Raw genomic sequence first — 109,638 nt, forward strand, 5'->3', positions numbered from 1 at the left:
GGCGCTCGAACTGGCCGGGGTGGGGATCGACGTCGAGATCTTCACGCGGGATGCAGGAGAGGGCCGACCCAGCCGCGAGACTCTGCACGACGGCGTGGTGGTCCACCACCTCGAAGCCGGGCCGCGCCGCCGTATCCCGAAGGAGACACTCCCAGGCCTCACCGGGACCTTCGCCGACGCGTTCACCGACGTCGCCGACCTGCTCGCGGACGGTCACTTCGACGTCCTGCACTCCCACTACTGGGTGTCCGGGGCCGTGGGTCTCACCCTCAGCCGGGAGATGAACCTCCCGCTCGTCCACACCATGCACACCATGGCGAAGGTCAAGAACCTGCGCATGAAGGCCCTCGCCTCGCCGGAACCCGCGGACAGGGTGGCCGGCGAACAGGACATCGTGGACGGGGCGGCACGACTCATCGCGAACACCACCACCGAGGCCTCCGAGCTGATCTCGTTGTATGGGGCTGCAGCCGACCGCATCGACGTGGTGGCGCCCGGTGTGGACCTGTCCACCTTCCATCCCGGTGACCGGGACGCCGCGCGCGCCGGCCTCGCCGTCCCGCCGCACCAGTTCCACGTGGTGTTCGCCGGCAGGATCCAGAAGCTCAAGGGTCCGCAGGTGCTGGTCGCGGCGGCCGCCGAGCTCCGTCGACGCCGGCCGGACATCCCCCTCGCCGTCAGCATCCTCGGCTCGGGCAGCGGCTCCGAGGCGCTCGCGCTCCAGCCCGTCATCGACCACGCGGGCCTCACCCATGACGTGCGGCTCTACCCGCCGGTCACCGCGACGCATCTCGCCCAGTGGTTCCGGTCCGCCGACGCCGTGGTGATGCCGTCCTTCAGCGAGTCGTTCGGCCTGGTGGCCCTCGAGGCGCAGGCCTGCGGCACCCCGGTGATCGCCGCGAACGTGGGAGGGCTCCCGCAGGCCATCAGCGACGGTCGCAGCGGGCTCCTCGTGCACGGCCACTCCGCACGCCGCTGGGCGGACGCCCTGGAACGGCTGTACGACGACGAACGGCTCCGGGAGACGCTCGGCCAGGGCGCCGCGACCCATGCGCTCGCGTTCGGCTGGCAGCGCACCGCCCTGCTGACGGCGCAGAGCTACCGCACGGCCGTCGACCGTTTCTCCCCCGCCGCCGCGCGCTGAGCCCGCCGCGGGCCCCCCTAGGATGGAGGGGTGAATGCCGCCGAGCTTGCCGACTACCTCGACTCCGTCCGCATCACCGGCCAGGTGGCCACACCGCGGCAGGACAACCTGAAGCACATGCGCCTGTTCCTCGAGGGCAACGAGCACCTCGGGTTCGGGGTGGAGCTCACCCGGGAATGGAGCTTCGACGACGTCTTCGACCTCATGCACGAGCGCGTGGGCACGAGCCCGGACCGCGGACACACCGACGGCCAGGACACCATCGACGCGGCGAAATGCGTCGCGGCCCTGGACCGTCTCGCCAACCGCCTCGGTGCGTCGGCGCGCCGGAGCGAGCGCATCCTCTTCGCCACCGGCCATCCGGCTGGTCTGCTGCCCGTCCATGCGGCCTTCGCCCGCGCCGCTGCCGCCGCGGGGGCGGACGTCGTGCAGGTCCCCGAGGGGCGGCACTTCGGAGCCGGCGACATCCGCCAGGTATTCGGGGTCCTCGTCTGGCACCAGCACGGCGGCCTGATGCACACTCACTTCCCCGACCCCATGCGGCTGAGCCTCGAGACACTCGCCGAGCACGGCCTCGACGCACCGGACCTCGTAATCGCCGATCACGGGTGGGCGGGACAGGCCGCAACGTCGGGGATCCCCACCCTCGGCTTCGCCGACTGCAACGATCCCGGGTTGTTCGTCTCCGAGGCGCAGGGCCAGGTGGAGGTGGCGGTCCCGCTCGATGACAACGTATGCCCCGGACAGTACGCACCACTCATCGCCTACGTCCTCGAACGTGCCGGACTGCCGGCGGCATGACGACGCGCACTGGTATGTTGGCCGCATGAGCGATCTCGAGATTGCGCGCGCCGCCGCGGTCCAGCCCATCGAGGACATCGCGGACGCGGCAGGCATCCCGCGGGAGGCGCTCGAGTTCCATGGGCGCTTCAAGGCGAAGATCGACCCCCGGCTCCTGCCCGACGGCGGAACACGGGGCAAGGTGGTCCTCGTCACCGCTATGAGCCCCACCCCCGCCGGTGAGGGCAAGTCCACCTGCACCGTCGGGCTCGCCGATTCCTTGGCCCGGGCCGGCCGCAGCGTCATGATCGCGCTCCGCGAGCCGTCCCTGGGGCCCGTCCTCGGCATGAAGGGCGGGGCCACCGGCGGCGGGTACTCGCAGGTACTGCCGATGGACGAGATCAACCTGCACTTCACCGGCGACTTCCACGCCATCACGTCGGCGAACAACGCCCTCGCCGCGCTGATCGACAACCACATCCACCAGGGCAACGAGCTCGGTATCGATCCGCGGCGGATCACGTTCAAACGCGTTCTGGACATGAACGACCGGGCGCTGCGGGAGGTGGTGATCGGCCTCGGCGGTCCCGCGCAGGGCACCCCGCGCCAGGACGGCTTCGACATCACCGTGGCGTCCGAGATCATGGCGGTGTTCTGCCTGGCCACCGACCTGGACGACCTGAAGCGGCGGCTCGCCGACATCACCTTCGGGTACACCTTCGACCGTACGCCGCTGACCGTCCGGGACCTGCGGGTCGAGGGGGCGCTGGCACTGCTGCTCAGGGACGCACTCAAGCCGAATCTCGTGCAGACCATCGCCGGCACGCCCGCCCTCGTGCACGGCGGGCCCTTCGCCAACATCGCCCACGGCTGCAACTCGGTCATCGCGACGCAGACCGCCCGGCGCCTCGCGGACATCGTGGTCACCGAGGCCGGCTTCGGCGCCGATCTCGGCGCGGAGAAGTTCATGGACATCAAGGCGCGGGTGGCCGACGTGGCACCGGACGCCGTCGTCCTCGTCGCCACCATCCGGGCCCTCAAGATGCACGGGGGTGTCGCGAAGGCCGACCTGGCGCACGCGGACCTCGACGCACTCCGCGAGGGGACCGCGAACCTGCTCCGCCATGTGCGGAACATCCAGAAGTTCGGCGCGTCGCCCGTCGTCGCCATCAACCGGTTCGCCACCGACTCGCCGCAGGAACTCGACTGGCTGCTGGCATGGTGCGCAGGGGAGGGCATCGATGCCGCCGTCGCCGACGTGTGGGGGCAGGGAGGCGGCGGGCCCGGCGGCGACGACCTGGCCGCGAAGGTCCTCGCGGCCCTCGAACGGCCCGGCACGTTCGCACACCTCTACTCCCTCGACCTGCCCGTCGAGGACAAGATCCGGATCATCGTCCAGGAGATCTACGGTGGGGACGGCGTCGACTTCTCCGTGCCCGCCCTGCGCCGCCTCCGGGAGATCGAGGCGAACGGCTGGTCGGGGCTGCCCGTGTGCCTGGCGAAGACGCAGTACTCCTTCTCCGACGACGCGAGCCTGCTCGGCGCCCCGAAGGGCTTCACGGTGCACGTCAGGGACCTCATCCCGAAGACGGGCGCCGGTTTCATCGTCGCCCTCACGGGCTCGGTGATGACCATGCCCGGACTGCCGCAGGATCCCGCCGCGCTCCGCATGGACGTGGACGGTGAGGGGAACGCCGTCGGGCTGTCCTAGGCGTGCGACCCGGCGCGCGGGCGGGAGCCGGTGGGACGCCGGGGCCGGACCGTGAGGTAGACGGCGGAGACAGCGGCGGCGACGAGCGCCGCGGTGACCCCTGCCGTGCCGGGGTCGCTGCCCAGCAGCTCCGGGATGGACCGGGACGGGACGGTCGCGGCGAAGAGGAAGGCGATGAGGAGCCCCAGATAGCTGCCCGCCATGTTCATCGCGTGGGCCCGGATGTCCCGCCTCACCGCCGCCATGATCCCGAGGCTCACCGTGACGATCGTGAGCGCCGAGAGCCCGTGCAGCCAGCTGAAGTGCCCGTCGGACACGATCCAGAAACTGCTGCCGCAGACGTAGTACATGGACGCCGCCCAGCTGTAGCCGAGGAGGCGGTGCGTCCGGTCACGGCGGCGCCGGAGGAAGTTGATCGGTCCGACCAGCAGTGCGTACAGCGCGGCGATCACGTGGGTCGCCAGAAGCGGGGTCCAGTCCATATTCGAAGGATAGTTGTACTATCCGGTATTGGGTATCCGGATAGTGTCCATCGGATCGCCTATCCGGTGACGGTTCGATCGGGGAGGAGAGGCCATGCGACTCGCGCGACTCAGCGAGGTGTCAGGCATCAGCCCCGCGAGCATCAAGTTCTACCTGCGCACCGGTCTCCTGCAGCCGGGCGCGGTGATCAATCCGACGAGGGCGGACTACGACGACCGGCATGTGCGGCGGCTGCGCCTCATCCAGGGCCTGCGATCCACGGTGGGCCTCGGCCTCGAGGACATCCGTCGCATCATCGATGCCTCGGCGGGTGCGGAGGACTCGCCGGCGCAGCGGCTGGCGCTGCTGGCCACGGTGCAGTCGGTGGTCCTCCGGCTCGACGGCGATGCGGGTGCAGCCTCCGCCGCGGGTGACGCGCTGGTACGGGCGATGGCCTGGCCGGACGAGAACAGCGAGGCGCGCAGGGCCGTCGACCACCACCTCGCGGTGATGGATGCGGCCGGCGTCGGGGTGGGCGCCGAGGTCCTCGAGGCCTACGGGCGGGCAGCGGACGCGATCGCCGCCGTGCAGCTCGCCGCGACCGATCTGCAGGACTCCGTGGAGGATGTCGTGCTGACGGCGGCCGTCGGCATCCATCTGCACAACCAGCTCATCCTGAAGATCGTCGCCCTCGCCCAGGCCAGCCGGTCCATCAGGCGCTACGGCGCCGCCGGGGCCCGGGACGCGGCAGGGCCGGGACAGCCGTAGCATGTCCCGGCCCTGCCGTGCGGAAGCGCCCCGGCGGTCGAGCCCGCCGGGTCTAGCGGTCGATCTCGCCGCGGATGAAGGCTTCGACCTTCTCGTGGGCGATGTCGTCGGCGTACTGCTCCGGCGGGGACTTCATGAAGTAGCTGGACGCGGAGAGGATGGGGCCGCCGATGCCGCGGTCCAGGGCGATCTTCGCCGCGCGGATCGCGTCGATGATCACGCCTGCCGAGTTCGGGGAGTCCCAGACCTCGAGCTTGTACTCGAGCGACACGGGGGCGTCGCCGAAGTTGCGGCCCTCCAGGCGCACGAAAGCCCACTTGCGATCGTCGAGCCACGCCACGTAGTCCGACGGACCGATGTGCACGTCATCGGCGCGCAGCTCGGCCTTGACATTGGAGGTCACGGCCTGCGTCTTCGAGATCTTCTTCGACTCGAGGCGGTCGCGCTCCAGCATGTTCTTGAAGTCCATGTTGCCGCCGACGTTCAGCTGGTACGTCCTGTCGAGGGTGACACCGCGGTCCTCGAACAGCTTCGCCATCACGCGGTGGGTGATGGTGGCACCGATCTGGCTCTTGATGTCGTCGCCGACGATCGGCACGCCGGCCGCCGTGAACTTGTCGGCCCACTCCTTGGTGCCGGCGATGAACACGGGAAGGGCGTTGACGAACGCGACGCCGGCGTCGATGGCGCACTGGGCGTAGTACTTCGCGGCGTGCTCGGAGCCGACGGGCAGGTAGCAGACCAGGACGTCGGCCTTCGAGGCCTTGAGCTGGGCGACGATGTCGACGGGCTCCTCGTCGGATTCCACGATCGTCTCGCGGTAGTACTTGCCGAGGCCGTCGAGGGTGTGGCCGCGCTGCACGATCACGCCGGTCGGCGGGACGTCGGCGATCTTGATGGTGTTGTTCTCGCTGGCGCCGATGGCCTCGGCGAGGTCGTGGCCCACCTTCTTGCCGTCGACGTCGAACGCCGCGACGAACTGCACGTCCCCCACGTGGTACTTGCCGAACTCGACATGCATGAGGCCGGGGATCGCACCCGACGCATCCGCGTCCCGGTAGTAGTGCACTCCCTGCACCAGCGACGCGGCACAGTTGCCGACTCCAATGATTGCCACGCGAATGGGGTTCTGTCCCACAGTTCTCCTCGAAAGCCGTTGAATATGCCCCGCCCGTCATCGCCCCAGTGCGGTCGGCAGGAAATGCCAGTCTACGTTCCGTTTCCAACCGCGGTGGCGGTTCTCCCATTCCCGGGCCCGCCACCGGACCACGCCTGGTGCCCGGCAACGCCCCGGAATCCCGCGGCGAGGCACCGGCGACGGCTAGGCTCGGAGGATGACCTCGGGTGCGGGACGACGCGGACCGTACCGCATCAGCATCCCGAGCCGGGCCGACCCGCTGCTCCGGCCGCTCGTCGAGGGAGTCGGCGGACCGCTCGGCCGGCACGCCGATCCGGGGCGTGTCCCGCCCCACCGCTTCACGGTGGAGCGCGTGCTCATCCTCCTCACTGTCCTCTCGGCCGTTCTCGCTGTGATCGCCAAGAATCCCTGCCGCATCGACGGATGGACGGCACCCGACTACTTCTACCGCGCGTGCTACTCGGACTGGACCGAGCTCTACCAGAGCCGGGGCCTGGGCGAGGGGATCCGCCCGTTCATCACACCCGGCGCCCTCTTCGAGTACCCCGTCCTCCTCGGCCTGATCGCCTCCGCGACGGCATTCCTCGTGGACCTCGTCGCCGGCGATGCGTCAGCCACGACGAAGTCGCTCGTGTATTTCGACGTGAACGCCGTGTTCGTCGCCGCGGTCTGGATCCTGACCGTGCTGGCGACGCTCCGGCTCGCCGGCCGACGCCCCTGGGACGCCGCGATCGTGGCGGTCTCGCCGGTCATCATCCTCTCCGGCACCATCAACTGGGACCTGTGGGCGGTCCTGCTGGCGACGGCGGGCATGCTCGCCTTCGCACGCAACCAACCGGTGCTCGCGGGCGTCCTGTGGGGACTCGGCACGGCGGTGAAGCTCTACCCGGTCCTCATGCTCGGGGTGGTCCTGGTTCTGGCGATCCGCACCGGCAGGTACAGGCCCTGCGTCGCGGCCTTCGCGGGCCTGACCGTCACGTGGCTCGCGGTGAACGTGCCCTTCCTGCTCCGCGACCCGGCCGCCTGGGGCTACTTCCTCACCTTCTCCGAGACGCGCGACGCCGGGTTCTCCTCGGGCTGGTACGTGTACAACGCCCTCGCCCGTCAGGCCGGCGGCCCCGTGCTCCCCCCGGACGCCATCAACACGGGGGCCGCGGCCCTCTTCGCGCTCGCCTGCCTGGGCATCGCGGTCCTCGCGCTGCGGGCACGACGGCGTCCCCGCCTGGCGTCGCTCGCCCTCCTGGTCGTCGGTGCCTTCGTCCTGTGCAACAAGGTCTACTCGCCGCAGTACGCCCTCTGGCTCGTGCCGCTGATCGCGCTCGCCGTGCCACGCTGGCGCGTGGTCCTGGCGTGGCAGCTCGTCGAAGTACTCCACTGGTGGGCCGTCTGGCTCTACCTCGGAGCCCGGACGAGCGGAGGCGCGGCCGAGCACAATCTCGGCCTCGGGCTGTATGCCTGGGCGGTCATCGCCCATATAGTCATGACTGCATACGTTATGGGTGTGGTGGTGCGGGAGATCCTCGACCCGCGCCGCGACGTCGTGCGGCGTATCGGCATCGACGACCCGCAGGGCGGGGCCTTCGACCGGGCACCGGACCGGACGACGCTCCGCTGGAGGTTCCGCTGGAGGTTCCGCCCGCAGGCGTCCGGGACCGGCAGCCCTCCTCGGCTAGGGTTGCAGGACCACCGTCACCGACCAGCGGAAGATCACCAGTGAGCGCAGCACCCCTGACCTACACCCTCCTCGACACCTCCGCCTTCGAGGACCTGGCCGCTGCCCATCCGGACGTGGCGATCCCCCTGGAGCAGACCCCGCAGTGGATCGAGTTCGAGCGGGCCCTCGGACGCGCACCGCTGGGTATCTGGGCGTACACGGATGCAGCAGGGGCCCTCGTGGCCACGGCGAGCTTCGTGCACGTGGTGCGCCGGTTCAGGGAGTCCGTGGTGGTGGTCAACGGCCCGGTGTGGTTCGCCGAGCGCACGCCCGCCGCCGAGCGACTGCTGATGGAGACCGTACGGGAGCAGTTCCGGAAGCACCCCGCGGTCACCCCCCTGTACGTGCGGATGCAGGTCGCCACCCTGCAGGCGCCGGCCACCGGGCCCATCGAGCACGGATGGTACGAGCGGGAGATCGTGGTGGACCTGACGCCGAGCGAGGCCGATCTCCTGAAGAGCTTCCGCCCGAACGCCCGCAACAGCATCCGCCGGGCACAGCGCAACGGCGTGGAGGTCAGGAACATTCCCCGTGAGGAATGGACGGACGTGTTCGCGGCCGAGCTGTTCCCGATCATGCAGGAGACCGCGGCCCGGGACGGCTTCCAGGCCTTCGACTCCTCCTACTACGAGACACTGCTGTCCGTACTCGGCGACCACCTTCGGCTCCTCGTGGCCTACCGCGACGGGGTGGCGCTCAGCTGGCTCATCACCACCGAGTACCGCGGCTACTCCGTGTATTACTTCGCCGGCAGCACCCTCGAGGCCCGCTCCACGTTCGCGCCCTACCTGCTGCTGTGGGAGGCGTTCCGCGTGCTGAAGGCCGCCGGCAACACGGCCTGCGGGCTGACGGGGATCGCCAGCGAGAACTACCCCGGGCTCGCGAACGTCACCACCTTCAAGCGCAACTTCTCGAAGAACGTGGTGGTGGTCCCCACCACCTACGACATCCCCCTGGATCCCGGTCGCTACACCGCCGTCGCAGCGCTGCTCGCCACGCGCCGCGCGGCGCCGGGGGCCGCGCGTGCCGCCGTCCGGCGTGCAACGGGTCTCGCGTGGCGGATCGGGGGGAGGCGGGGCGCGGTCGGCGCGTCCGCCGGGCACAGCTAGCAGGGCCCGGCGGGGACGGACCCCGGCGGGCGGGAGAGGAAGCCTCATGCCAGATGTCGTGGTCGTCGGTGCGGGCCCGAACGGACTCGCAGCCGCCGTCGTCATGGCGCGCGCCGGACTCTCGGTGCGCCTCCACGAGTCCGCGCCGACGATCGGCGGCGGCTCGCGGTCCCTCCGGCTCATGGACGAGGAGCATCTCCACGACTTCTGCTCCGCCGTCCACCCGATGGCCCTCGCCTCGCCGTTCTTCCGGGACTTCGAGCTGAGCCGGCGCATCGGCTTCGCGGTCCCCGAGGTCTCCTTCGCCCACCCGCTGGACGGCGGCCGGGCGGGGGTCGCCTACCGGAGCCTGCAGCACACCGTTGCGGGGCTCGGGGTGGACGGCGAAGCCTACCGCCGGCTCCTGGGGCCGCTCACCGAACGGGAGCAGGGCATCCTCGCCTTCACGCTGAACTCCGTGCTGCGCATCCCGAAGAAGCCCGGGGCGGCCGTGCGCTTCGGCCTCGCCGTGCTCGACCAAGGGCTTCCCTCCTGGAACCGCCGCTTCAGCACCGACGAGGCCCGGGCCCTGGTCACCGGCGTCATGGCGCACCCCGTGGGGACGCTGCCCTCGCTGACCGGTGCCGGGGCCGGCCTGGTGCTGAACCTCCTCGCGCACACGGTCGGGTGGCCCATCCCCGTCGGCGGCTCGCAGTCCATCGCCGACGCGCTGGCCCTCGATCTGCAGGAGCACGGCGGCGAGATCGTGACGGACAGCAGGATCGAGACCCTCGCCGAGGTGTCGGACGCAAGCGCGGTCCTCCTCGACGTGGCACCGAAGACCTTCCGGTCGATGTCCCGCGGCCGGCTCCCGGCGGCCTACGCGGCCGCCCTGTCCGCCTTCACCTACGGCAACGCGGCCTGCAAGGTGGACTTCATCCTGTCCGGTCCCGTGCCCTGGACGCACCCCGAACTGCACCGGGCGGGGACGGCGCACCTCGGCGGGACGCGCGAGGAGATCGCGGCCGGCGAGAAGCAGGTCAGGCAGGGCAGGCACCCGGACAGCCCCTATGTCCTCCTGTCGCAGCCGTCGTCGTTCGACCCCACCCGCGCGCCGGAGGGCCGGCACACGCTCTGGACCTACTGCCACGTCCCGCGCGGCTCCACGCGGGACATGGCCGAAGCCATCACCGCGCAGATCGAGCGGTTCGCCCCCGGCTTCCGGGACGTCGTCGTCCGGAGCCACACCACGACGGCGAGCGCGCTCGAGGCCTACAACGCCAACTACGTGGGCGGCGACTTCAGCAGCGGCGCCGTGAACCTGCGCCAGATCGTCGCCCGGCCCGTGCCGTCCCTGCAGCCCTGGGCGACGCCGATCAAGGGCGTCTACCTGTGTTCACAGTCCACGCCGCCCGGGCCGGGCGTCCACGGCATGGCCGGCCTCGCTGCGGCGAGGCTCGCACTGAAGCGCGAGTTCGGGCTGCCCGTGCCCACCCTGGGACTGCAGCCCTGACCCGGGGAGGCTCGCCGGGTCAGGGCGGGTGACCCGTAGGGTCTCGGCTCCTGGAGCCCTGACCCTGCGGCGCGTCGCGACCGGCTCAGGCGGTGCGCCCCAGGACCCTCCGGGCCGCCTCGACCGCGGAGGCGCGGTGCGCCGACAGCGGCGTCTCGGCGGCGCTGCGGTGCGCGACGAGGGGGGCCTGTACCCAGGCCTGCGCGATGCCGAAGAGGATGGGGAGCAACTCCTCCGGCGTCCAGGATGCATCGATGTGTCCGAGATCCTGTGCCCTCCGCACGGCGGCCAGTTTGGCGTCCGGCCCGGCACCGCCCGGTAGGTCGTAGTCGATCCCCTCGAGCCGCGCCCAGGTGAGCATGCGCAGGATGTCCGGGTGCTCGTGCGCGTGGTCGAAGACGGCCCCCACGAACGCCGGGACGTCGGCGGGATCGAGCGCCACGGCCTCGTGGAACTCGGCGGCATTGGCGTCGAGGACGGCCTGGAACAGGGCGGCCTTGTCGGCGAAGTGCGCGTACAGGCGCTCCTTGCTGGCCGAGGCCGCCTTCGCGATGCGGTCGATCCTCGCCCCGGCCAGCCCGTAGGTGGCGAACTCGGACCGCGCCGCCAGGAGGATGCGGGAGCGTACGTCCGTCGTCGGGTGCATTCCTCGAGTATACCCAAACGAACTAGTTCGTTTGACTTTGCGAACGCGTCCACTTTACTGTCGGAGGCGACACCACTACGAGGAGATCCATGTCCGTCCCCACTCCGGGCTCGCCCGGCGCATCCACCCTTGAGGGCGCCGCCGCCCCCAAGGCCCCCGCCAACCGCTGGCTCGTGCTCGCCATCGTCGCGCTCGCCCAGCTCACCGTCGTCCTCGACGGGACGATCGTCAACATCGCCCTGCCGCAGGCGCAGGCGGAGCTCGGCATGTCCGACGGCGACCGCAGCTGGGTGGTGACCCTGTACGCCCTCACCTTCGGCGCCCTCCTTCTCCTCGGCGGCCGCATCGCCGACTTCTGGGGCAGGAAGCGGTCGTTCCTCATCGGCATGGGCGGCTTCGCGCTCGCGTCCGCCCTCGGCGGCGTCGCGACCTCGGGCGAGATGCTGCTCGTGGCCCGCGGCCTCCAGGGAGCCTTCGCGGCACTGCTGGCTCCCGCGGCGCTGGCCATCCTGTCGGTGACCTTCCCGGGCGGCAGGGACCGGGTGCGGGCCTTCGCCGTGTACGGGACGATCGCCGGTGGCGGGGCCGCCGTCGGCCTGCTGCTCGGCGGCGTGCTGACCGAATACTTCAGCTGGCACTGGTGCCTGCTCGTGAACGTGCCGATCGCCGTCGTGGCCCTTGCCGTCGGCATCCCGGTGCTCCGGGAGAGCCGTGCCGACGGGAGCACCCGCTACGACGTACCGGGCGCCGTCCTCGTCAGCCTCGGCCTCGCCTCCGTGGTGTACGGCTTCTCCCGGGCCGAGGCCGGCTGGATCCGGGCCGACACCCTCGGCTTCCTCGCCCTCGGTGTGGTCCTGCTGGCCCTCTTCGTCCTCGTCGAGTCCCGGTCGGCGCATGCCCTGCTCCCGCTGCGCATCATCACGAACCGCGCACGCGCCGGCGCGTACCTGTCCTCCGTGGCGGTCGGCGCCGCGCTGCTGGGTGCACTGCTCTACCTGACGCTCCACTTCCAGATCGTCCTCGGCATGAGTCCGCTCGTGTCCGGCCTGGCGTCCCTGCCCATGACGGCCGCCATCATCGTGTCCGCGGGCATCGTCTCACGGCTCCTGCCCACGGTCGGTCCCCGCATCCTCATGGCGTCCGGTCCCCTGATCGCCGCCGCCGGGCTGCTCCTGCTGAGCCGCATCACGGTGGGCGGCTCGTACGTGCTCGAGGTGCTCCCCGCCCAGATCCTCCTCGGCATCGGCCTCGCCCTCGTCTTCGTGCCGCTCCAGAACGTCGCCCTCCTCGGTATCGCCCCGCGCGACGCCGGAGTCGCCAGCGCCGCGGTCACCGCGACCCAGCAGATCGGCGGATCCATCGGCACGGCGGTCTTCACGGCGCTGTACACGGTGGGCGCGGGAAGCGCAACGGGTGCTGCGGGCGGGCTGCAGCCCCTCGTGGACGGCTACTCCGTGGTCTTCCTCGCAGCCGCGATCGCCCTGGCGCTCGCGTCACCGATCGCCTGGTTCATGATCAATGTGCCGCGGGACGCGTTCACGACGTCGAACGAGGCAGTCCACCTCGGCTAGGCAGCGCCGACGCGTCAGGCGCTGGCGGGGTGCTCCTGCGCCGCGCTCTGCAGCCAGGCGACTGCCTGGTACCTCGAGGTGAAGAACCGGGTGGGGCAGGGAGGCGAGTTCACGCCGAGGAAGAAGTTCGCGATCATCCTGTCCACGGGCGACGAGCCCAGCAGGGCGATCCGCGATGCGGAGCAGGGGATCGCGAACACCGCACGCGCTCCCCGGGTGACGGTCCGCGTGGTCTCCATGTCGACGAGCATGGGGTGTCCCTCCCCGCCGGCCAGCCCGTTGACGGCCGCCATGGCCGACTCGGCGTCCTCCGCGGTGATGGTGCAGTCCTTGTCCCACTCGAGGTGGAGGATGCCGTCGGGCAGTAGCACGAGGGTGGCCTTGCCGCCCCCGATCGGTCGTGCGGTCATGGCCCATCTCCTGACGGCGCTGAGACTTCCGGGCCGGGGGGCCGTGCGTTCCCTGTGAGACCGAGGATCAGCGAGCGTCCAGCATAGCGAAGTATCCGGGGATGCCGGTGCTGGTCCGCCCGCTCATCGGCACGGCCTCGATGATGACGGGGCCGTCCGCGAGCACCGTCCAGGAGCCGTCGGGGAGCGCGGCGCGGCGCTCGGCGGGCCCGAAGTGGCCCGGCACCGGGATGCCGCCGATCGCCCGGCGGAGCGGCGCCGGGATGCTCCCCGGCCTCGCGCCGAGGCTGTGCATGTAGGAGAGGGGGTTCCCGCGGAAGTTGGTCTCGGTCAGCAGGACGCGCCCCCGGCTGCCCACGATGTCCAGGAGGTTCCTGCCGAGATCCTTCCGCTGCCGTGGACGCAGCACGTGGAAGACCCCCCGGACGAAGACGTTCGCCTGGCCGTGCTCCTCCTGCAGCAGCCTGCCCGCGCCCGGCGCCGTGAGGTCGAGCGTCCGGAAGGAGACCGTCGGCAGATCGGCGGATTCGGTTGCCGCGCGCTCGACGGCGCTGTCGGCGACGTCGACGCCGAGGGCCGAGGGGAAGCTGCCCGCCAGCCAGCGTGTCCACCGCCCGTTGCCGCAGCCCACGTCGATGACGGGCAGACCGCGGTCCATGAAGCCGGCGACGGCGTGCGCGTACTGCTCGGCCTCCGCACCGATCTCCGCGTCCCACAGCACTTCGCCCTGGGTTCCGGTGGTCCGCACGCGGCTCCAGTACCCCTCCCACGCCGTGACCGGATCGCGCGGCGCCAGTTTGGCGAGGCGGGCCACTTCGGGCACCATGCGGAGTTGGTCGACGATGTTGGGCATAGGAGGAGGGTACCGACGGCGGGGAATTGCTGCCCCAAGCCAAGTATTCTCGCAGGATACGGTTACCGGGGACCGAAGATCCCTTCGGCTCCCGCGACGCCCACCTATGCTGTCGACACCAGGAGCACAGCGAGGACGGGAGTGGCATGCGGCGCGACGATGCCCGCGCCGACAGGCGCCCCACCGCGCGGTCGGGCCATGTCAGGCCGCTGATGACCGGGATGCTCCTCCTCCTGACCATCTATGCCGCGGGGCTCCTCCTCGGTGATCCCGAGACCTTCGACCCGCTCATGGACGGCTGGCTGTCCATCCTGACGGAGCTGGCCGGCGTGGGCCTGTGCGTCGGTGCAGCGGTGCGGACCCGGTTCGCGAAACCCCAGATCCTGCTCGGCGGTGCTGCTGTCACCGCCTACACCGTCGGGGACGCCTACTATGCGGCCTCGCTGGCAGGCGAGGACGCCCTGACCTACGCCTCCTTCGCGGATGTGGCGTATCTGGCCTTCTACCCGCTCATGCTCGGGGCGCTCGGCGTGGTGGTGGTCCGCAAGCTGAGGAGCATGCTCTGGCCGCTGCTGCTCGAGAGTGTCGTCGGGGCGCTGGGCGCCGCGTCGATCATGGCCCTGATCCTCGCGCCGCTCCTCACCGCGTCGGCCGCGGCCGGCACCACGTTCGAGGTGATCGTCGCCGTCGTCTACCCGCTCCTCGACCTCCTCCTCATCACCGCCATCGGCGGCATCCTCGCCTCACGGGGTCTGGACATCGGCCCCCGCTGGCCCGTCCTCATCGGCGGCATGATCGCGTTCTCGGCCGCGGACGTCGCCTACGCACTGGGCATGCAGGACTACGCCGTCGGCTCGATCATCGACATCGGGTGGGTGGCGGGCGTCATCGCGATCGCCGTCTGGGTGGACGGCGCCGCGGACACCGGCCGGGCGGCGCTCCACCAGCGCCGCGGTGTCCCCGAACTCGCGGCGCCCGTCGTGTCCACGGCGGCAGCGCTCGCCGTCCTGGTCGTCGGCAGCCAGACGCGCATCCCGCTCCTCGCCGTGCTCTTCGCCGCCTCGACGCTCGCCCTCGCCGTGGTCCCGCTGGCCTTCCGGAACCGGATGCTCGTGGTGCTCTCGAGGACCGACGAGCTGACGGGCCTCCCCAATCGCCGGGCCCTGCTCACCGATGTGCCGGTGCGGCTCGCCGGCGGCAGCACCGGTGCCCTCTTCCTGCTCGACCTCGACCGCTTCAAGCACGTCAACGACGCACTCGGGCACGACGTGGGGGACGCACTCCTCGTGCAGGTCGGCGGGCGGTTCGCGGCGCAGTTGCGGCCGGGCGACCTGCTCGCGCGGCTGGGCGGGGACGAGTTCGCGGTGTTCCTCGAGGGCGTGACGGAGGCGGAGGCGGTGGCGGCCGCACTGCGGCTGGCAACGGAACTCGCCGAGCCCGTGCTGGTGGGCAGCGCGTCCCTGCAGGTCAGCGCCAGCATCGGGATAGCCCTGACGCCGGAGCACGGCACCGACATGGGCCTGCTCATGCGCAAGGCGGATATCGCGATGTTCCGCGCCAAGTCCGGGCGGAGCGGGCACCACGTGTACGACGTGACGGACGACGACGACGGCGAGCTGCGGCTGCGGACGGTCCAGGAACTGCGGACGGCGCTGGCCGGGAACGAGTTCGAGCTGCACTACCAGCCGAAGGTGCGCCTGTCCGACGACCGCGTCGTGGGCGTCGAGGCGCTGCTGCGCTGGAACCATCCGACGCGGGGGCGCCTCTCCCCGGACGCGTTCCTGCCCCTTGCCGAGGAGGCCGGGCTGATGCCCGCGCTGTCGGGACTCGTGCTCGAGCGGGCCATCCGCCGGGTGGCGCGGTGGCGGGCCGAAGGCCTCGACGTGACCGTCGCGGTCAACCTGTCGGGCTCCTGCATCCTCTCGTGCCTGCCCCACCAGATCCTCACGCTCCTCGGACAGCACGACGTGCCGCCGTCGGGCATCATGCTCGAGATCACCGAGGACGTGCTCATGTCCACACCGACCGGCACCGCGGCGATCCTCGCGCGGCTCCGCGCGGAGGGCATCCAGATCTCCATCGACGACTTCGGGACCGGCTACAGCTCCCTGGCCTACCTGCGGGACCTGCCCGTCGACGAACTGAAACTCGACCGGTCCTTCGTCATCGCGATGCAGCAGGACCAGCGTGCCATCGGGCTGGTGGGGTCGATCATCGACCTGGCCCACAGTCTGGGTCTCCGAGTGGTCGCCGAAGGCGTCGGTGACGATCGGACGCAGGAGGACCTGCGGGCGCAGGGGTGCGATTTCGCCCAGGGTTTCCATATCTCCGAGCCGCTTCCCGCGGGGGAGGTCTCGGCCTGGATCGGAGCGCACGGCGCGCGGGTAGCACGCACATGAGAGGGTGCGGGCCCGCCCGCACGGCCGGTCAGGATGGCGGATCGGCTGGATATACGCCCCACCGGCCCCGATGAGCGCGGTGGCCGATCCAACATCTGGCAGTGTGGTACCCATGACACCCGACCCTCATGCGCGCGTTGCACTCATCATCGAAGACGACGCCGACGTGCGGCAGCTGCTGGTCATGACCCTGGGCATGAACGGCTTCACCACCATCGAAGCCGAGAACGGGCGCCAGGGCGTCGCGCTCGTGCGGGAACGCCGCCCCGACCTGGTGACCCTCGACCTGAACCTGCCGGACATCGACGGCGTGGAGGTCTGCCGTCAGATCCGGCCGCTCACCGACGCGTACGTGGTCATGATCACCGCGAGGCAGGACGAGATCGACCGCCTCATCGGCCTCGAGATCGGGGCGGACGACTTCGTCGTCAAGCCGTTCAGCCCGCGGGAGGTCGGCGCCCGCGTCAACGCCATGTTCCGCCGGCCGCGGAGCACGGGCCAGGGCGGGTCGCAGCTCCCGGCGGGTACCGAGGACACGGAGGCACCGCTGTCCGGCGCCGTGGCGACGGCGGTCGCCGCACCACCTGCTCAGACCGAGAACCTGCTGACGCACGGACCCATCACCATCGACGCCGAGGGCCGGATCGCCATGCTCGACGGCGTCGAGCTGCCGCTCACGCGGATCGAGTTCGATCTCCTGGCGACGCTCGTCTCAGGGCCGCGCCGCGTCTGGCAGCGCGAGACGCTGCTCTCCCGCATCTGGGGCGACGGTTGGGTCAACGACCAGCACCTCGTGGAGGTGCACATCCGGAACCTGCGCAAGAAGCTGGGCGAGGACACCAAGGCCCCCCGCTTCATCCGCACCGTCCGCGGGGTCGGCTACCGGATGATGCCGCCCAGCGCGGCCTGAAACTCCCTGGCCAGGACCCGCAGGCGGGCGACGACCGCCGCGTGTTCGCGGGGCTGGTCGATGACCTCCAGGGCGGCCGCCGAGCCCTCCTCGAGCCGGCCTGCACCGACCATCGAGGCGCTGACGGTGAGGCTGAGCAGCGCCACGACGGCGGCGTCGGCGTCGCGGGCAGTGAAGGCGTCCTCGATGGCGACGATCCGCTGCGGCAGCATGGCCACGAACGAGTCCGCGAACTGCAGTGCACCCGCCTGGCTGGACAGCTCCTCACCGAGGTTCTCGAGGATCGACCGGTCGAGCGTGGGCACGTCCGGGCTCCCGGTCGCGGGACGCGGAACCCCGAGGCCGGCCGCGGCGTCGTCCGTGGCGTCTGCATCGTCGGCGCCGTCGGGACGGGACCAGATCATGAGGAGCAGGGCCCCGACGAGCACGGCGGGGATGCCGTAGACCAGGACGTGGCTGACCAGCGGGGTACGGAGGGCACGGATCGCGTTGCCGACCTGCGGGATCACGGCTGCGACCTCGTAGACGGAATCGCCGTCGAGCGTCGCGAGCCACGGGTCCACGGACTCGTTGGCGTCCCCCTTGGTGCGCACGGCGGTGGTGCCGTCGGCTCCCTGGACGACCTCGACCACGCGGTGGGTCTCCACGCGGTGGTCCTCGACGGGGATGTGGTAGCTGATGACGTCTCCGACGGCGATCCCGTCGACGGGCTGCAGCGTGGTGACCACCACGTCGCCCGGGACGATCTCCGGCGCCATGCTGCCGGTGAGCATGGTGGCGGTCTGGTAGCCGAAGAATCGGGGGCCGATCGCGAAGAACAGGACCGCGACGACGGCGATCACCATGAACACGGTGCCGAGGAGACTCGCGAGGCGCTGCGGGAGGGTCGGGCGCTCTGCCGCAGCGGGGGCGATGGACGTGACGGGCGCTACGGCGTGGCGCGCCTGCCGGGCGGCCCGCACCCCCGGGGTGATGGACGGAAGGTCGATCGTCGTCACGCCTGCTCCTTCGGTACTGCCGCTGGTTCCTGCTGACGCTGCCCGCCGGTCCCGGTGGACGGACCGGAACCGGCGGGAGGATCACGGAGTGCTGTACTCCTGGAGTCCACTCTCCTCGGCTGCGCTCAATCGCGACGTGCCCGAAGTGCGAAAGAAACCCGAAGAAAGAGCGAAGCCGCGGGAACCCCTGCGCGCTCTACGCGAGCATCTCCCGCACGAGCGGGATGACCTTCGTGCCGTACAGCTCGATGCTGTGCATGAGCTTCTCGTGCGGCAGGGGACCCGCGCTGTACTTCATGTCGAAGCGGTCGATCCCGAGAGTCCGCGCCGTCGCCGCGATCTTCTTCGCGACCGTCTCCGGCGAGCCGACGTAGAGCGAACCGGAATCGGCTTCCTGATCGAACTCGGCGCGCGTCGTCGGGCCCCAGCCGCGCTCGCGGCCGATGCGGTCGCGCATGATGCGGTTGTCGGGCCACAGCTCCTCGCGGGCCTGCTCGTCCGAGTCCGCGACGTATCCCGGGGAGTGGACGCCGATGGGCAGGGTCGGCTGGCCGAGCTGGGTGAGCGCCCGGTGGTAGAGGTCGACGTAGGGGGCGAAGCGGGCTGGGTCGCCGCCGATGATCGCGAGCATCAGGGGCATGCCGTAGCGTGCGGCACGCACCACGGACTCGGGACTGCCGCCGACGCCGATCCACGTCTTCAGGCGCCCTCCCTCGGTCTTCGGGTACACCTCGTGGCCCTCGAGCCCCGGCCGCGTGCTGCCCGACCAGGTCACGGGGCCCTCCTTGATCAGCTCCGAGAACAGGTCGAGTTTCTCCTCGAAGAGCCGCTCGTAGTCGGAGAGGTCGTAGCCGAAGAGGGGGAAGGACTCGGTGAAGGACCCGCGCCCGAGGATCACCTCGGCCCGGCCGTTGGATGCGGCGTCGAGCGTGGCGAAGCGCTGGTAGACGCGCACCGGGTCATCGGAACTGAGGACGGTGACGGCGGAGCCGAGGCGGATGCGCTCGGTCTTCCCGGCGATGGCGGCGAGGACGGTCTCAGGGGCGGAGACGGCGAAGTCGTCGCGGTGGTGCTCGCCGATCCCGATGAAGTCGACGCCGACCTCGTCGGCCAGGACGGCCTCGGCGATGACGTTGCGGATGACCTGCGGGTAGGGGAGCGGCCTGCCGTCCTCCCCGCGCGTGACATCCCCGAAGGTGTCGAGACCGAGTTCCAGTTCGCGTGTCATGGTTGTGCTCCCGTACTCCGACGATCGGACCCACCCTGGGCCTGATACTGGAACCGACCGCGCCCGCCCGTTATTCCATGCATATGTATGCATCGCGCCGTGGCCGAGGAGGGTGGGCTCGTCGTGCCTGCTTCGACGCAGGGCCGATGCCCGTGGGGCGGGCATGGATGAGCCGGCGGGATGTGGCGGCCCCGGGACCCATCGCTCCGGAGCCGGGCACTAGCGGCTGAGCTGCCGGGCCTCCGCCGCACGGTCCGCCCGGTCGACGCTCGCGGGATCCGGGAGGTCCACCCCGGCACGCGCCGCCGCCGCCCGGGCGGCCGGGCTCTTCAGGTCGGGCAGCACGAACCGTTCCGGCCGGATCCCGGCATCCTGCACGGCGTAGGCGCCCTGCTGCTGTGTGAGCTCGGGCGCGGAGAGTTCGGCGGATTGCAGGGTGCCCTGCGTGACGGCCACGGCACTCCCGGTCAGCGCCGCGCCCATGAGCGGGACGTAGCCCGAGGCGTGCCCTGCCCGATTCGGGTGGTAGGAGTCCGAGACGGGGTTCGAGAGCCCGTTGACCCATTCGACGTCGTCGCACACCGCATGCCCGGTGAAGGCGGGGGCACGGAAGGTGAAGCCGGCCGCCGCGGCGGCCGTCGCCGTCGTCCGGTTCAGCAGGTCCGCCATCGCGTTCAGGCGCGCCTCCTCCTCGGGGGAGAACCAGGTGGCCGCGTTGCAGTCCTCGCCGTTGAAGATCCGTGGATAGCCGGCGACGGCGACCCTCGCTTGGGGCGCCCGCGCGCGGACCTGCCGGTAGAGCGAGGCCAGTCTCCCCGGGAGGGCTCCGGTGATGACGGCCTGCGCGCGGTCGATCGCGGCGGTGCAGTCGCTCATCCAGGCGGGTTTCGCGCATTCGGTCAGCACGTCCACGAAGGCGGCGTCGTTCCCGCCGACGCTCAGCGAGACGTACGCCGTCGTGGAGGTCAGGGCGCCGAGCTGGGTCGCGACGACGTCGGGGACGGTGGCCCCGGAGCACGCACGGAAGTTCAGGGCGTACCCCTTGGCGCTCGCGACCAGCGCGGGGTACGCGTACACCGAGCGCCGGCAGGACGAGCCGTCCGCGAGGTATGCCCGCGTGCCCGTACCCGAGGAGTAGGAATCGCCGAGGGCCACGTAGGAGGGTGCTGCAGCACCTGCCGGAGGGGCGGACAGCAGGGCGCCCGCGAGCAGGAGGACGACGGCGGCGGAGCGGAAGCGGGGGATCATCATCGATACTCCTGGTGCGGGAGGTGCTGTTGATCCCACGCTAGCGCCGTTCCGCGGGTGCGGACCGACCCGACCCGGCTATGTGTGCAGCCCTTCCCCCGCACTGCGGCCCCGGGTAGTGTTCCGCCGGCGGGCCGGGTACCTTTGCCTCGCGTCCGCTCCGCGCGGTAAGCTGTGGGGTGGCTCACAGCCGCACATCCCAACTGAATACGCCATCGATCTGCAGCGGGAGAGTTCTGCCGTTGACTCAACACCGGTAGGCGCCGTAGGAGCAAATCCTCCCCAGGAATCTCTCAGGCGAACGTACCGCTGCGGCTAGGCAACTCTGGAAAGCAGCCCGGCATGATCCGGCGCTCACCGACGGTGCAAGCAGGCGCGGAGCCCTGCGGAAACTCTCAGGTCCCACACAGAGCGGGGAGGAACCCGACCTGGCACGCGCGACCGCGTTGCCACCCGACGTACGGAGTTCCCATGACCGCAACCCCCGACACGGCACCCGGCACCACCGGCTCCGTCTCCGGCACCGCCTCCACCTTCGCCGACCGCCACATCGGGCCCCGCACGTCCGACGCCGGGAAGATGCTCGAGGTCCTCGGCTACCCGACCCTGGAGAAGCTCGTGGACCTGGCGGTCCCCGCCAGCATCCGCCTGGACAGGGCCCTCGATCTGCCCGCGGCCCTGAGCGAGACCGAGGTGCTGGCGCAGCTCCGGCGCATCGCCGGCCGCAACCGCACCGCGGTCCAGATGATCGGCCAGGGCTACTTCGACACGATCACGCCGCCGGTCATCCGCCGCAACGTCCTCGAATCCCCCGCCTGGTACACCGCGTACACGCCCTACCAGCCGGAGATCTCCCAGGGCCGGCTCGAGGCCCTCCTGAACTTCCAGACCATGGTGCAGGACCTCACGGCCCTGGACATCGCCAACGCCTCCCTGCTCGACGAGGCCTCCGCCGTGGCCGAGGCCGTGCTCCTCATGCGCCGCTCCGGCAGGAACAAGGGCCGCACCGTCATCGACGCTGACGCCCTGCCGCAGACCGTCGCCGTCGTCCGTGGCCGCGCCGAGGCGCTCGGCTTCGAGGTGGAGGTCACCGATCTCTCCTCCGGCCTGCCCGACGGCGACATCAACGGCGTCGTCCTCCAGCAGCCGGGTGCCTCGGGCGCCCTCCGGAACCACGCCGCCGTCATCGCCTCCGCCAAGGAGCGCGGTGCCCTCGTCACGGTCGCCGCGGACCTCCTGTCCCTGACGCTCGTCACCGCCCCGGGCGAGCAGGGCGCGGACATCGCCGTCGGCTCCGCCCAGCGCTTCGGCGTCCCGCTCTTCTTCGGTGGCCCGCACGCCGCCTACATGGCTGTGCGCAAGGGCCTCGAGCGCATGCTGCCGGGCCGCCTCGTGGGCGTCTCCAAGGACGCCGACGGCGCCCCCGCCTACCGCCTCGCCCTGCAGACCCGCGAGCAGCACATCCGCCGCGAGAAGGCCACGAGCAACATCTGCACCGCGCAGGCGCTCCTCGCGATCGTCGCGTCCATGTACGCCGTGTACCACGGCCCCGAAGGCCTCACGGCGATCGCCCGCACCACGCACCAGCGCGCCGTCGCGCTCGCCGCCGCCCTGGAGGGGACCGACGCAGAGGTCGTGCATGCCGCGTTCTTCGACACCCTCCTGGTCCGCGTTCCGGGTCGGGCCGCCGAGTACGCCGACGCCGCCGAGGCGCAGGGCTACAACCTCCGCCGGGTGGACGCCGACCACCTCGGCATCTCCTGCGACGAGACCACGACCCCGGAGCACATCGCGGCGGTCGCCGGCGTGTTCGGTGGGACCGCCGACGCCACGGCGGACCGGAACGCGGGCGAGCGGATCCCCGAGGACCTGCGCCGCACGTCCTCGTTCATGACGCACCCCGTGTTCTCGCGGCACCGCTCGGAGACCGCGATGCTCCGGTACCTGCGCCGGCTCTCCGACAAGGACCTCGCCCTGGACCGCACCATGATCCCGCTGGGCTCCTGCACCATGAAGCTCAACGCCACCGTGGAGATGGAGTCCATCTCCTGGCCCGGGTTCGCCTCGATCCACCCGTTCGCGCCCGAGAGCCAGACCGAGGGCTGGCGCGAACTGATCACCGACCTCGAGGACCGCCTCGCCGAGATCACGGGCTACGCGCGCGTGTCCCTCCAGCCGAACGCCGGCTCGCAGGGCGAACTCGCCGGTCTCCTCGCCATCCGCGGCTACCACCGCTCGCGCGGCGACGAGAACCGCACCGTCTGCCTCATCCCGTCCTCCGCACACGGCACCAACGCGGCCTCCGCGGTGCTGGCCGGCATGAAGGTGGTCGTCGTCGGCACCGCTCCGAACGGCAACATCGACCACGACGACCTGCTGGCGAAGATCGAACAGCACGCCGGGAACCTCTCGGCCATCATGATCACCTACCCCTCCACGCACGGCGTCTTCGAGGAGGACGTGCGCTGGGTCTGCGAGAAGGTGCACGACGCCGGCGGCCAGGTCTACATCGACGGCGCCAACCTCAACGCGCTCGTGGGCCTCGCCCAGCCCGGCGAGTTCGGCGGCGACGTCTCCCACCTGAACCTCCACAAGACCTTCTGCATCCCCCACGGCGGCGGCGGACCCGGCGTCGGTCCCGTGGCCGTTGCCGCGCATCTCGCACCGTTCCTGCCGGGCGACGCGAACCGCGACATCGCCACGGACGGCGGACCCGACGCCGAGGGCGGCACGCCCGTCTCCGGGTCGATGTACGGATCCGCCGGCGTCCTGCCGATCTCCTGGGCGTACGTCGCCCTGATGGGCTCCGAGGGTCTCACGAGTGCGACGGCGCACGCCCTGCTCGCCGCCAACTACGTGGCCGCACGCCTCACCGAGCACTTCCCCGTGCTCTACACCGGCGTGCAGGGCCTCGTGGCGCACGAGTGCATCCTGGACCTGCGCCCGCTCACCGCCGCCACCGGCGTGACGGCCGAGGACGTCGCCAAGCGCCTGATCGACTACGGCTTCCACGCCCCCACGCTGTCCTTCCCCGTGGCAGGCACGCTCATGGTCGAACCGACGGAGTCCGAGGACCTCGCCGAACTGGACCGCTTCGTCGACGCGATGATCGCCATCAAGGGAGAGATCGACCGCGTGGCCTCGGGAGAGTTCAGCATCGAGGAGAGCCCGCTGCGTCAGGCGCCCCACACGGCGCAGGTGCTCATCGGCGACGAGTGGACGCAGGCCTACCCCCGCGAGCTCGCTGCCTATCCGCTGCGGAGCCTCCGCCACGACAAGTACTTCCCGCCGGTGCGCAGGATCGACGGGGCCCACGGCGACCGCAACCTCGTCTGCTCCTGCCCGCCCATCGAAGCCTTCGAAGACTAGGAACCCGGTCCCATGAGCGAGCTGAGCAAGCACACCGCCCTGTACACGCAGCACGAGGCGCACGGCGCGTCCTTCACCGACTTCGGCGGGTGGCAGATGCCCCTGAAGTACAGGAGCGAACTGGAGGAGCACCACACCGTCCGCAGGGCCGCGGGTCTGTTCGACCTGTCGCACATGGGCGAGGTCCTCGTCAGCGGCCCCCAGGCCGCCGAGTTCCTCAACTACGCCCTCGTCGGCAACCTCGCGGTCATCGCCGTCGGGAAGGCCAAGTACTCCCTGATCTGCACCGCCGAGGGCGGGGTGATCGACGACCTCATCACGTACCGGCTCGCCGAGGACTCCTTCCTCGTGGTGCCCAACGCCTCCAACGCCGAGGTCGTCGCGGAGGAGCTGCGCCAGCGGTCCAAGGGCTTCGACGTCGCCGTCGAGGACCAGTCCGAAGCCACGGCGCTCATCGCCGTGCAGGGTCCCACGGCCGAGGCGGTGCTCCTGGACCTCGCACGTCCCGAGGACGCCGAGGCCGTCCGCGGCCTGGGGTACTACGCCGCCGTGGAACTCGAGCTCGCGGGACTCCCCGTCCTGCTGGCGCGAACCGGCTACACCGGTGAGGACGGATTCGAGATCTTCATCGGCAGCAACCTCGCCGTCCGCCTCTGGGACGCCGCGCTGAAGGTGGGGGACGCGCACGGGCTGCTGCCCTGCGGCCTGGCCGCCCGCGACTCCCTGCGCCTCGAGGCCGGCATGCCCCTGTACGGCCACGAGCTGGGCCTCGACACCAACCCGTTCGAGGCCGGTCTCGGACCCGTGGTCAGCACCAAGAAGACCGACGACTTCGTGGGACGCTCGGTGCTCGAACCGCTCAAGGCCGTCGAGCCCGCACGGCGCCTCGTGGGCCTGCGTGCCGTCGGCCGTCGGTCGGCGCGCGCCGGGTACGACGTCGTCGTCGACGGCACGCGCGTGGGTACGGTGACGTCGGGGTTGCCGAGCCCCACACTCGGCTACCCCGTGGCGCTCGCCTACGTGGATGCCGCCCACGCCGCGATCGGCTCCGAGGTGCAGGTGGACCTCCGCGGCCGCCCGGAACCGTTCACCGTGATCCCCACGCCGTTCTACAGGCGCGAGAAGACCGCCGGTACCGCGCAGTGACCATCAGCGCCTTCGATCTCTTCAAGATCGGCATCGGCCCCTCGAGCTCGCACACCGGCGGGCCGATGACCGCCGCCTACCTCTTCACGGAACTGCTCCGCACGGACGGTCTTCTGCCCACCGTGCACCGCGTGCAGGTGGACCTCTTCGGGTCCCTCGGCGTGACCGGCCACGGCCACGGCACGGTCAAGGCGGTGCTGCTGGGCCTCGAGGGGGAGCAACCGCACCTCGTGGATCCGACATCCGCCGACGCGCGCGTCGCCTACATCGGCGAGTGCCGGTCGCTGAACCTCGCCGCGGAGCGCCCGATCCCGTTCGACCCCGGGACGGACGTGGTGCTGCACCGCAGGCAACGCCTCGAGTTCCACACCAATGGTATGCGGTTCTCGGCATATTCGGGGGAGGGGGAAGTCATACGTACTCGGGAATACTTTTCCGTGGGTGGTGGCTTCGTCCTCGACGAGGACCAGATCGGGGTCGAGATGGCCGACCTGACACCCGTGCCGCTCTCACATCCCTTCGACACCGCGGACCAGCTGCTGGGCATCTGCCGGGCCACCGGGTGGTCCTTCTCCGACGTCGTCCTCGCCAACGAGCTCTCCTGGCGCTCCGAGGCCGAGGTGCGCGCGGGCCTGCTGGAGATCTGGTCCGTCATGCAGGACACCATCCGGCGCGGCACCACCACGGGCGGGATCCTTCCCGGCGGCCTCAGCGTGCGGCGCCGGGCCGAACGGCAGCGCCAGCTGCTCGAGAAGGCCGACGACCCGAGCGACCGGCTCGGCACGATGGAGTGGGTCACGCTCTTCGCCCTCGCCGTCAACGAGGAGAACGCCGCCGGCGGCCGCGTGGTCACCGCTCCGACCAACGGCGCAGCGGGGATCATCCCGGCGGTCCTGAAGTACTACGTGGACTTCGTACCGGGAGCCGATGAGGACGGCGTGGTGCGCTTCCTGCTCGCCGCGACGGCGATCGGGTCGCTGTTCAAGCGCAACGCCTCCATCTCGGGCGCCGAAGTGGGCTGCCAGGGAGAAGTGGGCTCCGCCTGCGCGATGGCGGCCGGAGCCCTGGCCGAGGTGCTCGGCGGCACCCCCGCGCAGGTCGAGAACGCGGCCGAGATCGGGATCGAGCACAACCTCGGCCTGACGTGCGATCCCGTGGGCGGTCTCGTCCAGATCCCCTGCATCGAGCGGAACGCCGTCGGGGCCATGAAGGCCATCACCGCGGCCCGCATGGCCGTGCGCGGCGACGGGCAGCACCATGTGTCCCTCGACGTCGCCATCAAGACGATGCGCGAGACGGGCGCGGACATGATGGACAAGTACAAGGAGACTGCGCGCGGCGGACTGGCGCTCAACGTGGTGGAGTGCTGACCTGAGTACGGTCGGGCTTCCGGTCCGGGTGGAGGTCGTCCCGGCGGAGGGTCTCGTGCAGCGGCTCCGCACCTCCCTGCCCGCCCCCGCCGTCGTGACCGTCACCTGCCTGCCGCACCATGGCCCGCAGGAGGCCGTCGCGACGGCGGTGGACCTCGCCGCAGCCGGATACACGGTGATCCCCCACCTCGCCGCGCGGTCCGTCGCCGACCGCGCGGAGCTCCGCCGCTACGTGGCCTCGTGCCGCGGTGCAGGGATCACCGACGTCTTCGTGATCGGCGGGGATGCCGCCACGACCGCGGGACCCTACGCGTGGAGCGGCGCCCTCATGGAGGACATCGCCGATCTCTCCGGCGGCGCCCTCGGGATGGGCATCGCGGTGTACCCCGAGGGCCACCCGGGCACGGCGGAGGACGAGCTTGCGAGGACGCTGCGCGCGAAGCAGGGCCTCGCGTCCTGGTGCGTCACGCAGCTCTGCTTCTCCCCGGACACCCTGCACGCCTACCCCTCCCGGCTCCGGCTCGCCGGCGTCGACCTGCCCGTCTGGGCGGGTGTCCCCGGGCCCGTCCGCGTGGCGCGGCTGCTGCGGCTCGCGGGCAGCATCGGGGTCGGGCAGTCCCTCGGCTTCCTGCGGCGCTCGGCCGGCGGCAGCGAGACCGGCTCGGTGGTACGGCAGCTCATCTCCTCGGCGTCCTACGATCCGGCACCGCTGGTGGCCGCACTCGACGGCGCCGGCTACGCAGGGCTGCACCTGTACAGCTTCAACGACCTCGCGGGACTCGCGTCATCCGGGATGGTTCGGGCGTCGGGGTGACGGAGCGGCACGGGACCCACCGCGCCGGCACCCGTGCCTCTGCTGCAGGCCGGACACCACCGCACCCATCGGGACCCGGCGGGCGCAGAAGAGCCAGGGGCTCCTCTCCCGCCTCAGAGGGCCCGGGACGCCTGCCCGAGCCGCGACGCCCAGTCCGCGTAGGTCTGGGTCCCGCGATCAGCGGAGCCGGGAGCCAGCAGGGTCCCGTCCCGCAGAGCCCTACCGAAGGCTCCCGGCAGAGGGAACTCCCGGATCAGGCCGCGGCGGCCGAGCACCGACGAGTAGGCGCGCACCATGTCCACCATGCGCAGGGTCTCCGGCCCGGCCAGATCCGCCGGGCGTCCTGCGGGTCCTCCCTCGGCCAGGGACACCAGGCGCTGCGCCACCTCGCGCGCCGCGACGGGCTGCGAGACCATGGTCGGCACCGGATGGAGCGGCCCGATACCGAACCGGCCGTAGATCTGGTGGGCGAATTCGTGGAACTGCGTCGATCTGAGGATCGTCCACGGCACGGAGCCGGACGTCACGAGGTCCTCCTGCACCTTCTTGCCCGCGTAGTAGCCGAAGGGCGCCCGGTCACTGCCGACGATGGAGAGGGCGAGGTGGTGGGGTACCGCGGCGATCCTCCCGGCAGTCAGCAGGTTGCCCGTGACGGTGGCGAAGAACTCCCGCGACCGGCGGCCCGACTGCGTGGCTGTGGAGGTGACATCGATGACGGCGTCGGTCCCCTCGAGGAGACCGGGGAGACCCTCACCCGCGGTGAGGTCCACGCCCATCGAGCGGGACAGGATGCGGACCTCGTGCCCCGCCTCCCTGGCGACGGCGACGACGTGCTGTCCGACCGTCCCGGTTCCACCAAAAACAGCAATCTTCATGGCGTGACCTTCCTGGATCTCATGGGCTGGAGCAGGGGACGGAAGAAGTGTACGGGGGGAGCCCGCTGCCCGAGAGGGCAGGGCGGTGGTGGCGGAACTCCGTGGGGGTGATTCCCACGCGTCGCTTGAAGGCCGTGCTGAAGGAGAAGGCGTTGCTGTATCCGACGGTGCGGGCGATCTGCGAGATGGTGGTGTGCGGTGTCTGCAGGAGGTCCCCGGCGAGGGTGAGCCGCCACCGGGTGAGATAGCTCATGGGCGGTTCGCCGACGCCGGCCCGGAAGCGTGCGGCGAGAGAGGCCCGTGACACGCGGACCTCCCTGGCGAGGCTCCCGACCGTCCAGGGGATCCCGGGTGAGGCGTGCAGGTGCTCCAGAGCCTCGAGGACCACAGGGTCGCTGCAGGTGAGCCAGGTGGGCCCACGGGACGGGTCGGGGTGATCGAGCCAGCGGCGCACGGTGCTGACCACGAGGACGTCGAGGAGGCGGTCCACGACGACCTGCGCCGCGGGGTCGTCGTACGCCAGTTCGCGGGCGAGGAGTCCGACGAGAGCCTCGTCGGACTCCTCGCGTGGAACGACGGCGAGTGGAGGGAGGGCGCGGGCGACGAGTCCGCCGGCCTGAGCGGCCCGTTCGTACGTCCCCACGAGCAGGGACGTCTCGCCGTCCTCGGTGTTGCCCCATCGCCGGATGCCCCGCCGGAACTCCTCCCGCAGGTCGTGTCCGTCGAGGGTGGTGCACTGCTGGCCGGGACCGATGTCGATCGTGGGGCGGCTGCCGGCAGGATCGGTCACCGCGTACGGTGCCCCGCCCCGGACGAGGGCGACGTCGCCCTCCTCGAGCAGCACGCCGTCGATCCGCGCCCGGCCCCGCGTGACGGCGAGGACGGTCAGCGCGGCGTTGTCGCGGACCGTGACGCCCCAGGGTGCGCTCATGTGCATGGACAGGGCGAAGGCCCGGACGGCCCGGGGGCCGTCGAGGAAGTGCGTCAACGGATCCATGGCGCACAGGCTAGACGATGACGAAGGGATCGACGAGTCCGGGCCATTCCGCGTCCGGGACGCCGGCGCTTGACTGGATGCATGACGATTCTCATCCTCGGAGGCGCAGGGCGCACCGGAACACGCATCCATGACCGACTCACCGCGCGAGGGGTGCCCACGCGGCTCGCCTCCCGCCGTACCGGTTTCGACTGGGACCGACCGGACACCTGGCCGGCGGCCCTCGACGGGACGACCGCCGCGTACGTGTGCTTCGCCCCCGACCTGGGATTCCCCGGTGTACCCGGGAAGATGGCAGCTCTCGGTCGGCTGGCCGCTGCAGCGGGGCTCGAGCGGCTCGTGCTGCTCTCCGGCCGTGGAGAGGAGGGGGCGCGAGCGAGCGAAACCGCCCTACGGGACGGCGGCGTGCCGACGACGGTGCTGCGCTGTTCGTGGTTCCAGCAGAACTTCTCGGAACACTTCCTCACCGGGCCGGTCCGTCGGGGCCGCCTGCTGCTCCCGGCCTCGGACGTGCCCGAGGCCTTCGTCGACGTGGACGACGTCGCCGACGCGGCGGTCGAGGCACTCACCCGGCCGGATCCCGGGGATGCCACCTACGAGCTGTCGGGCCCGGAGCTGCTGACCTTCACCGACGTGGCGGCGGCCCTCAGCGACGCCGGCGGACGGCGCGTGGTCTTCGAGGCCGTCGACGTCCCGACCTTCGTCGCGGATCTGGCCGCGGACGGCATACCGGCGGAGGAGGCCGAGCCTCTCGGGTACCTCTTCACCGAGATCCTCGATGGGCGCAACGCGTCGCTCGGGGTCGGTGTCGAGCAGCTCCTGGGCAGGTCGGCGTCGTCCTTCGGAGCCTATGCGAGGGCGACAGCACTGCGCGGCGTGTGGTCCTGACCCGTCCGCTATAGGTGCCTGAGGTACCGCTCCGGTGAGGCGAGGAAGGCCTGCCAGGCGGTGACGAGGCCCAGGTCCTCCCACCGGCGGGGGCGCAGGCCCCAGCTGCCGACCTCGAGGATCTGTGCCTGGGGCAGGGCCGCCAGGAGGGGCGAGTGGGTGGACAGGACCACCTGGGACCTCCCGGACGCCACGAGTTCCTTGAGGACACCGAGCAGCGCCAGGCACCCGGAGAAGGACAGCGCCGACTCCGGCTCGTCGAGCACCCACAGCCCGGGCCCGCGGAACCTGTCGACCACGAGTTCGAGGAACGATTCACCGTGGGACATCTCGTGGAAGGGGACATCCGTCCCGGTGCTGCCGGGGTTCGCCTCGAGGTAGGTGAAGAACCCGTGCATGGTCTCGGCGCGCAGGAAGTACCCGCGCCGGGTGGTGCCCGCGTTGCGGACCAGCTGGAGGTGATCGGCGAGGACGGACTCCGTGGGCCGGGACGTGTGCCGGGCCCCGGTGGATCCTCCCTCGGGCGAGAGCCCGTACGCCAGGGCGATCGCTTCGATGATGGTCGATTTCCCGGACCCGTTCTCCCCCACCAGGACGGTGGCCGGACCGAGCTCGAGGCCGTGATCGAGGATGTCCGTGACGGGGGCCAGGGTGGCCGGCCAGATGCGCCGGTCCAGCGGGTTGGCGGGGTGCTCGGTGAGTCGTCGGATGGGGAACCGCTCGAAGGCCATACGATCAGTGCGCCGGCCGCGGCGGCGCGGTCGAATCCCGTTCGATGATGGTGGCCTGGCCCCGCAGGACCACGTTCCGGGGTTCGGTGCCCTGCAACTGGTCGAGGAGGGCGTCGATGGCGGCACTGCCGAGTTCCTGGAGCGGCAGCGCCATGGTGGTCAGCGACGGCTCGAGGTACGCGGCCAGGGGGAGGTCGTCGTAGGAGAGCAGCGAGACGTCCTCGGGGACGCGCCGGCCGAGGACCCTCAGGGCCTTCAGGGCGCCGACGGACTGGCTGAAGGTCCCCGCGTAGATGGCCGTGATGGCGGGGTTGTCGGTGAGGAGCTCATGGACGGCCCGGAAGCCGCCCTCTTCGCTGTACTCCTGGCGGGCGAGTGCGGGCGTGGGGATGTCGGCGCCCTCGGCCTCCAGGAGGAACCCGCGCTCCCTCTCCCGGGCAGGCATCAAATCGCCCGGCCCGGAGATGTGGCCCATGTTCCGGTGTCCCAGGCCGAAGAGGTAGTCGAAGGCGATCCGGCTCGCCCCGGTGAGGTCAACGCCGACGTTCCGGTTGGACCCGGACACCGTGCGGTTGACGAACACGTGGGGCACGTTCGTGAGCCTGCCCGATTCCAGCAGCGGGTGTCCTTCGCGGGCCGAGGCGATCAGCAGGCCCTCCACCCGGCCGGCCCCGACGAGGTCGGTGTAGTCGGACTGCGTCCGCGAGTTCTCGGTGTCCTCGGCGAGCAGCACCACGAAGCCGCGCTCGCGTGCCCGCTGGTAGGCGCCGCGGGCGATGCGGGCGTAGACGGCGTTGGTCAGGTCGGGGATGAGCAGGGCGAGCGCACGGGTGCGGGCACCGGCGAGGGCCTTCGCCCCGGCATGCGGCTCGTATGCGAGGGCCGCGGCCGCCTCGAAGATGCGCAGCCTCGTCTCGCCGCGGATGTTGAGGGTTGCGTCGCCGTTGAGCGCGCGCGAGACCACCGATTTGGTGACCCCGGCCGCATTGGCGACGTCGATGAGCCGCGTGCGCATCGGCCGCGATGTGGAGTTCATGGAGGGTGGGACTTTCGGGAGGATCCGGCAACTGCAACAACCCTGCCACAGGGGCCCCGGTACGGGGCCCCCGGAGCAGCGACGGCGGACTAGGAGTTGGCTGCGTAGTCCGTGTACACGGTCTTCCGCCGGGTGTACCGCTCGAACCCGTGGACGCCGTCGTCGCCCCCGAGACCGGACATCTTCCAGCCGGTGTGGAACCCCTGGACCTCCTCGGGCCCGATCTTGTTGATGTAGACCTCCCCGAACTCCAGGTCGTCCGTGGCCGACATGGCGATCCGGATGTTCTCGGTGAACACGTGGGAGGTGAGCCCGTACATGGTCGAGTTGGCGAACCCGATGACCTCCTCGTACGTGTCGAACGGCACGATCGGCAGCACCGGGCCGAAGACCTCCTGCTGCACGATGTCCATGTCGTTCGTGACATCGGTGAGCACCGTGGGAGCGAACCAGTAGCCGCCGTCGTCCTCCATGCCCTCGGGCCGGCCCCCGCCGATCTCCAGCTTCGCGCCGGCCTGCACCGCGCCATCCACGTGGTCCTTGACCTTCTGCCACTCCTGCTGCGAGATCTTCGGTCCCATCTGCGAGGCGTCGTCGAGCGGGTCTCCGACCTTGAGGTCCCTGACCTTGGCGACGAACCGTTCCACGAACTGGTCGTAGACGCCGCGCTGCACGTAGGTGCGCTCGTTGCAGGTGCAGACCTGGCCGCAGTTCCAGAAGCGGGCCTCGAAGGCCTGCTGGACGGCCAGGTCCAGGTCGGCGTCCTCGAAGACGATCACCGGGGCCTTGCCGCCGAGCTCCAGGGACACGGGCATGATCTTCTTCGCCGCCGTGGCGAGGATCTCCTGCCCGGCCCGGGTGGACCCGGTGACCGTGACCATGCCGACGAGCGGATGTTCCACGAGGGCCGTGCCGATCTCGCGCCCCGCCCCGGTGATGACGCTGATCAGCCCGCCCGGGACCCCTGCCCGCTCGCACACCCGCGCCAGGGCCAGGGAGGACAGGGGGGTGAGCTCGCTGGGTTTCACGACGACGGCGTTCCCTGCCATGAGCGCGGGGGCTGCCTTCCGCGCGAAGATGGCGGCGGGGAAGTTCCAGGGGATGATCGCTGCGACGATGCCGACCGGTTCCTCGCGGATGACCAGCTGCTGCCCGTGCGCGGCAGGGGCGGCGAGCTCGCCGACGTTGCGGTACTTCTGGCTGATGGAGTAGTCGAAGAAGGCCTTCACGCCACCGATCTCGCCGCGGGCCTCCGTGATGGTCTTGCCCTGCTCGGCGACGACGATCTGCGCGAGCTCCTCGGCGTGGGCATCCACCTGCCGGACGACCTCCGCCAGGACGGCCGCGCGATCGGCGTAGGACCGGCGCGCCCACTCCCGCTGTGCGCGGGCGGCCACCTGCAGGGTGCGGTCGACGTGTTCGGGTCTGCCGTCGGGGACTTCGGTGATCACCTGGCCGGTGGCGGGGTTGTCCACCGCGCGGGTGGTGTCGGTGGTGATCCACTCCCCACCGATGAGCAGGGTCGGAGCCTCGCCGAGGAGGGAGTCCGGGGTGAAGAGGTCGATTGTCATGGCGTTCCTAGCTCATCACCATCCCGCCCTCGACGTTGTACGTCTGGGCGGTGATGTAGTTGGATCCGGGGCCCGCGAGGAAGATGGCGAGCGGGACGACGTCCTCCGGGACGGACGTGCGGCCGAGGGGGATGCCCGCGGCGGCGTCCTTGAAGGTCTCGCCCTCCGCCTTGCCGGTGCGCTCGCCGAACTGCTTGTCGACCTCCTTCCAGTACGGGGTGTCGACGATCCCGGGCGCCATCGCGTTGACGTTCACGCCGTAGGGCGCCATGTCCATCGCGACGGACTGGGTGATCGAGATGACGGTGGCCTTCGAGGCGCAGTAGGCGGCGACGAGCGCCTCACCGCGGCGGCCGGCGATCGAGGCCATGTTGATGATCTTGCCGCTACGCTGTGCGCGCATCGGGACGCAGGCCGCCTGGCTGAGGAAGAACAGCCCCTTCACGTTGACGCTGAAGATGCGGTCCCACTCGGCCGGCGTGGTCTCCTCCACGGACCGGATCAGGCCGATCCCGGCGTTGTTGACCAGGATGTCCAGGGTGCCGTGCTCACTGACGATCGCGTCCACCACGGCCTTCGAGGCCTCGGGGTCGGCCACGTTCAGGGCCTTCGCCGAGGCCGCACCGCCGGCGGCCTCGATCTCGGTGACGACCGCCTGGGCGCCGTCGACGTTGAGATCCGCGATGACCACGTGGGCGCCTTCGCGGGCGTAGCCGAGGGCCATCGCCCGTCCCATACCGGAGGCTGCTCCGGTGATCAGCGCGGTCTTGCCGTCAAGAACTCCCATGGTGTTGCTCCTTCGTACTTCGGTGGGGCTGGATGGTGGGTCTGGATGGTGGGTCTGGATGGTGGGTCTGGATGGTGGGTCTGGATGGACGGTCAGGCCCGGCGGCGATTCGACAGGACTCCCTGCACGATCACGGCGAGGACCAGGAACAGGCCCGTGACGAGGTCCTGGTAGTAGGCGTTGAGCGTGCCGATCTGGTTGATGACGTTCTGGATGACCCCGATGAGCAGGACACCGCAGATGGCGCCCAGCATGGTCCCCACCCCGCCGGTCAGGAGGACCCCGCCGATGACGGCGGCGGCGATGGACGTCAGTTCGTACCCGGTGCCCAGGGTGGCGACGCCGGAAGACAGGCGGGAGGCCAGGAGGGCGCCGGCGAGTCCCGCGAGGGAGCCGCTGATGACGTACACGGCCACTTTCACCCGGGAGGTGTCCGCGCCCATCATCCGTGCGGCGTCCTCGTTGCCCCCGAGGGCGAAGACGCTGGACCCGAAGGGCGTCCGGTTCAGCACGAGGCCGGCGGCCACGAAAGCGATCAGCAGGATCCAGATGAGGTTGCTGATGCCGAGGAAGGAGCCGTTGCCGATCGAGGTGAAGCCGTTGCCCGGCTGGATGACGATGCTCAGCGGGGCGAGGGCGAGCGCGATGCCCTTGACCGCGAGGAGCGCCGAGAGGGTGACGATGAAGGGCGCCATGCCGGCCTTGCCGATGAGGAGCCCGTTGACCAGGCCCATCACGGCGCCCGCGACGACAGGCGCAGCGAGCGCTGCCGCCCAGCCGTAGGGTGCCGCGAGCGCCGCGCACACGGTCCCGAGTCCCACCATCGAACCGACCGAGAGGTCGATCCCCCCGGAGATCAGCACGAAGCTCTGCCCGATGGTGATCAGACCCACGAAGCACGCGGCCGTGGCGATCGCAGAGAAGTTGGGGGCGGTCGCGAAGGACGGGAAGAGGACGGTGGCGAGGATGCAGAGCAGGAGCAGGGCGCCGATCACGCCGTAGGACTGCGTGAGTTCGAGCACCCGGTTCCGCCGGGCCTTCTCGGGGGCGACGTCGGTGATGGTCATCGGGTGTCCTTCCGTGATTGCTGGAGGTACAGCGCCACGATGATCAGTGCCGCCTTGAGCACCTGGGCGAACGCGAAGTTGATGCCCTGCATGACGAAGGTGGTGTCGATGAGCTGGAGGAAGATCGCGGCGGCCACCGTGCCCAGGATGGAGATCCGCCCGCCCGCGAGCGGGGTCCCCCCGATGACGACGGCGGCGATCGCGGTCAGTTCGAAGTTGAGCCCGATGAAGCTGGGATCCGACGCGCCGATCCTGGCGGAGATCATGAGGCCCGCGATCCCCGCGAAGGCCGCGCTCAGCGTGTAGACGGCCAGCAGGGTGGTGTTGCGGGGGGTACCCGCCAGGAAGGCGGCTTCCCGGTTTGAACCGGCGAACAATGCGTACCGGCCGAACGTGGTCCTGCGCACCAGGATCGCGACGAGGCCGGCCACGGCGAGGGCGAACAGCGCCACCACGGGGATGCCGAGGAAAGACGCGTTGCCGATCCAGGTGAAGAGGCCACCGGAGGGGATGCTGCTGCGGGAGCCTCCCGACAGCGCCTGCGCGAGGCCCCGCACGGCGACGAGCAGTCCCAGGCCGGTGATCAGCGGATTGATGCGCGCGAAAGCGATGAGGGAGCCGTTGAAGGCGCCGATCAGCGCCGCCGCCGCGACCGCGATGATGATGGTCGCCACCTCGCCGTAGCCGAGGTAGAGCGCGATCGTCGCAGAGCTGAACGCCATGACGGAGCCCACCGAGAGGTCGATTCCACCCGTACCGATGGCCAGGCACTGGCCCACGGCCACCATGATGATCGGCGCCGCGGAGAACAGCAGGTTCTGGAGCGTGAAGGCCGTGGCGAAGCCCTCCGTGGCCACCAGGTTGAAGAGGAACAGGGCGATCAGCGCGGCGTACACCGAGTACTTGCTCGCCCATTCCTGCAGCCGCTGGCCGGTCGGTCGTCCCTCCTGCTCGCGGCTGGTCGCCGCGGGGCGTGTCGCGGTGCTCATTCCGTCCCTCCCGTCGTGGTTGCCGTGGCCTGCACCTGGCCGGAGAGCTGGGCCACGACGTCGTCGTACCCCACCTCGTGCGGGTAGATCTCCCCGGTCACCTGGCCCTCGCTGAGGACCACGAGACGGTCGCACAGGGTCAGCAGTTCCTCGGTCTCGCTGGACGTCACGACCACCGCGAGACCCTTGGCCGCGAGGTCGCGGATGACCCGGTGCACCTCGGCCTTCGCGCCGACGTCGATGCCGCGGGTCGGGTCGTCGAGCAGGATCGCCTCGGGACCGATGGACAGCCAGCGTCCGAGGAGCACTTTCTGCTGGTTCCCGCCGGAGAGCTCGCTGATGGACTGTTCCGGGTTGACGGCCTTCACGCGGAGCTCCCCGGAGAACTCCTTGACCACCTTGTTCTGGGCGGATCTGCGGATGAACCCCGCCGTGGACAGCTTGCCCAGCATCGCCGCGGTCATGTTCTCCTTGACGCTCAGCCCGGGGAAGATGCCCTCGGTCCGGCGGTCCTCGGAGAGGTAGGAGATCCCGGCCCGCAGGGACCGCGCCGGGGTGCGCCGACCGAGCTGCTTCCCGCCGACCCGGACCTCGCCCGAATCGCCCCGGACGGCGCCGAAGATGGTCTTGCAGGTCTCGGTGCGCCCCGAACCGAGCAGCCCGAGGAGACCGACGATCTCACCCTTGTGCACGTCGAACGAGACGTCCCTGACCCGGGTGCTCCAGGTCAGGTTACGGACGGACAGGCCCACCTCCTCACCGGCGAGCCGCTCGGTCCGCTCCCTGGCGGCGTCGCGGTCCAGGACCCCCTCCTCGAGGTCCACCCCGCCCAGCATCGCCTTCACGAGTTCGGCCCGGGGCAGCTCCGAGGGCGTGCTCTCCGTGACCAGCTCGCCGTCGCGCAGGACGGTGAAGCGGTCGCAGAGCTCGTACAGTTCCGACATGCGGTGGCTCACGAAGAGCAGCGCCGTCCCCTCGGACCGCAGCTGGCGGATCACCGCGAACAGCGTCTCGATCTCGTTGCCGTTCAGCGCCGAGGTCGGTTCGTCGAGGATCACCACCTTCGCATCGAACGCCACGGCCCGCACGATCGAGACCATCTGCTGCATGCCGAGCCCGAGGTCCGAGATCCGGGCGCGTGGATCGATCGCCAGGCTGTAGCGGTCCAGGATCTCCTGCACCTGGCGCAGGGCTTCCTTCTTGTCGAGGAACCCGGCGCGCTGCGGTTCCCGTCCGAAGAGGATGTTCTCGGCGACGGTCCGCTCGGGGATGAGGTTCACCTCCTGGTACACCGTGCTGATGCCGGCGTGCTGTGAATCCAGCGGCCGGGCGAAGGTCGCCGGGTCACCCTCGAGGAGCAGTTCGCCGGCATCCGGCTGGTAGAAGCCGGTGATGATCTTGATCAGCGTGGACTTGCCGGCGCCGTTCTCGCCGTTGAGGCCGTGGACCTCCCCGGCCCGGAGCGTGAGGGAGACGTCCTTCAGGGCGCGCGCCCCCCGGAACGACTTCTGGATACCCCGGGCCTGGAGCACAACGGGGCTGTGATGATCGGACATGTCCTACCTCGCTGTGAGTGGTGGTGATGCGGGGCTAGTAGGCGGCACCGGAATCCAGGGCTTCCTGGGCGTTGTCCTGCGTGTACAGGGCGTCCTTCATGATGATCTCCTGGGAGACATCCTCACCGGCGAACCAGTCCTCGAGGGCCTGGAGGGCGGCCTTGCCGAAGCGCGGGTTCGTCTCCACGACCGAGAAGATCTTCCCGTTGGCGATCTCCGTGACGGCGTCGGCGGTGCCGTCGATCGAGACCACCTGGATGTCCTGGCCCGGCTGCTTGCCGAAGTTGTTGATGGCCGTGAGGGCGCCGAGTGCCATCGTGTCGCTGTGCGTGTAGACGGCGGTGACGTCGGGGTTCGCGGAGATGACCTGGCCGAGGACTTCCTGCGCCTCGCTGGTGGACCAGTTGCCGGTCTGCTGGGCCACGATCTCGAGGCCCTCGTGCTTCGCGATCTCATCGGCGAAGCCCTCCGTGCGCAGGGTGGCGACATCGCTGCCCGGGGCGCCCTGGATCTCGGCGATCTTCCCCTCGCCGCCCGTGGCCTCCACGATCGCTGCCGCCGCGCGTTCGCCCTGCTTGTAGAAGTCCGAACCCAGGAACGTGATGAAGTCCTCGCAGGGCGTGCCCTCGGGCTGCCGGTCGATCGTGACGATCGGGATCTGCGCCTCACGGGCCGCGGCGAAGGCGCCCTGGAGCCCGGTCGCGCTGATGGGGGCCACGATCACGGCGTCGACGCCCTGGTTGATCATCGACTGGATGTCCGTGAGCTGCTTGGCCTGGTCGCTGTTGGCGTTGGTGTAGACGAGCTCAGCCCCGGCCTCCTCCACGGTCTGGCGCACGGACTCGGTCTCCACGGCGCGGAACGGGTTCTGCTCGTTCTCCGACTGGGAGAAGCCGATCACCATGTCCGAGATGGGTGTGTCCGAGGGCGAGGGGTTGGTGCAGACCTCCTCGGACTCGCGTTCCACGACCTGGGACGCGCCCTCGGGCTCGGCCTCCCCGCCACCGCCGCCGCCGCCGTTGCCCGATTCGAGGGGGGCCGTGCACGCGGCGAGGGTGAGGATGGTGGCGGAGGCTGCGCCGGCGAGGGTGACAAAACGACGATGTTTCATGACTGCTGTTCCTTTGGGTGGTGGTGGACGGATCAGGCGCGGTGCTGTTCGAGGGCGTCGAAGTCGAGGTCGATGCCGTGCCCGGGTGTGTCCGGCGCGGTGACGAAACCGTCGACGATCGGCATGGGGTCCGCCATGTAGGCCTCCATGCTGAAGCCGTGGGCCTCCATGAAGGTGCGGTTGGGTGCTGCCGCGAGGGCGTGGACCGTGAGGTCGTGGACGCCGTGGCTGGTGACCGGCAGGTTGAAGGATTCGGCGAGCGAGGCGATCTTGCGGAACACCGTGTACCCGCCGCAGTTGCTGACGTCCGGTTCGGGGTAGGTGATGGCGCCTGCCGCGATCGCTGCCCGGAACTCGTGGAGGGTGTGCAGGTTCTCGCCGCCCGCGAGCGGGATGCCGCCCTGCCGGAGGATGCGTTCATGGCCGGGCAGATCGTCCGGGATGATCGGTTCCTCCAGCCAGAGAAGGTCGAACTCCTGCAGGGCGCGGGCCGCCGTGATGGCCTGGTCCGCGGTCCAGCGCATGTTGGCGTCCACCATGAGGGGGAAATCGTCGCCCAGGTGGGTGCGCATCGCCGCCACCCGATGGATGTCCTCCCGGGTGCTCGGGCGCCCCACCTTCATCTTGATGGCGCGGAACCCCGCCTCCTGGAACGCATCGGCCTGGCGCAGCAGCTGATCCTGCGTGAATTCGAGGTCGATCCCGCCGGCGTAGACGGGCACCCGCGGGTCGTACCCGCCGAACAGCTGCCACAGCGGGGTGTTCAGCCGGCGGCCCTGAAGGTCCCAGAGCGCCACATCGATGGCGGAGATCGCGGAGGTCTGGTGCCCGCCGCGGCCCGCGTAGTGCAGCTGCCACCACAGCTTCTCCCAGAGGTACTCGATGCGCGTCGCATCCTCGCCGATCATGGCGTCCGCCATGTACCGGTTGATCATGACGGCGACGGCAGCACCGCCGGCGTTGACGGTGTAGGTGTAGCCGAGGCCCTGCACGCCGTCCTCGTCACGGACGCGGACGGTGATGAGCTCGAAATCGTCCATGGCGCCGTGCATGCTGTCGGTCAGCCGGACAGCCAGCGGCACCCTGTAGTGATCTGCGACCACGGACGCGATCTTCGACATATAGAAAGTCCTTCGGCGGCTTCGGAGAGAGATCACCGGGCTGGAAAACCGGTTTCCTGTTGTGATATACCTTACATCCGAAGGCAAGGCTGTCAAGCGTCCGAGAGGGAGGGGCCAACGCATGAAGATCGTCATCACCGATTGTGACCACGCCGGGATCGACGAGGAGGAGGCGGTGGCCCGCGAGCACGGCATCGACCTCGAACTGCGGCAGTGCCGCTCGGAGGACGAGGTGATCGAGGCGGGCCGGGGGGCTGATGCCCTGCTCGTCCAGTACGCGCCCATCACGGACCGGGTCCTCACGGCGCTGCCCGGCCTCAAGGCCATCGGCCGCTACGGCGTGGGGGTGGACACGGTCGACGTCGACGCCGCCTCCGCCCACGGCGTGGCGGTCTGCAATGTCCCGGACTACGGCACCGAGGATGTCAGCGACCACGCCATCGCCCTCGCCGTCTCCATCGGCCGCGGCATCGTGGCCTTGGACCGGGGCGTCCGCGCGGGTTCGACGGACCTGGCCCCGGTCCGGCCGCTGCATCGGTTCTCCACCCGCGTCTTCGGGGTGGTGGGGCTCGGACGGATCGGCACGGCGACCGCGCTGAAGGCGAAGGGCCTGGGCTACGCGGTGATCGGCCACGACCCGCGGGTCGACGCCGGATCCACGACCCCCGAGGGGATCGACGCCGTCGGCCTGGAGGACCTGTACGCCCGGGCGGACATCGTCTCCCTGCACGTCCCGCTCACGGGCGGGACGCACCACCTGATCGACGCGTCGGCGCTGGAACGCTTCAAGGACGGCTCGGTCCTCGTCAACACGTGCCGCGGCGGGGTGGTCGATTCGGCTGCCGTGGTGGCGGCGCTGCGCTCCGGCAAGCTCAAGGGAGCCGGTCTCGACGTGTTCGAGACCGAGCCGCTACCTCCCGACGATCCGCTGGCCGCGGAGGACGCCGCGGTGCTGACACCGCACGCCGCCTGGTACAGCGAGGAATCGTACGTGGAGCTGAAGCGCCGCACCATCGAGAACGTCGTCGAATTCTGTTCGGGCCGCGAGCCGCGGGACATCCTCAACGGTGACGCCCTCACGCGGGAGGATGCACGATGACCCGGCAGCAGGAGCACATGACGGCGGCGGTCTGGACGGGTCCCGACGCGATCGACGTGCAGGAGGTGCCCGTCCCCGCCCTGCCGGCGGGCTGGGCCCTGATCCGCGTCGAGTACACGGGTCTGTGCGGAACCGACTTCTCAATTCTCCACGGCACCCACCCCCGCGCCCGGGCGCCGATGATCCTCGGCCACGAGATCACGGGAGTGGTGGAGGTGGCCGCCGCGACGGGCCCGGAGCGCGGCACCCGGGTCACCGTGGAGCCGCTGATCACGTGCGGTGAGTGCGGGCCCTGCACGAGCGGGCATTCCCATGTCTGCCGGAACCTCGAGCTGTTCGGCATCGACGAACCGGGATCGCTGGCGGGGTTCGTGGCACTGCCCGCCACGGCACTGGTCCCGGTGGGCGCCGCGGTCCCGCCCCTGCAGGTGGCGCTGGCCGAGCCGCTGGCCGTCGCCGTCCACGCAGTGGAGCGGTCGGGGCTCCGGGCGGGGGACAGCGTGGTGATCTTCGGCGCGGGACCCATCGGCATCCTCACGGCACTGGTGGCCCGGCATGCCGGAGCCGGCTCCATCCTCGTATCCGAACCCAGCGAGGACCGGCGGCTCGTCGCCGAGGACCTCGGCTTCGCCACGGTCCCGGCCGGCGCCGACCCGGTGGAGACGATCAGGAGCGCCACCGGCGGTACCGGGGCCGACATCGTCTTCGATTCGGCGGCCCACCCGGCCGTCGCGGCGTCCCTCGCGAAGGCCGTCCGCGTCCTCGGCACGATCGTCCTCGTCGGCGTGTACAAGAAGCCCGCGGAAGTGGACCTGCAGGCGCTGACCTTCGCCGAGAACACCGTGGTGGGCGTCCGCGTATACACCAGGGCGAACGTCGAGGAGGCGGTCCGGCTCCTGGAGAGCGACGCCCTGGGGCTCGGCCGGGTTCCCGTCGAGGTGTTCGGTCTCGGGCACACGACGGAGGCGTTCGAGAAGGCGATGTCCGCCAGCGGTGTGCTGAAGGTCCTCGTCGGCCCGGGCCCTCAAAGCGGAGCGGCATGAATCCCTTCGACCTCACGGGCCGGCGCGCCGTCGTCACGGGGGCATCCCGCGGCCTCGGGCAGGGCATCGCGACGGGCCTGCTCGCCGCCGGAGCCGACGTCGTCGCATTCCAGCGCGGTGAACTGCCCGCTGATCTCACCGACTTCGCGGCGGAGCGCGGGCGGACGGTGAGCCGGGTGGCCGTGGACCTGACGAGCACGTCTTCCATCGACCATGCCGTCGGGGAGGCCCTGGCCGGAGGCCCGGTGGACATCCTCGTCAACAACGCCGGCACACAGATCCGCCACGACTCGACGGACTTCCCGCTCGAGGACTTCGACACCGTGATGACGGTGAACACCCGCGCGGTGTTCCAGCTCTGCCAGGGTTTCGCTCCCGCGATGCTCGACCGCGGGGGCGGCAAGATCATCAACCTTGCATCCCTGCTGTCCTTCCAGGGCGGCCTCCGCGTACCCGCCTATGCGGCCTCCAAGGGTGCCGTCGCGCAGCTCACCAAGGCCCTGTGCAACGAGTGGGCCGGCCGCGGCGTCAACGTCAACGCGATCGCCCCGGGCTACTTCGACACGGCCATGAACACGGCCCTGCTCGCGGACCCGGAGCGCAGCGGGCAGATCTCGGCGCGGATCCCAGCGGGGCGCTGGGGGCGCATGGAGGACATCTCCGGGGCCGTGGTCTTCCTCGCCTCGGGCGCCTCCGACTACGTGCACGGCGTGACCCTGCCGGTCGACGGGGGGTGGCTGGCCCGATGAACACCTCGCAGCGGAACCCCGGACGCCTCGCGCTCCCGCAGCGCCTGCGCGAGCGACCCGTCGTGGCGGTGCTCAGGGCGGATCACGCCCGGGACTACGGGCCCGTCGTCGAGGCCCTGGCCGAGGGGGGCGTCCTCTCGATCGAGCTCACCCTGAGCACGGCCGGCGTCCTGGCGGACCTCCCGGGCCTGGTCGGCCGGTTCGGGGCGTACTCGGACATCGGCGTCGGGACGGTCACCGAGGCGTGGGAGGCGGCCGCCGCGATCGACGGGGGAGCGGCGTACCTCGTCACCCCGACCGTGAACCACGACGTCGTCGCGCTCGCAACCGCGCGCGGCGTGCCGGTCTTCCCCGGCGGGCTGACGCCCACCGAGCTGCTCGGCGGCTGGCGGTCCGGGGCGACGGCGGTCAAGCTCTTCCCCGCCTCGGCCGTGGGTCCGGGCTACCTGGGACAGCTGAAGGGCCCCTTCCCGGACATGCCCGTCATCCCCTCGGGAGGCATCAGCGTCGAGGACGCCCCTGGCTGGATCGCGGCCGGGTCGCTCGCGGTCAGCATCGGCGGCCCGCTCCTCCAGGACGCGTTCAGGGGAGGCAGCCTTCCCGACCTCACCCGCCGTGCCCGCATCCTGCTCGAAAGCGTGCAGGCGGCCGTCGAGGAGAGGGACGGGCTGTGAGCGACGTCTTCACCTTCGGTGAGACCATGGCACTGATGACGGCGAGCACGCCCGGGGCGCTGGCGCACGTCGCGTCCCTGGACCTCGGCATGGGCGGGGCGGAGAGCAACGTCGCGATCGCCCTGCGCCGCCTCGGCACCTCCGTCACGTGGGCAGGCCGGGTGGGCCAGGACAGCCTCGGCGACCTGGTCCTGCGCGAGCTGAGCGCCGAGGGCCTGACGGTCCACGGCGTCCCCGACGCGACGGCACCCACCGGCCTGATGATCAGGGAACAGCGGACACCGGGCTCCACCCGGGTCTGGTACTACCGTGCCGGCAGCGCCGGGTCCCGGCTGTGCCGGGACGACCTGCCCGCCGCGGCGATCGCCGCGGCGCGGGTGCTCCACGTCACCGGCATCACCCCCGCGCTCTCCGCCTCCGCCGCGGACGCGGTGCGTCAGGCCATCACCACGGCGCGCGACGCCGGGGTGCTCGTCTCCTTCGACCTCAACTACCGGTCCGCGCTGTGGACCGGTGACGCGGCGGGGAAGGCCTACCGGGAGATCATCCCCGAGGCCGACGTCGTGTTCGCCGGCGACGACGAGGCGCGCCTCGCTGTTCCCGGATCGGATCCGGCCGAGCTCGCGCGGAACCTGGCGGCGCTCGGGCCGCGGCAGGCCGTGGTCAAGCTGGGAGCGCAGGGGGCCGTCGCCTTCATCGACGGCCGGGACTACCGCGTGCCCGCGGTCGCGGTGCACGCCGTGGACACCGTGGGGGCGGGGGACGCTTTCGTGGCCGGATACCTCTCCGACCTGCTGCTGGACGCGCCGCCCGCCGCGCGGCTGGAGACCGCCGCCCTCGTCGGGGCCTTCGCCTGCACCGTCCCCGGCGACTGGGAAGGCAGCCCCCGCCGCGCTGACCTGCCCCTGCTGACCGCTGCAGACCCTGTACGGCGCTGAGGGGTCTACTCCTTCACCACGCGCACGGTCGCGAGGGAGGCGTCGCCCGGATCGGGCAGGACCATGCCCGCGTCGACACCACTCCGCAGGTACTCGAGCGAAGTTTCGTTGATGCGTTCTCCGGGGAGGAGGACGGGGATCCCCGGAGGGTACCGCGTGGCCAGTTCGGCGACGATCCGTCCGACGTATTCCTCAACGGGAATGTTTTTCGACGGGTCCGAAGAATGCATCCCGGGGAGCATCGCCGTCTCGAGATCCAGCTCGCCCTCGTCGGCGATGAGCACGGTGGGCGACTCCGGGATGGTCGGGGCGGCGTCGACGAGCAGGCGCAGGCCGTCCATCAGGCGATCCACGGTCGACTCGTCGTCGGCGATGGAGATCGTGATCTCGAACCGGCGGTGGTCCGTGGTGCCGAAGTCCAGCAGGCAGTTCTCCCGCAGCCGACGCATCCGGGTACTTCTCCCACATCGCCTCGACCTCCCGGGGGGTCGGCGGATGGGCGGGCTTGAGGTCGTTGTCCCAGCTCGAGAAGAACGTCTGGTCCGCCCCGGAACTGACAAGCGTGGCCGGAGCGCGTCGAGAATCGACCGGTGCCGAGCATCGGTGCTGATTGTGCAGCGCAAGAGGTTGAACGTGCGAAGAACGACCGTCCTGGGGACGGTCGTTCTTCGAGGTGGTGCGGATGCCGTGCGCGAAGGCTCAGACGACGACGGCTGCCGGCTTCTGGCGCTGGGGCGCGAGCTCCCCGATGATGCCGCGCAGGAGGCTGCGCAGCTCGTAGGATTCGAGTCCCTCGCCCACCATCAGGGTCCGTTCGATGTCCTCGGCCTTCGCGAGGGCATCCACGCCGGACGGGGTGATGGTGATGCGCTGGCTGCGGCGGTCGATGCTGTCGCGGATGCGTGAGATGAATCCCTGCCGCTCGAGCTTCTCGATCGTCTTGCCGATCGTCTGCGCCTGGACGTGCACCGCGAGCGCCAGCTTGGCGCCCGTCATGGTGCCCTGCCGGGAGAGGACCCCCAGGGTGGTGTAGCCGGCATGGGTGATCCCGATGTCGAGCAGCCTCTCGTTCCAGGCGTGGTCCACGAGGCGCGCGGCGGTGGTGAGCAGGCGGCTGGTTGACCACTCTTCCAGTTCAGACATGCGATGTTCCTTCCAGGGCTGAAACACCCGGCCGGTACTGCAGACCAGTGCCGGCCGGGTGTCGTGTCCTTGCGGCTGACCGGGTGGAGCAGGGGGACGGGATCAGCCGCAACAGGTCCATCATGCGCTTCTATCTTCAAGTTTTCCCGGTGACCCGTCCGAAGCTTGCGGCAAGACGGCCATCCGCAGGCGGACCGTCCGCGTGGCGAAGGCGATGATCTCCGCCGCGACGGCGCGGGCCGCCGAGTGCTGGACCACGTGACCCTGACCGTCGATCTCCACCAGCATGCCATTACGGGCACGTTCCGTGAGCTCCCGGCTCCACCGGTGTCGTGCCACCGGATCACGCCCGCCGCGCATCACCAGGACAGGGCAGTGGAGCTGCTCGACGGCGCGCTCCAGCGGGTACTGCATCATGGGCAACAGCTGCCGCACGTACCAGCGGAGGCCCGTGCGGAGATAGTCGACGAACACGATGGCGTTGGCCGACGGGCTCTCACGGAACGTGTCGTGGCCGAGGGAGACCGCCTGCTGCAGGACCGTGCGGCGCTGCCTGTCCACCACCGGGCCGATGAGGACGACCCGCTCCGCGAGGGCCGGCGCCTGCAGCGCGGCCGCCGTGACGAACTGCACACCCATCGAGTGCCCCACGAGCGTGCAGGAGGCCACCCCGAGGGCGGCCAGCGCCTCGACGACGAACCGGGCGTGGTCCTCCACGCCGAGGTGGGTGCGCGGCCGGGGCGACGTCCCGTAGCCGGGGAGGTCCACGGAGTGCACCTCGGCGTCGGCTGCGAGTTCGGCGCTGAGACGGTCGAAGTAGCGGTGGGTCATGCCCAGTCCGTGGACCAGCACGTACGGGCTGCGCGGGGAGGTGGGATTCTCCGGTCCGGGGGTGGTGCGGACGCGGATGGTGAAGCCGTCCACCAGCACCGTGCGGAGGGTCGTCGATGGCATCCCGGCAGTCTACGGGGGCCGGAGATCGGTTTCTCAAGATTCGTTCAAGAGGATCGGCTGTTCGGGGCCACCTGCTGCCCCGACATATGGAATTCTTGACTCATGTCTGTTCCCACGTCCCAGCGCACGGCGCTGATCATCGAGGACGATCCGGACATCCGCGAACTGCTCGCCACCACGCTGCGCATGAACGGCTTCACGACCGTCGAGGCCGCCTCCGGGCTCGAGGGCCTGGCCGCACTGGCGGAGCACGCACCCGATCTCATCACGCTCGACCTCAACCTGCCGGATCTCGACGGCGTCGAGGTCTGCCGGCAGTGCAGGGCCTCCACCGACGCCTACATCGTGATGGTGACGGCCCGGCAGGACGAGATCGACCGGCTGATCGGCCTCGAGATCGGAGCCGACGACTTCATCGGCAAGCCGTTCAGCCCCAGGGAGCTCTCCGCGCGTGTCTCGGCGATGTTCCGGAGGCCCCGCACCGGCGCCGGTCCCGCACCGCAGGCCGCGTCCCACGGCAACGCCCTGCTGCGCCACAACGAGCTGACCATGGACGTGGAGGGGCGCGTCGTCGCGCTGGACGGGCAGGAACTCGCACTGACGCGCATCGAGTTCGACCTGCTCGAGACCCTGCTGACGGGCGCGCAGCGGGTGTGGACGCGGGAGGCACTCCTGAACCGCGTCTGGGGTGACGGCTGGAGCCAGGACCATCACCTCGTGGAGGTGCACATCCGCAACCTGCGCAAGAAACTCGGCGAGGACACGAGCAACCCCCGTTTCATCCGCACCGTGCGCGGCGTGGGATACCGCATGACGCCGGGCGACGCCGGGCGCTGACCGGAGCGGTCGTCCCGGTTTGGGCCCGGGTGGAAGACTGGATACGTGGCTCATCTCGACGTCTCCGGTATCGACTACTTCCTCTCCGACGGCAGGCAACTGCTCAACGGCGTGGCCTTCAAGGTGGGCGACGGCCACAAGACGGCCCTGATCGGCCCGAACGGCACCGGCAAGACCACGCTCCTGCGCATCGTGGCCGGCGACCTCCTGCCCGATGAAGGGGCGGTCAGCCGCTCCGGGTCCATGGGCATCATGCGGCAGTTCGTCGGCCAGGTACGCGACGACACCACGGTCCGGGACCTCCTCGTCTCGGCCGCGCCGCCCGCGCTCGCCGCGGCGGCGAAAAGGATCGACGACGCCGAACTCGCCATGATGGAGGCCGACGACGAACCGACGCAGATGAGGTACGCGCAGGCCATCGCCGACTGGGGCGACGCAGGCGGCTACGAGCTCGAGACCACGTGGGACGAGGTCACCATGGCCGCCCTCGGCGTCCCCTTCGACCGCGCGCAGTACCGGGCGGCGTCGTCGCTCTCCGGCGGAGAGCAGAAGCGGCTCGTCCTGGAGGCCCTGTTCTCCGGCCCCGACGAGCTCCTGCTCCTCGACGAGCCGGACAACTACCTCGACGTGCCCGGCAAGCGCTGGCTCGAGGCGAAGCTGCGCGAGTCGAAGAAATCCGTGCTCTTCGTCAGCCACGACCGCGAGCTGCTCGCCAATGCCGCCACGCGCATCGTGACCCTGGAGCCCGGCGTGCTCGGGGCGTCGTCGTGGACGCACGGCGGGGGCTTCGAGACGTACCTGAAGGCACGCGAGGACCGCAACGCGCGGTTCGAGGAACTGCGCAAGCGCTGGGACGAGGAGCACATCAAGCTCAAGGAACTCGTCAACATGTACAAGAACAAGGCCGCGTTCCGCTCGGACATGGCGAACCGGTACCACGCCGCCCAGACGCGCCTCGCGAAGTTCCTCGAGGCCGGACCGCCCGAGGCGATCCCGCTGGAGCAGAAGGTGTCCATGCGCCTGCAGGGCGGGCGCACCGCCAAGCGCGCCGTCGTCGCCCAGAAGCTCGAGCTGACGGGGCTGATGAAGCCCTTCAGCACCGAGATCTGGTTCGGGGACCGCGTGGGCGTGCTGGGCTCCAACGGCTCCGGCAAGTCGCACTTCCTGCGGCTGCTCGCCGCCGGCGGCTCGGATCCCGACAAGGAGCACATGCCGGTGTCCGAGGTCGACATCGCCGAGGTGCCGCACGAGGGCACCGTGAAGCTCGGCGCGCGCATCCGCCCCGGCTTCTTCGCGCAGACCCATTCACGGCCCGACCTCCTCGGCCGCACCCTCGTCGACATCCTGCACCGCGGCGACGAGCACCGCTCGGGGCTGGGCCGCGAGGCGGCGTCCGCCGTCCTGGACCGCTACGGGCTGGCGGCGCAGGCCGAGCAGCCCTACGACTCACTGTCCGGCGGCCAGCAAGCGCGGCTGCAGATCCTGCTCCTGGAGCTCTCCGGCGCCACCCTCCTGCTGCTCGACGAGCCCACGGACAACCTCGACCTGCACTCCGCGGAGGCGCTCGAGCGGGCCATCGGCGCGTTCGAGGGCACCGTCATGGCCGTGACGCACGACCGCTGGTTCGCCCGCGGCTTCGACCGGTTCCTCGTGTTCGGCTCCGACGGCAAGGTGTACGAGACGAAGGAACCCGTCTGGGACGAGAGCCGGGTGGTCCGGGCGCGCTGAGCCGCGTTCCTCCACACCTCCTCCACAGCACCGTCCACAGGGTTGTCCACAAATTGTGGACAAGGAGGAGGTCCGACCGCGGGACCGCCGTTTGTGGCGCACTGCGGCCGCCGCCTACGGTGGCAGAGTGAAACCCGCCGTCCGCGCCGCCATGATCGCCACCTACGCCATCTTCGGCCTCAACGGCCTCGTCTTCGCGAGCTGGGCGGCGCGCATCCCGGCCGCATCGGACACGCTGGGGCTCGGAGCCGGGCAGACCGGCGGCCTCCTGCTCGTCGGTGCCGTCGGCTCGGTCCTGTCCCTCCCCCTCGCGGGGCTCGTCGCGGCACGCTTCGGCACCGGGAACACCGTGCGGATCGGTGGGGCCGCCGCCGCCGTCGCCGCGACGTCCGTCGCGTTCGGCCTGGCCACCGTCTCCGTGCCGGTGGTGGCCGTCGGACTGTTCCTGTTCGGGTGCGGGATCGCCCTGTGGGACGTCGGGCAGAACATCGAGGGCGCCGACGTCGAGCGCCTCGTGGGGCGGACCATCATGCCGCGCTTCCATGCCGCGTTCAGCGGGGGAGCGTTCGTGGGCGCCCTCATCGGGGCCGGGCTGTCCGCCGTCGACGTGTCCCTGTCGGCGCACCTCGTCGCCGTGGCCGTCCTCAGCCTCGCCGTCTCCCTGTGGACACCCCGCCATTTCCTGCCCGAGGTGTCGCCGGACGCCGCCTCGACCGGGCCGGCGCCCGACGGCGCCCGACGGCGGGGCCTCGGCGCATGGGGCGAACCCCGCACGCTGCTGATCGGTCTGGTGGTGCTGGGCGCCGCGCTGACCGAAGGTGCCGCCAACGACTGGGTGGCGAAGGCGAGCGTCGACGGTCTCGGCACCTCGGAGAGCGCCGGAGCCGTCATGTTCGCGGTGTTCGTGGCCGCGATGACGGCGCTGCGCTTCCTCGGCGGACCGCTGATCGACCGCTTCGGCCGGGTGCGGGTCCTGCAGGCCAGCCTCGGGTCCTCCCTCGCGGGCCTAGTGGTCTTCGTCGTCGCGCCGAACGTGCCCCTCGCGGCCGCCGGGGCCGTCCTCTGGGGTGCGGGAGCCGCGCTCGGATTCCCTATGGGTATGTCGGCGGCGGCCGACGACCCCGATCGTGCCGCCGCTCGCGTCTCCGTCGTCGCGACCATCGGATACACCGCCTTCCTCGCCGGCCCGCCCCTCATCGGCTTCCTCGGCGACGTGGTCGGTATCCGCAACGCCCTGCTGGCCGTCGGGGTCGCCGTGCTGGCCTCCTTCCTCGTGGCTCCCGCGGCCCGCGAACGACCGGTGCCGGCCGACGCGGCATTGCGGACAGTAACTGACCGAAGTCCCTAGGTCCCCCCGAGCGGGGGTCCTACCCTTTTGGGATGGCGATTATCGAGGCAGAAGGTCTGAAGAAGACCTATTCGTCGAAGAGCGGCCCCGTCCACGCGCTCGACGGCATGAACCTTTCCGTTCCCCAGGGAACAGTCAAGGCCCTCCTGGGGCCCAACGGTGCAGGCAAGACCACCGTGGTCAAGATCCTCACCACCCTCGTCCAGCCGACCGCCGGCAGCGCGCGCATCGACGGCATCGACGTCCTGCGTGATCCGAAGGCCGCACGCCGCATCATCGGCGTCTCCGGCCAGTACGCGGCGGTCGACGAAGGACTCACCGGTTTCGAGAACCTCGAGATGGTGGGCAGGCTCTACCACCTCGGCGCCCGCGAGTCGAAGCGCCGGGCACAGGAGCTCATCGACCAGTTCGAGCTGACGGAGGCCGGGAACCGCCCGGTCAAGGGGTTCTCCGGCGGCATGCGGCGCCGGATCGACCTCGCCGGGGCACTGGTGATCAAGCCGAAGATCCTCTTCCTGGACGAGCCGACCACGGGGCTGGACCCCCGGAGCCGGCTGTCCATGTGGGGCATCATCAAGGACCTCGTGAAGGACGGCACCACGCTGCTCCTCACCACCCAGTACCTCGAGGAGGCGGACCAGCTCTCCGACGACATCGCGGTGATCGACGGCGGCAGGACCATCGCCGCAGGGACCGCGGACGAGCTCAAGGCGCAGATCGGGGGCCACCGCGTGGTGGTGTCGCTCGTCGACGCCGCCCACGCCCCGTCCGCCCGCGAGATCCTCGGGCGCCACGGCGACGGCGAACCCAGTGTCGGCGGGGACGGCCGCACCGTGGAGGTCGCGGTCACGAACGGGCCCCGCGCCCTGCAGTACATCCTGTCGGACCTCGGCGAGGCGGGCATCGACCTGCACGACGCCGGCATGCGGCGGCCGAGCCTCGACGACGTGTTCCTCACGCTCACCGGCCACCGGACCGAGGACGCCTCGGCCGAAGCCCCCCAGAAGGAGACAGCAGCATGAGCGTCCTGGCACCCGAGAACAGGCAGCCCGAGAACCGTCGGTCCGCGCTCCGCGGCGACTCACCCGAGCCGCCTTCAGAGCTGAGCATGTGGTTCTCCGACGGCTGGACCGTGACCAAACGCAACCTGACCAAGCTGAAGCGCTCACCCGACATGCTGATTTTCGCCGTCCTCCAGCCGATCATGTTCGTGCTGCTGTTCAGCCAGATCTACGGCGGGTCCATCCAGGTGGAGGGCGCCGACTACACGCAGTACCTCATGGCGGGCATCTTCGCGCAGACGGTGATCTTCGGATCCACCTTCTCCGGGTCGGCGATGGCCCAGGACCTCAAGGACGGCATCATCGACCGTTTCAGGACCCTGCCCATGAGCTCGTCAGCGGTGCTGATCGGACGGACCAACAGCGACCTCGTGCTCAACGCGCTGTCGGTGGTCATCATGATGGGCACCGGATTCGTGGTGGGCTGGCGCGTCAACGCGTCCATGGGCAGCTTCCTCGCCGGACTCGGCCTCCTGCTGCTGTTCTCCTACGCGTTCAGCTGGGTGATGGCACTGCTCGGGATGTCCGTGAAGTCGCCCGAGGTCATCAACAACGCGTCCTTCATGATCCTCTTCCCGCTCACGTTCATCTCGAACGCGTTCGTGCAGTCCCAGAACCTGCCGAGCGCACTCGAGACCTTCGCCAACTGGAACCCGGTCTCGGCGCTCGTCCAGGCGGCCCGCGAGCTGTTCGGCAACACGGGGACCCTCCCGGCCCCTGACGTCTGGCCCATGCAGAACGCCGTCCTGACCGTCCTGATCGGCGCCGCCCTGATGCTCGTGGTCTTCGTACCGCTGTGCATCCGGAAGTTCAGGCTCATCAGCAGCCGCTGACCGGAGGGCATCGTCCTGAAGACGACGACGCCGTCCGGCGGTCGTCCGAAAGGGGTACGGCTCGTCCACCCGTGATCATCCCTGGGGCCGGTGAATCCGCACCGGCCCCAGGCCTACTGTTGGTGGTACCGGCCCGCAGTAACGGGACGGCCCCGAACCACCTCCAGTCAAAGGACGCTCCATGATCGAGGCCCAGGCCCTCTCGAAGCGGTACGGCGCGAAGACCGCCGTCGACGCCGTCTCCTTCACCGTGCAGCCAGGCAAGGTGACGGGCTTCCTCGGCCCGAACGGCGCCGGCAAGTCGACCACCATGCGCATGATCGTGGGCCTCGACAACCCGAGCGGCGGACGGGTCACCGTCAACGGGCAGCCCTACGCGCAGCACCGCGCACCGCTCCGCGAAGTGGGTGCACTGCTCGACGCGAAGGCCGTCCACACCAAGCGCTCCGCCTACAACCACCTCCGCGCCATGGCTGCGACGCACGGCATCCCGAACAGCCGGGTCAAGGAGGTCATCGAGCTCACGGGACTCGGTCCCGTCGCCAGGAAGAGGGTGGGCGGCTTCTCCCTCGGTATGGGCCAGCGCCTCGGGATCGCGGCGGCCCTCCTCGGTGACCCCCACACGGTGATCCTCGACGAGCCCGTCAACGGCCTTGACCCCGAGGGTGTCCAGTGGGTGCGCCACCTCGCGAGGGGCCTCGCCTCCGAGGGCCGCACCGTCTTCCTCTCCTCGCACCTCATGTCGGAGATGGCCCTGACGGCCGACCACCTCATCGTCATCGGCCGCGGCCGCATCATCGCCGACGCCCCCATCCAGTCGATCATCGACGGACAGGGCAAGGCCCGGGTGCGGGTCCGGGCCGACCGGCCGCAGGACCTCCTCGGCAGCCTCGCCGGCGAGGGGGTGTCCTCGCAGGTCCTCGAGCCGGAACTGGTCGAGATCACCGGCGTCGAACCGCGCCGTATCGCTGAGATCGCCCTCCGTGAGCGTGTCCTGGTGTACGAACTCACTCCGCTCCAGGTATCCCTCGAGGACGCCTACATGGAGCTCACCCAGACCGAGGTCGAGTACCACTCGCACGACCTCCCCATGGCCGCCCAGGCTGCCGCACCAGTGGAAGGACGCTGACCATGGCCACGTCGACCTCACCCGCCCCCACCCAGCAGCGGCCCCGGCCGCAGCGTGATGCCGGCTCGGGCGTGAACTTCGGCCGGGTCCTGAAATCCGAATGGATCAAGGTCACCACCGTCCCCTCGACCGTCATCCTCATCGTCTCGACCGTCGTCGTGATGGTGGGGCTCGCCGCGCTCTTCGCCTGGTCACTGTCGGTCATGGCGCAATCCGTCGGCGATCCGAGCGTGCCGGCGGAGTTCCAGGCACCCACGGAAGGCCCGGGAAGTGCGGCGTTCGAAGCCCTGACGACGCCATCGTCGGGCCTGGTGTTCGGGCAACTGCTCATCGCGTCGCTCGCGGTGGTCCTCATCGCCTCGGAGTGGACCACGGGCATGATCCGCTCGACGATGGTCGCCGTACCGAAGCGCACCCCTGCCCTCCTGGCGAAGACTGTCATCGTCGCGGTCGTCGCTTTCGTCGTGGGCTTCGGCAGCGCACTGATGTCCTACCTCGTCGCTCAGCCCATCCTCGGAGGAGAGGATCTCGACTTCGCCCTCACGGAGGACGGCGTCCTCGCGAGCGTCATCAACACCGGGACCTTCCTCGCTCTCGTGGCAGTGATCTCGATGTCGATCGGTATCCTGCTGCGCAACACGGCCGGAGGCGTGGTGACGGCGGTCGGCATCTTCTTCGTGCTGCCGATCATCGTGCAGCTCATCTCAGGGCTCGCCGACTGGATCCCGGATGCAGCGCGGTTCCTCCCCGGAGACGCGGGGACGCAGATGGTCGCCGTGACGACGGCAGAGGATGCGCTGACCCAGTGGGAGGGCGGTCTCGTCATGGGTGCCTGGGCCCTGGTGCTCCTGGTCCTGGCCCTCGTCGTCGCCAAGAAGCGGGACGTCTAGGAACGCCCTACGCCTCATGGACCTGACCCTTGAGTGAGACCCACCCGATGAGGGAGACCGCGGAGCGCAGCACCGCGGTCTCCTTCACGGAGCTCAACGCCCGCCGGCTGGGTCCGTTCCGGCGGTTCTTCCGCAGGCATCCGCGGGCCATGGACGCCGTGGTCGTCGTGGTGTTCGTCCTCTTCAGTTTCCCCGGCGCGCTCCTGCTGATCATCGACTCCGGGAACTGGATCGGCCTCCCGGGTGTCGTGCTGTCGGCCGCGGCACTGGCATTCCGGCGCGACCGGCCCATGCTCGTCCTCGCGTTCGTCTCCGTCCTCGACGTTCCGGTCAGCATCCTGACCGAGGGCACCGGCAGTAGCGGAGTGGCGACGATGTTCGCCCTGTACACGGTGGCCTCCACCTACCCGCTGCGGCCGGCGCTCGTCGCAGCGGCTGCCGCGACCGTCCTGTCCGTCAGCGCCCTGTTCCTCATCCCGGTCAGCGCCTTCGAGGGTGCCCCGGGCGTGACATGGCTGCTCAGCGGCTTCATCGTGATGTTCCTCGGGATCGCGGTCGGCGTGGGCGTCACGGTGCGCAGAGACCGCGAACACGAGAGCGAGCTGCGCGAGTGGGCCGGTCGCAACGCGGAGTTGGCGTCCGCGGGGGAGCGGAACCGCATCGCGCGGGAGATGCACGACGTCGTCGCGCATTCACTGACGGTCATGGTGGCGCTGTCCGACGGCGCCGCCGTGGTCATGAAGCGGGATCCGGACCGTGCCGGCGCGGTGCTGCGTGAACTCTCCGGGACCGGCCGCACGGCCCTCGCGGACATGCGGAGGGTCCTCGGGGTCCTCCGTGCCGAGGCCGCGAGCGAGACGCTGGAACCGCTGCCCGCGTCGAGCTCCCTCGCGCAGCTCCTCGAGGGGTTCCGGGCCGCAGGGCTGCCGCTCAGGGTGACCACGAGCGGGCCCAGACTGCCGGACGATCCCGCCTTCCAGCTGACGGTGTACCGGATCCTGCAGGAATCGCTGACCAACGTCCTGCGGTATGCCAAGGGGGCTACTCTGGTGGACATCTCGATCGCGCGCACCGGGGACGCGGTCTCCCTGCGCGTCACCGACGACGGTCGGGGCACCATGGGCCCGGCCGTGTCCCTCGGCTCGGGCCAGGGTATCGCCGGCATGCGGGAGCGGGCCGCCATCTATGCCGGTTCGGTGGAATTCGGAGCCCGCCCGTCGGGCGGCTGGACCGTGGAGGTCCGTCTGACAGTTCCCGACGCCGAGGGCGGCGCGGAAAACCCACGGGGGAAGGAGAAGGATGACAACGCACCACAGCACGCAGGGCACGCCCATCAGGATTCTGCTCGCTGACGACCAGCCCCTGCTGAGGATGGGCTTCCGGCTGATCCTCGAGGGCGAGCCGGACCTCGAGATCGCCGGCGAGGCGTCGACCGGCACCGAGGCCGTCCGCCTCACCGCGGAACTGAAGCCGGACGTGGTGCTCATGGACGTCCGGATGCCCTTCGGGGACGGGATCGAGGCCACGCGCCAGATCACGGCCTCGGCCTCCGGCTCACGCATCATCATCCTGACCACCTTCGACCTGGACGAGTACGCGTTCTCCGGTCTGCAGGCGGGGGCGTCGGCGTTCCTGCTGAAGGACGTGGCCCCCGAGGACCTGGTGCATGCGGTGCGGATCGTCGCGAGCGGTGATGCCGTCGTCGCCCCGCGCGTCACCCAGCGGCTGCTCGAGACCTACGTGCGCTCGCTGCCGCCGGCACACCTGACGGCGGCCGTGCCGGACCGGCGGCTCGCCGAGCTGACACCGCGGGAGCGGGAGGTGCTCGAGGCGATCGCCGGGGGCCTCTCGAACGCCGAGCTGGCGGCGCGGTTCTTCCTGTCGGAGGCCACGATCAAGACGCACGTGCGGCGGATCCTCACGAAGCTGGACCTGCGGGACCGCGTGCAGGCCGTGGTGTACGCGTACGAGAACGGGATCGTGGTGCCGGGGCCGGCACACTGACCCGTCCGCAGCGAAGGATCAGGGGCAGGTGATGACCCGCTCGGCGTGCTGTCCGATCCAGGAGCCGATGTTCGCACGGATACGCAGCGTGTAATTGCCGACCGATGTGGAGGTGCGGGTGATCGTGGTCGCGCGAGTGGTGACCGGAAGATTGTTCGTCGTCACCTGCCCGCTCGGAGCGGTAAGCGTCACGGTGTAGCCCGTGGCGCGGTTGACGGCGCCGAAATCGGAGAGCGTCACCGTCATCGATGTCCTGGCCGATGTGCAGGAGTAGTTGCCGGTCACGCTGGCCGGAGCCGGGATGGCGTATGTTCCGACGGATATCGGAGCCGTGGCCCTCGTATTGAAGGACGCCTGCGCGATCGAGGGGACGAACGTGATGATCACCGTGCACATCAGCAGACCCGCGAGGAAGCGGACACGACGCAGCGGGCGCGGGGTGCGGTACTGGCTCACGGTCGTCATCCTTCCTCGTCCTTCCTCATCCGGCCTTGTCGTGGAACGCCGATGTCCCGGTGCGCTGGAGGAGTTCCAGGGCACCGGGACCGGGGACTAGCGGATGGTCGCTGCGCGCTGGGTGGCGTTGAAGGCGAAGTTCACGGTGCTCGTGAGCCCCTGGAACGTGTTGCCGGCCGTGGTGGGGAGTGTCGCGGTGACGCGCAGGTTGTCGGCCTTGGTGCTGGCCATCGACGCGAGGTTGTTGAGGACGACGTCGGTGCCGATGATCTGGCGGGTCGCCAGGACCTGCGTGGTGGCGCCCGAGCAGGTGTAGGTGTAGGCGGGTGCGGTGCCGGCTTCGGTCCAGGGGACGCTGCAGGCGTCGATGGCGACCTGCAGGCCGTGGAGGGCGTCGGTGGTGAGCAGGGTGGCCGTGCCGACCTGTGCGGTGCTGAGGGTCACGCCGCCGAAGTTCTGGTTGCCGGTGTTGCTGAGGGTGACGGCGCGCTGGATGGTGTCGCCGGGGACGACGCCGGTCGCGGCGACGGAGAGGCGGTTGGCGGCGGTGCCGTCGGCGCCGAGCTCGACCTTGACGGTGCCGGCGGTGACGGTCTCGCTGGCGGAGGTTGTGGAGGTGAAGGAACCATAGGTGCCGAGGCCGGCGACGGAGGCTGCGACTCCCAGCAGTGCGACGGAGGCCAGGACCTTGCCGGAGGTGGACTTCATGCTGATGCGGGAGGTGCGAGCGGTGCGTGCCATGATGAGACCCTTTTTCTGTGACCTGGTGGTGTGTCCTCCGGCACCCCCAGTGGGTCCCGGTTCTTCTGGTATCCACCCTGATCGCCGAAGCTGAACCGCAGCCCGCGTTTCCCGCGCATCCTCGGCGAAGGAAATCCGAAGACCGCACCGAGACCGAAGAAAAGGCGGAGTGGAACCGAAGCGAGGGCTTCCCGGCGGCTCCCCGTGCGTTTCTGGTTGAATCGGAGGATGACCTCAGCCCTCGCGCACATCCAGGACCTCGGCGCCTACGTCGCGGCATCCCCGTCGAGCTTCCACGCCGTCAGGGAGGGCGGACGACGCCTGGTGGCCGCCGGTTTCCGCGAGCTGGCGGAGCAGGACGCCTGGGAGGGCGGCGCCGGCCGGTACTTCGTCATCCGTGACGGCGCACTCATCGCCTGGACGGTCCCGGCGGGTGCAGGTCCCACCACCGGGTTCCATATCCTCGGCGCCCACACCGATTCGCCGTCGTTCAAGCTCAAGCCCCGCCCCACCACGGGCAAGTACGGCTGGCTGCAGGCCGGCGTCGAGGTGTACGGCGGACCTCTCCTGAACTCCTGGCTGGACCGCGAGCTCGCGCTCGCCGGCCGGCTGACCCTGCGGGACGGCAGTGAGCACCTGGTCGCCACGGGGCCATTGCTGCGCTTCCCCCAACTGGCCATCCACCTCGACCGGGCCGTCAACGACGGCCTGAGCCTCGACAAGCAGCGCCACATGAACCCGGTGTGGGGTCTCGGCGATCCGGCGGACGCTGACCTCCTCGGGCTCCTCGCAGGCAGCGCCGGTGTCGACCCGCGGGAGGTCGGGGGATTCGACGTCGTCGTCGCCGATACGCAGGAACCGCGCGTCTTCGGCGCGCAGGGTGAGTTCTTCGCCTCCGGCAGGCTCGACAACCTCTCCTCGGTGCATGCCGGCCTCACGGCGATCGTCGCCGCGGCGTCGGACGAGAGGGCGGACGGCCCGATCGCGGTGCTCGCGGCGTTCGACCACGAGGAGGTGGGCAGCGGGTCCCGCTCCGGTGCAAGCGGACCGTTCCTCGAGGATCTGCTGCTGCGCATCTCGCTCGGCCTCGGTGCGGGGACCGAGGAGCGTCTGCGGGCGCTGGCATCGTCGTTCTGCGTGTCCGCGGATGCCGGGCACGCGGTGCACCCCAACTACGCGGAGCGGCATGACCCGGCGAACCTGCCCGTCCTCAACGGTGGGCCGCTCCTGAAGATCAACGCCAACCAGCGATACACCACGGACGCGCCCGGCGCCGCCTTCTGGGCCGAGCTGTGCCGTGCGAGCGGTGTGCCCTATCAGGAGTTCGTGTCCAACAACGTCATGCCCTGCGGGTCCACCATCGGGCCGCTCACGGCCACGAGGCTCGGCATCCGCACGGTCGACGTCGGAACCCCCCTGCTGTCGATGCACTCGGCGCGTGAACTCTGCGGGGTCGACGATCCGGGGTACCTCGCCACGGCCACCACCACGTTCTTCCGCGACAGCCGGTAGGACGGGACTTCGCCCCTGCGGGATCGTCCGGTAGTATTGGTACGTCTGTGCCAGAGCCCGTCGGCGGTAAATACCGCGGACGGCGGCCGGACCAACGCTAAAGAACCTCCTGTTGCGGAAAGACCGCGACCGCTCAGCCCAGAGGAGGTGGGTTCACACATGCGTGCATATGAATTGATGGTAATCATCGACCCCGATGTCGAGGAACGCTCCATCGACCCGACACTCGAGAAGTTCCTCAATGTCGTCCGCAACGGCGGCGGCACTGTGGACAAGGTGGATATCTGGGGACGCCGGCGCCTCGCATACGAGATCCAGAAGAAGACCGAGGGCATCTACGCCGTCGTCAACTTCACCGCCACCCCGGCCGTTGCCTCCGAGCTCGACCGCCTGCTGAGCCTCAACGAGACGATCATGCGCACCAAGATCATCCGCCCCGAGGAGCAGAAGGTTTCCGCCGAGTAGTCTCGGCAGATCCCTCATCCATCCATCCCGCTCCGGCGGGCAGGAACTCAAGGAGGCACCATGGCAGGCGAAACAGTCATCACGGTGATCGGCAACCTCACCAACGACCCCGAATTGCGGTTCACGCCGTCCGGGTCGGCGGTCGCCAACTTCACCATCGCGTCCACTCCTCGCACCTTCGATCGCCAGTCCAACGACTGGAAGGACGGCGAGACGCTGTTCCTCCGCGCGTCGGTATGGCGTGAGGCCGCAGAGAACGTGGCCGAGACCCTGACCAAGGGAACCCGCGTGGTTGCCCAGGGCCGGCTCAAGTCACGTTCGTACGACACCAAAGAGGGCGAGAAGCGCACCGTCATGGAGCTCGAGGTGGACGAAATCGGTCCGTCCCTGCGCTATGCGTCCGCGAAGGTCACCCGTACCCAGCGCTCCGGCGGCGGGAACAGCGGCGGCTTCGGCGGCAACTCCGGTGGCAATCAGGGCGGCGGCTTCGGCGGCAACTCGGGTGGCAACCAGGGTGGCGGCTTCGGCGGCGGCCAGCAGTCCAACCAGCCCGCCGACGACCCCTGGGGCGCGCCCTCGGGTGGCAACTCGCAGGGCTGGGGCAACGGCGCCGACTCCGAGCCTCCCTTCTAGCATTCCCAGGCAGCGCGGTCCCGTTCCCGGAACCCCTGCCGCAGTCGCGCAAGCGACTGGCATTTCCCATCCCGCAGAATCGTTCTGCGGGCTCCAAGAGTAAAAGGAGCACCACGATGGCTAAGGCTGAACTCCGTAAGCCCAAACCAAAGTCCAACCCCCTGAAGGCCGCTGACGTCACCGTCATCGACTACAAGGACGTAGCCCTGCTGCGTAAGTTCATTTCCGATCGCGGAAAGATCCGTGCCCGTCGCGTCACCGGTGTGACCGTGCAGGAGCAGCGCAAGATCGCCCAGGCAATCAAGAACGCCCGCGAAGTCGCACTGCTGCCGTACTCCGGCGCCGGCCGCGGCTAGGGAAAGGGACACACAATGTCGAAGCTCATTCTGACCCAGGAAGTCACCGGACTCGGTGCTGCAGGCGACGTCGTCGAGGTGAAGAACGGTTACGCACGTAACTACCTTCTGCCCCGCGGTTTCGCCCTGACGTGGAGCAAGGGTGGCGAGAAGCAGGTCGAGTCGATCAAGGCTGCCCGCTCCGCCCGCGAGCACGCGTCGCTCGAGGACGCCCAGCGCCAGGCGGCTGCCCTGTCGGCCAAGCCCGTCACCCTGACCGTGAAGGCCGGTGGCTCCGGCCGCCTGTTCGGCACCGTCAAGGCCGACGACGTGGCCAAGGCCGTCGAGGCCGCCGGTCTCGGCAAGATCGACAAGCGCAAGGTCGAACTCCCGGCCCACATCAAGTCGGTCGGCTCGTATCAGGCCAACGTCCGTCTCCACGAGGACGTCGCAGCAGTCATCGACCTGGACGTCGTCGCAGGCTAGAGAAGCCAGCGGTCCCGGACTCGCGAAGCGACTACGGGACCGACGCCGGCTGGCACGACCGGCCGGCGTCACCGGGTTCATCAGGAAGCCCCCGCCATCGACGGGGGCTTCCTGCGTTGGCGACCGGCCGCAGTTGCCCTCCGGTCCTCGTCCCGACGCCACATGGCCCCGGAGGTATACAGCCCGGAAGGCATGCCCTGCGGCGACTTCTGGGGCCACGGGCGTCCCGGAGAGGAGTGCCTTGCAGTTCATACGCCCTCGTCCGGGGTGCGTGTGATCCGGCGTGCGTCGACAGGACACGTGGCAGCGCGGGCATATGGTCCTGCGGGTGTCGGTCGCGGCGCCATATCGGGAGTTGTCAACAGCGGCCCTGTGGACGGGGCAGCGAGGAAAATAGTTGTGGTCCACACCCCGGGGATAACGTTTGCGCAGGTCAGAGACCATTTTACCGAAAAGAAAAAGCACTGTCCACAGGGTTGTCCCCATCCTGTGCACAAGATACGGCCTGCAATCCACAGCATCCTCCCACTTACCCACACCCCCTGTTGGGTTGGCGCTTTGCCGCCTCCGGTCGGGGGGCTACCGTTGCCGGAGATTCCCAATAGTGAGGGCGCCGGATGATAGGCCTGTCCTGTCAGACCAGCCCCGGGAATCCGGTGGTCCGCTCTGGCGGACACCGCTTCAGCAGCAGGAGAAAGGCCCTTCAGTGTCCCTGGCACATGCAGATTCATCGACGGACACACGTAGCCCGGAGTTCTCACGCACGCCTCCGCAGGATCTCGTAGCGGAGCAGTCGGTGCTCGGGGGGATGATGCTCTCGAAGGACGCCATCGCGGACTGCGTCGAGGTCCTCCGCGGGCTCGACTTCTACCGCCCGGCCCACGAGAGCATCTACGAGGCGATCATCGACCTCTACGGCCGCGGTGAGCCGGCGGATGCCGTGACCGTGTCGGACGAGCTGACCAAGCGCGGCGAGATCTCACGCATCGGTGGCCCCGCCTACCTCCACACGCTCATCCAGTCCGTGCCCACGGCCGCCAATGCGGGTTTCTACGCGGAGATCGTGCGCGAGCGCGCCGTCCTCCGCCGCCTGGTGGACGCCGGCACCAAGATCGTCCAGCTCGGCTACTCCAACGACGGCGAGGTGGACGACCTCGTCAACGCGGCTCAGGCCGAGGTGTACGCCGTCGCCGAGCGCCGCACCGCCGAGGACTACGTCGCCCTGAAGGACATCATCGAGGGGACCGTCGACGAGATCGAGTCCGCAGGTCACCGCGGAGAGGGTATGACGGGCGTGCCCACGGGCTTCTACGAACTCGACGAACTGACCCAGGGGCTGCACGGCGGTCAGATGATCGTCGTGGCCGCGCGTCCCGCCATGGGAAAGTCCACCTTCGCGCTCGACTGGGCGCGTTCGGCGGCCATCAAGCACAACATGGCGACGGTGTTCTTCTCCCTCGAGATGGGACGCAACGAGATCGCCATGCGCCTGCTCTCGGCCGAGGCGACCATCGGTCTCCAGGACCTGCGCAAGGGCACCATCAAGGACGAGCAGTGGGGCAAGATCGCCACCACGATGGGTCGCATGAACGACGCGCCATTGTTCATCGACGACAGCCCGAACATGTCGCTCATGGAGATCCGGGCGAAGTGCCGGCGACTGAAGCAGCGGCACGACCTCAAGCTCGTGGTGCTGGACTACCTGCAGCTGATGTCCTCCGGCAAGCGCGTGGAGTCCCGCCAGCAGGAGGTGTCGGAGTTCTCACGGGCGCTCAAGCTGCTGGCGAAGGAACTCAACGTCCCCGTCGTCGCTCTGTCCCAGCTCAACCGAGGATCCGAGCAGAGGACCGACAAGCGGCCCCAGGTCTCGGACCTCCGCGAGTCCGGTTCGATCGAGCAGGACGCCGACATGGTGATCCTGCTGCACCGTGACGACGTCTACGACAAGGAGTCGGCACGCGCCGGCGAGGCTGACGTCATCGTGGCGAAGCACCGTAATGGCCCCACGAAGACCCTGGTGGTCGGATTCCAGGGCCACTACTCGCGCTTCAACAACATGGCCACAGACGGCGGCGGCTACTAGTCCTTCTTCGGACCCAGTTCGTTGATGACGGTCTTGAGGCGGTCTCGCAGATCTTCGGATGCGAGGCCGTCCTCGGCCATTAATTCGTTCTCGATGTTCTTCGCCCGCTCCAGGGCCTTCAGCCCGGCCGAGGTGATGGTGATCCGCTGACTGCGGCGGTCTGCGGTGTTGCGGAGGCGCGTCACCAGGCCGCGCTTCTCGAGGCGGTCCAGGGTGCGTCCCACGGTCTGCGCCTGCACGTGGACGAGTTGCGCCAGGCGGACACCCGTCAGGGTTCCCTCCCGCTCCAGCACTCCCAGTGTGGTCAGTCCCGCGTGTGTTATGCCGATGCTCAGGAGTTTCTCGTTCCATGAGTGCTCGACGATGCGGGCCGCGGTCGTGAGCAGGCGGCTGGTCGACCAATCGTTCAACTCCGGCACGATGGCGTGTCCTTCCCCTTGGTTCTTACGCGGTGAATTCCCTTGCTGACTACTTACTGTAGACAACTTTGCCCGAAATAGACAGCATGCTTATTATCGCTTCGGGAGGCCCTGGTTCCTTCGGGCTCGTGCCTAGCGGACCTGGCCGATCGGGAACGGATCGGGAAGGCGAGGAGGGCCCGGAGCGCAGCTCCGGGCCCTCCTCGCAGTGGGGGTACTACTCAGCGGTTCTTGCCGTGACGGGTGTCATCCGCGCCCTCGACTTCGATCTCTTCCTTGCGGACTTCGCCGCTGACCGTCTCGTTGGTGGTGACGGTCTCCTTGTCGAGGCGCACGCGCTCGACGGGGACGGCTTCCTTCTCGACGACGGGGCGCTCGGCGTGGAGGACGACTTCGTGCTCCTCCTCGCTGATGGCCGGTCCGTCGTACGCGTCGCCGCGGTTGGCCTCCGTGATGGGCTCGCGCTCCACGCGGACTTCCTCACGGCTGACGGGAACGCTCTGGGTGACGTTCTCGGTCACGACGTACTTGCGCAGGCGTGCGCGGCCGGCTTCGCGTCGCTCGGTGCCGACGCGGAGCTGCTCCTCCGAGCGGGTCATCGCATCGTCGGTCGTGGGACCGGACGTGTCGTGGCCCACGGTGTTGCGGCCCGTTCTGGTGTCGGTGTCCGAGTAGGTGCTCGTCGTGTCGTCGACGCCGGTGTGGCGACCGGAGTGCGTGTCGATGTCCACGTCGCGGTCACCGTGACCGACAGTGCCGGTGGTACCCGTCGTGCCCGTGGTCGTCGTCGTGTCGGTGTAGCCGCTGGTGCCGCCATCGATCTCGTAGTGACGGTAGAGGCGGTCCTCTTCCTCGGGGCTCAGGTTGCCGTCGGACTCGACCCGGGGTGCGTCCTTCACCTGGTGCTTCGAGTAGGGTACGCGGACGTCATGGCCTTCAACATCTGCGCCCTGCAGCGGGACGAACGACTCGGACGTGCCGAACAGGCCCGTCTTGGCCGTGACCCAGCTGGGCTCGCCCGTCTGGTCGTCCAGGTAGACCTGGCCGATCGAGCCGATCTTCTCGCCATCCGAACCGAGGACGTTGCCGCCGTTACCGAGCAGGGTATCGATATGTTCCTGAGTGATCATTTCCTTCTCCTTCTGAGCAATCTCATTCGAGGGGTATGGAATTCTCGGCTGTAGGTTCCGTCAGGGCCGAAGCCCGTGCGAACCACCGGCCTCTAGAGTAAGCACACTTAGTAGTTAATTGGAAGCAGGCTTAGCGTCCGGGTGGCGGCCGGACGGCCGATCCGTGCCGTGCAGGGGGCCGTCGACGGCCGGTCCCACGCGGTTTTTCGTGCCGACGTCTGCTTCCGTATGATGGCAAGAAGGTCCAGCCACCGGCCGAACATCCTCGAATCGAGCCAGTGCATGGGTCCCATGCGGAGCAGTCTCCCAAGACGCCCGGCACCGCCGGGCACCGTCGCACCGAACCCGGGCGTCGGGCGGAGCGGTTCCTCCGGGCCAGCGGCCGGCCGGTTCGCCGAGCCCCTGAAAGGGCAACCATGCACACTGAACGGCACCCGCACCTCAACGATGTCCTGATCGCCGCAGCGGATCTCGAGGACGCCGAATTCCACCGCGACAGGCTCGCCCTGGCCTGCGGTGCGGCGATCCGGCAGGCCCTCGCCAGCGGCTTCACGTACCCACAGATCGCCCAGGCTGCGAATATGACCGAGTCGGAGGTGCGCCGCCATGCCGAGGTGCCGTCCGTCGGACCGGAGGTCCCCGTGGACTTCGTGGCCCTCGTGACACCGTCCCTGGTTATGCATCCCTCCGTGTCCTTCACGCCGTCGCTCACGGACGGGACGCTTCCGCACGAGGATCACCGGCTGATCGACCTGTCCGGGCACGTCTCTCGTGACCCCGATGCCGCGCTCTGATACTGCTTCGGGTCCGGCCGGACCCGAGGGCGTGACGGCCCTGCTGATCATCGACATGCAGAACGCCTTCTTCGAGGACGAGAAGCTGGCCCGTGTGCAGCATTCGCTCGTCGGGGCATGCAACAGCCTGATCGACGCGGCACGCCGGGGCGATGCGCCCGTCATCGTGGCGCTTACGGAGCACCTCAGTGACCGCTCCACGTGGACCCTGTCCATGCTCGAGGACGACCAGGGCTTCATCTTCAAGGGCTCCCACCAGGCCGACATCGTGCACGGCCTGCGCGTGGAGGGGCTGGAGACCGTGACGAAGACCCGCGACAGCGCGTTCTTCGGCACGCACCTCGCCGAACGCCTCCGGACCCTGGGTGTGGAGCGGCTCGTCCTGGCGGGGGTGTCCACGCACAACTGCGTGGCGCACACCGGCGCGGACGCCTTCGCCCACGACTTCCGTGTCAGTTATGCACTCGATGCGATCGGCAGCACCAACGACCAGTACGCCGAAGCCATGCTCGAGATCCTGTCGGTCGAATACCGGCAGGCCATCGTCGGACAGACGGAGGCCGAGGCGCTCCTCGGCTGATCGGCCCCGACCAGGGCGAGCGTATGGCGCATGCCGCAGGCTCGTCGCTGCGGAATGGCGGAAGGCCACCGGCGATCAGCCGGTGGCCTTCCGTTCGGATCGAAGGGGTCAGCTCTGCTGGACGGACGACTTCGCGTCCTGCGCGCTGCCCTTGACGTCACTGGCAGCCTGCTGGCCCTCACCCTTGACGGTCTGGACTGAGTCGGTGGCGGACTCCTTGACGGACTGCACGGCCTCCTGCACGGGCTCCCGGACATCCTCTACGACCTGCTTGGCCGCTTCGGTCACCTTGTCCTTCAACGGAGCGGCCTGCTCCTTGAGCTGCGATGCTGCCTGCTGCTCCTTCTCGCTGGCCGGGATGATGCTGGCAACGAGCAGGCCGAGACCGAAGGCGATGAGGCCTGCGGCCAGCGGGTTGCCTGCAGCCTTGCTGCTCAGCTGGCGGGGTGCGCCCTGGACGACCTGCCCGGCATGGTGCGCCTTGTCCTTCGCGGAGCCACCGACGGACTGGGCACTGCCCACTCCGCTGCCGATCCCGCTTCCGGCTTTGTCCTTGACGTGTCCGGCCTTGTCCGTGACCGTGTCCTTCACGTCCTCGGCCTTGCCGAGCACGGAATCCTTGACGTCCTCGGCCTTGCCCATGACGGTCTCCTTCACGTTGCTGAAGCTGTGCTTGACCTTCTCGGTCTGGCGATGCGCGATGTTCGCCGGGTTCACTTTGTCCGCCACGGCGTCGACATCGGTCCCCAGCTCCTGGCGGGTGCGTTCGATATCTGCGCGGATCTCGTCTGGTGTCTGGCTCATTGTGTCTGCTCACCTGGTTTCAGTGTCGGCGGAATCTCTTTGACGGTCTCCGCTGTCTGGGGGAGACCCTTGACCTTCTTGATTTCCTTCTTGCCCTGCAGTGCGAGCACCGCGGCGATGATGCCCCAGATGACGGCCACGATGACCGCGGCCCAGCCGAGGGGCATGAGTGCCCCGAGTCCCCACATCAGTGCGAGGGACAGGAACAGGAGGACGAAGTGACCGCCGACCGCGGCGCCGGCGAACATGCCCGCGCCCTTTCCGGCGTTCTTCGCCGATTCCGTCGCCTCGGCCTTCGCCAGGGCCACCTCCTGGCGCATGAGCTTGGAGAGGTCCTTGGTCACCTCCCCGAGGAGTTCGCCCACCGAAGCGTTGGCGGAGCGCTGCTCCGCCTCCGACGGCGGGGGTGGGGCGGCCTGGTGGGCACCGCCCTGGTGGGCACCGCCAACGTATGCCTCACTCATCAGCGCAGGCTCCCGTCATTCGGCAGGGTGCCCACGGGAGGGGTTCCGGGCGGGATAGTGGGGTAGTCGTCCGTGGGGTCGACGAAGGCCGGGCTGGACTCGGCGACGTGCTGTCCGCGCGTGGTGTCGCCGAAACCGGCGGTTGCAGGGGTGCCACTGTAGGCATCGGAGTCCACTTCGGTGTAGCCCGGGTAGGCGCCGGTCGTAGTGCCGGTCGACGCGGAGCCCTGACCGCCCGAGGTGCTGTCCGTGCGGTTGCCGGTCAGGCCGCGGGTCAGGCGGCCGACGACGAGGCCGGTGCCGGCGGCGATGGCGAGGAAGGTGCCGGGCTTACGACGGGCGAAGGCCTTGACGTCCTCGAGGATGTCGGCGGCGTCACGGCCTTCGAGCCAGCTCGCGGCGGTGTCGGTGCGCTGCGAGGCCTGCTGCACCACGCTGGAGACCATGTGGTTGTCCGACTTCTCGGCCATGGACTTCAGCTCGTTCGCGATCCCGCGGATGCCCTCGGTGACCTTCTGCTGCTGCGTACCGGCCTGGCTCTTGACCTCGGAGGTCACCGTACCGAGCAGGTTCTTGGCCTGCGAGCCGGCCTCCGCGGCCACTGTCTTCGCCTCGGCGGCGGCGGTGCCTGCCACGTTCTTGGCCGCTTCCTTGCCCTCCTGGCCGACCTGCTTGGCCTGATCCTTGGCGACGGACTTCTTCGAGTCATCGGAGCCGGAGTTGCCGCCGGTGGTGCCGAGCTCGGTTGCGCCGAGCTTCGACGTGGACGACTCGTTGCCGGTCGTGGAGGGAACCAGGGGATCCTGCGGCCAATTCTGCGTAGTCATGGTCTTCCTAACGTTGATATTGCCGTAATGCGGACCATCCACGGTGTGGATCGGTACGATGGTCCGCATCTCGTGCTGGATCTGTCACTGAAGCTAAGCATGCTTACCTTCCTCCATGCAAGCCCTTTCTCCAGATTCCGCAACTTCTAAATAAGTAGACTTAGTATCTTCCGAAAATCCTAGGGGCGCCCGTACGGTCGAAACAAGAGGACCGCCCGCGGCCGCTTCCCGAAGGAGCGGGCCAAGCCCGGGTGGCCCCTATGTGGGGAGGTTTCATCCGTGTTTTTCCACAAGCAGGAGCTCCAGTACAAGTCCACGCCCGACAAGCCGGACGCGATCTACGCGCGGAAGCTGCAGGAGGTCCTCGGCGGCCAGTACGGCGAGATCACTGTGGCCCTGCAGTACAGTTTCCAGGCCTGGAACGCCCATATCCCCGGTAAGTACCGTGATCTGCTCTTCGGGATCGGAGCCGAGGAGATGGGGCACGTCGAGATGCTCGCGACGATGATCGCGCAGCTGCTCGAGAAGGCACCCCTGGGTATCACCGAGGATTCCATCCAGGCCGATCCCGCCGTCGCGGCGGTCATCGGCGGCACCGACATGCAGCAGGCCATCGTCGCCGGAGCGGGTGCTCGTGCCGCCGACAGCAACGGCAACCCCTGGCAGGGCAGCTACATCACCGCCAGCGGCAATCTGCTCGCCGACTTCACGGCCAACGCCAATGCGGAGATGCAGGGACGGCTCCAGGTGGCGCGGCTCTACCACATGACGGACGACCACGGGGTCCGGGACATGCTGTCCTTCCTCCTGGCCAGGGACACCATGCACCAGAACCAGTGGATTGCCGCCGCGCGGGAGCTCCAGGAATCGAAGATGGAGGAACTGCCGGTGCCTAGCAACTTCCCGATCAAGAAAGAGGCGCGGGAGGTTTCCTACCAGTACCTCAACTTCTCCGACGGCAAGCACGCGTCCGAGGGCAGTTGGGCGTCGGGTCCCACCCCGGACGGCAAGGGCGAGTTCACCTACCACGAGGGCCCGACCACGTCGGCACCCATGAACCCCCCGACGCACCCCGATTCACGCTTCTACGGCACCACGGAGATCCCGAACACCGTCGAGAAGATGGCCGGCACAGTGCAGGACAAACTGAACCGCGAATAACCGTTCGCACCCCGAAGAAAAGGAGACCCTGATGACAAATACGAACGACCGGACCAGGGCCGGCGGCCGGACCACCCTGCAGCGCGCCGCACAGGCGATGGGGATCGTGTTCCTGCTCGTCGGCATCCTGGGGTTCATCCCGGGCATCACCTCGAACTACGGAACCATGCAGTTCGCCGGCCATGAGTCGAACGCGCTGCTGCTCGGGATCTTCCAGGTCTCGGTCCTGCACAACATCGTCCACCTCCTGTTCGGCGTCGCCGGTCTCGCCATGGCGAAGACCGTCTCCGGCTCGAGGAACTACCTGCTGGGCGGCGGCATCATCTACGCCGTCCTGTGGATCTACGGGCTCGTCATCGGGCAGGACTCGGCGGCCAACTTCGTCCCGGTGAACACCGCGGACAACTGGCTGCACTTCGTCCTGGCCGTCGCCATGATCGGGCTCGCACTCGCTCTGAGCCGCGGCGCCCGGGACAGGACGGCACGTACCTAGACGCGGCGCCCGTGGCAGCGGGCGGCACGACGCTCCCGGATCCGCCGTCCGGGAGCAGGACCATCGACGCCGGATCGGCGGCACCCGTGGTGCCGCGGGTCCGGCGTCATCGCGTCCGTCCTGTGCTGCGCGCCACGTCGGAGGAGGGAAGTAGGCTTGGTATCGATGCCCGGCCCAGCGGGTCAACCCGACAGAAGAGGTCCTCGATGAAGCAACCCTCACCCCGCGGCGAAGCCAGCGCCCTGCTCCTGGCAGTCATCGCCGGCACTGTGGAATCAGGGCAGGAAGCCCTCTCGCGCCTCGAGGCCGTGGTCGAGGACGGTCTGGCCCGGACCCCGGACATCCTGCACGACGACGACCTCCAGCTCGCGCTCTTCTGCCTGTACGAGCTGCACTACAGCGGCATCGACGGGGCGGCCGACGAGTGGGAGTGGAATCTCCAGCTGCTGGGCGTGCGGCAGCGCATCGAGGCGGCCTTCGAGGCCCGGGTCCGTGCCGAGGTGGTCGTCGGCGCGCTGCCCGAGGCCACGAGCGAGGCGGTCTGCGCCGAACTGTTCCGCATGACCGGCGAGGACTCCGGTCCCAGCATGTCCCGCTTCGTGGCGAAGACCGCGTCGCACGACCAGCTGCGTGAGTTCCTCGTCCACAAGTCCATCTCCCAGCTCCGGGAAGCGGACCCGCACACGTGGGCCATCCCCCGGCTGGCAGGGCGGGCGAAGGCCGCGCTGGTGGAGATCCAGGCCGACGAGTACGGCAACGGCCTGCTGGCGCGCATGCACTCGTCCCTCTTCGCCCGCACCATGCGCGAGCTGGGGATGGACGACGCCTACGGCGCCTACCTCGACGCCACGCCGGCCATCACACTGGCGAGCAACAATCTCATGTCCCTCTTCGGGCTCAACCGCCGGCTGCGGGGTGCGATCGTGGGGCATCTCGCCGCCTACGAGATGACGTCCTCGCAGCCCAACCGGCTGTACTCCCGCGGCTTCACTCGGCACGGGTACGGCGACGCCGCCACCGCGTACTTCGACGAGCACGTCGAGGCCGACGCCGTGCACGAGCAGATCGCGGGCCGCGACATGGCGGGCGGATTGGTGGAGTCCGCCCCGGAGCTCCTGCCGGATGTCCTGTTCGGTGCTGCGGCGGCCCTCGCTGTGGACTCGCTCATGACGGTGCGGATCATGGCCGCCTGGGAGGAGGGCCTCTCCTCCCTGCGCCCCTCCGATGTGATGGCCTCATGAGCGGGGGAATGGGGAGCGAGGGAATGGGGAGCGGGGCGCGGGAGCCGGGCGGTTCTCCGGCGCACGCGCTGAACTCTGGTGCCGCCACGCCGGTGTCCGTCGTCGCGTGCCCCAACGGTCCGCTGCTGATCCGCGGGGACTTCGAACTGATCGGGGCCGACGGCGACGAACTGCCCCGCACGCGCCGTACGGTGGCGCTCTGCCGCTGCGGGGCATCCGTCCTGAAACCGTACTGTGACGGCTCGCACAAGCTCACCGGCTTCCGCTCGGACCCCTGAGGACAGCGCGACGGAGGGCGGCAGGATGGAGAGCGTGTGGCGATCGACCTGAACAGCGACGTGGGGGAGTCCTTCGGCAACTGGACGTTCGGCGACGACGCGGGCATCATCGCGTCGGTCTCCAGCGCCAACGTGGCCTGCGGGTTCCACGCGGGCGACCCGACCGGCATCCGCGCCACCTGCGCTGCTGCCGCTGCCGCCGGCGTCACCGTGGGCGCGCACCCCGGCTACCGGGACCTCGCGGGGTTCGGCCGGCGGTTCATCGACGTCGACCCGGGCGAACTGACCGACGACGTCGTGTACCAGATCGGCGCTCTGCAGGCGCTGGCACATGCGGCCGGCACCTCGGTGCAGTACGTGAAGCCCCACGGCGCGCTGTACAACACGATCGCGGTCCACGAGCGCCAGGCGCGCGCCGTGGTGCGGGCGGTCCGCGAGGTCGACGACGCGCTGCCTCTGCTGGTCCTTCCCGGAACCGTCATCGAGGCGGAGGCCCGCGCCGCGGGGCTCCGCACGGTGGTGGAGGCCTTCGCCGACCGCGCGTACCGGCCCGATGGCGCCCTGGTGCCGCGGCGCGAGCCGGGCGCCGTGCTGCACGCGGAGTCCGACGTCGTCGAGCATGTGCTGCGCATCGCGACCGACGGCGAGGTGGTGGCGGTCGACGGGTCGCGCATCCGGATCGCCGCCGAGAGCATCTGCGTCCATGGGGACACGCCGGGGGCTGTCACGATGGCCGCGGCGGTGCGCCAGGCACTCGCCGCCGCCGGCGTGGACGTCGGTGCCTTCGCCTAGCGACGCCGGTCCCGGCGGTGCGGGCCCGGGCGGCGTCTCCCTGCGACCCGTCGGCGATCGTGCCCTGCTCGCCGAGTTGCCCGGCCTGCCCGAGGTGCTGAGCGTGCAGGCCCAGTTGCGGGATCGCCCCGTCGACGGACAGGTGGACGTGGTGCCCGCGGCCAGGACGGTCCTCGTCACGGTCGAGGACGCCCGGCACGTCGCCGCCCTCGCCGATCGGCTCCGGACGATCGACCTGACCCTGCCCGCCGGGCAGGACGGCACACTCATCACCATCGAGGTGCAGTACGACGGTGACGACCTGGCCGGCGTCGCCTCCAGGACGGGGCTGAGCGAGGAGGCCGTCGTCACGGCCCACACGACAACCCCGTGGGTGGCTGCCTTCGGGGGCTTCGCGCCCGGCTTCGCCTACCTCACCGGGGGTGACGCACGCCTCGAGGTACCCCGGCGGGATTCGCCCCGCACGGCCGTCCCTGCCGGGTCCGTGGCGCTCGCGGGGGAGTTCTCGGCGGTCTACCCGCGGGAGTCACCCGGGGGGTGGCTGCTGATCGGACGCACGGACGCCGTCCTGTGGGACATCCACCGGACCGAGCCCGCCCTCATCCTTCCCGGCACCAGGGTGCGGTTCAGCGCGGTGCGCGAGTTCGTCGAGGTACGCTCGGGCGTTGCTCCCGGGTCGTGCGCCCCGGAGTCGTCCCGTCAGGGCACGACGCCTGCGCCAGTGCCGTCCGGGCTGACCATCGTGCACCCCGGGCTCTACAGCGCGCTCCAGGATCTCGGCAGGCCCGGTCTCATGGCCCTCGGCGTCGCGGAGGCCGGTGCTCTCGACCGCGCCGCCCTCCGGCAGGCCAACAGGCTGGTGGGCAACGCCGCCGGATACGCCGTGATCGAGAGCGTCCATGGTGGACTCGTGCTGGAGGCGGGCGAGGACCAGGTGCTGGCCGTGACGGGTGCCGACGTCGGTCTGACCATCTCCCTGCCCGACGAGGGGGAGCGCGAGCCTGCCCTGTGCGCCCCGTTCCTCCTGCGCGCCGGCGAGGTGCTGCGACAGTCGCCCCCGGTGTCGGGGCTGCGGACCTACACGGCCGTACGCGGAGGCTTCGAGGCCGAGGAGGTGCTGGGCAGCCGGTCCACCGATTCGATGTCGGGGCTCGGGCCACCCGCTCTCAGGACAGGCACGCCCCTGGCGGTGGGACGGCCGGCTGCGGGGTCGGCGGTCGGGAACCCCGAGGAGCCGAGACGGGTTGGTGACCCCGAGGTGCTGCGCGTGATTCCCGGGCCCCGCGAGGACTGGTTCGACGACGGGCTGGTGCGCCTGTGCGCGACGGACTGGACGGTCACGGCACAGTCCAACAGGATCGGGCTGCGGCTCGACGGCCCTGCACTGGCGCGGACCCGGGGAGGGGAGCTGCCGAGCGAGGGCACGGTCCGCGGCGCCCTGCAGGTGCCGCCGTCGGGCCTGCCGGTGCTGTTCCTCGCCGATCACCCCGTCACGGGCGGTTATCCGGTCATCGCCGTCGTGGTCACCGCGGACCTCGACCGTGCGGCGCAGCTCGCGCCTGGATCCGAGGTGCGCTTCCGGACCTGATCCGACCCGGACCCGATCGGACCTAACGGGGAGCCTGTTGATGGCCGAGCCCCGCGCTGCGTCCCGGGAAAGGGGTGCACACGGAATTATGCGGGTGGAAACGCTGCCGAAACCCCTGCCCCCTAGTGTTGGGGAGCATACATCACTTCCACAGGAGGCTGCCATGCAGACGCTGAGGGTCAGGTACGTCCCCTGGACCAACCCGGTGGCCGTGGGGCTGCGGGAGGCCCTGCGCGCGGAGAACGACCGAGGCCGGTCGCCCGCGGTGCTCCCCGCCGCGGACGACGGGAGCGGTATCGCTGTCTTCCTCATCGCCTACGAACTGGCCAGCGGGCAGCCCGTCGGCTGTGGCGGTCTGCGGCTCCTCGATGCGGCGCGTGCCGACGTCGATTCCATCTACGTGCTCCCGTACGCCCGGTGGTCCGGCGTCTCGCAGGCCATCACGCAGGAACTGGCAGCCTGGGCGCGGACCCACGGCATCACGGCGGTGGGTCCTGGCGACGCTCTCGAGCGGCTGAACGCCCTGCACCTCTGACCCGCGACGGCCCCTCGACATACAGGCAGACCGCCCCGACGTCGGACGGTCTGCTTGTTCGCAGGTGGGCTGCCGGTGGGCTGCAGGTGGGCTGCCGGCAGGCTACTTGCGGGGTGCCCCGAGGTCCACGGGATCCTCGTCGGTCAGGTAGGCGAACTCGGAGTGGGCGGAGATGTCGATGCCGCGCAACTCGTCCTCCTGCTCGATCCGGAGGCCGATGGTGCGCTGGATGATCTGGGCGATCACCCACGTGACCACGAAGGAGTAGGCGAGCACGGCGACGGTCGCGAGCGCCTGGATGCCGAGCAGCTCGAGTCCTCCCCCGTAGAACGCGCCGGCCACGCCGTTGGGGGCGTCCGGTGTCGCGAAGAGGCCGATGAGCAGGGTTCCGAGGATGCCACCGATGAGGTGCACGCCGACGACGTCGAGCGAGTCGTCGAAGCCGAGGCGGAACTTGAGCTCGATTGCGAGCGAGCACACCGCTCCCGCGATGGCGCCGATGGCCAGTGCGCCCATGGGGCTTACCGCACCGCAGGCCGGGGTGATGGCGACGAGGGCCGAGACGAGGCCGGAGGCGGCCCCCATGCTCGTGGCGGCGCCGTTACGGATGCGCTCCATGAGGGCCCAGGCGAGGAGCCCGGCCGATGCCGCGACCGCGGTGTTGAGGAACACCACCGACGCGGACTGCCCTGCGGAGAGCGCGGAGCCGGCGTTGAAGCCGAACCAGCCAACCCACAGCAGGCCGGCGCCCACGAGCACGAGCGGACGGCTGTGCGGCTTGGCGTGGTCCACCTTCGGCCAGCCGTGGCTGCGGCCGAGCACGAGCGAGAGGGCGAGGGCTGCGATGCCCGCGTTCATATGGACGGCCAGGCCTCCGGCGAAGTCGATGGCGCCGAGGTTGTTGGCGATCCAGCCGCCCACCACCGAGCCGTCCTCCGAGCTGAAGGCGAAGACCCAGTGTGCGATCGGGAAGTAGACCAGCGTGGCCCAGACGCCCGCGAACATCATCCAGGCGCCGAACCTCATGCGGCCCGCGGCGGCACCGGCCACGAGTGCCGTCGTGACGCAGGCGAAGAAGAGCTGGAAGGCCGCGAAGAGGATCGGCGGGATCGAGGCGGACGGGTCCTCGGCGAGCAGCTGGCCCATCCCGGCGTACTCGGCGACATCCCCGATCAACCCGAGCCCCCCGACCGAGCTGCCGAAGGCCATCGAATAGCCGAACAGGGCCCACAGCACCGCGACGAGGCTCGCTCCGCCGAAGCACATCATCATCATGTTGAGGATGCGGCGGGAGCCCACCATTCCTCCGTAGAACAGGGCCAGTGCCGGGATCATCAGGCAGACGAGCGCGGCACTGGCGAGGATCCAGGCGACGTTTCCAGAGTCCATGGGAAGTCCTTTTCCGTGATGGCGCTTGCGCGTGCCGGACAGGACTGGGCCCGGGAGAGCACCTGGCTGGGTGCTGGACCGGGGATGGCACGCCGCGCTGGGCAATGGTAGGCAGCGCCACGTTTCAGCACCGGGCGGGTGCCGTTAACTCTGGGTTAAGCGGCGCCCCACCCTAGCCGCCGGCGACGGACTGGACGATCATGACGGTCGCCCCCGCCGGGACCGCCGTGCCGAGCCCGTCCATGCGGCGCACGTCCTCGCCGTCCACGTAGATGTTCACGTAGCGCCTCAGGGCACCGGTCTCCTCGCGGATGCGCTGCTCGAGCAGGGGACGTCCCTCGCCCAGGCGGTCCAGCAGCGAGCAGACGTCGTTGCGGCCGTGCAGGTCCATGCTGACCTCGCTCCGCCCGTCGACGTAGGGGCGCAGGAGCGTCGGGATGAGGATGGTCACGGGTTTCATCGCGGGCGCCGGGGGCATCGCGGAGCCGATCAGGCAGGGACGACGGCGGCGCGGACCGAGAGCACGTCCGGCAGGTTCCGTGCGACCTCCCGGAAGGTGCGGCCCTCGTCGGCGCTCGCGTAGACGGTCCCGCCGCGCGTCCCGAAGTAGACCCCGGGGGTCTCGGCGGTGTCGACGCACGCGGCGTCACGCAGCACCGCGTTGTACTCCGCCTGCGGCAGGCCGGCGTCGCTCGCCTCCCAGGTGGCGCCGCCGTCGTCCGTCCGGTGCACCCTCAGGCGGCCCTCGGGCGGGATGCGCTCGCCGTCCGCCTTGAGGGGGATGACCCACGCCGTGCCGCTGCGGTGCGGATGGGCGAGCATCACGAAGCCGAAGTCGGCGGGCAGGCCGTCGGCGATGGACTGCCACGAGTCCCCGCGGTCGGTACTCGTGTAGACGCCGTGGTGGTTCTGGGCGAACAGTCGGTCGGGGTCAACGGCGTCGCGGGCCACCTTGTGCACGCACTGCCCGAACTCCGGGTCGGGGTCGGGCATGAAGTAGGCGCTGATGCCCTTGTTCCGTGGCTGCCAGGACACCCCGCCGTCGTCGGACCGGTACACGCCCCCCGTGCTCATCGCGACGTGCAGCGTCTCGTCCGCTGGGCTGGGCAGCACGGTGTGGGCGGCCGCCCCGCCGAAGCCGGCACCCCACTCGCTGCGGTGGGGGTGGTCCCAGAGGCCCCGGTTGAGTTCGAAGGTCTCCCCGTGGTCGGTGGACTTCCAGACCGAGATGGGCTGGCATCCCGCCCAGACGACGCCGGGGCGGGACTCGGCGTCGGGCTGGATCTGCCAGATGCGCTCCAGCGCGACCCCCTCCTCCGCGCCGAAACGGAGGCTGCCCTCCTGCGGTTCCGTCCAGGTGTCGCCGAGGTCATCCGAGTGGGCGATGCACGGGCCGAAGTGCCATGACATGCGGCCCGCGAACAGGCGTGTTCGCCCTTCGCGGGTATCGATCCCCACGCTCGGGATCTCCTCCATGAGGAACTTCGGTTCGGACAGTGCCCATGTGACCCGGTCACGGCTCGAGGCGAGCCAGAGGCCCTTCTTCGTGCCGATGGCGAGGAGTGTGGTTCCCGGTGCTGTCATGGTGGCCCCATCGGCGTCGAACCGGTCCCGGACCGGAGGTGTGGTGTGGATCACTCGGGATAATTCCACCCACCACCTGATTTGTACAGGGAGGACTACCCGCTTCTGTCCGTATTCGTGGGGTCGGTGACCCGGTCGTGCCAGAGTGGAGCTATTCGGTCGCTGGGAGCGAAGATCCGTTCGTCCTGGAGGCACCGAGTGAGCGACACGATCCTGGGGAAGGCTGCGCCATCGCGGCTCTGTCCCGGTCCACCGCACGTGGCCGGCATGAGCCGGCACTGTGCGGGCAAGCACTGCGTGGAGTGCCGGGACGGCCTGCTCGTCCTGTGGTGGGCACCCGGTTCGCTGCTGATGCCGGTCGACGTCCTCGGCTCCTACGATGCGATCCGCGAACTGTCCGACGGCTACCTGATGCCGCTCGTCGTCCACCTGCAGGCACTCGTGGGGGTCGCCCCTCCAGCGCGTGCCCTGCTCCTCGAGGCAGCGCTGGCCTCCCGCATCGCCGTCGTCGGGACCGGGCCGGTGGACCGCGTGATCGCCGGATTCCTGGAGCAGTCCCTGTCGGAGACCCGGTACTTCGACAGTGCCTGCGAGGCCCTGGCGTGGGCGCGGCGCCCCTAGCGCCGTCCTACCCGAACAGTGGCGCGAGGAAACGCCGCTCGTACCGGCGGATGCATTTGCTGTCCTGTGCCAGGCGATAGGCGTCGATGCACTCCGGGTCCGTCGCGGCCTCCTCGCGATACCGCTCGTAATCCGCGAGCGAGGGAAACGTGAAGAGCGCATAGGCGATATCGCTGTCCCCCTCGCTCGGGAGGAAATACCCGTGGTGATTGCCGCCCAGTTTCCCGACAAGATGGATCCAGCGCCTGCCGTATTCCTCGAAGTCGGCGCGTTTGTCGGGATCGATCTCATAGCGCAGGTGGACCGTGATCATCGGGTTCCTGCGCTCGGTCAGCGGCTTTCGTTGTAGGCGTCGATGATCGACTGCGTGATCCGCCCGCGTGAGCTCGGGTTGTAGCCGTTCTCCTGCGCCCAGCGACGGATCTTCTGGGTGTCCTCGCGCTTCGAGCGGGACGAGGCCTTCGGACCCGCGGTCGGCTGCTTGCCGGATCCCGCCTTGCGCCCCTTGTCGACGTAGCCGGCGAGGGCGGAGCGCAGCGACTGTGCATTCTGTTCGGTGAGATCAATTTCGTAGTTCGTGCCGTCGAGGCCGAATCGGACGGTTTCCTGTGCTTCTTCGCCATTGAGGTCGTCGACCAGATGAACCTGTACCCGCTGTGACATCTCATTCTCCTGCATTGTCCGGACGAATTCGTGAGCCCCAGATTCCGACCTTATCGCGTATTCGCCGATATCTCGACAGTAATGCGTTCCCGGTGCGAATGTGTTCCGGCACACAATGCGCGGCTTTACGGGACGCGGGTGCGGGCGAGCAGGAGGGTGGCTCTCACCCTCTACGGGTGATACTCCGCGGCCGGGAAGGAGGCAAGTTGGTCTCGGGCCGGAAAGGCTCCGAGCCCCCAGGAAGGAAGAACCATGGCAACTCTGTCCGTGTGGAAATTCGACGACGCCGACGGCGCGAGCGGGGCGCAGCAGCTGCTGCTCGACCTGCAGGCCAAGGAACTCATCCGCGTGCACGACGCCGCAGTCGTCTCCTGGGCCCAGGACGCCAAGAAGCCGAAGACGCGGCAACTCGACGACCTCACCGGTGCCGGGGCCCTCGGCGGATCCTTCTGGGGCTTCCTGTTCGGCATCCTCTTCTTCGTGCCGCTGCTCGGCATGGCGGTCGGCGCGGCGGCAGGTGCCCTCAGCGGTTCCCTCGCCGATGTCGGGATCGACGACTCGTTCATCAAGCGGATCCGCGAGAAGGTCACCCCCGGCACCTCGGCGCTGTTCCTCCTCTCCTCCGACGCAGTGCCGGATCGCGTGGCGGAGGCATTCCGCGGCGTGCAGGCGGAACTGCTCGAGACCAATCTGAGCCACGACGACGAGAACGCGCTGCGCGCGGCCTTCGCCCCCGAGTGAGAGGCGGCCGTGCCCGCAGGCCGTGCCGTGCGGCCGGCGCGCGGCGCAACGGCTAGGCCGTGGCCCCCCGTTCGTCGATGACCGGGGGGAGCCCGAACGCCGCGAACATCTCCGGGTACAGGAAGTTGTGGTGGCCCGTGATTCGCTCGCCGTCCGTCTCGATGACCTGGATGGCCCACGGCTCCCAGAGGCCCGGCTCCACGAAGTGGTAGTTGGCGAAACCACCGGCACCGTTGACGTCGAGGGGGATGAGGCGGCCGTTCTCGCAGACGCTGCCCTTGCCGACGAACCAGCCGATGACGTCGTCGGGACCGCTGAGCCACAGGTCGAAGGGCGGCATGGAGAGGACCACGTCGTCGCGCAGCAGCGATACGAGCACGTCCATGTCGTAGGACTCGAAGGCTTCCAGGTACCGCGCGAGGAGGGCCTTGTGCGCGGGGTCCTCGAGGGGCATGGGCGTCGCGGGCTCGTAGCCGGCCATCGTCTTGCGGGCACGCTGCAGTGCGCTGTTGATCGACGCCGTGGTCACCTCGAGCAGCGCGGCGACCTCCGCGGCGGACCAGCGGAGCACTTCGCAGAGGATGAGCGCGCTGCGCTGGAGCGGGGGCAGGTGCTGCAGGGCCGCCACGAAGGCCAGGCGGACCGTGTCGCGGGCTTCCGCGACGTTCGCGGGATCACCGGCCAGGTCGATCACGCGGGCATCGGAGATGGGCTGCACGAAGACGCTCTCGGTCAGCGGTGCGCCGAGCACGGCGTCCGCCGTCCGCGTGGAGGGCCCGAGGTCCATGGGCCGGGCGCGGCGCTGAGGGCTCCGGAGCATGTCCACGCAGACGTTGTGGGCGATCCGGTAGAGCCAGGTGCGGAGGGACGACTGGCCGGCGAAGGATTCCCGCTTGGACCATGCCTTGATCATGGTCTCCTGCACGGCGTCCTCGGCCTCGGACGCGGCTCCGAGCATCCGGTAGCAGTAGCCCGTCAGCTCGCGCCGTGACGCTTCCAGGAGTTGCTCGAACGGGACGGCGTCGTCGGCCTCGGACGGGGTTCCCCGGGTGCTGGTGGCGGGCTGCATGCATCCGAGCGTAGCGACGGCTGCACCGGTGCGGGAGGTGGGCTGCGCGAAAAGTTTGGCGTCGCCGATGATTCCGGGCCCGCCGTGACGTCTACTGGGGACACCACCATCGACGGGAGCCCCGATGCGCAGACTCACAGCAGGCCTTTTCTCCTCCGTGGACGGAGTGGTCGAATCCCCCCATCTCTGGCAGTTCGACAGCTTCGATGCGGAGCTCGGGGCCGGCATGGGTGCCATGATCAGCAGGGTGGACACCGTGCTCCTCGGCCGTCACGGCTACGAGGAGTGGGCGGACTACTGGCCCCGGGCCGAGGCCACCGATCCCTTCGGTGCGTTCATCAACCCGGTCGAGAAGTTCGTGGCCTCCCGTACGCTGTCGGGTGAGCTCGGCTGGACGAAAGCCTCACTCATGGACCGCCCGCTCGAGGACTTCGTGCGGGCGCTGAAGCAAACCGACGGCGGCGACATCGCCGTCTGTGCCAGCATCTCGCTGGTCCGCCAACTCCTGTTCGCCGGACTCCTCGACTCACTGATGCTGATGATCCATCCGGTGGTGGCCGGCGCCGGCCGCCACCTGTTCGAGCCGACCGATCCCGTCACGAGACTGGAGTTGCAGGAGCTGACGACGACGAGCAAGGGCAACGTCCTCGCGTCCTACGCCCTCCGTCCCGAGACCTCTGGGGAGTAATCATGTCCTTCCAGGCATATCTCGACGCCATCGAGGCGAAGACGGGACTCACCCCGCGGCAGCTCCTCGAGCAGGCGGACGACCGGGGCTTCCGCGGTCCCGGCGCGACGGCGGGTGGGATCGTCGCATGGCTGAAGGAGGAGCACGGCCTCGGTCGGGGACACGCCATGGCACTCGTCCACGTCATCAGGAACGGACCGGCCATCAGCGGGAAGCACGTGGGGAGCGGCGGCACCCATGCGGACGTATCGACGGAGCTGTGGCTCGACGGGGTGGCGACGAAGCCTGCTCCGTGACGGACGGCCACGGCCCGACCCTAGACTGCTGCCCATGGCAGTGCTCATCGATCCTCCGTCCTGGCCCGCCCATGGGACGGTCTTTTCGCACCTGGTGTCGACGTCGTCGCTCCGGGAACTCCATGCCTTCGCCGAGGCTGCCGGTATCCCGCGGCGAGCGTTCGACGAGGACCACTACGACGTGCCGGCGCGCCGGTACCGCGAGCTGGTCGACCGCGGAGCCGAGGAGGTCAGCGGCACCGACCTGGTGCGGGCGCTGATCGCGAGTGGACTGCGGATACCCGCGCGACGGCGGGGCCCGAAACTCCGCGCGGCACTGGCCACGCGCTGGGCGACGGTGCTCCCGCAGGATTCGGCCCTGGGGGAGGAGCTCCTCGACAGATGGGGGGAACAGCACCGGAGATACCATACGCCGACACACCTCCTCGCCGTCCTCGAGGCACTCGATGTCCTGCTCGATCCTCCGGACGGTGCCCTGCGGCGCCCGCTGCTGCTCGCCGCGTGGTTCCACGACGCCGTGTACCAGGGGGTGGCGGGCGACGACGAACGGGCCTCGGCGGGTCTCGCCGTGAAGCGCCTGGCGGGGGTGATCCCTTCGTCGGAGGTGCGAGAGGTCGAGCGGCTCGTCCTGCTGACGATCGACCACGATCCGGTGGAGGGTGACCGCGCGGGGCAGCTCCTGTGCGACGCGGATCTGGCGGTGCTGGGTGGATCGGAGTCCGAGTACCAGCGGTATGCCGCCGCCGTCCGAGACGAGTACGCACATATTCCCGATGCGGCATTCATCGAGGGACGGCGGTCGGTCCTGACGCAGCTGATCGCCCTCGATCCACTGTTCCGGACGACGACGGGCAGGCAGCGCTGGGGTGACCGCGCGCTGCGGAACCTGCAGCACGAACTCGACCTCCTGGGCTGATGTCTGTCGGTCGGCGGGAAGTCGTGTCCCGCGCGGCGGTGGCTCAGCGGTCCGGCAGCTCGACCAGGCCGTTCCGGAAACCCCAGAGCACCGCCTGCAGGCGATCCCGGGATGCCGTCTTCTGCAGCAGCCCCGCGAGGTGGTATTTCACCGTGGTCTGCTCGACGAAGAGGTGTGCGGCCATCTCCGCGGTGGAGCGGCCTTCTGCCAGTAGGTGGAGGACATCGAGCTCGCGTGCGGTGAGGGGTGTGGGAAGGGGTGCGGCGAGCCGCCCGTCCGGGGACGCCGGGGACGCCGGGGATGCGTGAGGTGCCGGCGGCGTAGCCTGCCGTCGGTTCCCGAACTCCCGCAGGATCCGTCGCGTCAGCCGCTGGTCGAGCGTCCCGTCCCCGCGGGCGACGGAACGCACGGCGTCGAGCAGCGTCCCCTCGTCCGCACCCTTGAGCAGGAACCCGGCGGCGCCCGCCTCGAGCGCCGAGAAGATGTCGTCGTCGATGTCGAAGGTCGTGAGGATCAGGACTCCGCTGTGCAGGGAGTCGTCCGCCGTGATGGCTCCCGTGGCGGTGATGCCGTCCATGCCCGGCATCCGGATGTCCATGCAGACGACGTCGGGTCGGAGCGACCTGGTCAGGCGGACGGCCTCCTCACCGTTCGCGGATTCGCCGACCACCGTGATGTCCTCCGCCGCACCGAGCAGGATGGACAGTCCGGTGCGGACGATGACCTGGTCGTCCGCGACGACGACCCGGATCACGATCGTCCCCTGCCCGGGTGCGGGATGCGGAGCCGGTTCCGCCAGCCGCCCCCGGCGGTGGGACCGGTCTCGAGGTCGGCCCCGATCAGATCGGCACGCTCGTTCATCCCGACGAGCCCGTAGCCCTGTCCTCCCGGCCTCCTCTCCGCCGCATGCGCAGGAGGACCGGACGCCGGTGCGTTCTTCACGATGACCACCAGCTCGTCCGGTCGGTACTCGATGGACACGGTGCAGTCGGCGTCCGGTGCATGGCGTGCAGCGTTCGTCAGGGATTCCTGCACCGTCCTGTAGATGGAGGCCTCCGCTACGGGTCCGACGCGGTACGGGTCCCCGGTGACGCTGAAGGAGACGCGCTGACCTCGTCCGGCTGCCGCGTCGAGGAGGGACGGCAGATCACCCAGTCCCGGGATGCCGACGGTCGTGCGTCCGCCGCCGTCCTTCGGGTTCTCGTCCGGCCGCAGCAGGCCCACGGTCCCCCGGAGATCCGCCATGGTCGCTCGGGCCTCGTCCTCCAGCTCGCGGAGCATCGTGCGGCTCCGTTCGGGATCGGACGCGATCAGGGCTCCGGCCGCCTGGGCGCTCACGATGATGCCGGACAGGTGGTGACCGGCGATGTCGTGGAGTTCGCGGGCGAGTGCCGTGCGCTCCGCCCGCCGGTCCTGCTCCATCAGGTAGGAGCGCTCGCGTTCGGTGAACTGCTCGCGCTCGCGCGCCGCGTCCCGGAGCTGCGACCGTCCGCGGCTGAACTCCGCGGCCAGGGCGGGCACCAGGTACTCGAAGACCACCCGCGCGGCGATCAGGCCGAGCACCGCCGGGACGGGCAGGTGGCCGGCGAGGAGTGCCGCGATCATCGCGACGGCGCTGCTGAGGACGGCCATCGCCACGAGCACCCGGAACGCCGGCGGCCGGGCCGCCCGACGGACCAGGTGGAAGGCGGCGAGCATCAGGGCCAGGCTGCCGATACCGAGTTCGGCGGCGCTGGAGGCGAGCAGCACCGAGTGCAGCAGGACGACGGCGACGAAGGCCGGCACCGGCGCCGTCCAGCGGTACAGCAGCGCGACTGCCTGCCCGGCGACGAGCACGGCCTGCAGGACGGTGAGGAGCAGGCCCTGGGCCGGCTCCAGGATTCCGGCGGCCCCCGCGACGAGATGAAGGACCGCTGCGAGGAGGACCACCAGCGGGAACACCGGATTCCGCCGTGGCGCGCTCTGTCCGCCGTCCCTGATCATCCGCACGGAACGAGTCAACCACGGACGCACCGGCGCGGTCTGCGCGCCGGTGCGTCCGTGGTCCTTCCCGGTCCTCACCCGGCCTGCAGGATCACGTCGAGGGCGTCGACGACGATCTTGTACCGGGCCAGGAGCGTGGCTTCGTCGGTAGGGTCGACGATCGCCCAGGGCAGGGCGGTCACCGCGATGGTGACGGCGGTCCCGTCGGGGCCGACGGCGTTGCGGGTCTGGGTGCCCGGGATGTCCCCACCGTGTCCCCAGGCCGTGCCGCCGCCGGTCAGCGGGTAGGACTGCAGGCCGAGCCCGTAGGTGGCCTCGGGCCACAGCTCGTCCCCCGCCGGCACGGTGGCCTGCATCTCGGCGAGGCTCGCCCGGTCCACGAGGTTACCGGCGAGGAGTGCCTTCATGAAGGTGTTGAGCTCGCTCGGGGTGGAGACCATGGCGCCGGCGGCCCAGGCGAACGCCGGGTCCATGGTGGTGATGTCCTTCAGCTCGCCGACGGCGTCGACGTGGTAGCCGAGGGGATGTGTGCCGCGCAGCTGCTGCTCGCCCGGGACGGGCAGGTAGGTGTTCACGAGCTGGAGCGGCTCGACGATGCGACGCTCGATCTCCTCGTACAGCGGGCGTTCGGTGAGGCGCTCGACGATCAGCCCGAGGACCAGGTAGTTGGTGTTGCTGTACTCCCACCGCGCGCCGGGGGCGAAGACCGCCGGCTTCCCGAGGGCGATGTCGAGCATGTCCCGCGGCGAGATGTAGGTGTGCTGCGCGCCGAAGGCATCCGCGGCGATCTGGTCGGCGTACTCGGGCAGCCCGCTGGTGTGCTGCAGCAGCTGACGGACGGTGATGTTTCCGCCGTCGATCCCCTCGCCCGACACGAGTCCCGGGAGATAGGTCCCGACGGGCTCGTCGAGCACGAGCACTCCCTCCTCGGCGAGCTGCAGGACGACGGTACTGACGAACATCTTCGTGTTGCTGGCGATGCGGACCTGCCCGTCGGCGGGGGCGGCTTCACCGGTGGCGAGGTTCCCGGTGCCGGCCGCAAGCGTGAGGGTGGTCCCGTCCGGTCTCGTGACCGCCGCGGAGGCGGACGGATACCCGGCGTCGACGAGCTTCTGCAGCTGCTCCTGCACGACGGCGGCGGCCGGGGCGGCCTGTCGCTCGGGCGCGGAGGCGCCGGCCGGGGCTGCCGCGGAGGCGCCGGCCGGGGCTGCCGCGGAGGCGCCGGCCGGGGTGGCTGCGGAGGCCTGCGCCGGTTCGAGGAAGCCGGGCTGGAGCAGGGTGGCCCCACTACCGGCCGTCAGGGCGGCGGCGAGGGCGACGGCGGCCCAGCGGGCCAGGGGGGAGCGCTCGGTGCGGGAGGTGATGGCGGGGGTGGTGGAGGGCGATGCAGGCATGGGGATCATATCTTTCCGGGTTCGGGTCGGTGGAAGGGAAGGGGGCAGCGGAGGGTCAGAGGTCCCGGCGACGAAGGGTGAGCGCCGAGAGTGCCACCGCGATCACGGCCAGGGCGGCGAGCGCCGCGAGGGCTGTGCCGGGTGCCTTGGCTGTGCCGGATCCGACGGCCGCCTGGGACAGGGACACCGGCAGCAGCTGTACCCAGACGGGCAGGGTTCCCGTGGTGAGCTGCACGATCGACATGAGCACCGGTTCGACCACCAGGGCGCCGAGCATCACGAGCACGGCGGCGAGCTGGTTGCGCAGGATCAGGCCGACGGCCAGCCCTACGAGGGTCAGGAGCGTGACGGCGAGTACTCCGCCGCCGAGGAGGCCGAGGACCTGCGGCAGGGGAGCGGTGAAGGCCGTGCTCCGGATGAGGAGGGTGGCGCCGAGGGTCAGGAGCGCCGCCGCTGCCAGGAGTACTCCCGTCACGGCGCCGGTGGCGGCTGCTGCGCCGGCCTTCGCGAGGACGATGCGGGACCTTCTCGGCTCGGCCAGTGCCGCACCCGTGATTCCCCCGTACCGGAAGTCACCGGTTCCGGCCAGGACGCCGAGCAGGACGACGGCGACGATCACGACGCCGATCGATCCCGTGCCCATCGATGCTCCGAACGGATTCAGGGCGGCCAGCTGGTTCTCCGCCAGCCCCAGGTCGATGACCGGGATTTCCGCCGTGACGTCCGCTCCGGCTGCTCCGTCCTCGCGCAGGGCGGGGAGCAGGAGGGTGAAGGCGAGTTGCGTCAGGACCAGACCCAGGGCGGCGATGAGGACCGCAACCCTGGTCGCGGTGTTCGTGGTCAGTTTCAGGATCTCAGCGCGCAGCATGGGGAGCCCTTTCGTCCGTGCCGGTCAGGGAGAGGTAGTACTGCTCGAGGTCGCCTCCGGAGCTCGCGAGGGCCTCGTCGAGGGAGAGGGCGGAGCGGACACGCCCGCCCGCGATGATCACGACGTCGTCGGCGATCCGGGCGACGTCGGAGAGCATGTGCGAGGACAGCAGGACGCTGCCGCCGCCGTCCGCGAAGGTGCGCAGGTACTGCTTCAGCCAGTGGATACCGGCGGGGTCGAGACCGTTGGCGGGTTCGTCGAGCACCAGGATCCGTGGCGCACCGAGGAGTGCGGTGGCGATCGCCACCCGCTGGCGCATGCCGAGGGAGTAGTCGCGGATCGTGCGTCCGGCGTCGGCCGCCAGGTCCACGGTCTCGAGCACCTCGTCCACGCGCCGGGCGGCGAACCGGCCCTGGGCCGCGCCGATGCGCAGATGTTCGCGGGCAGTCCGGCCCGGGTGGAGGCCGCCGGCATCCAGCACGGCGCCGACCTGCCGGAGGGGATCCGTCAGAGCACGGTAGGGCTTGCCGAGGACGAGCGCTTCGCCCGAGTCGGCGGCGACGAGGCCCAGGAGCATGCGGATGCTCGTCGTCTTGCCGGCGCCGTTCGGGCCGAGCAGGCCGACGATACGCCCGGCGCCGACGGTGAAGGTGACGTCCTCGACGCGCTGGACCCCGTGGAACGACTTCCGGAGGTGCCGCACGGCGAGGGGTGGGGGAGTGGGATTGTCCATGCCTCAAGCCTGTCCGTCGGGAGCTCCCGGCACCCCGGCCGCAGGGACAGTCTCCCGACTGTCCGAACGGACAGTCCGCTCCGTGGCACCGAGACTATGGACATCAGGAATATCCGATAGCTAAGGTATCCATATGCGGATGGCCCAGCTCAGCGAAGCGAGTTCCATCCCCGTCGCGACGATCAAGCTCTACCTCCGGGAGGGGCTTCTCTCCCCGGGGACGCGGACCAGTCCGAATCAGGCGCAGTACGGCCTGACCCACCTCCGCCGCCTGAAGCTGATCCAGGCGCTCGTCAAGCTCGGTCGGCTGAGTCTTGCCGCGGCCGGCGACGTCCTCGACGCCATCGACTCCGACCGCCCGCTGATCGAGACCTTCGGTGTCGCGCAGCGGGCCGCCACCCGGGTGGCCGACCGGACTGCGGTCCGGGATGCGGAGCTGGAGCGGGTCGACTCGCTCCTCGAGGACTGGCACGTCGACCCGAACGGCTGTGGACGCTACGACGCCGCCGCCGCACTCACCGCCCTCCAGGACTCCGGCCTGAACGCGACGGACGAATGGTACCGGCGGTACGCCGATGCGGCGCTCGCCGTCGCGGAGGCCGATCTCGACCTGGTGGACGCCCAGGAGGGGCGGAGCGCGAAAGCCGAGACGGTCGTCGTCGGCACCGTGCTCGGAGACGCGCTGTTCGCCGGCCTCCGCCGCGCGGCCCAGCAGCACGTCGCGTACACCCGGTACGCCGTAGGCGACGCAGGGGCCCCGCCCGCCCGCTGAAGTCCCGAGGAGGACTCATGCAGCACACCGTGAACGCCGCCCGCCTGCCCCTGGCCGCCGTGCCCTGGCACGGACCGCTCCTGCTCCTGGCCGCACTGATGGCCCTCACCGGTCTCGTGAGCCTGGCAGGTCTCGTCGCCGACCCCCGCGAGATCGTGGGGGCGCCCGCATGGGCCAAGCCCCTGAAGTTCTCGATCTCGTTCTTCCTCTACGCCCTGACGCTGTCCTGGCTGATCGGGCAGGTGCGCTCGAGGGTGCGCCTGGCGTGGTGGCTGGGGACGCTGGCGGCCGCGGCCGTCCTCGTCGAGATGGTCATCGTCGTCGGCGCCGTCCTCGCCGACACCACGAGCCACTTCAACGTCGCCACTCCACTGAGCACGGTGCTGTGGCAAGTCATGGCGATCTCGATCGTCGTGCTCTGGCTGGCCTCGCTGATCGTGGGCGTCCTCCTGTTCCGGGTGAAGGGCGCCGACCCGGCGCGCTCCACCGCCGTGCGGGCCGGTGTGGTCATCGGCCTGGCCGGCATGGCCCTCGGGTTCCTGATGACCACCCCGACGGCCGCGCAACTGGGGAACTGGCAGGGCGTCTCCGGGGCACACACGGTCGGGGCGGCCGATGGCGGTGCCGGCCTGTTCCTCCTCGGCTGGAGCACCGTGGCGGGGGACCTCCGCGTGCCGCACTTCGTCGGCATGCACGCCCTGCAGCTGTTGCCGATCAGCGCCGTCCTGATCGAGCTGGCGGCACGTCGTGTGTCCGCCCTGAAGGATCCCTCGGTGCGGCGGCGGGTCGTCCGGGTGCTCGCCGCGCTCTACACCGCCGTCGTCGCGGTCCTCACGCTGCAGGCCCTCGCCGGACAGTCCGTGGTGGATCCGAGCCCGGACGTCGTGCTGGGCTCTTCTGCCCTGCTGCTCCTGGCGGCCCTGTCGATCGCGGTGATCCTGGCGCGGGGACGGGACCGGGGCACCGGCCCATTCGAACCCGCCGCCCTGCCGGCGGCCGGCGGTGCGGCATGACCGCCGGCACCCGGCAGCCGCTGCCGGCCCGCACCCTCGCCGTCGTCGTGGCCTACGCGGTGCTGTCCGGCGCCGGGCTGCTCGGCACCTGGTACTTCAACCTCGCGTACCGGGGCACCGACGGCACCTACCTCGAGGCGTGGTTCGCCAACCCGGCGAGTTCCTCCGCGGCCGTGGACGTCATCGTGGCCGCGCTCGCGGCCTGCATCTTCTACGGTGTCGAGGGGCGTCGGCTCGGGTGGCGCCGGCGATGGCTGCTGTTCATCCCGCTCACCTTCGTGGTGGCACTCGCCTTCGCACTGCCGCTGTTCCTCATGCTGCGGGAGCTGCAGCTCGCCCGCACGGCACCGGACGGACGCCCCGCCCCGCCAGGAAGGACGGGCCATGGGATCCATCGATGACGCACTCGCCGGGCTCCAGGACCCGGACCGGGCGTGCCTCCGGCACCTCGAGATCGCGGGGCGGTAGCGGACGTACCCGGCATGCGGCCCGCGCCCGTCACGGTTCGGCGCCTATTCGCGCCGGGCGTGGCGACGGCGCGAGGAGGGGCCGATCATGGGTGCATGACATGGCCGGCCCGTCTCGGCGTCGCGGCGCTCACCGCGATCCTGCTTTCAGCGTGCGCAACGCCGGGGGATTCCCCGGGGACGGGCGGGGACGGGTTCGGCGCGGCCGACCCCGCGGCCTCGGGTGCGATCGCCGCTCCGGCGGCGGACGGCGAGGTGATCGGCCAGGGCACCGTACTGCAGGGCGGGGACGCGCCTCCCGCGTTCTGCCTCGGCGGCGTCATGGAATCCTACCCACCCCAGTGCAGCGGTCCGCCCGTCCTGAACTGGGACTGGGACCTCGCCGGCGGGTTCGAGTCAGCGTCCGGTGTGACGTGGGGTGCCTACGCGGTGACCGGGACCTGGGACGGCACCGCCTTCACGAGGACGGGGGTGCCCATCCCGCTCTCGCTCTACGACGCCCCGCCGTTCGACGACCCGCTCGCCGGGAGGCAGGGCATCACAGCTCGGCACGAGCTCGAGCGCATCCAGCGGGCGGTCTTCGCGGGCCATGAAGGCTACGTACTCACGGCCGGGACGGAGCGCGGCTTCGTCGTCGTCACCGTCGTGTACGACGACGGCACGTTCCAGGCACGGATGGACGCGGAGTACGGCGCCGATGTCGTCGTCGTGCTGTCCGCGCTGCGGGCCTACGGTTGATCGGAGGGGACCGTCCCGGGGGCGGGACGCGCGACGAAGGGACCGCATGGTGCAGATCATCCTCTGTGACTCCGAGGAGCAGGTGGGACGGCGGGCCGCAGACCTGGTCGAGGCGCGCGTGCGGCTGGGCCCGGCCGTCCTCGGGCTCGCCACGGGCGGCTCGCCGGCATCCACCTACGCCGAGCTCATCCGGAGGCACCGGGAGGAGGGCCTCCGGTTCGGCGATGTCACAGCCTTCACCCTCGACGAGTACGCGGGCCTTCCCGCCCATCACCCGCAGTCCTACCACTCGACCATCCGCCGCGAGTTCACGGACCACGTGGACCTCCCGCCGGGTCGGCTGCACACGCCTCGCGGGGACGCGGAGGACCTCGCGGCGGAGGCGGTCCGGTACGACGCGTCCATCGCGGAGGCCGGCGGCATCGACGTCCAGCTCCTCGGCCTGGGGGCCAACGGGCATATCGGGTTCAACGAGCCGACGTCGTCCCTTCGCTCCCGCACGCGCGTCAAGACCCTGTCGGGCGCCACGCGCGCGGCGAACTCCCGCTTCTTCGAGGGCGACGGCGAGGAGGTGCCGAAGCTCTGCCTGACGCAGGGCCTCGGCACCATCTGCGAGTCCGGGCAGGCGGTGCTCGTGGCGCTCGGCGAGGCCAAGGCCTCCGCCGTGCAGGCCATGGTCGAGGGACCGGTCAGCGCCTTCTGCCCGGGGTCGGTGCTGCAGCTGCACCCGAGGGCAGCCGTCGTGCTGGACCCGGCGGCGGCAGGCCGGCTGACCCTGCTGGAGTACTACCGCGAGGCCCAGGCACTGCAGGACGAACTGCAGTGACGGCCCTTCCCTCGGCTTCCGGTGCCGATGATTCCAGAACTCGCGCGTCGTCAGAAGAGTGGCAGCAGGAGGACCGAAGTGAGGATCGACGTGAGGACCGGACGATGACGGATGACTGGCACGCGGTGCACCAGGAGCGGCGGGCGCTCGCCGAGGACCTCGAGGCTCTGACGGACCGGCAGTGGGCCACCCCGTCGTTGTGCGAGGGATGGGACGTCCACGACGTCGTCGCGCACCTGGCCGGTTCCGCGGCGACCACCCGAAGGGGTTTCTGGATCTCGCTCCTGCGGTCCCGCTTCGACTTCGACCGGGCGAACGCGCGGGAGGTGGCGGCGTATCGGGCGGGCACACCCGCCGAGACACTGGAGCGGTTCCGGGCAACGATCACCAGCACGACGACGCCGCCCGGCCCCTTCGTCGCACGCCTTCTCGAGATCGTCGTCCACGGCGAGGACATCCGGCAGCCCCTCGGCCTGCCGCGCCCACCCCTGCCGCCCGGCGCGCAGGGCGCGCTGGAGTACCTGGCGCGGGATGCGCTCTCGGGTGGCAGAAGACGCCTGGCGGGTCTGGAACTCGTGGCCACCGATACCGGAGCCAGGGTCGGGTCGGGCGAGCGGGTGGAAGGACCGGCACTCGGCCTGCTGGTCGCGGGCTCGGGACGGCCCGCAGGCTTGCAGGGGCTCAGCGGACCCGGCGTTCCGCTCCTGGCGGCGAGACTGGGCGTCCCGGTCAGTTGAGCGCTGCCGTCACGCCTTCCCGATCACCACGGTCGCGCCGATGTCCTTCCGGCTCCTCGACCAGGCCCGGAACCCGGCGCCGGCGAGGAGGCGGACGCTGTCCGTCGCCTGGTCCTCGCCCACCTCGAACAGCAGGTGCCCGCCCGGTGCCAGCCATCCGCGGGCCTGCCCCGCGACCCGCCGCTGCAGCTCCAGCCCGTCGTCCCCACCGTCGAGGCTGACCAGGGGCTCGTGCTCCCGCGCCTCGGGCGGCAGGGTGCCCAGGCGCGACGACGGCACGTAGGGCGTGTTGCAGAGCAGCGTCGTGACCGTGCCGCGCAAGGCGGCGGGCAGCGGCTCGAAGAGGTCCCCCACGTAGAGCTCCGCGTGCAGGGCGGCGAGATTGCGCCGGGCGAGCCCGACGGCGGTGCCCGAGATGTCCGAGGCGTGGAGCTCCACGTGCTGCACCGTGTGGGCGAGCGCGGCACCGAGGGCCCCGCACCCGCAGCAGAGGTCGAGGACCGTGGCGCCCGCCGGCGTCAGGTCTGCCGCGCATTCGACGAGGAAGGCGGACCGCTGGCGGGGCACGAAGACCCCCGGCCCCACCGCCAGGCGCAGCCCGCAGAAGTCCACCCAGCCCAGCACGTGCTCGAGCGGCACGCCCGCCACCCGCTGGTCGACCATCGCGGCGAGGACGTCGGCGGGCGCTCCGGTCCCCACCAGCAGCCGGGACTCGTCCTCCGCGAACACGCAGCCGGCAGCACGCAGCCGCGCCGTCAGCTCCGCCTCGGGGGGGCGGAGGAGCGCGGCAGTGGAGGGCGTGTGGTGCGGCATGGAACGGCCCGTCGTCGAAGGCGGCCTGGCAGCACGACGATACCCGCGATGCCACCCACCCGTGGCGCGGTCAGCGCTCCGCGAGCACCTCGCGGGCGGAGGTCCAGGTGCGGGACCCGTACCTGTCGTTGTCCAGCAAGGAGAATGCGCCGTCCCCGCTGAACATGTTGCCGAAGTACTGCATGCCCTGCCAGGCCGGGTACAGGTCCTCCGAGGCCCCGGAGAAGGCCTGCCCTGCGCGGGCCATGAGGCGCAGGGAGCCGATGCTCCCGGCGTAGAGCAGGCGGTAGGGCTCGCCGCTGATGTCGGTCATGATCGCGGCCAGGTCCCGCGAGGAGACGGTGTCCCCGGCGATGCGGAGGAACCTCGGCGCGTCCGGGTCGAGGGCGGCGCGCGCGGTGTAGGCCGCGACGTCGTCCTTGGTGGTGAAGGCCATGGGCTGGTCCGCGTCGTGCCAGTAGAGGACCTTCCTCCGCCCGAAGAGGACCAGGGGTGCCACTCCCGTCAGCATGTCCGCGAAGGCGCCGTTGAGCACGGAGGTGGCGCGGATCGGGGCGGCGTCGAGGATGGTGCGGAAGTCCCTCCGGAGCTGGAGGTTCCGGTTCGACCGGTCCTTGATGGTGGTGTGGTCGAGCGAGTAGTCCGATGGGATGAACCGCGGGACGCCCGCGGCCACCGCGGCCATCAGCAGCCGGGTCTGGCTGTCGAGGATGACGGGCGCGAGTCCGCTCAGTGCCGAGACGACGGCGTCGGCCCCGCCCATGGCGCTCTTCAGCTCCTCGGCGTCCGCGTAGTCCACCGGCAGGATCTTCGCCCCGAGGGAGCGCAGCGCGTCGGAGGCGCCGGGATCGCTCGCGGTCCTCGTGAGCACGCGCACCTCGACATCCTGGTCGAGCAGCGCGCGGGCGATGCGCCCGCCGAGATCCCCGGTGGCTCCTGCGATGACGATGGTCTGTGACATGGGACTTCCTTCGGAAGGGGCAGGAAAGGGCGGGTCGATCGGCACCGGAAGACCGGTCGTACGGGTTGGCGGACGCCTTCGGCATGCGTCTCGAGTGTGACACCGATCAGGCACCCGGCCGGACATCCCGGAGGGTTCCGAGCCCTTCGACGCCCACGCGATCGACCTCTCGCACGACGGACCCGCGGCCCGGCTGTCCGGGACTGGGATAGCCTGACGGGATGGAACGCGTCGCCGTGATCTCGGACCTCCACGGGAACACCACCGCCTTCACCGCGGTGCTGGAGGACCTCCGGAGTCGCGGCATCGCCACCGTCTACAACCTGGGCGACGTCGCGGGCAAGGGGCCGCGCGGCTCCGAGTGCGTCCGCCTGAGCCGCCTGCACTGTGCCGTCACCGTGCGCGGCAACTGGGACGATTTCCTGCCCAGCGAGACGCCGGAGTGGCGCGACGACGCCGGTTGGTGGTGGCACAACGAGCTGACACCGGAGGACCGCCGATGGCTGCAGACCCTCCCGCTGTCCCATGACATCTCGCTGAGCGGGCGGCGCATCCGCATGTTCCACGCCTCGGCGAAGAGCGTGTACCACCGCGTGCATGCCAGGCACACCGACGGCGAGTTCGACGGCATGTTCGCGGCCACGGAGCTGACGGGGGATGGGCCCGCACCGGATGTGGTCTGCTACGGCGACATCCACGACGCCTTCGTCTCCACCTACCGGAGCAGGACGCTCGTGAACGTGGGCAGCGTGGGCAACCCGCTCGATGAACCGCAGGCCTCGTACGTGATCCTGGAGGGAGAGCCCGACGGCGGCCGGTCGGATCCCTTCGGCATCCAGTTCGTGCGGGTCGCGTACGACGTCGAGGCGGAGATCGCCGCCGCGACGGAGCTCGGGATGCCGGCCCTCGAGGCCTACGCGATCGAACTGCGGACGGCCGTCTACCGGGGCCAGCACGCGCGGCTGGGACTGCTCGACCCCGCCCGGGGATAAGCGGGTGGTCGGGAGCCGGCTGCTTGACTCCCGACCAACGCCCCATGTCCGTGCAAGCACATCGATGTGGTCAACGTCAGTCCGCGGACAGGTCCGGGCCATTTGCTGCGTACACCCAGTGTGCGCCGCAGCCATCACCGGGAGGGGCCGGTACGCGGAGATCGCGCGCCTTGACAGCTTCTCGCCCCGCGGCGGGAGAAGCCCGGACTATTGGGTAATATTCTTTAGGTCGTTTAGCAGCAGGCGGCCATCACCTTCTCCTCGCAGCATCGCGCGTGCCCGCAGGGAGCGGATGCAAAGGTACATCTGTTGGTACATCACGTGAACGAAGGCGGCCAGCCCGTCCCGGCCCTGCTGCAGGACATGGTGCTCGACAGCGAGGACGTCGAGCAGTTCCTGACGAAACTGGTCACCATGGCCGGGCACACCCTGTCCGCGGAGGACGACGAGGTCCTGTGCGGCATCACCCTGCTGCGCGACCGGAGCAAGATCACCGTCGCCAGCAACAGCCCCGACGCCCAGAAGATGGACGAGGTCCAGTACGCGTTCAACGACGGCCCGTGCCTGCGTGCCGCCCGCCTGGGGATCGTCCACTACGTCAGCGACTTCGACACCGAGGAACGCTTCCCCGAATACAGCAGGGCCATCGCGAGCCATGGCATGAAATCGGCGCTCGGTGTCCCCATCCCCCTCGAGGGCGAGGCGAAGGCGGCCCTCAACTTCTATTCGCCGCTGGCCGGCGCCTTCACGGATCAGGCCATCGAGGCGGCGCAGCTGTTCGCCGAGGAGGTCGGGGCCTCGCTCCGGCTCGCCGTGCGGATCGCCGGCCTGACCCAGGCCCGGGCGGACATGCGGGCCGCCATGGAGAGCCGGACCACGATCGACCTCGCCGCCGGCGTGATCATGGGGCAGAACCGCTGCTCACAGGACACCGCGATGTCCATGCTCAAGGCGGCCTCCAGTGCCAGGAACATCAAGCTCCGCGACGTCGCGGCCTCGGTCCTGGAATCGCTCGGCCAGGGGCCGGCGAAGACGCACTTCGACTAGCGGGGGGCGTCAGCCCTGGGCCGCGGGCCGGTCGCTGAGCTCCACGTCCACCGTCCGCGTGTCCGAACCGCGCCGGATCTCGACGGCCACGGTCTCGCCTGGGTCGCGCTGACGCAGCGCCGCCAGGAGGTCCTCGGGTGCGGACAGCTCGTCGTCCTCGATGCTCGTGATGATGTCACCCGGCTGGATCCCGGCGTCGTCGGCCGGTCCGCCCTGCGACACCGACAGCACCACGACGCCCGTGGTGTCCTGCAGGTTCAGCTGCTCTGCGATCTGCGGGGTGATGGCGCCCGGCGCCAGGCCCATGAACGCGTGCTCGGCCGTGCCGTCCTCGCGCAGTTCCTCGGCCACTTCCGTGGCGGTCGGGGCGGGGATCGCGAAACCGAGGGACACGGCACCCTGCGCGGGCGGGATGTAGGCCTCGCTGATGCCGATGATCTCGCCGCGCCCGTTCACGACAGCACCGCCCGAGTTGCCCGGGCTGATGGCCGCGTCCGTCTGCAGGAGGTCCACGAGCGACTGGCTGGAGGATGCCGACCCCGGGATCTCCCGGTGCAGACCGGAGATGATGCCCGACGTCACGGTGCTCTCGAACCCGAGGGGCGAGCCGATGACGACGGCGAGCTCGCCGATGCGCGGCAGGCCGGACTGGAAGGTCGCGGCGGGCAGGTCGGTGCGGTCGGCGCGCACGAGCGCCAGATCGGAGACGGCGTCCGCGGCCTCCACCGTCCCCGACACGCGCTGCCCGTCGGCGAACGCCACCTCCACGTCCCCGTTGCCGCGGATCACATGCTCGTTGGTGAGGATGAGGCCGTCCTCGGTGTAGATGACGCCGCTGCCGAGCCCCTCCTCGGTGAAGATGGTGACCACGGACGGCTGTACGGCTTCGACGATGTCGGGGATGCTCATGTCGCCCTCATCGGTATCGGATCCGGACGACCCGGACGACGATGTCCCGTTCTCGCCCTGCACCTGCACCTGCGCGGGCGCGCTCGGCGCGGTGTCGGTGGCGTCGTCGGCCGTGCAGCCGGTGACCAGGAGCAGGAGCGCGACGCCCGTGATGGCGGCTGGCGACGACGGGGTGCGGGTGCGGAACATGGCTCGGTCCTCCTGGGATGGGCTGGGGCCCGGACGGCGACGCGACCGACGGCCGCTGGGGTCGCCGGCCACTACCGACTCTAGGAAGGTGCCGGCCCGGGTGACAAGCAGCAGTCGGGGATCCGGGGGACTGGACATGCGGAACGCGGCCGACGTCCGACCAGCTCGCAGATCATCGCCCTCGAGAAAGCACGGAAGGGCGAGCGGGAGCAGGCTGAAGGAGCCGCACTGGTGCGCTTCGCCATCGCAGTCACCGCCCCGGTCGAGAGTCGCGGTAGATTCTTCATACCGGTTGATCAGCAGCGACTAGTGAACCCGGCATACCTCGTCCGATGCCCCCTGCGTTGCACTCCGCCTGGTTCCGAGCTCTTAGCTATGACTGCTGCCGGCCGTCACTCACCAGGCACAGCTGCAGGTCTGGTGGAACGGGCTTCGGAGTACACGCAGGGCAGCATTGGAGGCGGACGAGTGAACGGCACCTGGGCGTATCAAGCGACGTCGATACCACTGCGGCTTGCGAGCACGGGCGCTGTAGTCACCTTGCCGCTGCTGGCACTGGACCAGGTCGGTGACGTTGCCCTCGGGGGTTTCCTCACCTCTGCGGCGTTGTTCCCCAGCATCATTGCAGCACCGGTCGTCGGGGCGTGGCTCGATCGGGCACGACGGCCACGGAACCTCCTTTTGGCGGCGTCCGCTGTCACAGCTGCGGCCTTCCTCGTCTCCGCCCAGCTCGGAAGGGTACCTCTGCCGCTGATCTTCATGGCTTTGCTCGCCGCGGGCCTCGCCACACCGATCTACATGGGCGGGCTGTCCAGTTTCGCCACCGACAACGTAAGTGAGCCCCGTCGCGCCTACGCGCAGGACTCCCTGTCCTACACGCTTGCCGCAATCGGAGGGCCGGCAGTAACCGCAGCCACTCTCTCGATCACCGGCTCCCCACGGATCGCGATGACCCTTTTGGCGATTCTGGCTCTCGTGGGCTGTGTCGCATCACTGAAAGTACGCATGGCGCCTCGCGAGCTTCGCCTGGAGAGCGCTGGCGCGTCCATTGCCCGTGGCCTCAAGTACATCGTTCAGCATCGTCCGATTGCGATCGTCACCCTTGCCGGAGCGTTGAGTCAGGTAGGGGCCGGGGCATTGAGCATCGCGGCGGTCGCGCTGGCTGCCGAACGGGCCGGAAATGAAGGTACGGCCGCCTGGATCGTTGCCGCGTTCGCCGGCGGCGGGCTCGCCGGCGCACTCTGGACCGTGGCTCGGCGACGCTCATCTCGCAGCGCACCATGGACCATGGGGGCCGGATTCGCTGCAACCGGACTATGTACCCTGATCGCCGCACCAGCCTTGCCGCTTGCTGTCGCTGTGATCGGGATCGGCCTGTCAGGCATCTTCACAGGACCATCGAACGCCGCCATGCTCCTGCTCAGGGACCAGGAAAGCATTCCGTCGGTGAGGTCACAGGTCTTCACCATGGGCGCTGGGCTACGGGCGACTGCCTCGGCCATAGGCGCAGCCCTGGCCGGCACTGCCTACGCGCTCGGAGCGACAGTCCTCGTCACCTCCATGGCCTGCATCTGGGTTATCGCTGGATCCCTCCTTCTTGCCTTCCCCCGAAAGGTCAGACAGCAGGCACAGCGCTGATGCCCAGTCCTTGCTCGTCCTGGGCACACTGAGGACCTGGCTACGACCACGTGCTGTAGGACGGCATGTGGCCCCCGTGTGCCTCTGAAGTCTGTACCTCACTGAGGCGTCGTGCACCTACACGTGAGCTTCTCTTGACGATGGTGGGGGAGTGACGCACGATAAGACGAGCGATGGAAAGCGGTTTCCACGCGGATCGGGCTTAGGAGGTTGCTTGGCGCAGGTGCGTGCTGACCCGACCCGGAAGGGCACAGAGGTGAAACCAGAAGAACCACCCCGACGTCTCGCAGTGTTGGTGTGTGCGCTTGTGATGCTGCAGGTCATCTGGCCCTTGACGATGGATCTGTACCTTCCGTCGTTCACAGCGATCCGCCGTGATCTGGGAACCAACGAGTCGGGCGTGCAATTGACTCTGACAGCCGCCTTTATCGGGATGGGTGTCGGGCAACTGGCGTCGGGCCCTGTGTCCGACGCGGTCGGACGTGCGCGGCCGCTCGTCGTGATGATCGTGCTGTACTGCCTAGCAACTGCGTCCTGCGCCGTCGCACCGAGTGTGGAGTGGCTCATCGCCAGTCGCGCTTTCCAGGGCATGGGGTCGGCTGCATGCGCTGTGTTGGCAATCGCCATCGTCCGGGACCTGTATAGCGGTAGACGCCTGGTCGTGTTCCTTGCACGACTTTCCATCGCTTCGGGTCTGTTCGTAGTGCTGTCACCTGCCCTGGGGGCTCAGCTGCTGCAGGTTGTGGGCTGGCGGGGCCTTTTCTGGGTTCTTCTCGGGTACGGCGTGGTGTTGCTGTGCGTCGCCGGGGTGATCCTGGTGCGGAACGAGACGAATACCGAGGAGCGGCGCCAGCTTCGCAAAAGTGTGCGCTTGCGCGACGATTACCGCAGCCTCCTGTCCGATGGACAATTCCGTGCTCTAGCCGTGGCAGGGGGATTCCTGTTCGCCGCGATGATGTCCTATATGGCGGGCAGTTCGTTTCTGCTGCAGGACGTCTTCGGGTTGAGCCCAGCGCAGTACGGGCTCATGTTCGGGGCGCAGGGCGCTTTGATGGTGGCGGGCGCACAGATCGGCGGCGTCATAGCTCAACGGTCCTCACCCGTACTCGTCATTCGTGTTGGGGCATTCGCGTTGGTCGCAGCACTGGTGATCCTGGTCTTGAGCGTCAGCCTCGCCCCGAATCTTGGTGTGTGGGGTCTGACCGTTCCCATCATGGCGTTCACCACCGCGTTCGGGTTGGTCAGCCCAGCACTTCAGGCGACTGCCCTAGAGCATCATGGGTTGCGTGCTGGTACGGCAGCCTCACTCCTTGGAGCGGCGAACATGACAGGATCGGCCCTTATCGCGCCTGTCTCGGGTGCGTTCGGGTTGTCATCCCCCGTGCCTACCTCCGTGGTCATGGCGATCTGCGTGCTGATCGCAGGCGCCCTCCTGCTCCTAGGAGCGCGGAAGGCAGGCGTGACAGCGAAAAGACCCCGAGCTCATCCCGACGGCGTTCCGCGCCCGGTGCACGCTCCAACGGCCACGAACAACCGGTCATGACGGTGCCGCGGCATTCAGTGACGAGCAAAGCAGGCAGCCGTATTCGCTTCGGCATCGTAGGAAGTGGATGGAGGAGCGAGTTCTTCCTTCGTGTGGCGCAGGAACTGCCTGAGCGCTTCGCCGTGACCGGCCTCGTCACCAGGAGCGAGGACACGGGTCGTCGCATCAAAGACATATGGGGTGTGCAGCCCTTTGCCTCGATCGAGGACCTTGTGGCGGCTACGTCTCCGTCCTTCGTTGTCGTGTCCGTACCGCGGGAGGTCGCTCCGCAGACTATTCAGCGTCTTGCCGAACTCCGGGTTCCGGTGCTGACGGAAACACCTCCTGGCCCGGACCTTGAGGCGCTCACCACCCTGTATGGACTGGTGCGTGGGGGGACCATCATCCAGGTGGCGGAGCAGTACCACTTGTCCCCGCTCCTACGTGCACAACTGCACCTCGCTGCGTCCGGGCGCCTAGGACGGATCAGTCAGGTGCTGGTCGCACAATGCCACGACTACCACGGGGTCAGCATCATGCGCCGCGCCCTGGGCGTGGGCTTCAATGACGTCACGATCACCGCCTCGACGTTCGAGTCGCCGCTGGTACAAGGTCCGAGCCGACATGGAGATCCGCAGCAGGAGGTCGTCATCACCGCCGAACAAGTCTCTGCCCGGTTCGATTACGGTGACCGCCTCGGCGTCTACGACTTCCCAGCCGAACAATACTTCTCCTGGATCAGGGCGAACCGACTGCTCGTCAGGGGAGAACGGGGAGAGATCAACGACCTCGACGTCCGCTACGTCGCTGATTACCGCACGCCCGTGTCGACGTCCCTTCGTCGTGTGGCGGCGGGGGAAGGCGGCAACCTCGAGGGCTTCTTCCTACGAGGCATCCTGGCCGGCACCGAGTGGGTGTTCGCCAACGACTTCATGCCGGCGCGGCTGAGTGATGACGAGCTGGCGATCGCTGAATGCCTCGTGCGGATGGCTGAGCATGTTCAGGGTGGTCCCGACCTGTACAGCTTGGCTGAAGCAAGCCAGGACCACTACCTGTCCCTCTTGATGCAGGAAGCGGCGGCTACCGGTGAGCCTGTCCGCTCCCGGCCCCAGGTCTGGTCGCAGTAGGGAAAGCCCCTGGGTCTTCCCCTACTGCGACCCTTTGTAGCTGGTGCTACCAGGCGTAGCGACGTCGCCGGAGTGGACGGCTTCGGTGCGTACTGCTTCGTGCGCGGACGAGCCGGCAGGGCGGCGGCGTCAGGGGCGCCCGTCCCCTCCCCGGTCCGGCCTGCGGAGGGGGTGCTCGCGCCACGGGTCCTGCGCGGAGGGCCCGGGATCGTAGCCGGGGCGGAGGAGCGGCTCGTCGGGGTCGTCCTCGGGGTTCCGCGTCCGCGGCGCACCCCTGCGGTGCGTCAGCCAGTAGCCCCAGCCGATGCAGGCCGCGGCGGCGAGGACGATCACGAGTCCGACGGCGAGCAGCACCGGCGCGTCGGCGGGCACCGGGCGGCCCGAGGAATCCGCGCGTGCGAACTCGGAGACGGCCTGCGGGATGAAGAGGGTACTGAGGAACAGCAGGACGAGTCCTGCGAGGTACTGCTTGACGCCGGTTCTCATGACTTCCCTGGATGTCCTCGTGGGCGGATCGGGCTCGTCCCAGCTTAGGCCCACCCGTCCGGCATCTACGCTGGACGGGTGGAGCAGACCCTGCCGGACAATCGCCGGCTCAGCCGCAGTATCCTGGCCCTCGCCGTACCGGCGCTGGGCGCCCTCATCGCGGAGCCGCTCTTCCTGCTCGCCGATTCGGCGATCGTGGGTCATCTCGGCGTCGACGAGCTCGCCGGGGTGGGCCTCGCGTCCACGGTGCTGCAGACCGCCGTCGGGCTCATGGTCTTCCTCGCCTACTCGACCACCCCCGCCGTCGCCCGCCTGCTCGGTGCGGGCCGCCGCCCTGAGGCGCTCGCGGCCGGGCGCGACGGCGTGGGCCTCGCCGTGCTGCTCGGGATCGCGCTCTCCGCCGCGGGGTGGGCCACGGCACCGCAGCTCGCGTCCCTCCTCGGCGCCCAGGGCGAGGTCCACGCGTTCGCCGTCGACTACCTCCGCTGGTCCATGCCCGGGCTCACCGCCATGCTCGTGGTGCTCGCCGCCACGGGTGTGCTGCGGGGGCTGCAGGACACCCGTACTCCGCTGGTGGTCGCCGGGGCGGGCTTCGGCGTCAACATCGTCCTCAACTACGTGCTCGTGTACGGCGCGGGGATGTCGGTGGCCGGTTCCGCCCTCGGGACGAGCCTCGCCCAGTGGGGCATGGCGGCCGTCTACCTCGTGCTGATCGTCCGTTCCTCCCGGCGGGAACGCGTGTCGCTGAGGCCGTCCCTGCACGGCATCCGGCGCACCGCGGGCGTGGGCTCGTGGCTCATGCTGCGCACCCTGTCGCTGCGCGTGGCCATCCTCGCCACGGTGTTCGTGGCGACGGCGCAGGGGCCCCTGAGCCTCGCCTCCCACCAGCTCGTCATGACCGTCTTCACGTTCCTCGCCTTCGCACTCGACGCCCTGGCCATCGCCGCCCAGGCCCTCATCGGCAAGGAGCTCGGCTCCGGCAACCGTCCCCTGGCGCGGGCGCTCACCCGCCGGATGATCGTGTGGGGTGTGGGGTTCGGCGTCGTCACCGGATGCCTGCTCGCCGCCGTGGCGCCCTTCGTCGGGTGGATCTTCACCACCGATCCCGCCGTGCAGGCGGCCTTCGCCGCGGGGCTGTGGGTGCTGGCTGCCGCCCAGCCGGTCTGCGGTTTCGTGTTCGTGCTCGACGGCGTCCTCATCGGTGCCGGCGACGCCCGCTACCTGGCGCTCGCCGGCGTCGTGAACCTCGCGCTGTACGTTCCGCTGCTCGTCCTCGTGGGCCGCGCGGACCTGACCGGCGGTGAGGGGATCGTGTGGCTGTGGCTGGCGTTCGGCGTCGGGTACATGCTCGCGCGTGCCGCGACCCTCGGGTGGCGTGTACGCGACGACCGGTGGATGGTCACGGGAGCCACACGGGAGACAGCGGCCCGCAGGGCGTGACGGGGCGCCGCCGCTCTGGTGTCCGTGAGCCGACCACGGCAGGATGGAGGCCTACGACGAATCCGAGGTGAAGCATGACCACAGGTGTCGGTGTCCCTGCCGTCGATGAGGTGCTGGCGGAGCTGGCCGCACTCGAGGACCCCCGGATACGCGCCGTGAACGAGGCGCACGGAGATGATCACGGGGTGAACCTGTCCGCCCTGCGTGCCGTGGCGAAGCGACTGAGGACCCAGCAGGACCTGGCGCGTGACCTGTGGGCCACGGGGGACACCGCCGCGCGGCTCGTGGCCCTGCTGATCTGCCGACCGAAGGCCTTCGACCCGGAGGAACTGGACACGATGCTCCGGCAGGCGCGCGTCCCGAAGGTGCACGACTGGCTCGTCAACTACGTGGTGAAGAAGAGCCCGCACGCCGAGCAGTTGCGTCTCGCATGGCTCACGGACCCCGACCCGGCGGTGGCCGGCGCCGGCTGGGCGCTCACGAGCGAGCGTGTCGTGAAGGCGCCCGAAGGGCTCGACCTCCCCGCGCTGCTGGACACCATCGAGGCCCGGATGAAGGACGCCCCCGACCGGCTGCAGTGGGCCATGAACCACACGCTGGCGCAGATCGGGATCGACCACGCGGCGTACAGGGAGCGCGCCGTCGCCATCGGCGAGCGCCTCGAGGTCCTCAGGGACTACCCGACGCCGCCCAACTGCACCTCCCCGTTCGCGCCCACCTGGATCCGGGAGATGGTACGGCGGCAGCAGGGGGCATAGGGCGTACGAACAGGCCACCGACACCGTCGGCCGCCCGGCGCCGCTCCGACCCCCTGCCGCACGCGCACCGGACGGCTACGGAGTGCGGGCCGCGCCGAAGTGCGCCTCGCTTCCGACGTAGGGTGAAACCGATGAACATCGCCGCCCGATCCCGTTTCCCGGTTCTGCTCCTGCTGGGCATCGTGTTCATCGGTTTCATCCTCCGGGGGCCGATCGTGGCCGTCGCTCCCATCACCGGGCAGATCAGCGCCGAGCTCTCCCTGAGCGCCGCCCAGGCAGGCCTGCTCACCGCGCTGCCGGTGCTGTGCTTCGCCCTGATGACACCCTTCGCCTCCCTCTACGTCGGGAAGGCGGGCGCGAACTTCGCGACGACGACGGCCATCCTCGGCGTCGGGGTCGGCTCCATCGTGCGTTCGGCCGGCGGCCTGGATGCCACGGTCGCGGGCACCGTCATCATGGGAGCCTTCATCACCGTCGGCAACGTGGTCCTGCCGGTCATCATCCGGCGAGATATCGAGCCCCGGCGTGTCGGTATCGTCACGGGCGCCTACACGTCGGCGCTGAACGTGGGCTCGATGATCACGACCCTCGCAACGGTCCCCCTCGCCGGCGCCTTCGGCTGGCGTGGTGCGCTGCTGACCTGGATCGGGTTCGTCGTCATTGCTGCCGCGGTGTGGCTGACCGCCATCGGGCCGGGCAGGGCCTTCCGCTGGGGGCCCCTGAAACCCGCCGTCGAATCGGCCGCCGTCGATACCGTCGCGCACGGCACCGGCGGCATCCCACTTCCGGCCGTGAAACCGCGCACGTGGCTCAGCCTCTCGGCCGTCCTCCTCTCGCTGACGTTCGGCGCTCAGGCCTTCTCCTACTACGGACTCACCGCGTGGCTCCCGACCATCCTCGAGCAGGAACTCGGATACTCCCCGGGCCAGGCCGGGACGAGCTCGTCCATCTTCCAGATCGCCGCCGTCGTCGGCGCGCTCGGGGTGCCGCTGCTCTCGCAGCGGCTGGGCATCCCGCGGACGTTCGGCCTGGTCTCGGCCCTGTGGATCAGCTGTCCGCTGGGACTCCTGCTCGCTCCCGCCGGTTGGCCGGCATGGGGCCTCCTGGGTGGAGTGGCCCAAGGGGGCGGCATCACGATCATCTTCATCCTCGTGGTGCAGCTCGCACTGAGCGGCACGCATGCCCGGCAGCTCTCCGCGATGGTGCAGGGTGCCGGGTATGCCATCGGCGCCACCGCTCCGTCGCTCGTCGGCGCCGTCCACGACGCCACCGGCACCTGGGCACTGCCGACCGCCGTCGTCCTGGTGGCCACCGTCGTATTCGCCGCTGCCGGGCTCGCCGGGTCCCGTCGCGCCAGCACCCCGCGCGCCTGACGCCCTCCTGGCTCCGCTGCGCTGCCGTGGCGCTTGTCCGGGCCCTACCGGAGCGGACGGCGCGTGGTCCCGTCCGCACCGGCGCGTCCTGCCTTCACGGGGCGGATCGAAGAGGTAGCTCGTCCTCGAGTCGGCTGATGAGCGCGACGCTCTCGCTCCGGACCCTCTCCAGGTCCGCCGCAGCGCCGCAGAGCGCCAGTGCCGCATCGGCCACCTGAACCGGTGAGTCCGGGGTCGCCTGGCCATCGGCCCGGAGGCTGACGAGCGATTCGACGAGGCGGAAGGCTATCTCCCCGTGGTGCCGGGGATCCCCGGGCCACAGCGGGTCGGGGGTGACGGCCGAACCGAGCCGTTGGTAGAGGCTCCGCAGCTCCGCCCGGTCCGCGAGGAAGTTCCCGAACCGCGGATCCCTCGCCTCGGGCAGGTGGTACAGGATGCCGACGTTCCACGGACCGCTGCACAGCTGGGTCCCGTCGAACAGCGCCACGGCGTGGAGCCGGGCCGCCGGGGACGGATCGCCGTCGGCTGTCCCATCGCCCACGCACACCGCCCGTGCGAAGGCCAGCCCGTCCGCGACCGTCCCGGCCAGGAGGGTCTCGAGCATGTCGTCCTTGGTGGCGAAGTGGTGGTAGAGGGAGGACTGGCGGATCCCGACGGCGTCGGCGATGGCGCGGGTGGAGGTCGTGGCGTAGCCCTGGGTGGTGAAGAGTTCGGCGGCCGCGTCGAGGATCTCCTCGCGGGCGGTGGCTCCGCGGCGGATCGGAGGTCGCGCGCGGGGGCGTCCCGGTCCGGCCAATGTCACGCCCTCATTCTTACACCCCCGGAACGGGGTCGGCCGCGCGCCGTCGTCCAGCCGGGGAGCGCGAAACATTGCGGAAACGTCCTTTCCACGAGCTGTTTACACCCGTGAAACCCGTGCGGGACCTCGCATTGGAAAACTATCAAGTGACCGGTATTGCTGAGGGCCCTCGGGCACCTCCCGCCGGCACCCACCCGTTCCGAGCACGGAGACACAGATGACGATTCCCCTCTCGACCCAGACGGACGATGCCGACCTCACCTCCCTCGGATACGAGCCGTCCCTGCACCGCAAGCTGGGCCGCTACGCCTCCTTCGCGGCGGGCTTCTCCTTTGTCTCCATCCTGACCACGATCTTCCAGCTCTTCGCATTCGGGTACTCGTTCGCCGGCCCGGCGTTCTTCTGGACGTGGCCCATCGTGCTCGTCGGCCAGCTCCTCGTAGCCCTGAACTTCGCCGAACTGGCCGCTCGGTATCCGCTGTCGGGCGCCGTCTACCAGTGGGCGCGCCGCGTGGGGGGAGAGACCGTGGGCTGGTTCGCCGGCTGGTTCATGGCGGTGGCCCAGGTGGTCACGGCCGCTGCTGCAGCCATCGCCCTGCAGGTCGTGCTGCCACAGCTCTGGAGCGGTTTCCAACTCGTCGGCGGTGACCCTGCCCTCACCACCGTCACGGGTGCCGCGAACGCCGTGGTCCTCGGTGCCATCCTGCTGGTGGCCACCACCGTCATCAATGCCATGGGCGTCCGGCTCATGGCGCACGTGAACTCCATCGGCGTGACCTGCGAGATCGTCGGCGTGGTCGCCGTGGTCCTCGCCCTGGTCAGCGCGGCGCAGCGGGGCCCCGACGTCTTGATGGACACCACGGTGCTGCAGAGTTCGGAGCTCGGCGCCGTGGGCGCGTTCCTGGTCTCCGGCCTGATGGCCGCCTACGTCATGGTGGGCTTCAACTCCGCGGGCGAGCTGTCCGAGGAGACCCGGGACCCCCGGCGTACCGCACCGCGCACCATCATCTCCGCCCTCGCGATCTCCGGTATCGGTGGAGCCCTCATGATCCTCACGGCCCTGATGGCGGCGCCCAGCCTCGACGACGGCCGCCTCGCCACCGAGGGACTGCCCTACGTGCTGACCGCGGTCCTCGGGACCTTCTGGGGCAAGGTGCTGCTGGTGGACGTCGCCATCGCGATCTTCGTCTGCACGCTGGCCATCCAGACCGCCGGCTCACGCCTGGTCTTCTCGATGGCACGCGACGGCAAGCTCCCCGCCTCCACCCTGCTGTCCTCCGTGCATCCCCGCCGCGGGACCCCGATGTGGCCGTCCATCGCCATCGGCGCCCTGGCCGTCGGCGTCCTGGCCATCAACGTCGGCAACGCGGCCCTCTTCACCACGCTGACCAGCGTCTGCATCGTCATGGTGTACATCGCCTACCTGCTCGTCACCGTTCCGCAGCTGATCAACCGACTCCGCGGCGACTGGGACCGCGTAGGGCAGACCATGCCGGCCGGCCTCTTCTCCCTGGGCCGCTGGGGGCTCCCCGTGAACGTGCTCGCCGTCCTGTACGGCGCCGTCATGGTGGTCAACCTCGCCTGGCCCCGCCCCGAGGTGTACGACCCCGCCGGCGAGAACGGGATCCTCCTCTACTCGGCTCCCCTCATGGTCGCCATCGTGCTGCTCGGAGGACTCTGGGTCCGCCGGGGCATCACGGCCAAGGCCTCCTGACACCCACCCCGCACGCACACCGACAGGACCGACATGACACAGACCACCGACACCCCGGCAGGCACGGCCACCACGGCCGGAGCCCGGGCCCACGCCCGGAACCAGCACAGCCGGACGGCCGACACCATGCGCCACATCCCGGTGTCCTCCTCTCCCTCCACGCTCATGGACGGACTGCCGGAGGGCGCCGCAGGCCGCCTGGTCTGGTCGGAGACGCTGGCCTTCGGCCGCTACACGACCATGCCCCTCGCCCGGGGTACCCGCATCCGGCTTGCGGACACCGGTGACGCCTGCGTGCACACCCTCCTGTACCGGGCGGGGGCCCTGCACGAGCGCTTCAACGCCGCCGACACCGTCAAGGTGCCGTGGCAGGCCTACCCCGGCACCGGGCACCCCCTCCTCTCCGACGCAGGACGCGTCCTGGCGACGATCGTCGCGGACACCTCGGGCCACCACGACGCCCTGACCGGCGCCACGACCCTGGCGGGCAACACCGCCCGCTACGGAGCCGGAACGGCCCACAGCGCATCACCGGCAGCCCGGGAACTGCTGACCCTCGGGGCACTGAAGAACGGGCTCGGACCCCGGGACGTCGCGCCGTCGCTCACCCTCTTCAAGGGCATCCGTGTCGACACCGACGGTGGTCTCGGCTTCACCGGAAGTGCCGGTCCGGGCGCGTACGTCGACCTGCTGCTGCAGGTGGACGCCGTCGTCGTGCTGGCCAACACCGCGCACCCGCTGGACCCGCGCGCCGACTTCACCGGCACCGCCGTCGGCATCGCGGCATGGCGGGCTCCGGAGGACCTCGCCGCGCTGGGCGAGGGACGCCTGGTCGGACCGCTCGCGCCCGAACACCTGCAGGCACTCGACAACACCGAGCACGACCTCGCCGCAAGGAGCACCCGATGAGCACCACCACCACACACCGGGCCACTGACGTGGCCCTCGTACCCGGCTCCGTCGTCCTCGACGAGTACGTCGAGGCCCGCGGGCCGTGGTCCGCGATCGTCGCTGCGGGCGACGTCCTCACCATCGTGGACCTCGACGGCAACCAGGCGGTCGACTGCCTGCTCTACGCCGCCGGGGACACCGCGGTCCGGTACTCGGCACCGGTCACCATCGCGCAGCAGCGCTCGATCGTCCTCACCACCGGCTCCGTGCTCCGCGCCGACACCGGCCTCGCGCTCATGACGGTCGTGGCGGACGAGGTGGGCGTGCACGACACCATCGGCGGCGCCTGCTCCCAGGAGTCCAACACGCTCCGGTACGGCCAGCACACGCGCGAGCAGCATGCCTGCGTGGAGAACTTCCTCATCGAGGGCTCCCGTTGGGGGCTCGGCAAACGCGACCTCGCCTCCAACATCAACTGGTTCATGAACGTCCCGGTGGATCCCGACGGCGCCCTCGGGATCGTCGACGGCCTCTCCGCCCCGGGCAAGCGCGTGGCGCTCCGCGCCGAGGTGGACACCCTGGTGCTCGTCTCCAACTGCCCGCAGGTCAACAACCCCTGCAACGGCTTCGACCCCACTCCCGTCCGCATGATCGTCACCCGTCCGGAGAACGCCGCATGAACCGTTTCGACACCCTGCTCGTCGCCAATCGCGGGGAGATCGCCTGCCGCATCATCGACTCTGCTCGGACGCTCGGCCTGCGGACGGTCGCCGTGTTCTCCGAAGCCGACCGCGGCGCCCGCCATGTCCGGCTCGCCGACGAGGCCGTGCTCCTCGGCCCGGCACCGGCCAAGGAGTCCTATCTCCGCGTCGAGGCGCTCCTGGCGGCTGCCGCGGCCACCGGCGCCGGCGCCATCCACCCCGGCTACGGCTTCCTGTCCGAGGACGCCGGCTTCGCGGAGGCCGTCGAGGCCGCAGGACTCGTGTTCGTGGGACCCACGCCCGAGCAGCTGCGCATCTTCGGCACCAAGCACACCGCCCGGGACGCCGCATCCGCCGCCGGCGTCCCCATGATCGCCGGGTCCGGGCTGCTCGACGGCGTCGACGACGCCCTGGCAGCCGGAGCGTCGATCGGGTTCCCCCTCATGCTCAAGGCGACCGGCGGCGGAGGCGGCATCGGGATGACCGTCTGCCGCACCGAGGAGGAGCTCGCGGAGAGCTTCCCC

General features: G+C 69.9%; 112 protein-coding genes and 1 riboswitch (2 of these 113 only partly in view). Of the genes, 67 read left to right on the forward strand and 45 right to left on the reverse strand.

The genetic code is table 11. The annotated features are described in order from the left end of the window. The 3 genes in view from mshA to AC4D2O_RS02725 are tightly spaced (at most 30 nt apart) and all read left to right on the forward strand, a layout consistent with a single transcriptional unit that may run on beyond the window. On the forward strand, positions 1 to 1,144 hold the 3' portion of the coding sequence (gene mshA / locus AC4D2O_RS02715) for a D-inositol-3-phosphate glycosyltransferase (RefSeq protein WP_490905042.1). 104 nt of this gene lie to the left of the window's left edge; the window shows 1,144 of its 1,248 coding nt (coding positions 105–1,248); its start codon lies beyond the left edge, outside the window; it ends in the stop codon at positions 1,142 to 1,144. 30 nt (positions 1,145 to 1,174) lie between these two features. Continuing rightward, positions 1,175 to 1,945 (forward strand): phosphatase, encoded by a 771-nt coding sequence (locus AC4D2O_RS02720; RefSeq protein WP_490905043.1) that lies wholly within the window; start codon positions 1,175 to 1,177, stop codon positions 1,943 to 1,945. 25 nt (positions 1,946 to 1,970) lie between these two features. Continuing rightward, on the forward strand, positions 1,971 to 3,635 hold the full coding sequence (locus AC4D2O_RS02725) for a formate--tetrahydrofolate ligase (protein ID WP_490905044.1): 1,665 nt from the start codon (positions 1,971 to 1,973) through the stop codon (positions 3,633 to 3,635). On the opposite strand, the gene AC4D2O_RS02730 is transcribed toward AC4D2O_RS02725, so the two are convergent. Beyond that, entirely contained in the window at positions 3,632 to 4,117 is a 486-nt protein-coding gene (locus AC4D2O_RS02730; protein ID WP_490905045.1) for a DUF2306 domain-containing protein, read from the reverse strand. The genes AC4D2O_RS02725 and AC4D2O_RS02730 overlap by 4 nt on opposite strands. 94 nt (positions 4,118 to 4,211) lie before the next feature. Here AC4D2O_RS02730 and AC4D2O_RS02735 point away from each other — a divergent pair, with 94 nt between their 5' ends. Beyond that, the gene (locus tag AC4D2O_RS02735; RefSeq protein WP_490905046.1) at positions 4,212 to 4,865 is read left to right on the forward strand and encodes a MerR family transcriptional regulator; all 654 of its coding nucleotides are present in this window, start codon (positions 4,212 to 4,214) and stop codon (positions 4,863 to 4,865) included. A gap of 52 nt (positions 4,866 to 4,917) precedes the next feature. Here the strand turns inward: AC4D2O_RS02735 and AC4D2O_RS02740 are convergent, their stop codons facing one another. Further along, positions 4,918 to 6,003: an inositol-3-phosphate synthase gene (locus tag AC4D2O_RS02740; RefSeq protein WP_490905047.1), complete on the reverse strand. Its 1,086-nt coding sequence runs from the start codon at positions 6,001 to 6,003 to the stop codon at positions 4,918 to 4,920. A 196-nt stretch (positions 6,004 to 6,199) separates the two neighbouring features. On the opposite strand from AC4D2O_RS02740, the gene AC4D2O_RS02745 reads away from it, so the two are divergent. From AC4D2O_RS02745 to AC4D2O_RS02755, 3 genes are read left to right on the forward strand one after another with little or no spacing between them, the layout of a single operon-like run. Next, the gene (locus tag AC4D2O_RS02745) at positions 6,200 to 7,720 is read left to right on the forward strand and encodes a glycosyltransferase family 87 protein (protein WP_490905048.1); all 1,521 of its coding nucleotides are present in this window, start codon (positions 6,200 to 6,202) and stop codon (positions 7,718 to 7,720) included. Next, positions 7,717 to 8,826 carry a lipid II:glycine glycyltransferase FemX gene (locus AC4D2O_RS02750; RefSeq protein ID WP_490905049.1) on the forward strand — a complete coding sequence of 370 codons (1,110 nt, stop codon included), beginning with the start codon at positions 7,717 to 7,719 and terminating at the stop codon, positions 8,824 to 8,826. The genes AC4D2O_RS02745 and AC4D2O_RS02750 overlap by 4 nt, the downstream gene beginning before the upstream one ends. A 46-nt stretch (positions 8,827 to 8,872) precedes the next feature. Continuing rightward, a complete protein-coding gene (locus AC4D2O_RS02755) occupies positions 8,873 to 10,318 on the forward strand; it encodes a phytoene desaturase family protein (protein ID WP_490905050.1) in 1,446 nt (481 codons plus the stop codon). Positions 10,319 to 10,403: 85 nt separating this feature from the next. Here AC4D2O_RS02755 and AC4D2O_RS02760 read toward each other — a convergent pair whose 3' ends face one another. Next, positions 10,404 to 10,964, reverse strand: coding sequence for a TetR/AcrR family transcriptional regulator (locus tag AC4D2O_RS02760; protein WP_490905051.1), 561 nt, complete (start codon positions 10,962 to 10,964; stop codon positions 10,404 to 10,406). An 89-nt stretch (positions 10,965 to 11,053) separates the two neighbouring features. On the opposite strand from AC4D2O_RS02760, the gene AC4D2O_RS02765 reads away from it, so the two are divergent. Beyond that, positions 11,054 to 12,535 (forward strand): MFS transporter, encoded by a 1,482-nt coding sequence (locus AC4D2O_RS02765; RefSeq protein WP_490905052.1) that lies wholly within the window; start codon positions 11,054 to 11,056, stop codon positions 12,533 to 12,535. A 14-nt stretch (positions 12,536 to 12,549) separates the two neighbouring features. Here AC4D2O_RS02765 and AC4D2O_RS02770 read toward each other — a convergent pair whose 3' ends face one another. Both AC4D2O_RS02770 and AC4D2O_RS02775 read right to left on the reverse strand, forming a co-directional pair. After that, a complete protein-coding gene (locus tag AC4D2O_RS02770) occupies positions 12,550 to 12,945 on the reverse strand; it encodes a DUF7793 family protein (RefSeq protein ID WP_490905053.1) in 396 nt (131 codons plus the stop codon). Between the two features lie 67 nt (positions 12,946 to 13,012). Continuing rightward, on the reverse strand, positions 13,013 to 13,798 hold the full coding sequence (locus AC4D2O_RS02775; protein WP_490905054.1) for a class I SAM-dependent methyltransferase: 786 nt from the start codon (positions 13,796 to 13,798) through the stop codon (positions 13,013 to 13,015). 146 nt (positions 13,799 to 13,944) lie between these two features. Here AC4D2O_RS02775 and AC4D2O_RS02780 point away from each other — a divergent pair, with 146 nt between their 5' ends. After that, complete coding sequence (locus AC4D2O_RS02780; protein WP_490905055.1) at positions 13,945 to 16,197, forward strand: putative bifunctional diguanylate cyclase/phosphodiesterase; 2,253 nt, start codon at positions 13,945 to 13,947, stop codon at positions 16,195 to 16,197. 112 nt (positions 16,198 to 16,309) lie between these two features. Then, the gene (locus tag AC4D2O_RS02785) at positions 16,310 to 17,107 is read left to right on the forward strand and encodes a response regulator transcription factor (protein WP_490905056.1); all 798 of its coding nucleotides are present in this window, start codon (positions 16,310 to 16,312) and stop codon (positions 17,105 to 17,107) included. On the opposite strand, the gene AC4D2O_RS02790 is transcribed toward AC4D2O_RS02785, so the two are convergent. The 3 genes from AC4D2O_RS02790 to AC4D2O_RS02800 all read right to left on the reverse strand — a co-directional run bounded on the left by AC4D2O_RS02790 (position 17,077) and on the right by AC4D2O_RS02800 (position 20,584). Next, positions 17,077 to 18,105, reverse strand: coding sequence for a signal peptidase I (locus tag AC4D2O_RS02790; RefSeq protein ID WP_490905057.1), 1,029 nt, complete (start codon positions 18,103 to 18,105; stop codon positions 17,077 to 17,079). The genes AC4D2O_RS02785 and AC4D2O_RS02790 overlap by 31 nt on opposite strands. Positions 18,106 to 18,301: 196 nt before the next feature. Continuing rightward, positions 18,302 to 19,333, reverse strand: coding sequence for an LLM class flavin-dependent oxidoreductase (locus tag AC4D2O_RS02795; protein ID WP_490905058.1), 1,032 nt, complete (start codon positions 19,331 to 19,333; stop codon positions 18,302 to 18,304). 219 nt (positions 19,334 to 19,552) lie between these two features. Further along, the gene (locus AC4D2O_RS02800) at positions 19,553 to 20,584 is read right to left on the reverse strand and encodes an SGNH/GDSL hydrolase family protein (RefSeq protein WP_490905059.1); all 1,032 of its coding nucleotides are present in this window, start codon (positions 20,582 to 20,584) and stop codon (positions 19,553 to 19,555) included. Positions 20,585 to 20,797: 213 nt separating this feature from the next. After that, a riboswitch (glycine riboswitch) is annotated at positions 20,798 to 20,900 on the forward strand. Between the two features lie 152 nt (positions 20,901 to 21,052). Between AC4D2O_RS02800 and gcvP the strand changes: the two genes are divergently transcribed. Genes gcvP through AC4D2O_RS02820 form a run of 4 tightly spaced genes read left to right on the forward strand, consistent with a single transcriptional unit; the run spans position 21,053 to position 27,280 of the window. Next, the gene (gene gcvP / locus AC4D2O_RS02805) at positions 21,053 to 23,950 is read left to right on the forward strand and encodes an aminomethyl-transferring glycine dehydrogenase (RefSeq protein WP_490905060.1); all 2,898 of its coding nucleotides are present in this window, start codon (positions 21,053 to 21,055) and stop codon (positions 23,948 to 23,950) included. 12 nt (positions 23,951 to 23,962) lie between these two features. Continuing rightward, positions 23,963 to 25,096, forward strand: coding sequence for a glycine cleavage system aminomethyltransferase GcvT (gene gcvT / locus AC4D2O_RS02810; protein ID WP_490905061.1), 1,134 nt, complete (start codon positions 23,963 to 23,965; stop codon positions 25,094 to 25,096). Further along, positions 25,093 to 26,466, forward strand: a complete 1,374-nt coding sequence (locus AC4D2O_RS02815; RefSeq protein ID WP_490905062.1) for an L-serine ammonia-lyase — start codon at positions 25,093 to 25,095, stop codon at positions 26,464 to 26,466. The genes gcvT and AC4D2O_RS02815 overlap by 4 nt, the downstream gene beginning before the upstream one ends. Positions 26,467 to 26,494: 28 nt before the next feature. After that, positions 26,495 to 27,280: a methylenetetrahydrofolate reductase gene (locus tag AC4D2O_RS02820; RefSeq protein ID WP_490905063.1), complete on the forward strand. Its 786-nt coding sequence runs from the start codon at positions 26,495 to 26,497 to the stop codon at positions 27,278 to 27,280. Positions 27,281 to 27,393: 113 nt separating this feature from the next. Here AC4D2O_RS02820 and AC4D2O_RS02825 read toward each other — a convergent pair whose 3' ends face one another. Both AC4D2O_RS02825 and AC4D2O_RS02830 read right to left on the reverse strand, forming a co-directional pair. Continuing rightward, positions 27,394 to 28,155 (reverse strand): SDR family oxidoreductase, encoded by a 762-nt coding sequence (locus AC4D2O_RS02825; RefSeq protein WP_490905064.1) that lies wholly within the window; start codon positions 28,153 to 28,155, stop codon positions 27,394 to 27,396. Positions 28,156 to 28,174: 19 nt separating this feature from the next. Next, on the reverse strand, positions 28,175 to 29,152 hold the full coding sequence (locus AC4D2O_RS02830) for an AraC family transcriptional regulator (RefSeq protein WP_490905065.1): 978 nt from the start codon (positions 29,150 to 29,152) through the stop codon (positions 28,175 to 28,177). A gap of 81 nt (positions 29,153 to 29,233) precedes the next feature. On the opposite strand from AC4D2O_RS02830, the gene AC4D2O_RS02835 reads away from it, so the two are divergent. Then, positions 29,234 to 30,040 (forward strand): NmrA family NAD(P)-binding protein, encoded by an 807-nt coding sequence (locus AC4D2O_RS02835; RefSeq protein WP_490905066.1) that lies wholly within the window; start codon positions 29,234 to 29,236, stop codon positions 30,038 to 30,040. 8 nt (positions 30,041 to 30,048) lie between these two features. On the opposite strand, the gene AC4D2O_RS02840 is transcribed toward AC4D2O_RS02835, so the two are convergent. The 9 genes from AC4D2O_RS02840 to AC4D2O_RS02880 form a co-directional block, all read right to left on the reverse strand. Continuing rightward, entirely contained in the window at positions 30,049 to 30,771 is a 723-nt protein-coding gene (locus AC4D2O_RS02840) for an AAA family ATPase (RefSeq protein WP_490905067.1), read from the reverse strand. Positions 30,772 to 30,775: 4 nt separating this feature from the next. Next, positions 30,776 to 31,807 (reverse strand): LacI family DNA-binding transcriptional regulator, encoded by a 1,032-nt coding sequence (locus tag AC4D2O_RS02845; RefSeq protein WP_490905068.1) that lies wholly within the window; start codon positions 31,805 to 31,807, stop codon positions 30,776 to 30,778. 89 nt (positions 31,808 to 31,896) lie between these two features. Then, a complete protein-coding gene (locus AC4D2O_RS02850) occupies positions 31,897 to 33,378 on the reverse strand; it encodes an aldehyde dehydrogenase family protein (RefSeq protein WP_490905069.1) in 1,482 nt (493 codons plus the stop codon). Between the two features lie 7 nt (positions 33,379 to 33,385). Next, on the reverse strand, positions 33,386 to 34,165 hold the full coding sequence (locus AC4D2O_RS02855; protein WP_490905070.1) for a glucose 1-dehydrogenase: 780 nt from the start codon (positions 34,163 to 34,165) through the stop codon (positions 33,386 to 33,388). 92 nt (positions 34,166 to 34,257) lie between these two features. Continuing rightward, on the reverse strand, positions 34,258 to 35,232 hold the full coding sequence (locus tag AC4D2O_RS02860) for an ABC transporter permease (RefSeq protein WP_490905071.1): 975 nt from the start codon (positions 35,230 to 35,232) through the stop codon (positions 34,258 to 34,260). Further along, on the reverse strand, positions 35,229 to 36,221 hold the full coding sequence (locus tag AC4D2O_RS02865) for an ABC transporter permease (protein ID WP_490905072.1): 993 nt from the start codon (positions 36,219 to 36,221) through the stop codon (positions 35,229 to 35,231). Before AC4D2O_RS02865 ends, AC4D2O_RS02860 begins: the two co-directional genes overlap by 4 nt. Then, positions 36,218 to 37,777 (reverse strand): sugar ABC transporter ATP-binding protein, encoded by a 1,560-nt coding sequence (locus AC4D2O_RS02870; RefSeq protein ID WP_490905073.1) that lies wholly within the window; start codon positions 37,775 to 37,777, stop codon positions 36,218 to 36,220. The genes AC4D2O_RS02865 and AC4D2O_RS02870 overlap by 4 nt, the downstream gene beginning before the upstream one ends. 34 nt (positions 37,778 to 37,811) lie before the next feature. Then, positions 37,812 to 38,888, reverse strand: coding sequence for an ABC transporter substrate-binding protein (locus tag AC4D2O_RS02875; RefSeq protein ID WP_490905074.1), 1,077 nt, complete (start codon positions 38,886 to 38,888; stop codon positions 37,812 to 37,814). Positions 38,889 to 38,920: 32 nt separating this feature from the next. Further along, on the reverse strand, positions 38,921 to 40,009 hold the full coding sequence (locus AC4D2O_RS02880; RefSeq protein WP_490905075.1) for a mandelate racemase/muconate lactonizing enzyme family protein: 1,089 nt from the start codon (positions 40,007 to 40,009) through the stop codon (positions 38,921 to 38,923). Positions 40,010 to 40,130: 121 nt separating this feature from the next. On the opposite strand from AC4D2O_RS02880, the gene AC4D2O_RS02885 reads away from it, so the two are divergent. From AC4D2O_RS02885 to AC4D2O_RS02905, 5 genes are read left to right on the forward strand one after another with little or no spacing between them, the layout of a single operon-like run. After that, on the forward strand, positions 40,131 to 41,108 hold the full coding sequence (locus tag AC4D2O_RS02885) for a C-terminal binding protein (RefSeq protein ID WP_490905076.1): 978 nt from the start codon (positions 40,131 to 40,133) through the stop codon (positions 41,106 to 41,108). Further along, entirely contained in the window at positions 41,105 to 42,151 is a 1,047-nt protein-coding gene (locus tag AC4D2O_RS02890) for a zinc-dependent alcohol dehydrogenase (protein ID WP_490905077.1), read from the forward strand. The genes AC4D2O_RS02885 and AC4D2O_RS02890 overlap by 4 nt, the downstream gene beginning before the upstream one ends. After that, positions 42,148 to 42,900, forward strand: coding sequence for an SDR family oxidoreductase (locus AC4D2O_RS02895; protein ID WP_490905078.1), 753 nt, complete (start codon positions 42,148 to 42,150; stop codon positions 42,898 to 42,900). The genes AC4D2O_RS02890 and AC4D2O_RS02895 overlap by 4 nt, the downstream gene beginning before the upstream one ends. After that, on the forward strand, positions 42,897 to 43,574 hold the full coding sequence (locus AC4D2O_RS02900; protein ID WP_490905079.1) for a bifunctional 4-hydroxy-2-oxoglutarate aldolase/2-dehydro-3-deoxy-phosphogluconate aldolase: 678 nt from the start codon (positions 42,897 to 42,899) through the stop codon (positions 43,572 to 43,574). The genes AC4D2O_RS02895 and AC4D2O_RS02900 overlap by 4 nt, the downstream gene beginning before the upstream one ends. Next, positions 43,571 to 44,512, forward strand: a complete 942-nt coding sequence (locus tag AC4D2O_RS02905) for a sugar kinase (RefSeq protein ID WP_490905080.1) — start codon at positions 43,571 to 43,573, stop codon at positions 44,510 to 44,512. Before AC4D2O_RS02900 ends, AC4D2O_RS02905 begins: the two co-directional genes overlap by 4 nt. A gap of 5 nt (positions 44,513 to 44,517) precedes the next feature. Here AC4D2O_RS02905 and AC4D2O_RS02910 read toward each other — a convergent pair whose 3' ends face one another. The 3 genes from AC4D2O_RS02910 to AC4D2O_RS02920 all read right to left on the reverse strand — a co-directional run bounded on the left by AC4D2O_RS02910 (position 44,518) and on the right by AC4D2O_RS02920 (position 46,609). After that, the gene (locus AC4D2O_RS02910; RefSeq protein ID WP_490905081.1) at positions 44,518 to 44,961 is read right to left on the reverse strand and encodes an Orn/Lys/Arg family decarboxylase; all 444 of its coding nucleotides are present in this window, start codon (positions 44,959 to 44,961) and stop codon (positions 44,518 to 44,520) included. Between the two features lie 250 nt (positions 44,962 to 45,211). Beyond that, positions 45,212 to 45,655 (reverse strand): MarR family winged helix-turn-helix transcriptional regulator, encoded by a 444-nt coding sequence (locus AC4D2O_RS02915; protein ID WP_334211433.1) that lies wholly within the window; start codon positions 45,653 to 45,655, stop codon positions 45,212 to 45,214. A 120-nt stretch (positions 45,656 to 45,775) separates the two neighbouring features. After that, a complete protein-coding gene (locus AC4D2O_RS02920; RefSeq protein ID WP_490905082.1) occupies positions 45,776 to 46,609 on the reverse strand; it encodes an alpha/beta fold hydrolase in 834 nt (277 codons plus the stop codon). Positions 46,610 to 46,711: 102 nt separating this feature from the next. Here AC4D2O_RS02920 and AC4D2O_RS02925 point away from each other — a divergent pair, with 102 nt between their 5' ends. The 9 genes from AC4D2O_RS02925 (at position 46,712) to AC4D2O_RS02965 (ending at position 56,439) form a co-directional block, all read left to right on the forward strand. Beyond that, positions 46,712 to 47,446 (forward strand): response regulator, encoded by a 735-nt coding sequence (locus AC4D2O_RS02925; protein WP_490905083.1) that lies wholly within the window; start codon positions 46,712 to 46,714, stop codon positions 47,444 to 47,446. Positions 47,447 to 47,491: 45 nt separating this feature from the next. Beyond that, positions 47,492 to 49,174, forward strand: coding sequence for an ABC-F family ATP-binding cassette domain-containing protein (locus AC4D2O_RS02930; protein WP_490905084.1), 1,683 nt, complete (start codon positions 47,492 to 47,494; stop codon positions 49,172 to 49,174). 127 nt (positions 49,175 to 49,301) lie between these two features. Then, positions 49,302 to 50,522 (forward strand): MFS transporter, encoded by a 1,221-nt coding sequence (locus AC4D2O_RS02935; protein WP_490905085.1) that lies wholly within the window; start codon positions 49,302 to 49,304, stop codon positions 50,520 to 50,522. A 32-nt stretch (positions 50,523 to 50,554) separates the two neighbouring features. After that, positions 50,555 to 51,544, forward strand: coding sequence for an ATP-binding cassette domain-containing protein (locus AC4D2O_RS02940; protein ID WP_490905086.1), 990 nt, complete (start codon positions 50,555 to 50,557; stop codon positions 51,542 to 51,544). Between the two features lie 86 nt (positions 51,545 to 51,630). Continuing rightward, a complete protein-coding gene (locus AC4D2O_RS02945) occupies positions 51,631 to 52,416 on the forward strand; it encodes an ABC transporter permease (RefSeq protein WP_490905184.1) in 786 nt (261 codons plus the stop codon). Between the two features lie 181 nt (positions 52,417 to 52,597). Then, complete coding sequence (locus AC4D2O_RS02950) at positions 52,598 to 53,545, forward strand: ABC transporter ATP-binding protein (RefSeq protein ID WP_490905087.1); 948 nt, start codon at positions 52,598 to 52,600, stop codon at positions 53,543 to 53,545. 2 nt (positions 53,546 to 53,547) lie between these two features. Next, positions 53,548 to 54,435 (forward strand): ABC transporter permease, encoded by an 888-nt coding sequence (locus AC4D2O_RS02955; RefSeq protein WP_490905088.1) that lies wholly within the window; start codon positions 53,548 to 53,550, stop codon positions 54,433 to 54,435. Between the two features lie 29 nt (positions 54,436 to 54,464). Further along, a complete protein-coding gene (locus AC4D2O_RS02960) occupies positions 54,465 to 55,787 on the forward strand; it encodes a sensor histidine kinase (protein WP_490905089.1) in 1,323 nt (440 codons plus the stop codon). Then, positions 55,735 to 56,439 carry a response regulator gene (locus AC4D2O_RS02965; RefSeq protein WP_490905090.1) on the forward strand — a complete coding sequence of 235 codons (705 nt, stop codon included), beginning with the start codon at positions 55,735 to 55,737 and terminating at the stop codon, positions 56,437 to 56,439. The genes AC4D2O_RS02960 and AC4D2O_RS02965 overlap by 53 nt, the downstream gene beginning before the upstream one ends. 18 nt (positions 56,440 to 56,457) lie before the next feature. On the opposite strand, the gene AC4D2O_RS02970 is transcribed toward AC4D2O_RS02965, so the two are convergent. Next, positions 56,458 to 56,904 carry a hypothetical protein gene (locus AC4D2O_RS02970; protein ID WP_490905091.1) on the reverse strand — a complete coding sequence of 149 codons (447 nt, stop codon included), beginning with the start codon at positions 56,902 to 56,904 and terminating at the stop codon, positions 56,458 to 56,460. An 87-nt stretch (positions 56,905 to 56,991) separates the two neighbouring features. After that, complete coding sequence (locus AC4D2O_RS02975; RefSeq protein ID WP_490905092.1) at positions 56,992 to 57,636, reverse strand: TasA family protein; 645 nt, start codon at positions 57,634 to 57,636, stop codon at positions 56,992 to 56,994. A 228-nt stretch (positions 57,637 to 57,864) separates the two neighbouring features. On the opposite strand from AC4D2O_RS02975, the gene AC4D2O_RS02980 reads away from it, so the two are divergent. The 6 genes from AC4D2O_RS02980 (at position 57,865) to dnaB (ending at position 63,150) form a co-directional block, all read left to right on the forward strand. Next, positions 57,865 to 59,148: a M18 family aminopeptidase gene (locus tag AC4D2O_RS02980; protein ID WP_490905093.1), complete on the forward strand. Its 1,284-nt coding sequence runs from the start codon at positions 57,865 to 57,867 to the stop codon at positions 59,146 to 59,148. A gap of 159 nt (positions 59,149 to 59,307) precedes the next feature. Then, a complete protein-coding gene (gene rpsF, locus AC4D2O_RS02985; RefSeq protein WP_104051914.1) occupies positions 59,308 to 59,613 on the forward strand; it encodes a 30S ribosomal protein S6 in 306 nt (101 codons plus the stop codon). A gap of 60 nt (positions 59,614 to 59,673) precedes the next feature. Next, the gene (locus AC4D2O_RS02990) at positions 59,674 to 60,246 is read left to right on the forward strand and encodes a single-stranded DNA-binding protein (RefSeq protein WP_104051915.1); all 573 of its coding nucleotides are present in this window, start codon (positions 59,674 to 59,676) and stop codon (positions 60,244 to 60,246) included. A 116-nt stretch (positions 60,247 to 60,362) separates the two neighbouring features. Then, positions 60,363 to 60,602, forward strand: a complete 240-nt coding sequence (gene rpsR, locus AC4D2O_RS02995; RefSeq protein ID WP_005273147.1) for a 30S ribosomal protein S18 — start codon at positions 60,363 to 60,365, stop codon at positions 60,600 to 60,602. A gap of 15 nt (positions 60,603 to 60,617) precedes the next feature. Further along, positions 60,618 to 61,067, forward strand: a complete 450-nt coding sequence (gene rplI, locus AC4D2O_RS03000; RefSeq protein WP_490905094.1) for a 50S ribosomal protein L9 — start codon at positions 60,618 to 60,620, stop codon at positions 61,065 to 61,067. A 706-nt stretch (positions 61,068 to 61,773) separates the two neighbouring features. Then, entirely contained in the window at positions 61,774 to 63,150 is a 1,377-nt protein-coding gene (dnaB, locus tag AC4D2O_RS03005) for a replicative DNA helicase (RefSeq protein WP_490905095.1), read from the forward strand. Here dnaB and AC4D2O_RS03010 read toward each other — a convergent pair. Both AC4D2O_RS03010 and AC4D2O_RS03015 read right to left on the reverse strand, forming a co-directional pair. Next, positions 63,147 to 63,569: a MarR family winged helix-turn-helix transcriptional regulator gene (locus tag AC4D2O_RS03010; protein ID WP_490905096.1), complete on the reverse strand. Its 423-nt coding sequence runs from the start codon at positions 63,567 to 63,569 to the stop codon at positions 63,147 to 63,149. The genes dnaB and AC4D2O_RS03010 overlap by 4 nt on opposite strands. 221 nt (positions 63,570 to 63,790) lie before the next feature. Beyond that, positions 63,791 to 64,699, reverse strand: a complete 909-nt coding sequence (locus AC4D2O_RS03015; protein ID WP_490905097.1) for a DUF2382 domain-containing protein — start codon at positions 64,697 to 64,699, stop codon at positions 63,791 to 63,793. 416 nt (positions 64,700 to 65,115) lie between these two features. On the opposite strand from AC4D2O_RS03015, the gene AC4D2O_RS03020 reads away from it, so the two are divergent. Continuing rightward, complete coding sequence (locus AC4D2O_RS03020) at positions 65,116 to 65,493, forward strand: hypothetical protein (RefSeq protein ID WP_490905098.1); 378 nt, start codon at positions 65,116 to 65,118, stop codon at positions 65,491 to 65,493. Next, positions 65,480 to 66,073 carry a cysteine hydrolase family protein gene (locus AC4D2O_RS03025; RefSeq protein ID WP_490905099.1) on the forward strand — a complete coding sequence of 198 codons (594 nt, stop codon included), beginning with the start codon at positions 65,480 to 65,482 and terminating at the stop codon, positions 66,071 to 66,073. The genes AC4D2O_RS03020 and AC4D2O_RS03025 overlap by 14 nt, the downstream gene beginning before the upstream one ends. A 108-nt stretch (positions 66,074 to 66,181) precedes the next feature. Here the strand turns inward: AC4D2O_RS03025 and AC4D2O_RS03030 are convergent, their stop codons facing one another. Genes AC4D2O_RS03030 through AC4D2O_RS03040 form a run of 3 tightly spaced genes read right to left on the reverse strand, consistent with a single transcriptional unit; the run spans position 66,182 to position 68,168 of the window. Continuing rightward, positions 66,182 to 66,877: a DUF3618 domain-containing protein gene (locus AC4D2O_RS03030; protein ID WP_490905100.1), complete on the reverse strand. Its 696-nt coding sequence runs from the start codon at positions 66,875 to 66,877 to the stop codon at positions 66,182 to 66,184. Beyond that, a complete protein-coding gene (locus AC4D2O_RS03035) occupies positions 66,874 to 67,341 on the reverse strand; it encodes a phage holin family protein (protein WP_490905101.1) in 468 nt (155 codons plus the stop codon). The genes AC4D2O_RS03030 and AC4D2O_RS03035 overlap by 4 nt, the downstream gene beginning before the upstream one ends. After that, positions 67,341 to 68,168 (reverse strand): hypothetical protein, encoded by an 828-nt coding sequence (locus AC4D2O_RS03040; protein WP_490905102.1) that lies wholly within the window; start codon positions 68,166 to 68,168, stop codon positions 67,341 to 67,343. The genes AC4D2O_RS03035 and AC4D2O_RS03040 overlap by 1 nt, the downstream gene beginning before the upstream one ends. Before the next feature lie 279 nt (positions 68,169 to 68,447). Between AC4D2O_RS03040 and AC4D2O_RS03045 the strand changes: the two genes are divergently transcribed. The 7 genes from AC4D2O_RS03045 (at position 68,448) to AC4D2O_RS03075 (ending at position 74,256) form a co-directional block, all read left to right on the forward strand. Then, positions 68,448 to 69,329, forward strand: coding sequence for a manganese catalase (locus AC4D2O_RS03045; RefSeq protein ID WP_490905103.1), 882 nt, complete (start codon positions 68,448 to 68,450; stop codon positions 69,327 to 69,329). Between the two features lie 31 nt (positions 69,330 to 69,360). Continuing rightward, on the forward strand, positions 69,361 to 69,822 hold the full coding sequence (locus AC4D2O_RS03050; RefSeq protein ID WP_490905104.1) for a DUF4383 domain-containing protein: 462 nt from the start codon (positions 69,361 to 69,363) through the stop codon (positions 69,820 to 69,822). 206 nt (positions 69,823 to 70,028) lie between these two features. After that, positions 70,029 to 71,063 carry an iron-containing redox enzyme family protein gene (locus AC4D2O_RS03055; protein WP_490905105.1) on the forward strand — a complete coding sequence of 345 codons (1,035 nt, stop codon included), beginning with the start codon at positions 70,029 to 70,031 and terminating at the stop codon, positions 71,061 to 71,063. Beyond that, on the forward strand, positions 71,060 to 71,341 hold the full coding sequence (locus AC4D2O_RS03060) for a CDGSH iron-sulfur domain-containing protein (RefSeq protein WP_490905106.1): 282 nt from the start codon (positions 71,060 to 71,062) through the stop codon (positions 71,339 to 71,341). Before AC4D2O_RS03055 ends, AC4D2O_RS03060 begins: the two co-directional genes overlap by 4 nt. Positions 71,342 to 71,377: 36 nt before the next feature. Then, positions 71,378 to 72,133, forward strand: a complete 756-nt coding sequence (locus AC4D2O_RS03065) for a LamB/YcsF family protein (RefSeq protein WP_490905107.1) — start codon at positions 71,378 to 71,380, stop codon at positions 72,131 to 72,133. Next, complete coding sequence (locus tag AC4D2O_RS03070; protein ID WP_490905108.1) at positions 72,120 to 73,721, forward strand: 5-oxoprolinase subunit B/C family protein; 1,602 nt, start codon at positions 72,120 to 72,122, stop codon at positions 73,719 to 73,721. Before AC4D2O_RS03065 ends, AC4D2O_RS03070 begins: the two co-directional genes overlap by 14 nt. Before the next feature lie 163 nt (positions 73,722 to 73,884). Further along, a complete protein-coding gene (locus AC4D2O_RS03075) occupies positions 73,885 to 74,256 on the forward strand; it encodes a GNAT family N-acetyltransferase (protein WP_490905109.1) in 372 nt (123 codons plus the stop codon). Positions 74,257 to 74,358: 102 nt separating this feature from the next. Here AC4D2O_RS03075 and AC4D2O_RS03080 read toward each other — a convergent pair whose 3' ends face one another. From AC4D2O_RS03080 to AC4D2O_RS03090, 3 genes are all read right to left on the reverse strand, one after another. Continuing rightward, complete coding sequence (locus AC4D2O_RS03080; protein ID WP_490905110.1) at positions 74,359 to 75,645, reverse strand: ammonium transporter; 1,287 nt, start codon at positions 75,643 to 75,645, stop codon at positions 74,359 to 74,361. A gap of 172 nt (positions 75,646 to 75,817) precedes the next feature. Then, positions 75,818 to 76,105, reverse strand: coding sequence for a MoaD/ThiS family protein (locus tag AC4D2O_RS03085; RefSeq protein WP_490905111.1), 288 nt, complete (start codon positions 76,103 to 76,105; stop codon positions 75,818 to 75,820). A 29-nt stretch (positions 76,106 to 76,134) separates the two neighbouring features. Then, a complete protein-coding gene (locus AC4D2O_RS03090; RefSeq protein ID WP_490905185.1) occupies positions 76,135 to 77,229 on the reverse strand; it encodes a WD40/YVTN/BNR-like repeat-containing protein in 1,095 nt (364 codons plus the stop codon). A 267-nt stretch (positions 77,230 to 77,496) separates the two neighbouring features. Between AC4D2O_RS03090 and AC4D2O_RS03095 the strand changes: the two genes are divergently transcribed. Next, positions 77,497 to 77,850 carry a hypothetical protein gene (locus tag AC4D2O_RS03095; protein WP_490905112.1) on the forward strand — a complete coding sequence of 118 codons (354 nt, stop codon included), beginning with the start codon at positions 77,497 to 77,499 and terminating at the stop codon, positions 77,848 to 77,850. A 7-nt stretch (positions 77,851 to 77,857) separates the two neighbouring features. On the opposite strand, the gene AC4D2O_RS03100 is transcribed toward AC4D2O_RS03095, so the two are convergent. Then, positions 77,858 to 78,163, reverse strand: coding sequence for an NIPSNAP family protein (locus AC4D2O_RS03100; protein WP_490905113.1), 306 nt, complete (start codon positions 78,161 to 78,163; stop codon positions 77,858 to 77,860). A gap of 17 nt (positions 78,164 to 78,180) precedes the next feature. Then, positions 78,181 to 78,528, reverse strand: a complete 348-nt coding sequence (locus AC4D2O_RS03105) for a histone-like nucleoid-structuring protein Lsr2 (protein ID WP_490905114.1) — start codon at positions 78,526 to 78,528, stop codon at positions 78,181 to 78,183. A gap of 237 nt (positions 78,529 to 78,765) precedes the next feature. Between AC4D2O_RS03105 and AC4D2O_RS03110 the strand changes: the two genes are divergently transcribed. Continuing rightward, positions 78,766 to 79,254 carry a DUF1269 domain-containing protein gene (locus AC4D2O_RS03110; RefSeq protein ID WP_490905115.1) on the forward strand — a complete coding sequence of 163 codons (489 nt, stop codon included), beginning with the start codon at positions 78,766 to 78,768 and terminating at the stop codon, positions 79,252 to 79,254. Positions 79,255 to 79,306: 52 nt separating this feature from the next. Here the strand turns inward: AC4D2O_RS03110 and AC4D2O_RS03115 are convergent, their stop codons facing one another. Next, the gene (locus AC4D2O_RS03115) at positions 79,307 to 80,323 is read right to left on the reverse strand and encodes a sigma-70 family RNA polymerase sigma factor (RefSeq protein WP_490905116.1); all 1,017 of its coding nucleotides are present in this window, start codon (positions 80,321 to 80,323) and stop codon (positions 79,307 to 79,309) included. A gap of 124 nt (positions 80,324 to 80,447) precedes the next feature. Between AC4D2O_RS03115 and AC4D2O_RS03120 the strand changes: the two genes are divergently transcribed. Genes AC4D2O_RS03120 through AC4D2O_RS03130 form a run of 3 tightly spaced genes read left to right on the forward strand, consistent with a single transcriptional unit; the run spans position 80,448 to position 82,223 of the window. Beyond that, positions 80,448 to 81,011 (forward strand): dihydrofolate reductase family protein, encoded by a 564-nt coding sequence (locus AC4D2O_RS03120; RefSeq protein ID WP_490905117.1) that lies wholly within the window; start codon positions 80,448 to 80,450, stop codon positions 81,009 to 81,011. Between the two features lie 2 nt (positions 81,012 to 81,013). After that, a complete protein-coding gene (locus tag AC4D2O_RS03125) occupies positions 81,014 to 81,307 on the forward strand; it encodes a DUF4287 domain-containing protein (protein ID WP_490905118.1) in 294 nt (97 codons plus the stop codon). 34 nt (positions 81,308 to 81,341) lie between these two features. Continuing rightward, complete coding sequence (locus AC4D2O_RS03130; RefSeq protein ID WP_490905119.1) at positions 81,342 to 82,223, forward strand: DUF4031 domain-containing protein; 882 nt, start codon at positions 81,342 to 81,344, stop codon at positions 82,221 to 82,223. A 43-nt stretch (positions 82,224 to 82,266) separates the two neighbouring features. Here the strand turns inward: AC4D2O_RS03130 and AC4D2O_RS03135 are convergent, their stop codons facing one another. The 5 genes from AC4D2O_RS03135 to AC4D2O_RS03155 form a co-directional block, all read right to left on the reverse strand. Next, positions 82,267 to 82,977: a response regulator transcription factor gene (locus AC4D2O_RS03135; protein ID WP_490905120.1), complete on the reverse strand. Its 711-nt coding sequence runs from the start codon at positions 82,975 to 82,977 to the stop codon at positions 82,267 to 82,269. After that, positions 82,974 to 84,206, reverse strand: a complete 1,233-nt coding sequence (locus AC4D2O_RS03140; RefSeq protein WP_490905186.1) for a sensor histidine kinase — start codon at positions 84,204 to 84,206, stop codon at positions 82,974 to 82,976. The genes AC4D2O_RS03135 and AC4D2O_RS03140 overlap by 4 nt, the downstream gene beginning before the upstream one ends. A gap of 74 nt (positions 84,207 to 84,280) precedes the next feature. Beyond that, positions 84,281 to 85,600 (reverse strand): serine hydrolase domain-containing protein, encoded by a 1,320-nt coding sequence (locus AC4D2O_RS03145; protein ID WP_490905121.1) that lies wholly within the window; start codon positions 85,598 to 85,600, stop codon positions 84,281 to 84,283. A gap of 55 nt (positions 85,601 to 85,655) precedes the next feature. Next, positions 85,656 to 86,468 carry a hypothetical protein gene (locus tag AC4D2O_RS03150; RefSeq protein ID WP_490905122.1) on the reverse strand — a complete coding sequence of 271 codons (813 nt, stop codon included), beginning with the start codon at positions 86,466 to 86,468 and terminating at the stop codon, positions 85,656 to 85,658. Further along, positions 86,455 to 87,201, reverse strand: a complete 747-nt coding sequence (locus AC4D2O_RS03155; RefSeq protein WP_490905123.1) for an ABC transporter ATP-binding protein — start codon at positions 87,199 to 87,201, stop codon at positions 86,455 to 86,457. Before AC4D2O_RS03155 ends, AC4D2O_RS03150 begins: the two co-directional genes overlap by 14 nt. Positions 87,202 to 87,340: 139 nt before the next feature. Between AC4D2O_RS03155 and AC4D2O_RS03160 the strand changes: the two genes are divergently transcribed. From AC4D2O_RS03160 to AC4D2O_RS03185, 6 genes are all read left to right on the forward strand, one after another. Next, positions 87,341 to 87,973, forward strand: coding sequence for a MerR family transcriptional regulator (locus AC4D2O_RS03160; protein ID WP_490905124.1), 633 nt, complete (start codon positions 87,341 to 87,343; stop codon positions 87,971 to 87,973). Between the two features lie 17 nt (positions 87,974 to 87,990). Then, positions 87,991 to 88,986: a hypothetical protein gene (locus tag AC4D2O_RS03165; RefSeq protein ID WP_490905125.1), complete on the forward strand. Its 996-nt coding sequence runs from the start codon at positions 87,991 to 87,993 to the stop codon at positions 88,984 to 88,986. Beyond that, a complete protein-coding gene (locus AC4D2O_RS03170) occupies positions 88,983 to 89,387 on the forward strand; it encodes a DUF2834 domain-containing protein (RefSeq protein WP_490905126.1) in 405 nt (134 codons plus the stop codon). Before AC4D2O_RS03165 ends, AC4D2O_RS03170 begins: the two co-directional genes overlap by 4 nt. Before the next feature lie 162 nt (positions 89,388 to 89,549). Beyond that, positions 89,550 to 90,191, forward strand: coding sequence for a hypothetical protein (locus AC4D2O_RS03175; protein WP_490905127.1), 642 nt, complete (start codon positions 89,550 to 89,552; stop codon positions 90,189 to 90,191). 49 nt (positions 90,192 to 90,240) lie between these two features. After that, positions 90,241 to 91,017 carry a glucosamine-6-phosphate deaminase gene (nagB, locus tag AC4D2O_RS03180; RefSeq protein WP_490905187.1) on the forward strand — a complete coding sequence of 259 codons (777 nt, stop codon included), beginning with the start codon at positions 90,241 to 90,243 and terminating at the stop codon, positions 91,015 to 91,017. Between the two features lie 104 nt (positions 91,018 to 91,121). Further along, a complete protein-coding gene (locus AC4D2O_RS03185) occupies positions 91,122 to 91,754 on the forward strand; it encodes a maleylpyruvate isomerase family mycothiol-dependent enzyme (RefSeq protein ID WP_490905128.1) in 633 nt (210 codons plus the stop codon). A gap of 9 nt (positions 91,755 to 91,763) precedes the next feature. Here the strand turns inward: AC4D2O_RS03185 and AC4D2O_RS03190 are convergent, their stop codons facing one another. Together AC4D2O_RS03190 and AC4D2O_RS03195 are read right to left on the reverse strand one after the other, a co-directional pair. Then, positions 91,764 to 92,567 carry a putative protein N(5)-glutamine methyltransferase gene (locus AC4D2O_RS03190; RefSeq protein ID WP_490905129.1) on the reverse strand — a complete coding sequence of 268 codons (804 nt, stop codon included), beginning with the start codon at positions 92,565 to 92,567 and terminating at the stop codon, positions 91,764 to 91,766. Between the two features lie 70 nt (positions 92,568 to 92,637). Next, positions 92,638 to 93,528, reverse strand: coding sequence for an aromatic alcohol reductase (locus AC4D2O_RS03195; protein WP_490905130.1), 891 nt, complete (start codon positions 93,526 to 93,528; stop codon positions 92,638 to 92,640). A gap of 221 nt (positions 93,529 to 93,749) precedes the next feature. Between AC4D2O_RS03195 and AC4D2O_RS03200 the strand changes: the two genes are divergently transcribed. Beyond that, the gene (locus AC4D2O_RS03200; protein ID WP_490905131.1) at positions 93,750 to 94,520 is read left to right on the forward strand and encodes a metallophosphoesterase family protein; all 771 of its coding nucleotides are present in this window, start codon (positions 93,750 to 93,752) and stop codon (positions 94,518 to 94,520) included. A 321-nt stretch (positions 94,521 to 94,841) separates the two neighbouring features. Next, a complete protein-coding gene (locus AC4D2O_RS03205; protein WP_490905132.1) occupies positions 94,842 to 95,567 on the forward strand; it encodes a GAF and ANTAR domain-containing protein in 726 nt (241 codons plus the stop codon). A 9-nt stretch (positions 95,568 to 95,576) separates the two neighbouring features. On the opposite strand, the gene AC4D2O_RS03210 is transcribed toward AC4D2O_RS03205, so the two are convergent. Beyond that, positions 95,577 to 96,665, reverse strand: coding sequence for a S1C family serine protease (locus tag AC4D2O_RS03210; RefSeq protein ID WP_490905133.1), 1,089 nt, complete (start codon positions 96,663 to 96,665; stop codon positions 95,577 to 95,579). 468 nt (positions 96,666 to 97,133) lie between these two features. Here AC4D2O_RS03210 and AC4D2O_RS03215 point away from each other — a divergent pair, with 468 nt between their 5' ends. From AC4D2O_RS03215 to AC4D2O_RS03225, 3 genes are all read left to right on the forward strand, one after another. Continuing rightward, the gene (locus AC4D2O_RS03215) at positions 97,134 to 98,303 is read left to right on the forward strand and encodes an MFS transporter (protein WP_490905134.1); all 1,170 of its coding nucleotides are present in this window, start codon (positions 97,134 to 97,136) and stop codon (positions 98,301 to 98,303) included. Between the two features lie 295 nt (positions 98,304 to 98,598). Continuing rightward, complete coding sequence (locus tag AC4D2O_RS03220) at positions 98,599 to 99,846, forward strand: multidrug effflux MFS transporter (protein WP_490905188.1); 1,248 nt, start codon at positions 98,599 to 98,601, stop codon at positions 99,844 to 99,846. A gap of 17 nt (positions 99,847 to 99,863) precedes the next feature. After that, complete coding sequence (locus AC4D2O_RS03225) at positions 99,864 to 100,952, forward strand: Gfo/Idh/MocA family protein (protein ID WP_490905135.1); 1,089 nt, start codon at positions 99,864 to 99,866, stop codon at positions 100,950 to 100,952. Between the two features lie 129 nt (positions 100,953 to 101,081). Here AC4D2O_RS03225 and AC4D2O_RS03230 read toward each other — a convergent pair whose 3' ends face one another. Further along, positions 101,082 to 101,438, reverse strand: coding sequence for a hypothetical protein (locus tag AC4D2O_RS03230; protein WP_490905136.1), 357 nt, complete (start codon positions 101,436 to 101,438; stop codon positions 101,082 to 101,084). 78 nt (positions 101,439 to 101,516) lie between these two features. Here AC4D2O_RS03230 and AC4D2O_RS03235 point away from each other — a divergent pair, with 78 nt between their 5' ends. From AC4D2O_RS03235 to AC4D2O_RS03245, 3 genes are all read left to right on the forward strand, one after another. Beyond that, complete coding sequence (locus AC4D2O_RS03235; protein ID WP_490905137.1) at positions 101,517 to 102,878, forward strand: MATE family efflux transporter; 1,362 nt, start codon at positions 101,517 to 101,519, stop codon at positions 102,876 to 102,878. 74 nt (positions 102,879 to 102,952) lie between these two features. Next, a complete protein-coding gene (locus AC4D2O_RS03240; protein ID WP_490905138.1) occupies positions 102,953 to 103,636 on the forward strand; it encodes a DNA alkylation repair protein in 684 nt (227 codons plus the stop codon). 131 nt (positions 103,637 to 103,767) lie between these two features. Beyond that, positions 103,768 to 105,009: an MFS transporter gene (locus AC4D2O_RS03245; RefSeq protein WP_490905139.1), complete on the forward strand. Its 1,242-nt coding sequence runs from the start codon at positions 103,768 to 103,770 to the stop codon at positions 105,007 to 105,009. 94 nt (positions 105,010 to 105,103) lie between these two features. Here the strand turns inward: AC4D2O_RS03245 and AC4D2O_RS03250 are convergent, their stop codons facing one another. After that, positions 105,104 to 105,811 (reverse strand): TetR/AcrR family transcriptional regulator, encoded by a 708-nt coding sequence (locus tag AC4D2O_RS03250; RefSeq protein ID WP_490905140.1) that lies wholly within the window; start codon positions 105,809 to 105,811, stop codon positions 105,104 to 105,106. 214 nt (positions 105,812 to 106,025) lie between these two features. On the opposite strand from AC4D2O_RS03250, the gene AC4D2O_RS03255 reads away from it, so the two are divergent. The 4 genes in view from AC4D2O_RS03255 to uca are tightly spaced (at most 33 nt apart) and all read left to right on the forward strand, a layout consistent with a single transcriptional unit that may run on beyond the window. Beyond that, entirely contained in the window at positions 106,026 to 107,522 is a 1,497-nt protein-coding gene (locus tag AC4D2O_RS03255; protein ID WP_490905141.1) for an amino acid permease, read from the forward strand. Positions 107,523 to 107,555: 33 nt separating this feature from the next. Next, on the forward strand, positions 107,556 to 108,431 hold the full coding sequence (locus tag AC4D2O_RS03260; protein WP_490905142.1) for an urea amidolyase associated protein UAAP1: 876 nt from the start codon (positions 107,556 to 107,558) through the stop codon (positions 108,429 to 108,431). Continuing rightward, complete coding sequence (locus tag AC4D2O_RS03265; protein WP_490905143.1) at positions 108,428 to 109,093, forward strand: urea amidolyase associated protein UAAP2; 666 nt, start codon at positions 108,428 to 108,430, stop codon at positions 109,091 to 109,093. Before AC4D2O_RS03260 ends, AC4D2O_RS03265 begins: the two co-directional genes overlap by 4 nt. Continuing rightward, positions 109,090 to 109,638 carry the start of an urea carboxylase gene (gene uca / locus AC4D2O_RS03270; RefSeq protein ID WP_490905144.1) on the forward strand. The gene runs 3,192 nt beyond the window's last position, so 549 of the gene's 3,741 nt are visible here — the first part of the coding sequence; its start codon is at positions 109,090 to 109,092; its stop codon lies off the right edge, out of view. The genes AC4D2O_RS03265 and uca overlap by 4 nt, the downstream gene beginning before the upstream one ends.

It is taken from the genome of Arthrobacter sp. TJ-238, assembly GCF_058269215.1.

What these genes read in the sequence shown, in the direction of transcription:
- AC4D2O_RS02735 (WP_490905046.1), top strand. Translation starts at nt 4,212, where the DNA reads ATGCGACTCGCGCGACTCAGCGAGGTGTCAGGCATCAGCCCCGCGAGC.
- AC4D2O_RS02765 (WP_490905052.1), top strand. Translation starts at nt 11,054, where the DNA reads ATGTCCGTCCCCACTCCGGGCTCGCCCGGCGCATCCACCCTTGAGGGC.
- gcvT (WP_490905061.1), top strand. Translation starts at nt 23,963, where the DNA reads ATGAGCGAGCTGAGCAAGCACACCGCCCTGTACACGCAGCACGAGGCG.
- AC4D2O_RS03185 (WP_490905128.1), top strand. Translation starts at nt 91,122, where the DNA reads ATGACGGATGACTGGCACGCGGTGCACCAGGAGCGGCGGGCGCTCGCC.
- AC4D2O_RS03095 (WP_490905112.1), top strand. Translation starts at nt 77,497, where the DNA reads ATGAGCCGGCACTGTGCGGGCAAGCACTGCGTGGAGTGCCGGGACGGC.
- AC4D2O_RS03085 (WP_490905111.1), bottom strand. Translation starts at nt 76,105, where the DNA reads ATGAAACCCGTGACCATCCTCATCCCGACGCTCCTGCGCCCCTACGTC.
- AC4D2O_RS02890 (WP_490905077.1), top strand. Translation starts at nt 41,105, where the DNA reads ATGACCCGGCAGCAGGAGCACATGACGGCGGCGGTCTGGACGGGTCCC.
- AC4D2O_RS03100 (WP_490905113.1), bottom strand. Translation starts at nt 78,163, where the DNA reads ATGATCACGGTCCACCTGCGCTATGAGATCGATCCCGACAAACGCGCC.
- AC4D2O_RS02860 (WP_490905071.1), bottom strand. Translation starts at nt 35,232, where the DNA reads ATGACCATCACCGACGTCGCCCCCGAGAAGGCCCGGCGGAACCGGGTG.
- AC4D2O_RS03105 (WP_490905114.1), bottom strand. Translation starts at nt 78,528, where the DNA reads ATGCAGGAGAATGAGATGTCACAGCGGGTACAGGTTCATCTGGTCGAC.
- AC4D2O_RS02965 (WP_490905090.1), top strand. Translation starts at nt 55,735, where the DNA reads ATGACAACGCACCACAGCACGCAGGGCACGCCCATCAGGATTCTGCTC.
- AC4D2O_RS03115 (WP_490905116.1), bottom strand. Translation starts at nt 80,323, where the DNA reads ATGCAGCCCGCCACCAGCACCCGGGGAACCCCGTCCGAGGCCGACGAC.
- AC4D2O_RS03040 (WP_490905102.1), bottom strand. Translation starts at nt 68,168, where the DNA reads ATGACTACGCAGAATTGGCCGCAGGATCCCCTGGTTCCCTCCACGACC.
- AC4D2O_RS03060 (WP_490905106.1), top strand. Translation starts at nt 71,060, where the DNA reads ATGAGCGGGGGAATGGGGAGCGAGGGAATGGGGAGCGGGGCGCGGGAG.
- AC4D2O_RS03145 (WP_490905121.1), bottom strand. Translation starts at nt 85,600, where the DNA reads ATGCCTGCATCGCCCTCCACCACCCCCGCCATCACCTCCCGCACCGAG.
- AC4D2O_RS02950 (WP_490905087.1), top strand. Translation starts at nt 52,598, where the DNA reads ATGATCGAGGCCCAGGCCCTCTCGAAGCGGTACGGCGCGAAGACCGCC.
- AC4D2O_RS03190 (WP_490905129.1), bottom strand. Translation starts at nt 92,567, where the DNA reads ATGCCGCACCACACGCCCTCCACTGCCGCGCTCCTCCGCCCCCCCGAG.
- AC4D2O_RS02770 (WP_490905053.1), bottom strand. Translation starts at nt 12,945, where the DNA reads ATGACCGCACGACCGATCGGGGGCGGCAAGGCCACCCTCGTGCTACTG.
- rplI (WP_490905094.1), top strand. Translation starts at nt 60,618, where the DNA reads ATGTCGAAGCTCATTCTGACCCAGGAAGTCACCGGACTCGGTGCTGCA.
- AC4D2O_RS02900 (WP_490905079.1), top strand. Translation starts at nt 42,897, where the DNA reads ATGAACACCTCGCAGCGGAACCCCGGACGCCTCGCGCTCCCGCAGCGC.
- AC4D2O_RS03240 (WP_490905138.1), top strand. Translation starts at nt 102,953, where the DNA reads ATGACCACAGGTGTCGGTGTCCCTGCCGTCGATGAGGTGCTGGCGGAG.
- AC4D2O_RS03035 (WP_490905101.1), bottom strand. Translation starts at nt 67,341, where the DNA reads ATGAGTGAGGCATACGTTGGCGGTGCCCACCAGGGCGGTGCCCACCAG.
- AC4D2O_RS02850 (WP_490905069.1), bottom strand. Translation starts at nt 33,378, where the DNA reads ATGACAATCGACCTCTTCACCCCGGACTCCCTCCTCGGCGAGGCTCCG.
- AC4D2O_RS03050 (WP_490905104.1), top strand. Translation starts at nt 69,361, where the DNA reads ATGACAAATACGAACGACCGGACCAGGGCCGGCGGCCGGACCACCCTG.
- AC4D2O_RS03255 (WP_490905141.1), top strand. Translation starts at nt 106,026, where the DNA reads ATGACGATTCCCCTCTCGACCCAGACGGACGATGCCGACCTCACCTCC.
- AC4D2O_RS03150 (WP_490905122.1), bottom strand. Translation starts at nt 86,468, where the DNA reads ATGCTGCGCGCTGAGATCCTGAAACTGACCACGAACACCGCGACCAGG.
- AC4D2O_RS02925 (WP_490905083.1), top strand. Translation starts at nt 46,712, where the DNA reads ATGTCTGTTCCCACGTCCCAGCGCACGGCGCTGATCATCGAGGACGAT.
- AC4D2O_RS02915 (WP_334211433.1), bottom strand. Translation starts at nt 45,655, where the DNA reads ATGTCTGAACTGGAAGAGTGGTCAACCAGCCGCCTGCTCACCACCGCC.
- AC4D2O_RS03170 (WP_490905126.1), top strand. Translation starts at nt 88,983, where the DNA reads ATGACCGCCGGCACCCGGCAGCCGCTGCCGGCCCGCACCCTCGCCGTC.
- AC4D2O_RS03130 (WP_490905119.1), top strand. Translation starts at nt 81,342, where the DNA reads ATGGCAGTGCTCATCGATCCTCCGTCCTGGCCCGCCCATGGGACGGTC.
- AC4D2O_RS03090 (WP_490905185.1), bottom strand. Translation starts at nt 77,229, where the DNA reads ATGACAGCACCGGGAACCACACTCCTCGCCATCGGCACGAAGAAGGGC.
- AC4D2O_RS02990 (WP_104051915.1), top strand. Translation starts at nt 59,674, where the DNA reads ATGGCAGGCGAAACAGTCATCACGGTGATCGGCAACCTCACCAACGAC.
- AC4D2O_RS02875 (WP_490905074.1), bottom strand. Translation starts at nt 38,888, where the DNA reads ATGAAACATCGTCGTTTTGTCACCCTCGCCGGCGCAGCCTCCGCCACC.
- AC4D2O_RS02870 (WP_490905073.1), bottom strand. Translation starts at nt 37,777, where the DNA reads ATGTCCGATCATCACAGCCCCGTTGTGCTCCAGGCCCGGGGTATCCAG.
- AC4D2O_RS03055 (WP_490905105.1), top strand. Translation starts at nt 70,029, where the DNA reads ATGAAGCAACCCTCACCCCGCGGCGAAGCCAGCGCCCTGCTCCTGGCA.
- AC4D2O_RS03260 (WP_490905142.1), top strand. Translation starts at nt 107,556, where the DNA reads ATGACACAGACCACCGACACCCCGGCAGGCACGGCCACCACGGCCGGA.
- AC4D2O_RS03110 (WP_490905115.1), top strand. Translation starts at nt 78,766, where the DNA reads ATGGCAACTCTGTCCGTGTGGAAATTCGACGACGCCGACGGCGCGAGC.
- AC4D2O_RS02745 (WP_490905048.1), top strand. Translation starts at nt 6,200, where the DNA reads ATGACCTCGGGTGCGGGACGACGCGGACCGTACCGCATCAGCATCCCG.
- AC4D2O_RS02785 (WP_490905056.1), top strand. Translation starts at nt 16,310, where the DNA reads ATGACACCCGACCCTCATGCGCGCGTTGCACTCATCATCGAAGACGAC.
- AC4D2O_RS02800 (WP_490905059.1), bottom strand. Translation starts at nt 20,584, where the DNA reads ATGATGATCCCCCGCTTCCGCTCCGCCGCCGTCGTCCTCCTGCTCGCG.
- AC4D2O_RS02760 (WP_490905051.1), bottom strand. Translation starts at nt 10,964, where the DNA reads ATGCACCCGACGACGGACGTACGCTCCCGCATCCTCCTGGCGGCGCGG.
- AC4D2O_RS03080 (WP_490905110.1), bottom strand. Translation starts at nt 75,645, where the DNA reads ATGGACTCTGGAAACGTCGCCTGGATCCTCGCCAGTGCCGCGCTCGTC.
- AC4D2O_RS02830 (WP_490905065.1), bottom strand. Translation starts at nt 29,152, where the DNA reads ATGGATCCGTTGACGCACTTCCTCGACGGCCCCCGGGCCGTCCGGGCC.
- AC4D2O_RS02725 (WP_490905044.1), top strand. Translation starts at nt 1,971, where the DNA reads ATGAGCGATCTCGAGATTGCGCGCGCCGCCGCGGTCCAGCCCATCGAG.
- AC4D2O_RS03265 (WP_490905143.1), top strand. Translation starts at nt 108,428, where the DNA reads ATGAGCACCACCACCACACACCGGGCCACTGACGTGGCCCTCGTACCC.
- AC4D2O_RS02775 (WP_490905054.1), bottom strand. Translation starts at nt 13,798, where the DNA reads ATGCCCAACATCGTCGACCAACTCCGCATGGTGCCCGAAGTGGCCCGC.
- AC4D2O_RS03075 (WP_490905109.1), top strand. Translation starts at nt 73,885, where the DNA reads ATGCAGACGCTGAGGGTCAGGTACGTCCCCTGGACCAACCCGGTGGCC.
- AC4D2O_RS03200 (WP_490905131.1), top strand. Translation starts at nt 93,750, where the DNA reads ATGGAACGCGTCGCCGTGATCTCGGACCTCCACGGGAACACCACCGCC.
- AC4D2O_RS03230 (WP_490905136.1), bottom strand. Translation starts at nt 101,438, where the DNA reads ATGAGAACCGGCGTCAAGCAGTACCTCGCAGGACTCGTCCTGCTGTTC.
- AC4D2O_RS03155 (WP_490905123.1), bottom strand. Translation starts at nt 87,201, where the DNA reads ATGGACAATCCCACTCCCCCACCCCTCGCCGTGCGGCACCTCCGGAAG.
- AC4D2O_RS02880 (WP_490905075.1), bottom strand. Translation starts at nt 40,009, where the DNA reads ATGTCGAAGATCGCGTCCGTGGTCGCAGATCACTACAGGGTGCCGCTG.
- AC4D2O_RS02835 (WP_490905066.1), top strand. Translation starts at nt 29,234, where the DNA reads ATGACGATTCTCATCCTCGGAGGCGCAGGGCGCACCGGAACACGCATC.
- AC4D2O_RS02885 (WP_490905076.1), top strand. Translation starts at nt 40,131, where the DNA reads ATGAAGATCGTCATCACCGATTGTGACCACGCCGGGATCGACGAGGAG.
- AC4D2O_RS03245 (WP_490905139.1), top strand. Translation starts at nt 103,768, where the DNA reads ATGAACATCGCCGCCCGATCCCGTTTCCCGGTTCTGCTCCTGCTGGGC.
- AC4D2O_RS03195 (WP_490905130.1), bottom strand. Translation starts at nt 93,528, where the DNA reads ATGTCACAGACCATCGTCATCGCAGGAGCCACCGGGGATCTCGGCGGG.
- AC4D2O_RS02895 (WP_490905078.1), top strand. Translation starts at nt 42,148, where the DNA reads ATGAATCCCTTCGACCTCACGGGCCGGCGCGCCGTCGTCACGGGGGCA.
- AC4D2O_RS02855 (WP_490905070.1), bottom strand. Translation starts at nt 34,165, where the DNA reads ATGGGAGTTCTTGACGGCAAGACCGCGCTGATCACCGGAGCAGCCTCC.
- AC4D2O_RS03030 (WP_490905100.1), bottom strand. Translation starts at nt 66,877, where the DNA reads ATGAGCCAGACACCAGACGAGATCCGCGCAGATATCGAACGCACCCGC.
- AC4D2O_RS02910 (WP_490905081.1), bottom strand. Translation starts at nt 44,961, where the DNA reads ATGCGTCGGCTGCGGGAGAACTGCCTGCTGGACTTCGGCACCACGGAC.
- AC4D2O_RS02825 (WP_490905064.1), bottom strand. Translation starts at nt 28,155, where the DNA reads ATGAAGATTGCTGTTTTTGGTGGAACCGGGACGGTCGGACAGCACGTC.
- AC4D2O_RS03165 (WP_490905125.1), top strand. Translation starts at nt 87,991, where the DNA reads ATGCAGCACACCGTGAACGCCGCCCGCCTGCCCCTGGCCGCCGTGCCC.
- AC4D2O_RS03125 (WP_490905118.1), top strand. Translation starts at nt 81,014, where the DNA reads ATGTCCTTCCAGGCATATCTCGACGCCATCGAGGCGAAGACGGGACTC.
- AC4D2O_RS03020 (WP_490905098.1), top strand. Translation starts at nt 65,116, where the DNA reads ATGCACACTGAACGGCACCCGCACCTCAACGATGTCCTGATCGCCGCA.
- AC4D2O_RS03015 (WP_490905097.1), bottom strand. Translation starts at nt 64,699, where the DNA reads ATGATCACTCAGGAACATATCGATACCCTGCTCGGTAACGGCGGCAAC.
- AC4D2O_RS03140 (WP_490905186.1), bottom strand. Translation starts at nt 84,206, where the DNA reads ATGATCAGGGACGGCGGACAGAGCGCGCCACGGCGGAATCCGGTGTTC.
- AC4D2O_RS02780 (WP_490905055.1), top strand. Translation starts at nt 13,945, where the DNA reads ATGCGGCGCGACGATGCCCGCGCCGACAGGCGCCCCACCGCGCGGTCG.
- AC4D2O_RS02840 (WP_490905067.1), bottom strand. Translation starts at nt 30,771, where the DNA reads ATGGCCTTCGAGCGGTTCCCCATCCGACGACTCACCGAGCACCCCGCC.
- AC4D2O_RS02845 (WP_490905068.1), bottom strand. Translation starts at nt 31,807, where the DNA reads ATGAACTCCACATCGCGGCCGATGCGCACGCGGCTCATCGACGTCGCC.
- AC4D2O_RS03175 (WP_490905127.1), top strand. Translation starts at nt 89,550, where the DNA reads ATGACATGGCCGGCCCGTCTCGGCGTCGCGGCGCTCACCGCGATCCTG.
- rpsF (WP_104051914.1), top strand. Translation starts at nt 59,308, where the DNA reads ATGCGTGCATATGAATTGATGGTAATCATCGACCCCGATGTCGAGGAA.
- AC4D2O_RS02955 (WP_490905088.1), top strand. Translation starts at nt 53,548, where the DNA reads ATGGCCACGTCGACCTCACCCGCCCCCACCCAGCAGCGGCCCCGGCCG.
- AC4D2O_RS02970 (WP_490905091.1), bottom strand. Translation starts at nt 56,904, where the DNA reads ATGACGACCGTGAGCCAGTACCGCACCCCGCGCCCGCTGCGTCGTGTC.
- AC4D2O_RS02755 (WP_490905050.1), top strand. Translation starts at nt 8,873, where the DNA reads ATGCCAGATGTCGTGGTCGTCGGTGCGGGCCCGAACGGACTCGCAGCC.
- AC4D2O_RS02920 (WP_490905082.1), bottom strand. Translation starts at nt 46,609, where the DNA reads ATGCCATCGACGACCCTCCGCACGGTGCTGGTGGACGGCTTCACCATC.
- AC4D2O_RS02940 (WP_490905086.1), top strand. Translation starts at nt 50,555, where the DNA reads ATGGCGATTATCGAGGCAGAAGGTCTGAAGAAGACCTATTCGTCGAAG.
- AC4D2O_RS02980 (WP_490905093.1), top strand. Translation starts at nt 57,865, where the DNA reads ATGACCTCAGCCCTCGCGCACATCCAGGACCTCGGCGCCTACGTCGCG.
- AC4D2O_RS02865 (WP_490905072.1), bottom strand. Translation starts at nt 36,221, where the DNA reads ATGAGCACCGCGACACGCCCCGCGGCGACCAGCCGCGAGCAGGAGGGA.
- AC4D2O_RS03210 (WP_490905133.1), bottom strand. Translation starts at nt 96,665, where the DNA reads ATGTTCCGCACCCGCACCCCGTCGTCGCCAGCCGCCATCACGGGCGTC.
- AC4D2O_RS03160 (WP_490905124.1), top strand. Translation starts at nt 87,341, where the DNA reads ATGGCCCAGCTCAGCGAAGCGAGTTCCATCCCCGTCGCGACGATCAAG.
- AC4D2O_RS03120 (WP_490905117.1), top strand. Translation starts at nt 80,448, where the DNA reads ATGCGCAGACTCACAGCAGGCCTTTTCTCCTCCGTGGACGGAGTGGTC.
- gcvP (WP_490905060.1), top strand. Translation starts at nt 21,053, where the DNA reads ATGACCGCAACCCCCGACACGGCACCCGGCACCACCGGCTCCGTCTCC.
- AC4D2O_RS02730 (WP_490905045.1), bottom strand. Translation starts at nt 4,117, where the DNA reads ATGGACTGGACCCCGCTTCTGGCGACCCACGTGATCGCCGCGCTGTAC.
- AC4D2O_RS02945 (WP_490905184.1), top strand. Translation starts at nt 51,631, where the DNA reads ATGTGGTTCTCCGACGGCTGGACCGTGACCAAACGCAACCTGACCAAG.
- AC4D2O_RS03025 (WP_490905099.1), top strand. Translation starts at nt 65,480, where the DNA reads ATGCCGCGCTCTGATACTGCTTCGGGTCCGGCCGGACCCGAGGGCGTG.
- AC4D2O_RS02975 (WP_490905092.1), bottom strand. Translation starts at nt 57,636, where the DNA reads ATGGCACGCACCGCTCGCACCTCCCGCATCAGCATGAAGTCCACCTCC.
- AC4D2O_RS02795 (WP_490905058.1), bottom strand. Translation starts at nt 19,333, where the DNA reads ATGACACGCGAACTGGAACTCGGTCTCGACACCTTCGGGGATGTCACG.
- rpsR (WP_005273147.1), top strand. Translation starts at nt 60,363, where the DNA reads ATGGCTAAGGCTGAACTCCGTAAGCCCAAACCAAAGTCCAACCCCCTG.